The following is a 113074-nucleotide window of genomic DNA, read 5'->3' as shown; positions in this document are numbered from 1 at the left end:
GGCTGGGCAGTTCGATGCGGCTGATGCTCACCGACGACCGGTTCGCCGCCGCGCTGGGTGGCGGCAGGCGCAGCGTCGGGCAGGCCATGAACGAGGTGCTCTGGGAAGAAGGGCCCACCTCGATCCTGGCCGGCCGGTGGGCCGCGCGCGACACCCGACTGGGCGAGCACACCATCCGGGCCGGTGACATGCTGCTGCTCGGCCTGGCCGCGGCCAACCTCGACCCGCACGTGCGCCAGTCCTTCGCCGACGGCGACACCGTGCCCACCGGCAACAGCGCCCACTTCGCGTTCAGCTACGGCGAATACCGGTGCCCGTTCCCGGCGCAGCAGATCGCCGAGATCATCGCCAGGACCGGGATCGAGGTGCTGCTCGACCGGCTCCCCGATGTCGACCTGGCCGTTCCCGTCGACCAGCTCACCCGGCGACCTTCGGCTTTCCTTCGGGGCATGACCGCACTGCCCGTCAGTTTCACACCAGTCAGACCTGTCGGAGGTTCTTCGTGAGTTCGCAATGCCCTATCGCCATCGACCCGATGGTCGGTGACCTCGCCGGGGAGACCGCCCGACTCCGTGCCGCCGGTCCGGTGACCAAGCTCGAACTGCTGGGCGTACCGGCCTGGACCGTCACCGATCACTCGATCGCCCGCCGGCTGCTGACCGACACCCGCCTGGTCAAGGACATCGACGAGTGGTCGCTGTGGTCCTCGGGTGTGGTGACCCGGCAGTGGCCGCTGATCGGCATGATCGATGCCGGACGTTCGATGTTCACCGTCGACGGTCCCGAGCACCGCAGGCTGCGCGCGAAGACCGCGCAGGCGCTGGCCCCGCGCCGGCTCGAAGAACTGCGCCCGGTGATCGAACGGCTCACCGCCGAACTGCTCGACGACCTCGCCGCCGCCGGTGCCGACGGCGCGGTGGTCGACCTCAAGCAGGTCTTCGCCTATCCGCTGCCGATGCGGGTGATCGGGGAGCTGATGGGGGTGGAGCGCGCCGACCACCCGCAGCTGCTCGAGTGGTACAAGGCTTTCTTCTCGGTGATGACCCCGCAGGACGAGCGCCTCGCCGTGATCGAGGCGATGGACGTGTACTTCACCGACCTGGTCCGCAAGAAGACCGCCGCCCCCGGTGACGACCTCACCTCGGCGTTCATCCTCGCCGACGAGGGTGGTGACCCGCTCACCGAGGAAGAGGTGATCGGCAACATCAAGGCTCTGGTCGCCGCCGGACACGAGACCACCATCGGGCTCATCGTCAACACGGTGCGTTCGTTGCTGGCCGAGCCGGAGCAGCTGGCGAAAGTACTTGCCGGGGAAGTGGACTGGAAGCAGGCCATCGAGGAGACGCTGCGCTGGGACAGCCCGGTCACCCACCTGCTGATGCGCTTCGCCACCGAGGACATCACCATCGGCGACACGGTGATCGAAAAGGGCGACGGTGTGGTGATGTCCTACCGGGCCATCGGCCGCGACACCGTCGTGCACGGGGAGACCGCCGACGACTTCGATGTGACCCGCGCGACGGCCAACCGCCACTTGGCTTTCGGCTACGGCCCGCACATCTGCCCCGGTGCCGCGCTGTCGCGGATGGAAGCCGCCATCGCGCTGCCCGCGCTGTTCGCCCGGTTCCCCGGCCTGCGCCTGGCCGTGCCCGACAGCGAACTCGGCAACCTGCCCGTGCTCACCCAGAACGATCTGGCGGCCTTCCCCGTCGTCCTGGGCTGAGGTGGCCGATCCGTCGCGCCCGGCGGACCACTTCGCCGGGCGCGACGGATCACCTTGCTACAGGCCCAGATCGCGGCCGATCAGTTCCTTCATGATCTCGTTGGAACCGGCCCAGATCTTGGTGACCCTGGCATCCATCCACGCGCGCGCGACCCGGTACTCGCGCATGTAGCCGTAGCCGCCGTGCAGCTGCACGCACGCGTCGAGTACGTCGTTCTGTACCTGCGCCGACCACCACTTCGCCTTGGCCGCGTCGACGGCCGAGAGCGCACCGTCGGCGTGCGCGGCCACGCCCTGGTCGACGAACGCCTGTGTCACTTCGATTTTCGTGACCAGCTCGGCGAAGAGGAACTTGTTGTACTGGAAGCTGCCGATCTGCTGCCCGAAGGCCTTGCGCTCCTTGGCGTACTGCAGCGTCTCGTCCAGGATCGCCGCGGCATGGGCGATATTGGAGATCGCGGCGCCGATGCGCTCCTGCGGCAACCGTTCCATCATCGCGATGAAACCGCGGTCCACCTCGCCGATCCGGTTGGCGTCGGGCACCCGCACGTTGTCGAAGAACAGTTCGGCGGTGTCGGATTCGGGCTGGCCCACCTTGTCGAGCTTGCGCCCGCGCGAGAATCCCGCCATCCCGTTCTCCACGGCGAACAGGGTGATGCCCTTGGCTTTCTTCTCCGGGCTGGTGCGGGCGGCCACGATCACCAGGTCGGCGTTGAAACCGTTGGTGATGAAGGTCTTGGAGCCGTTGATGATCCAGTCGTCGCCGTCGCGCACCGCGGTGGTCTTGAGCGCGGCCAGGTCCGAACCGCCCGAGGGTTCGGTCATGCCGATCGCGGTGATGAGCTCGCCGGTGCAGAACCGGGGCAGCCAGCGCCGCTTCTGCTCGTCGGTGGTCAGTTCCACCAGGTACGGCGCGCACACGTCGTAGTGGATGCCGAACGAGGAGGCCAGCGCCGCGCTCGCCTTGGCCAGTTCCTCGCCGAGCACCGCGTTGAACCGGTAGTCCCCGGCGTCGCTGCCACCGAACTCCTCCGGCACGCCCAGTCCGAGGTAGCCCAGTTCGCCTGCGGCCTGCCAGGTTTCCCGGTCGATGGCCCGCTGTTCGACGAACCGTTCGGCATGGGGTTCGATCGAACGTTTCACGAACTCGGCCACCGAGGCCCGGAAGGCTTCGTGGTCCTCGGTGTAGATGGTGCGCTTCATGGTGTCCTTTCCCTGACGTCGCCTGGGTACAGGATTTCGTACGGCGTATGAGGACGCAACCGCTGCGGGTGGTTCGCGCTCCGGACACGAAAAAACTCCCCGGTCATAGTGACCGAGGAGTTTCGCTGTAGCCCCGACGGGATTCGAACCCGCGCTACCGCCTTGAGAGGGCGGCGTCCTAGGCCGCTAGACGACGGGGCCAGAAGAACAGTTCACCAGGGCGAACCGCGCGGACAATACGATAGCCGACGACCGGGCAATCGACCAAAACGGGTCTACGCGGGCCCTCGAGCACCTGCGGACGTTGTGATTGACGCCAGGCTCGGGGACAGGGCAGTGTTGAGCGATGGCGGGAGGCGAGCTGCGTCACGGTGTCGAACTGTCCAACCTCGATCAGCGGTTGTTCGACGGCGCCGAGGCGACCAAGCGGGACCTGGTGGACTATCTGGAGTTCGCCGGTGAGCGGCTGCTCCGGGTACTGCGGGGCCGACCGCTGTCGGTGGTGCGGGTTCGCCCGGGACAGGAACCGTTCACCCAGAAGAACCTCCCGAAATACACACCCGAATGGGTGGCGCGGACAACGGTGTGGGCGCAGAGTTCACGGCGCGAGATCACCTACGCCCTCTGTGACGACCTGCCGACACTGATCTGGTTCGGCAATCAGCGCGCCGTCGAATATCACCCCACCCTGTTCCTGGCGGATTCCGCGCCCGAGCCCACCCACCTCGTGCTCGATCTCGATCCCGCACCGGGCCAGACCTTCGCCGACGCGGTAGCCGGTGCCCGGCTGATCCGGGCCGCACTGGCCGCCGACGGGCTCACGGGCGCGGTGAAGACCAGCGGGTCCAAAGGGTTGCACGTGTTCGTACCGGTGGTGGCGGGCATCGATGCCGAAGACGCCGCCGCGGCCACCCGGGCGATCGCGGCCCGCGCCGAACGCATCGATCCCGCGGTCGGCACCACCGCTTTCCTGCTCGAGGACCGCCACGGCAAGGTCTTCCTCGATGCCACCCGCGCCGGCGGCGCCACCGTGGCCGCGGCCTACAGCCCGCGCATCCGCCCGGGCACCACCGTGTCCTGCCCGCTGCGCTGGTCGGATCTCGACGACGTGACACCGGCCGACTTCACTGTGCGTACCGTCCCCGCCCTGCTCGGCGACAACGATCCCTGGCGGTCGGAAATGCCCGCCGCACAGGAACTTCCCCGCGACCTGGTCGAAGAGGGGCACACGATTCCGGTGGCCCGCGTGCAGGCCATGCACGAAGGCAAGCGCCGCGCACGGGCCCGCCGCGCCGAGTGAACCGCTCGGCTCGCGCCCGCTGATCAGCGGCCGAGGGCTGCCACGCCCGCCCGGGCGAACTTCTCGTCGAGGTCGCCGCTCGGGGCGCCCGCCACACCGATGCCCGCGATGGGTGCCTCACCCGCGCGCACCGGGGTGCCGCCGCCGAGGAACAGGGTGCCGTCGATGTCGGCGAGGTGCGGTGCGGACTCGAGGCGCTCGGCCAGTTCGCTGGTGGGGGCATTCCAGGAGACAGCGGTGAAGGCCTTCTGCTGGGCGGCGTCGTAGGACTGGGGTCCGGCGCCGTCACCGCGCAGGGTGACCACGACATTGCCGTTGCGGTCGACGACCGCGACACTGACCCGCTGGTTCTCCTTCGCGGCCGCGTCGAGCACGGTCCGGGCGGCATCGGTGGCGGCCGCGACCGACAGGTGGGTCGACTGGGTGAGCGCGGAATCGGCCACGTTGCTGATCACCGGGGTGCGGGTGGCCGGGTCCTGGTCCTGGGCCTGGACGGTGACCACGCCGACGACGCCCGCGCCGATCACCGCGGCGGTGGCACCGGCGACGGCGATGCGATTACGGATGCTGAATTCGGGGGACATGTGCTGCTCCTGATGTTTCCGGCCCGCCGGCACTGCACCGTGGCCTGGTGATATCCATCCTGTTCGCCGCCGAGCCCCGGCGAATCGGTGAGGTAGCGCGACTTCACGAACGAATCGGTTGATGCCCGTGTCAACCGATCGGATGACCCGCCACCGCCGCGCCAGGAGACAGAATGGGCGGGCAGACCCGCGGCGCCGGCCGCCGGGAACGAGGTGGAGGCGATGACCGGATTGCTCGGTGCTCAGCGCGACGACACACCTCTGCTCGCCGTCGTCGTCCACAGCGCCTTCTACGTGCTGCTCGCCGCCTCACTGATGCGGTGGCTGATCCGGCACGGTGACTCGTCGTCGACACCGGTGATCATCGTGTTCGCCGCACTGCTCGCGCTGTCGTACGCGATGAGCGAACTGCGGCAGTCGCATCGGTCGGCGTGGTTCGCGCTGCTGGTGACGGCCTGGTCGGTGCTGGTGGTGCTCGCGCCGAGCTTCGGTTGGTGCGCGGTGCCGCTGGTGTACACGGGTTTGCGGATTCTCTCGGAGCGCGTCGCGGTGATCTTGGTCGCCGCGCTGACGGTGCTGGTGGTGTGGAGTCAGGTCCGCCTGGCCGGGTGGCTCGACCCGAACCTCGTGCTCGCCCCGCCCGCGGTGGCCGCGGTGACCACCGCCCTGTTCGTGGCGATGCGCCGCCAGTCCGAGCGCCGGGCCGCGCTCATCGACGACCTCGTGCGGACCAGAGCGGAACTGGCGGCGACGGAGCGATGGGCGGGCACCCTGGCCGAACGGCAGCGCCTCGCGATGGAAATCCACGACACGCTGGCCCAGGGCCTGTCGAGCCAGCGGATGTTGCTCCAAGCCGCCGACCGGGTCTGGGACACCGATCCGCGACTGGCCCGCACGCATCTGCGCTCGGCCGCGGCCGTCGCCGAGCGCGACCTCGCCGAAGCCCGCCGCTTCGTGCACGACCTCGCGCCCGCCGACCTGGCCGCGGGCGGCTCACTGGCCGCGGCCCTGCGCGCCCTCGCCGAGCGCGAGAGCACCGACACGCTGAGCGTGCGCTGTCATATCGAAGGCAGTGCCGGGCCGCTCACTCAGCGGGTGCAGGCCACCCTGCTGCGCATCGCCCAGGGCGCACTGGCCAATGTGCGCGAACACGCGGCGGCCACCACCGCCACCATCACCTTGACCAGCCTCGACGACCAGATCGTGCTCGACATCGCCGACGACGGCCGCGGTTTCGACCCGGATGCGCAGACCGACCGTGCCGAGTTCCGCGGACACGGCCTGCCCGCGATCCGTGCGCGGGCACGTCAGCTCGGAGGCACCTGCACCGTCGAATCCGCGCCCGGCGACGGCACAGTCGTTTCCGTCGTCGTCCCGCTCGCCGAGTCCTGAGCCGGTGATCGACTCGGCGTCTGTCGTCGTCGCCCGCACTAATATCGGAGCCGTGACCACCACTGTGCGCCTGCTGATCTGTGACGATCACGCGGTAGTGCGCGCGGGGCTGCGCGCGTTGCTGTCGAGCGCACCCGATATCGATGTCGTCGCCGAGGCCGCCGACGGGCCCACCGCGGTGGCGCTGGCCGGAAACCTGCACCCCGACGTGGTCCTGATGGACCTGCAGCTCGGTGGCGACATGGACGGCATCGAGGCCACCCGGCTGATCACCGCCACTGCCGCGCCGGCCCCGCACGTACTGGTGCTGACCACCTACGACACCGACGCCGACATCACCCGCGCCATCGAAGCCGGCGCCACCGGCTACCTGCTCAAAGCCGAACAACCCGAGGAACTCTTCGCCGCCGTCCACGCCGCCGCCACGGGTCGCAGCGCCCTGTCGGCGCCGGTCGCCGCGCGGGTGCTGGCCAAGATGCGCAACCCGGGCCCCACCCTCACCGCTCGGGAGCTCGACATCCTCGGGCAGCTCGCCCAGGGCCTCGGCAACCGGGAGATCGCCCGGGCCCTGCACATCAGCGAAGCGACGGTGAAGACCCATCTCGGCCGGATCTACGACAAGCTCGGTGTGGACACCCGAGCCGCCGCCGTCGCGGTGGCCGGCGAACTGCGCCTGCTCGCCTGAGCGAGCCCGGAAACGGCGAAATCGTGCAATCGGGTCGCGGAATCAGAGCACTGATTCGCCGATTGCACGATCACGCCGGTTGGGTGCCGGGCTGTTCAGCCGAGGTCGCGGTGGTTGAACCGGTAGACACCCAGGGCGACCAGCACCGCCGACGCGACAGCGAGAACGGCGACACCGCCGAAGTCGATCCCGTTGCGCAGCGGCTCGCTGTCGATGTAGTAGTGGAACGGCGACAGGTATGCCGCCCAGTCGAGCCCGATCTGGCCGGCGAAGCTGTGCGCGGCCCAGCTGATCACACCGACCACCGCGGTGACCGCGAAGACGGTGCCGCGACGACCGGTGACGGCGCCGATCGCGGTGGCCAGCGCCCCGAAGCACACGATGAGCAGCATCAGGTGCACGCACTGGGCGGCGAACTGCCCGATGCCGACCGAACCGAGTTCGGCAGGACCGCGCAGGGCTAGCATGGCCAGCCACACCGTCACCCCGATCCCCGCGGCCGCGGCCACGAGTGCGGCGAAGCGCTGCAACAGCAGTGAGGTGCGGGTGAGCGGGTGAGCCATCAGCAGGTCGAGGGTGCCCGATTCCTCGTCGGCGGCCGAGACCCGCGCACCGACGGCGGCGCCGAAGAACATCGCGAGCAGCGGCACGACCAGTCCGAACACGGTGGAACTGAGGTAACCGGCCGCCGAGGCGACGTCGTTCATGTTCAGCGCGTCGCGCAAACCCTGGGGCAGGTTCTCGGCCTGGGCGGCGCCGCTGGCGGCCATCTGGGGGTAGAAGGCGGCGTAGAGTCCGGCGGCAGCGGTGATGCCTGCCGTCCAGCCGAGCAGTCCGCGGCGGGACGTGCGCAGGGTTTCGGTGCAGACGATGGTGTGGGTGGTGGCCGGCTGGGGTGTCACGGTGGCAGTCATCTCTGTATTCCTTTTGCAGCTCAGGCCGCGGTTTGCGGGGCGGCTTCGGCGGCGGCGTAGTGGCTGTGGAAGATCTCGTCGAGGTGCGGGTCGGCGGTGGTCAAGCTGGTCACGGTGTGCCGGGCGGCAGCTTTCACGAGCAGATCGGGGGTGCCCGAGAGCCCAGCGCGCAGCACGGTGCCGGTGGCGTCGAGCTGCGGGTCGAGCAGGCCGGGGACCGCACCGAACTCTTCGATCGTCACCGGTTCGGCGAAGGCGATCTCGATCTGGCGGATCGCGGCGGCGCGCAGGTCGGCGACGGTGTCGAGGGCCACCAGCGTCCCGTCGCGGAGGATGCCGACCCGATCGGCGACGGCTTCGACTTCGTCCATGATGTGGCTGGACATGAAGACCGTCTGCCCGTTGTTCGCGGCTTCGGTGACCAGCTCCAGGAAGGTCTGCTGTACCAGCGGGTCGAGCCCGGAGGTCGGTTCGTCCAGGATCAGCAGCTCGGGGTGGTGCATGAAGGCCTGCACCAGGCCCACCTTCTGCCGGTTGCCCTTGGACAGGCTCTTGATGGTGGCGCGGGTGTCGAGTCCCAGCCGTTCGGCGAGCTCGTCGATGCGTGTCTGCGGCACGCCGCCGCGCAGCGCGGCCAGGAAGCGCAGGCACTCGCGCACTTGCTGGCGCCCGTCGACCACGAAGTCACCGGCCAGGTAACCGATGCGCCGGCGGAGCTCGACGCCGTCGTGGCGGGGGTCCAGTCCGAGCACCGACGCCGTGCCGGAGGTGGGCCGGATCAGGTCGAGCAGCAGCCGGATGGTGGTCGACTTCCCCGCTCCGTTGGGGCCGAGGTAACCGAACACTTCGCCGGCCCGGACGTCGAGGGACAGTCCGGTGAGCCCGCGTTTGGTGCCGTAGGTCTTGGTGAGGTCTCGGATTTCGATGGCGTTGTGCATGCCTCGAAGATTATCAAACTTTCAGAGATCTGTGAAGCTTCAAAACTATCGAAGTTCCCGCTACGATGTTGGCATGGACTCTGACCAGCGACTACGTGATGCCGCCGAGCGGCTGGCCCTGACCTTCTCTCAGGGCGGTATGCAGAAGACGACGGCGCGGGTGATGACCGCGCTGCTCTACACCGAGCAGGAGACGATGACCGCCGCGGACCTGTGCGAGCGGCTGTCCATCAGTACCGGCGCGGTCTCGTCCGCGATCAAGCAACTGACCCAGTCGGGAATGGTGGAGCGGGTGCCCGCGCCGGGCAGTCGCCGCGAGCGCTACCGGTTTCCGCGCGGCGTATGGGCGAACCTGTTCTCCCAGCAGAACGAGATGCTCAAGATCATGAAGGCCGCCGCGCAGGAAGGTCTGGAAGTGGTCGCCGATGACACCGTCACTGCCGCGCGACTGCACGAGATGCAGGACTTCTACGGCTACATGGAACTCGAGATGCCGGCGATGCTGCAACGCTGGCATGCCCGAAATGACGGTTTGGAAACGTGACCCGGGTCGCATTCAAACCGTGATCCCACTCACATTACGGCCCTATAACGACAATGGTGTTATTACGGATTTGTCACGGCATACCAGCGGTGAACAGTGTTCCTTTGGACAATGGCCGCTACAGAACCGTCCGTGATCGGTACGTGATCTCGGCTGGCATTCCGGCTACATTCGGTCACGGCTTGAACAACAACCCGAGCCGAATCGAATCGAAGAACACCGGAAAGCCTGCTCCACGATTCGAGGATCCCCGACATCACCTGAGGGGCAGGGACGCGGTAGAACGAATACCGGGCCGGTGGGCGCAGGCAGGAAACCCATATGTCTTTCAATCGCAAGTTCACCACCCGTGCCCTCGGTCTCGCCGCTGTCGCCGGAGCCATGATCGCCGTTCCCGCCGGTCTGACCACCGCTACCGCTTCGGCGAACAACTGGGACGCCGTGGCACAGTGCGAGAGCAGCGGCAACTGGGGCATCAACACCGGTAACGGCTACTACGGTGGTCTCCAGTTCTCGCAGAGCACCTGGGAGGCCTACGGCGGCACCGGCTACGCGCACAACGCGAGCCGTGAAGAGCAGATCCGCGTGGCCGAGAACGTGCTGGCCGGACAGGGCCCCGGCGCCTGGCCGACCTGCGGCGCCTACCTCTAAAGAGCGCAGCCAGTAAGACTTTCCTTGTCGGGAAACGAATTACCCGCTATTCGATGCACACGTCGAATAGCGGGTTTTTTCGTGCAATCTGTGCACAGTGAGAGCGGCGCCCAACATACGTGAATCCGTCGGATCGGCCGGATCCAGGCCGGTGAGTTCGGCGATGCGGCGCAATCGATAGGTAAAAGTATTCGGGTGTACGTGAATTCGGCGCGCCGCGGTCTTGCGATCGGAACCGTAGCGCAGATGCGCCTCCAGAGCATCGATCAGATGCGGGCTGGACAGGAGCGGAATCACGCGCTGTGCCAGTCGTTCCCGGGCCGGTCCGGGCCGGGTGAGCTGATATTCGAGCAGTAGGTCGTCGAGCCGGTAACAACCGCCCGGCTTGCCGCGCAGCCGCGCCAGCTCGGTCAATTCACCCGCATCCCTGGCGGCTGCCGGAATGTCGTCGCGACCGACCCCGCTGAATTCGGCGAGATACACCGGCACCCCGAACTGCCGGGCGAGCGTGGCGGCGAGTTCGTCGAACCGCTCGGCGTCGAGGACGTCGGCGTCGGAACTGTTGCCGATCAACGCGATACCGCTGGTGCCGTCGAAGGTGGCGGGCGTGGTGGTGGCGGTGAGTTCGTCGAGGGCGCGTTGCAGCACCCGGATCCGGCGCCGGGTCACCATGTTGGCCGCGCTGCCGACGCGCGGTGGTTCGCTCAGGTGGATGGCCAGCACCGTGTACTGCTCGGCCAGCACGGTATCGGCGCGGGCGGCCAATTCCTCGGCGGGCAGCCCGCGCACCAGCGCCGAGCACAGTTCCCGCCGGGCTTCGCGTTCGGCGTGGTAGATCGACTGCTCGACCTCGGTGTAGGTTTCCACGACGGTCATGTTGATGTGGCGCAGCAGTTCGAGCAGCTTGGCGAACACCAGCACGAACTCGGTCATCTCGGTGGGCTCGGCCAGGGCCGCCGCCTCGGCCAGCAGGGCCTGCGCCGAGCCGTGGATCGCGTCGATCAGCATCGGCAGCGGCAACCGGTCTTCGGCGTGGCGCTCGGCCACCGGCCGGACGAACACCGCCACCTCGGCCTTGCTGAACTCCCGGTCGGCGGCGATCGCCTCCATCACCGCCCGCCCACAGGCATAGATCGTGGGGAGGACCTCGGCGGTGAAGTGGCCCGCGGGCAGCTCGGCGGGCGCGGTGGAGCCGAGACCGTCGGCGAGCATGCGCTCGGCGATCTGGGGCCAGCGCGCCAGCAGGCGAGCCGTCAGAACCTGGGTTTCGGAAACGGGGTGTTCGGCGAGCATCCCCCGATTGTGTCCGACGACATGGCTGTGGTGGACCTTCTGATCGAAAACGTGGAGAACTTGGCGCCCGAGACAACTTCGGCGCCGCTTTCTCGGTACACGGTGCAGTGACAGTGCTGTGTCGTGGGTCATAGATTCGTGGCACGCGTTCGAGCCGCCTGCTCGTCGACGCGGTTCTACGGAAGTGAATCCCTGTGACTGCAACGATGCATCCCCTTCGCCGTGCCCTGCTCGGGCTCGGCCTCGCCGTCGGTCTCACCGCGGCCTCGGGCCCGGCCACCGCCGAACCCACCCTGGAACCGACCATCGCCTCGCTGGCCGAATACCTCGACGCCGCCGCACCGGCCGCGCCCGACGGTCGCCACCCCACCGCCATCGCCGACACCGGCAGCAGCTCCGGGTCGGCCGCGGCCAGTATCGCCTCCGACACCATCGGGGAAGGCCCCGCCATGTCGGCCTACCTGCCGGCCTTCGCCTACGGGCTGACGCACCCCGATGCCGCACCGCCCGCAGCCAACCGCTGGGACTGTGAACCGACCGCGCAGCACCCGCGCCCGGTCGTACTGCTGCACGGCACCTGGCTCAATGCCTACGACACTTTCGCCCACCTCTCACCACGGCTGGCCGAGGCCGGGTACTGCGTGTTCACCCTGAACTTCGGCAGATCCTCGCTGGTGCAGTCCGGCGGCCTCGGCTCGGTCCTACCGGGCCGATACGGCGTCGGACCGATGGCCGACTCGTCGCGGCAGGTCGCCGGATTCATCGAACGGGTGCGGGCGGCGACGGGTGCGGAGCAGGTCGACATCATCGGCCATTCCCAGGGCGCAACGATCGCCAACCACTACCTGAAATTCGAAGGGGGACAGGGCAAGGTCGGCAAACTCGTCACCTTCGGCGGCACCCATCACGGCACGTCGCTGCTCGGCATCGCGACGCTGGGCCGCATGATCAACAACGCGGGCATCGACATTCTCGGCTTCTACCGGCCGATCATCGGCGTGGCCAATGTGGAACAGGCCGTCGGCTCGCCGTTCTACACCACCCTCAACGCCGGTGGTGACACCGTGCCAGGTGTCGACTACACGGTGGTCGGTTCCCGCTGGGACGAGGTGATGAACCCCCTCGAGCTGGGCTTCCTGACCGCGGGCCCCGGCGCGACCGTCGACAACATCACCCTGCAAGCCGGTTGCGAGCAGGACCTCTCCGACCACCTGACGATGATGTACTCACCGCGCGCCACCTCCATCGCGCTGCGTGCGCTGGACCCCGAGCACGGCCCCGAACTGGTGTGCGCGTTCAATCCGTGGTTCTTCGGTGGCGGTGGCAGCCTGTGATCGGCCTGCTCGACCGACCCGCCGGCCGGACCGCCACACCACCGCTGCCACCCGATGATCCCTTCTACACCGCGCCACCCGACGTCGAAACGCTCGCTCCGGGCACGGTGGTGCGGGCACGCCCGGTGGAGCTCGCCCTGTTCGGTGTGGTCGCCCAACGCGTCGCCGCGTGGCAACTGCTCTACCGCACTTGCGATCTCGACGGCCTCGCGGAGGTGACGGTGACCACGGTGCTGTTGCCGTGGGGCGCCGACCCGCGGGTGGCGCGTCCGCTGGTGTCGTTCCAGTGCGCCATCGACGCTGTCGCCCCGCGATGTTTCCCGTCTTACGCACTGCGTCGTGGTGCCAGCACCATCGGTTCGATCGCGCCGCTGGAACTGCCGATCATCGCGATGGCGCTGCGGCGGGGCTGGGCGGTGTCGGTGCCCGATCACGAGGGGCTCGGTGGCCGCTTCGGTGCGGCACGCGAACCCGGGTACCGGGCGCTGGACGGCATCCGAGCTGCCCTCGGCTTCGCGCCACTGGGCCTGAGCGCATCGACCCCGGTGGCGCTGTGGGGCTATTCGGGTGGCGGGCTGGCCACCGCGTGGGCGGCCGAGCTCGCCGGTGAGTACGCGCCGGAGCTCGACATCGTCGGCGCGGCGGCCGGTTCCCCGGTCGGTGATCCGGCCGCCGCGTTCGTCCGGCTCAACGGCGGCTGGTTCGCCGGTTTCCCCGCCGCGTTCGTGGCCGGGCTGCGCCGCGCCTACCCCGAGCTCGGTCCCGTGCTGGACGATCACTTCGACGCCGCCTACCGCGCGCTGCTCGGCGAGGCACAGCACCGCAGCACTTTCGCCCTGCTGCTGCGTTTCGCCCGCCGCGACGTCACGGCCCACCTACGCGACGGGGTGGCGGAGTTGCTCGCCGAGCCCGCGCTGCGCCGCATCCTCGCCGACGTCGAACCGGGCACCCGTGCCCCCTCCGCCCCGCTGCTGGTGCTGCAAGGCGTGCGCGACGAGGTGATCGCCGTGGCCGACATCGACGCCCTCGTCCGGCGCTACGAACAGGCCGGCGCCACTGTTCGGTACCTGCGCATCCGCCGCGGCTCGCATCTGCCCCTCGAATTCCTCGTCGTGCCCGTGGTGCTCGACTGGCTCGACGCCCGCTTCGCTGGACAGCGCGCACCGATGGGGACCACGACGGTCGGCTCGGTCGCCCGCATGCGCACGCATCTGGCCTTCCTGGAGCTGGGGCTGCGCATGTTGGCGGGCACGCCGATCAGCGGGCCGGTAGCGCACCATGATCGGGGCTATTCGACCGAAATGCCGGTTTCGGATAATTGCCGAGACATTGTGTAGCAGTGCCCCCGATTATCGGGGCAGCAGTCTTACCGGATTGCGTAACATAATTCTCAGAAGGCTCTCATGAGGTGTTAAGGAACTGCGCGTACTGCACGAAAAGGCCAGGTGGTGATAGGTTTATGAGCCAACTGTTACCCCCGTCACCAAATTGATGAAACCGTAACTCGGGCCGAATCGACGTCGATATGCCATTCGTAAGCCAGCTCCGGCTGGGCCCATGCGAGAAACAGAGGAATTACTATGATCCCCGTTATCATCGACACCGGTAGCGCCGCCCTGAACGGCCTCTTCGACACCTTCGGTGCCGCCCTGCACGGTCTGGTCGACACCCTGTGGACCGGCTCGTTCGGCGGCTGATAAAGCCTCACAAGTCGCAATAGCGACCAGGTCCGCCATCGCGCGTGACCGACGCGAAAGGCCCCGCACCGACCAGGTGTGGGGCCTTCTGCCGTTTCGCTCAGTGCGCGTGCGGCGCCTTTCCCGGCGATACGTGTTTCGGGCTGTGTGAGTCGCCGCAGGGATGGGTGTTGCTGTCACGGATACCGATGTCGAGAACCTGTGGGCCGGCGTGATCGACCTGCAGGGTGACGTGCTCGATGTGGTGGTCGTGCGCGAGCATGTGCGCGATGTCCTCGCGGACCGCGTGGCAGTCGTTGCCCGGCTCCACCAGTACGTGCGCGGAGAGGGCGGGCGAACCCGAGGTGATCTCCCAGATGTGCAGGTCGTGCACCTCGGTGACATGCTCGCGGGCGGCCATGTCGCGACCGATCTGCGCGGGGTCCAGGTGCTCGGGGGCGGCCTCGAGGAAGATGCGGCTCGACGCGCGGATCAGCCCGAGGCCGGCCCGGATCATCAGCGCGACCACGATCAGGGTGGCGACCACATCGGCCTGCACCCAGCCGGTCAGGATGATGACCAGGCCGGCGGCGGCGGTGGCGATGAACGCGAACAGATCGTTGAGGATGTGCTGGTAGGCGCCCTCGACATTGAGACTGGTCCGATCGGCCCGGCTGATCATCCAGGTGGCGAGCAGATTCACGGCGACACCGACCAGTGCGGTGATCAGTACCAGGACCCCGTGCACCTCCGGCGGCTCGAACAGCCGGCGGATGGCCTCGTAACCGAGCCACAGTGCCAGTAGCAGCAGGGTGAGTCCGTTGGCCTGGGCCGACAGGATCTCCACGCGTTTCCAGCCGAACGTCATCCGGCCGGTCGCCGGTCGCGCCGCGAGCCGGATCGCCCACAGTGCCAGCGCGATGGAGGCGGCGTCGGTGGTCATGTGCGCGGCATCGGAGAGCAGTGCCAGTGAATCGGCGATGACGCCGACGATCACCTCGCCGATCAGGAACGTGACGATCAGCGCCAGCGCGCCGGCCAGCCAGCGCCGATCGCTGTCTGCCGATACCCCGTGGTCGTGTCCATGTCCTGCGCCCATCGTTTCCCCTCTTTCGGTGTTCGATCGCCGCAATCATATGCACACATCGCTATGTGTGCAATTCTGTTGCCGTCGCGATGCTGGTGGAGTGACATCGACGCTGGTCAACGGCATCCGGTAGTGCGCGGGCGCGCGGAATCCACCCTATGCCGGAGTGGCGAGGGGTGGGGGAGTCACCTGTGTGCGGCGCGGATCGGCGCCGGGTGGATCAATCCTGTTCGGGCCACTCGTCGGCGACGATCAGCCGCCCGGTGCGCAGCAGATGTGCGTACTGTTCGGCGACCAGCTCGCTCGGGTAGGTCGGCCAGCACGACACCGCGGCGGTCGCCTTGTCGATGACATACACCGAACCGGGCACGACGACCGGTCGATCGGGCGGCGCGTGCGTCGGGTCGACGACGTGCACGGTGAAACCCTGCGCGAATTCGACGATGCGGCGTTCGGTGCCCGGTGCCGCGGTGGGCAGGTGACGGTCCGCGATGCCGGCGGCCTCGGCCTGATCGACCGGCGTGTGTGCGCCGGTCGGAAATGCATGGATGTCCACGTGTTCGCTCCTCGCCCGCGATTGTCGTCGTCCGGACGCGATCGCGTGGCGGGTTCGGGCGAAGTCGGGAAACGGGCGAGCCCGGCGGCCCTGCTCCCCCCTCCTGGAGCAGGCCCGGCCGGGCTCGCGAGAACTACTCTCCGGCACCGGCCCAGCAGGATTCTGAAGAGTCGCTTAACGGACGCGGGCGCCCGCGATTGCCGGAAATTGTCTGATCCGCCGAATCGCGGCCGGATCTGAACGCGCGACCAATGCGGAGCGGTTCTTTCCTGGCTGTTGCATTTCGATAACGGTGCTTGCTCTGAGGTTGCTGTGTTGCGAGAGTAAACCACTGGGTTTGGTGTTACCAATGGGAAGGGAGGGGTGCTCCGTTTCCGGGGCGCCGACCGAAACATGCAACCAAACATCATCAAGGCCGGACTCTGCTCCGCTGTCTCCGCCGCAGTCGTGGTGTCACTGTCCGGGCTCGTGCCCGTGACCGCCCACGCCGCGCCCGAGCCGAGCACCGGCGACCAGCTCGCAGGCAAGACGATCTTCCTCGACCCCGGCCATCAGGGCACCGCGCACGCGCAGGACCTCGCCCGCCAGGTCGACAACGGCCGCGGCGGCACCAAGGACTGCCAGACCACCGGCATGACGTCACTGCACGGCGTCCCCGAACACACCATCAACTGGGACGTCGCCCAGCTGGTGCAGGAGTCGTTGCGGGCGCTGGGTGCCGAGGTGGTGCTCAGTCGCACCGACGACACCGGCTGGGGCGGCTGTGTGGACGACCGTGCGCGCGCCGCCAACGAATCCGGCGCCGACGTGGCGGTGAGCATCCACGCCGACAGCGCCGCACCCGAGCAGCGCGGCTTCCACCTGATCGTGCCGCAACTGCCCATCCCCGACCCCGCCGCCCAGCAGGCGCAGGCCGGACCCGGCCTGGCCGCGTCCAACGCGGTGCGCGACGCGTACGTCGCCGCGGGCATCCCCACCGCCGACTACGCCGGTGCCACCGCGGGCTTGCAGACCCGCGCCGACGTCGCCGGTCCCGCCCTGACACGGGTACCGCTCGTCTTCGTCGAGATGGGCAACGGGGCCAACCCCGAGGACGCGGCCCTGCTGGAATCCCGCGAAGGCCAGTTGAAGCACGCGGTGGCCATCGCGACGGGCGTCGTCGGCTTCCTGCTGAACAAGCCCGTGACGAAGGCACCCCAACTCGTCCCGGCCCAAGCGACCACGCCGTCGACCCCCGCCCAGGAACCCCTGGAGCCCGGCGCCGCCGCGGACCCGACCACCACCACTGCTCCCGCACAGCAGCCGATCGAGCCGGGCGAAGCCGCTGATCCGGCGACAGTGCCTGGCTCGAAGTCGGGCGAGGCTGCGGACCCGGCGACAGCGCCCGGCTCGAAGTCGGGCGAGGCTGCGGACCCGGCGACAGCGCCCGGCTCGAAGTCGGGCGAGGCTGCGGACCCGGCGACAGCACCCGGCTCGAAGTCGGGCGAGGCTGCGGACCCGGCGACAGCACCCGGCACGAAGTCGGGCGAGGCCGCCGACCCGGCGACAGCACCCGGCACGAAGTCGAGTGAGGCCGCCGACCCGGCGAGCCCGCCCGCGCGGCCGGGAGTATCGACCGGGTCGGCCGGTTCGTCGCCGAACGAGCCCGGTGATCAGGCGCCGCCCGTCGAAGACCCGGCGCCCCCGGCGGTCGCCCCGGCCCGCGCCCCGGTCAGCGACCGTGTCCCGTCGGCCCGTTCCGGCATCCAGGTCCGCACCGCGCCCCCCGGCGGCGCTGCTCCGGCACCGGCGCCCACCCCGCGCGAACGCGGTACCAGCCCGAAGGCCCAGTCCACTCCCGACGAGTCGGTTCCGGACATCTCCTCGCTGAGCAGTTCCCTGGGTGGCCCGGTGCTCACCGTCATGAACCTGCTGATGCCGATGGCTCAGTCCCTCGGCATGGACAACACCGCCATCACCAACCAGCTGATCAATCTCGCATACACACTGGTAGGGATCGTTTTCGGTCCCGAATAGTCCAGCACCGCGCAGCCGCCCCTCGCAGGTGAGGGGCGGCTGTGTCGTGTCGGCACGGAGCTGGGTGTCCTCGCGGACTCGACCGGCCCGACTCGCGAGCGAGTGCCTGCGGCGCGAAGAGGGCACAGACACGCCGAGCTCACGCCGGCTCAGCAGCCGTTCTCGGCGACGAGCCTGTCTCATCGAGCAGCACCCGCCCTCGGCGACGGCGGCTTTCGGCGTTCTGACGACAGCGCTGACCAGCGCACTTGCGCTCGGATCGGTCAGCGGCGGGCTCGCCCGGGTGCGGGTGGCACCATGGACCGGTGATTCCTGTGGTGATCGTCGCTGGGTTCCTGGGGTCGGGGAAGACCACGCTGCTGAACTATCTGCTGCGCAACAATCGTGGCACCCGGATCGGTGTGGTGGTCAACGATTTCGGGGCGGTGAACATCGACGCGATGCTGGTGGCCGGCCAAGTAGACGCGATGGTGTCGCTGGGCAACGGGTGCGTGTGCTGTGCGGTGGACGTGTCCGAACTCGACGACCTGTTCGCCCAGTTGGCCCAGCCGCGCAGTGCGGTGGATGTGATCGTGGTGGAGGCCAGCGGGCTGGCCGAACCCCGGAATCTGATCAGGATGGTGGTGGCGAACCCGAATCCGCGGATCGCATACGGCGGGCTGGTGGAGGTCGTCGACGCGCAACTGTTCGGTGAGACGAGCGACCGTCACCCCGAACTGGTCACCCACCTGCGCCTGGCCGACCTGGTGCTGGTGAACAAGGCCGACCTGGTCTCGGCCGAGGCGCTGGCCGGCTTACGCGAGCAAGTGCGGGAGTGGGTGGGCCAGGTGCCGGTCCACGCCACCACGCACGGCCGCGTCGACCCCGGCCTGCTGTTCGACGATCGCGCCCCGGCGGAGCCGAAAGTGGCCCAGCAGTTGAGCTTCGACGCCCTGCTCGACGAGCACGACCACGACCACGACGACCCCGCGCACCGTCATCTGCACGACGAATACGCCTCGGTGTCGTTCACCAGCGAGCACCCTCTCGACCCTCGCGCGCTGGTCGACTTCCTCGAAGACCCGCCACCTGGCCTGTTCCGCGCCAAGGGTTACGTGAGCTTCGCGGTGGCGGGGGAGCGGCGCAAATTCGAGCTGCACCTGGTGGGCAGGCATGTGGTGTTCACGCCGGGTACCTGGGCACGCGGCGAACAGCGGGTGACGAACCTGGTGCTGATCGGCAGCGGCCTCGACGCCGAAGCGGCACGCAAGAGGTTGGCCGCCACGGTGTTCGACGGCGCAGCACTCTTGGACGGGCAGGCGATGCTCCCGGTCTGGCGATACACCCCGAGCGTGGTCTAACCGCAGGCGTTGACCCATTCCGACAGCCCGTCGGCGAACAGCTGCCGTTTCCAGATCGGCACCTCGTGTTTGATGCGGTCCACGAGTTGATGACACACAGTGAACGCTTCGGCCCGGTGCGGGGCGGCCACGGCCACCACGATCGCGAGATCACCGATGGTGAGCGAACCGATGCGGTGCACCGCGGCGACGGGCAGCCCACTGGCGGTGGAGACTTCGGCGCACACCGCGCGCAGGAACCGTTCGGCCTGTGGGTGCGCCGAGTACTCGAGTGACGAAACCTCCTGACCGCCATCGTGGTTACGTACCTTGCCGGTGAAAACGACCACCGCGCCGAATTCCGGTCCGTCCACGGCGTTCTCGACCGCCACGGGGTCGAGATCCTGATCACTGATCGCGGTCAACCGGACCGAGCCGGGGTCATTCATGGTTGCCGCCTCCGGCTACTTGCGCGAGCAGATGGTCCAACAGCGGCTCCAGCACGGCGATGCCGTCCTTCACGCCGCCGGGGGAGCCGGGCAGGTTGACCACCACGCTGCTCCCGGCGAGCCCGGCCACCCCGCGGCTGAGCGCGGCGAGTGGGAACTTCGCGGTGCCCCGCTGCCGGATGGCCTCGGCCACACCGGGCAGCTCGCGGTCGAGCACCGCGTGCGTGGCCTCGGGAGTCGCGTCGGTGGGCGAGGCGCCGGTGCCGCCGGTGGTGACGACCAGAGCGGGCGCCGCGCTCAGGGCGTCGGCCAGCCCGGCGGCGATCTCGGCGTCGGCGTAAACCAGCGGACCGCGCACCGAGAAACCCTGTGCGGTCAGCCATTCGGTGAGTACCGGCCCGGTGGTGTCGGTGCGTGTCCCCGCCGCGGCACCGGTGGAGGCCACCAGCACCACCGCGGTACGCGAATCATCACCGCCATGCTGCGCGGCGGCCCGTCCGTGCTGGTGCCCGCCCGTTTCACACCCACGTACCCCTGCCTCGCGCCCGCCCGTGGTCATGGACTCGTGCCCGCGTGTGGCCATGGATCGGTGTCCGTGCTCGGGTGCCGTCGTGCGATCGGCGGCTGACGGCGCGTCGGCGGCGGCTGATGGTGCGTCGGCGGCGGCTGATGGTGCGTCGGCGGCGGCTGATGGTGCGTCGGCGGCGGCTGATGGTGCGTCGGCGGCGGCTGATGGCGCGCCGGCGGCGGGCGACGGCGTGCCTGCGGCGGGCGACGGCGTGCTCGCCGCCGGTTCGGCGTCGGCCTGCGCTGGCCGGCTGAGCCGCTCGGCGCCGTCGGCGCCCCGCGATTCCGGCCGCACCCAATGCCCGTGCTTGCCACCTTCTTTGGTGACCAACCGCACCCCGTTCATCACCGCGGCCGGGTCCACGGCCTTCACCATGTCGTGCAGGGTGAGCCCCGCCACGGCCACGGCGGTGAGTGCCTCCATCTCCACCCCGGTCGGCCCCGTCGTCTTGGCTGTCGCCTCGACGGTGATGGTGGTCTCGGTGAACCCGAACTCCACCTTCACCGACGACAACGCCAGCTGGTGGCACAGCGGGATCAACTCGGAAGTCCGCTTGGCACCGGCGATTCCGGCCAGCCGTGCCGTCGACAGCACATCGGCCTTCGGCATGCCCTCGGCCCGCACCAACGCCACCACCTCGGCCGTGGTCTGCAATTCGCCTGCGGCAACGGCGATCCGGGTGGTGTCGGCCTTGGCGCTGACATCGACCATGCGGGCGCGACCTTCGCGGTCGACGTGCGACAACTCGCTCATAGCTTCAAGATTCGCACAGTTGCGCCGGTCGGCAACGAGGTGACCTCGGCCGGCACATCGACGAGCGCATCGGACCAGGCCATTCCGGCGATCAGATGTGAGCCGGGACCCGACACCACCTCGACGCCGTCGGCGTTCACCCGGCCACGCAGGTACTGGCGTTTGCCGGCGGGGGAGCGCACCGAGGTCAACAGGGTCGTTTCGCGGCTCTCGGGAGCCGGCAGGCCAGCCAGCGCGCGGATGGCCGGCCGGGCGAACACCGCGTAGGACACCATCGTGCTCACCGGGTTGCCCGGAAAACTGAGCACCGGCACGCCGTCGACCACGGTGTAGCCCTGCGGTCCGCCCGGCTGCACCGCGACCGGGCCGAAGGTTCCGCCCAGCGGCTGCAACACATCCTTGACCACCTCGAAGTCGCCCTTGGACACACCGCCGGAGGTGAACACCACATCGGCGCGCGCCACCGCCGAACGCAGCAGGTCGGTGAAGATCGCCGGGTCGTCGGTGCTGTGGGCCACCTCGAGCACCTCGACACCGTCGGCCTGCAGGGCGGCGGCCAGCGCGATGCCGTTGGAGTTGTAGATCTGTCCGGGCGCCAGCGCCGCACCCGCGGGCCGCAGTTCGTCGCCGGTGGTGAGACAGACCGCGCGCAGCCGGGTCAGCACGCCCACGGTGGGCAGTCCGACGGCGGCCAGCGCGGCGATGTGGCGGGGCGCGAGCACTGTCGCGGCCCGCGCCAGCAACTCGCCGGCCCGCACATCCGTGCCTGCCTCGCGCACGAACTCGCCACGGCCACGGCCCCGTTCGATCACGATCCGGGCGCCGTCGGCCTGCACGTCCTCCACCGGGATCACGCAGTCGGCGCCCGGGGGCAGCGGCGCACCGGTCATCACCTTCACGGCCGCACCCGCGGGCAGCGCTTCGGTACCCGGCCTGCCCGCCGCGATCACCCCGCCCACCGGCAGGGTCACCGGTGTGACGGCGACATCGGCGGCGCGTACCGCGTAACCGTCCATCGCCGAATTGCGGAACACGGGCAGATCGATCGGCGACGCCACATCTGCCGAGAGCGTGCGCCCGAGCGCGGCGGGTACCGGCACCTGTTCGTCCGGACGATCGGCGAGATGGGCCAGCAGCTCGGCAACGGTGTCGCGGTAGTCGTCGACGCTGCGCGCCGACACGGTGGCGGGCCGGGGAGTCATGATGCCAGCCTAATCGTCGCCGGACCCGCGGGTAGGGCCCGCGTGGCTCACCGCGACCGGGTGCGCGCGGTGAGCTGAAGAGTTCATGACCAATCGGCCCGCCGCCCCCGCCGCACTCGGGTCAACGGGTCATACTGGAAGGATGACGCTGGTCGAGATGGGGATTCCCGCTGTGCGATCGGAGCGGCCGTCGCTGGACGGCAGGCCCGAGACGCCGCTGCTCGTCGACCGCTTCGGCCGCATCGCCCGCGACCTGCGTGTCTCCATCACCGAGAAATGTTCGCTGCGCTGCACCTACTGCATGCCCGAGGAAGGTCTGCCGCCCATCCCGCGCGAGGAACTGCTCACCGCGACCGAGATCGTGCGGCTCGTTTCGCTCGCGGTGCGGGAACTGGGTGTGCGCGAAGTGCGCTTCACCGGCGGTGAACCGCTGATGCGCCGGGAGCTGGAGGAGATCATCGCCGGCTGCCACGCCGCGGTGCCCGGCACACCGCTGGCGATGACGACCAACGGGGTGGGCCTCGAACATCGGGTGCGCGCGCTCACCGAGGCGGGTCTGTCGCGGGTGAACGTCTCCCTCGACACCGTCGACCGCGCCGACTTCACCCGCCTCACCCGCCGCGACCGCCTCGAATCGGTGCTCAACGGCATCCGCGCCGCCCGCGACGCGGGACTGGCGCCGGTGAAGGTGAACGCGGTGCTGATGCGCGCGAACCTGGCCGGCGCGGCCGACCTGCTCGCCTGGTGCCTGGCCGAGGACTGTGAACTGCGGTTCATCGAGGAGATGCCGCTCGACGCCGACCACGAGTGGGCGCGTGATCACATGGTGACCGCCGCCGACCTGCTCGAGGTGCTCGGCACCCGTTTCGAGCTGACCCCCACCGCTCGCGCCGACCCGTCGGCACCGGCCGAGAAATGGCTGGTCGACGGTGGCCCAGGCACGGTCGGCATCATCGCCACCGTCACCCGCAAGTTCTGCGACAACTGTGACCGCACCCGGCTCACCGCCGACGGCATGCTGCGCTCGTGCCTGTTCAGCGACCAGGAGTTCGACGTGCGCAGCGTCCTGCGCTCGGGCGCCGACGACGCCGAGGTCGCCGAGCTGTGGCGGGGCGCGATGTGGCAGAAATGGGCCGGGCACGGTATCGATGCCGCCGGCTTCGTCCCTCCGGAACGCACGATGGGAGCCATCGGTGGTTGAGGTCCGCTACTTCGCCGCGATCGCCGACGCGGTGGGCAAGAACACCGAATCACTGGACCTGCCACCGGGCGCCACCGTCGCCGACCTCCGGGCGCGACTGGCCGCCACCTACGGCGCCGACGTCGACACGCTGGTGCGCGTGTGCGCCTTCCTCATCGGTGACGAACTCACCCGCGACCCGGCCGCCATGCTCCGCGAATCCGTCGACGTCCTGCCGCCGTTCGCGGGCGGCTAGCGGCTAGGTACTTCCTATTTCCACCAGGTGTCGAGCGGGGTGACCGGGACGGTGCGCTTGTGGCGGGTCTTGGTGAACAGTGATTCGACGCGGGCCGCGACCTCGTCGGTGACGTCCTTGCCCTCGAGGTAGTCGTCGATCTCGCTGTAGCGCACGCCGAGGGCGTCCTCGTCGGGCAGGGCCGGGCGGTCGTCTTCGAGGTCGGCGGTGGGGACCTTGGACCACAACCGGGAGGGTGCGCCGAGCTCCTGGAGCAGGGAGGCGCCCTGGCGTTTGGTGAGGCCGGTGAGCGGGGTCAGATCCACCCCGCCGTCGCCGTACTTGGTGAAGAAGCCGGTGACCGCCTCGGCCGCGTGATCGGTGCCGATCACGAGCAGGTGCTCCTGGCCGGCCAGCGCGTACTGGGCGACCATCCGCTCGCGGGCCTTGATGTTGCCGCGCACGAAGTCGCGCAGCAGCTCGTGGTCGATGGCACCGGCGACCTCCACCGACACCGCGTCGACGCTGGGGCGGATGTTCACCACCACGGTGCGATCGGGGTCGATGAAGTTCAGTGCGAGCTGCGCGTCGGGCTCGTCGGCCTGTACGCCGTAGGGCAGCCGGACCGCCAGGAACGTCGCATCGGCACCGTCGGCGCGCAGCTCTTCGACCGCGAGCTGGCACAGCCGGCCGGCCAGCGAACTGTCCTGCCCGCCGCTGATCCCGAGCACGAAGCCCTTGGCCGGGGTGGTGCTCAGGTATTCCTTGAGGAAGTCGACGCGGCGGCGCACCTCCTGCTTGGGCTCGATCTCGGGTCGCACACCCAGTTCGGCAATGATCTGTTCACGCAGTGTCCCCATGCCGTCTCACTCTACTTGGCGGACAGGAGGAACGACTCGGCGAACGAGCCATTCCCAGTTGTCGCCGATCCGCTCGCGCCGGTAGCCGAGCACCTCGATCTGGTGGATCACCAGTGCCGCCGACAGGGTGGCCAGCAGCGTGTCGGCGATCAGCCCGAGCTCACCGGTGACTCCCGCGGCGCGCAGTAGCAGCAGCACGTGGGCCCGGTGCAGGGCGTACGGGCCACCGGCGAAATGACCGTTCTGCTCGGCGGCGCGGTGTAGATCGCCCTCCACCTCGATGTCGAGCAGACGGGTTCGCCCGAACGCGATCAGCCGGTCGACCGGGGCGGCTTCGGGGCCCAGCGGCCCGGGCCCGAACATGAAGGCAGTCTGGAACTTCTGCTCGGAGTGGTCGAGCAGGGCCAGCATCAGCCCGGTGCGGTTGCCGAACCGGCGGAATATGGTGCCCTTGCCGACACCGGCGCGTTTGGCCAGCGCGTCCATCGTGAGCCCGGCGACGCCGTGCTCACGCACCAGCTGCTGGGCGGCGTCGAGCAGCAGCGCGCGGTTGCGTGCGGCGTCGGCGCGTTCGGCGGGTTCGGCGCTGCCGGGTAACGGTCGGGCGATCGGCCGGCCGATCGGCAGCGGGGACGGATCGTCCGATCTGGGTGTGGTGTAGCTCACGCCGCTCACACGTCCTCCCCGGGAAGTAATCGGACCACGGTCCGGTTAGTCTCTGATGAAACTTCGATCACCCCACTGACTACACCAGGAGTCGTCATGAGCGAGACCCGCATCCTTACTCTGGTCGGCAGCCTGCGCGCGGACTCGATCAACCGCCGCTTGGCCGAAGCCGCTGCCCAGACCGCACCCGAGGGTGTCGACATCGCGATCTACGAGGGTCTCGCGCAGATTCCGTTCTACAACGAGGACCTGGACGTGCCCGGTGTGGTGCCGGCGCAGGCGCAGGACCTGCGCGACGCCGTCGCCGCCGCCGACGCCGTCCTGCTGGTCACCCCCGAATACAACGGCACCGTGCCCGCCGTGCTGAAGAACGCCATCGACTGGGCCTCGCGCCCCTACGGCACCGGTGCGATCAAGGACAAGCCGGTGGCCGTGGTGAGCGCCTCGATGAGCCCGCGGGCCGGGGTGTGGGCGCACGGCGACACCGTGAAGGCGGTCGGCGTGGCCGGCGGGGCGGTCGTGGAGTCGGCTTCGGCGCAGTTCGCCACGATCGGCGAGCGGTTCGGGCAGGTCCACCCGGCCGAAGACGCCGAGGCGCTGACCCAGCTCGGCGCGACCGTGCACGAACTGATCGCCGCGGCGAACGGCACGTTCGTCTCGGCGTAGGCTGTCGGTGGCTCACAGGGGCGTCGCATCCATCGGGGATGCGGCGCCCCTGCGCTGTGCGCATGGTTTGCTGAAGACTCGCCGGTAGGCGAAATCGTGATCTGAGCCACTGTTCGCGCAGCTCGTCGATCGTCCGTCCTGCGACTTACCGGGTGGAAATTACATCTGTGCGACTCGCAACACCTTGTGTTGTACCAATCTGTCGGCCACTAGGTGTAGTGTCTTCGGTACTGGAGGGCGGTGTTGAGCCACCACTGATCGGACCCAAGGGAAGGGGTTGCGAGCAGGGCTTTCCTCGCCAGATCCAGGAGTTTGCGCAGCATCACCGTTCGTGCACTGCATACGGATCACAGGCTGTGGATCAGGCATAGGAGAGAGGGACTCTGAATGACCGTCACCGTGTACACCAAGCCCGCTTGCGTTCAGTGCAATGCCACTTACAAGGCACTCGACAAGGTCGGGGTGGACTACGACATCATCGACATCTCCGAGAACGCCGAGGCGCGTGACTACGTCATGGCACTCGGGTACCTGCAGGCGCCGGTCGTCGTCGCGGGCGAGGACCACTGGTCGGGCTTCCGCCCCGACCGGATCAAGTCGCTCGCCGTCGCGGCTGCCTAGGATTTTCGCCGCAAGGAGGCATCCATGCCCGAACGGACGACTCCGGGCGGGCTGGTCTACTTCTCCAGCGCTTCGGAGAACACTCATCGTTTCGTCGAGAAGCTGGACCTGCCGGCCACCCGGCTACCACTGCACACCGCTGAATCGCTGCGGATCGACGAGCCCTACGTGCTGATCACTCCCACCTACGGGGGTGGTCGGCACGTCATGGGTGGACAACGTCCCGACCGGGACCTCGTTCCGCGGCAGGTCGCCAAGTTCCTCAACGACCCGCACAACCGCGCGCTGCTGCGCGGGGTGATCGCGGCCGGGAACACGAACTTCGGCGATACCTACTGCGCTGCCGGTGACATCATCTCCCGCAAATGCGGGGTGCCGTACCTGTATCGCTTCGAACTCATGGGAACCGCTGAGGACGTCGCGCGCGTCCGAGAGGGATTGGGATTGTTTTGGCAACAGCAACCACTGCACCATCCGGCAAGACAGCACGCCTAGAACAGCCGGTGGTGCGCGGCGAGGCGGGTGAGGCGCTCGACTACCACGCCCTCAACGCCATGCTGAATCTGTACGGCCCCAACGGTGAGATCCAGTTCGACAAGGATCGTGAGGCCGCCAACCAGTACTTCTTGCAGCACGTGAACCAGAACACCGTCTTCTTCCACAACCTGGACGAGAAGCTGGACTACCTGGTCGAGGAGAACTACTACGAGACCGAGGTGCTCGAACAGTACGGTCGCCCCTTCGTCAAGCAGCTGTTCCAGAAGGCGTACGCGAAGAAGTTCCGGTTCCCCACCTTCCTCGGCGCGTTCAAGTACTACACCTCCTACACGCTCAAGACCTTCGACGGTAAGCGCTACCTGGAGCGGTTCGAGGACCGTGTCTGCATGGTCGCGCTCACGCTGGCCGCCGGTGACGAGGTGCTCGCGAGCAACCTGGTCGACGAGATCATCGACGGCCGCTTCCAGCCCGCCACCCCCACGTTCCTCAACTCCGGCAAGAAGCAGCGCGGCGAGCCCGTGTCGTGCTTCCTGCTGCGCATCGAGGACAACATGGAGTCCATCGGGCGCTCGATCAACTCCGCGCTGCAGCTGTCCAAGCGCGGCGGCGGTGTCGCGCTGCTGCTGAGCAACATTCGTGAGCACGGCGCGCCGATCAAGAAGATCGAGAACCAGAGCTCCGGTGTCATCCCGATCATGAAGCTGCTCGAGGACTCCTTCTCCTACGCCAATCAGCTCGGTGCGCGTCAGGGCGCGGGTGCGGTGTATCTGCACGCCCATCACCCCGACATCTACCGCTTCCTCGACACCAAGCGGGAGAACGCCGACGAGAAGATCCGCATCAAGACGCTCTCGCTCGGTGTGGTGATCCCCGACATCACCTTCGAACTGGCGCGCAACAACGAGGACATGTACCTGTTCTCGCCGTACGACGTGGAGCGCATCTACGGCAAGCCCTTCGCCGATGTCGACGTCACCGAGAAGTACTACGAGATGGTCGACGACAAGCGCATCCGCAAGTCGAAGATCAAGGCGCGCGAGTTCTTCCAGACCATCGCCGAGCTGCAGTTCGAATCGGGCTACCCCTACATCATGTTCGAGGACACGGTGAACCGGGCTAACCCGATCAAGGGCAAGATCACCCACTCGAACCTGTGCTCGGAGATCCTGCAGGTCTCCACCCCCTCGGAGTTCAACGACGACCTGTCCTACGCCAAGGTGGGCAAGGACATCTCGTGCAACCTGGGTTCGCTCAACATCGCCAAGGCCATGGACTCACCCGACTTCGGGCAGACCATCGAGACCTCGATCCGCGCCCTGACTGCGGTGTCGGATCAGACCCACATCTACTCGGTGCCCTCGATCGAGCAGGGCAACAACGAGTCCCACGCCATCGGCCTCGGCCAGATGAACCTGCACGGCTACCTCGCGCGTGAACGGGTCCACTACGGTTCCGAAGAGGGTGTCGATTTCACCAACATCTACTTCTACACCGTGGTCTACCACGCGATTCGGTCATCGAACCTGATCGCCAAGGAACGCGGCAGCGCCTTCGGTGGGTTCGCCGACTCCGAGTACGCCAGCGGTGCGTACTTCGACAAGTACACCGAGCGGGCCTGGGAGCCCGAGACCGACCGGGTCCGGCAGATCTTCGCCGACGCGGGCGTGCACATCCCCACCCAGGACGACTGGCGGGCGCTGAAGGCGTCGGTGCAGGAGTTCGGCATCTACAACCAGAACCTGCAGGCCGTACCGCCGACCGGGTCGATCTCCTACATCAACCACTCCACCAGCTCCATCCACCCGGTGGCGTCGAAGATCGAGATCCGCAAGGAAGGCAAGATCGGCCGCGTCTACTACCCGGCCCCGTACCTCACCAACGACAACCTGGAGTACTACCAGGACGCGTACGAGATCGGCTACGAGAAGATCATCGACACCTACGCCGCGGCCACCCAGCACGTGGACCAGGGCCTGTCGCTGACCCTGTTCTTCAAGGACACCGCCACCACCCGCGACCTGAACAAGGCCCAGATCTACGCCTGGCGCAAGGGCATCAAGACGCTCTACTACATCCGCCTGCGCCAGATGGCCCTCGAGGGGACCGAGGTGGAGGGCTGCGTCAGCTGCATGCTGTGAGCTGAGCCGACGGTGAAGGGCGGTCCCCCCCGGGGGGACCGCCCTTGTCGCGTCATCGGGCCGTACCGAAGAGGTCGAAGCAGGCCCAGCCGCCCCGGAACCACTGCCCGATCAGCTGCCAGATCGAGGGGTAGCTGCCGTCGGCGTAGCGCAATCGGAGTCCGTATGAGCACTTGCCGATCGTCGTCCGGGTGAGCCGTTGCACAACCGTCCGGTGCAGGAAGGACCCTCCGAGCCACACCAGGAGGCCGTACAGCACAGCCGTCTGACCGGGCGCGAGGTACCAGGCGGTGGCCCCGATCGCGGCGTGCAGAGCCATGTCGACGAGGAAGGCGGCGATCACCCCGGTCTCGTCGCCGCGGGAAGTGCGTGCGGTCAGCGGGAATTCATCCCTGGGGCGTGCGGTCTCCGGTGCTTCGGATGCGATGAACGCCGGTCGCTGCTCCGCGTCGCGCGCGTAGCCGCGGTACCCCGGCGGTGCTGCGTTGCTCATGCGGCTGAGCGTGGTCGACGTCGCTTAAGAAGTACCTGTTGTCGACCTTGTCTCCCTGATCACCGCGCTGCCGGTGATGGTCCGCCTGCGGAACCGGAAGACGGCCAAGGCAATCCGGAAGCTGATCCGGTGCCGCCGCCGACGGGTAGGTCGGCCCCCGCCGAGCCGGGGCGGTGGATTCGAACTGTGACCGGGTCGGTGCCATCGGCTTCCACCGTGACGATGCGGGCCTCGGGCGCCGAGGTGACTCGGCCGCCGCTGACCTCGACCTCGTAGCTGTCCGGATGGAAGAGGTCCGAGACATAGATCTCGGTCGGCGCCGAAGCTCGACGAGGGTGATACCGGTACGCGAAATCGCCTGTGCTGGAATCGAAGACCATGCTGTCGGGAGTGCCTGCCGTGGCCTGCGGGTAGGTGCGGACCAGTTCGCGGCCGAGATCGCCGCGGAAGGGATCGCCGTCGCCGGCGCTGTAGTGCCAGTAGTGCCAGCCGACGAAGCGCTCGTCGGCGCGAGAGGTGGTGTTGCGCAACACCGTCGGGTCGCCGTCGCCGAATTCGGTGACCATGGTCGGGATGTCGGTGCGCTCGGCGAACGCGTCGATGTTGGACCAGGTCACGTCCTGCTGGACCGGGCACAGGGCCCGCAGTTCCTCGGGTAGTCCGAGGTAGATGGCGAGTTGACTCGGGATGCAGTAGTCGTGCGGGGAGAACACGATGTTCGGGCTGGTGATGGGCGGATTCTTACCGAGGTGACTCGGCATCGCCTCGTTCCAGGTGACATTCGGTTCCCAGAACACCGGTACCTCGGCGTTGCGCGCCCGCACCGCGTCGGTCAGCTGTTGTAGCGCGCGTTGATATTTCGCGTCGAAGTCGGGGCAGCCGTCCGGGTAGCAGCTGAGAAACGCCGAGCCGGGCCACGGTTCGTTGAGCAGTTCGATGCCCAGCACGCTCGCGCGCCCGTTCATGCGTTCGGCGAGCGCTCCCAATGCCTGGCCGAGATGCTCGAGCACACCGAAGGTGTTGTTCCAGACTTCGTCCCACCCCTGGTTCATGCTCGGCATCAGGTAGTACAGCGGGAACCCGGGGTTGGGTTCTCCGTCCGACGGGCGGGCCCGGATCGCCCACTCGGGAAATCCGTTGCCGCCCCAAGAGTTCGACAGTCCGTCCTGATGGTTGTCGAGCAGTGTGTAGATGCCGCGCGCGGCGAGGGTGTCCACCACGCTCTCGACCCGGTCGAGGTAGGCGTGGTCGACGACGCCCTCGGTGGGCATCAAGCCGTCGAAGGACACACCCAGCCGGACGGTGTTGAAGCCGTGCCGGGCCAGGATCGCCGCGGACGCGTCGGTGAGCGTGAATCCGTCGCCTGGTTGCAGGTAGGGGGCTTCCTTGTCGACATTGTTCACTCCGTGGAGCAGGACCGTGCGCCCGTAGCCGTCGATCAGCTCGGCTCCGTCGGCGCGCAGGGGTGTCAGCTCGGTTGCCGGCTCGGCGGCCGCTTGCCCGCCCCCGGCGGCCGCTGCCGCGACCAGTGTCAGCGTCATCAGCCAGCGGATCGCGGCCCGCCTCCGGGGTTTCGAACCATCGGGTCGGTGTGTGCGGTGCGGTCTGGTCATCCCTGCTGCCCCTCGATCCCCAGATGGACACGTGTTCAGTTGAACGGTTGTCCAGCTCTGTTGGCGAGAGAACATAGCCGCACCGACCCGGTGTGGTCAAGGGCACACCGGATCGGCGCAGGAATGAGTGGGTTCAGCGCAACGCCGGGAGTACTTCGCTCTCGAAGAGCTCGATACTCGAAGTGTCGTAGGCGGCTTCGGGGAAGTAGAGGATCGCGTACGCCAGGCCCAGGTTCGCGACGGTGGTGAGCCGGTCGATGATCTGGGTGGGCGTGCCGACCGCCGGGCTCGTCGTGAATTGCTCGTGGACATAGGCTTTCGCCTCGTCGGCGCCGAGGAACGGGGTGTAGCGGTCGACGATCGCCGAGAGCCGCTGCTGCACTTCGGATTCGGTGTCGGCGACGATGGTGTTGAAGTTACCGGTGCGGGTGATGGCGGTGAAATCGGTGCCGACCTCGGCGCAATGCCCGCGCAGGACCTCGGACTTGTGCGCGAACTCCTCGGGCTCGGCGCTGAAGTTGGTGTAGTCGGCGTACTTCGCGGCGATCCGCAGCGTCTTCTTCTCGCCGCCGCCGGCGATCCAGATCGGAATGCCGTTGTCCTGCAGCGGGCGTGGCTGCACGATGGCGTCGTCGACCTGGTAATGCCTGCCGTCGAGGGTGGCGCGACCGGTCTGCCAGGCCTGCCGGAAGATCTGTACGCCCTCGTCGAGGCGGTCGAGACGGGCACCGGCCGGGGGGAATCCGTAACCGTAAGCGCGCCATTCGTGCTCGTACCAGCCCGCGCCGATCCCCATCTCCACGCGCCCACCCGAGATCAGGTCGACGGTGGCGGCGACCTTGGCCAGGTAGGCGGGGTTGCGATAGCTCATGGCGGTGCACATCTGTCCCAGCCGCACCCGCGAAGTGGTGGCGGCGAAGGCCGACATCAGCGTCCACGCCTCGTGGGTGGCCTCGTCGGTGGCGACGGGGGTGGTGTGGAAATGGTCGTACAACCAGATCGACTCCCAGTCGGTGCCCCGGTCGAACCGCTGGGCCAGCTCGCGCATCACCGACCACTGTCGCGCCGGTTCGATCCCGACCAGGTCGAGCCGCCAGCCCTGGGGAATGAAGATGCCGAACCGCACAGATTTCCTCCTGGGGAAGTCCGGCCACCCGTTGCGGCCGTCGAGGTTCACTGTCCCCAGTTCCGGGTGTCCGGGCAACCGAGTACTCACGCCCGGGCGTGATCGTGGTCACTGTGACCAGTGGTACTACAGGGTAAGGATGAAACAGTCGGGCCTCGCATGTACTCTTCCCACAGAGGGGTCTGCCTGTCCGGGCGTTCCCAGTGAAATCCGCACGGCGAAGGTCTGCGGCGACGACGAGGAGGTGGTGTTGCATGCGCAGCGAACCCCCTAGTCGAAGGCCGCGCGGCGTCGCCCCTGCACTCTCGCACTGAATTCTTTCCCGGCTCGTTCCGGTGGTCGTGCGTGAAGGTCGTGGCGGACGCCCGCGGTGTGCATCGCCGTCTCCCGATCCACTCCCGTAGCATCCCGTCGCCGTCGGCACGGGTATGCGCGTTGTCGCGCCAGAGGACTGCCCCATGTCGCAGATCGAACTCATCGAAGCACGTCACGTCCCCGCCGAAGACGCAGCACACGAACACCGTCCGGCCGAACCGGCCGCCGTGGTCACCGACGACGGTTCGGTGACCGAGGCGCTGGCCATCCTGTCGGAATCGGTGCGCGACATCGTCGAAACCCATCGGGTGACCGGTGCGATGGACTGGCTCGACAACCGGCCACCGCACGTGATCGCCGACGCGCTGGCCCGAATGGACGCCGTCCAGGCCGGAGTCGTGTTCCGGTTGCTGGACAAGGACCGCGCGATCACCGTGTTCGAGGAACTCGAGCCGGTCGACCAGCAGCAGATCCTGCAGGGCCTGCGCGAGAAGAGCTTCCGCGATCTCGTCGAGGCGATGGACCCCGACGACCGCGCCCGTATGCTGCACGAAGCCCCCGCCAAGGTGGCCAAGAAGGTGCTGGCCGGGCTGAGCCCGCGCGAGCGCCGGATGACGGCCACGCTGCTCGGTTACCCCGAGGGCTCGGTCGGGATGTACATGACCCCGGAGGTCGTCGCGCTGCCGGGCAATCTGACCGTCGCCCAGGCACTCACCCTGGTGCGGGCCAAGGGCGCCAACGCCGAAACCGTGTACACCCTGCCCGTCGTGGACCGTGGCCGCCGCCTCACCGGCATCGTGGAACTGCGCGAACTGGTGCTGCACGCGCCCGAGGCGATGGTGTCCGAACTCGTCGTCACCGAACCGCCGTTCGTGCGGGCCACCGACTCCGCGGAGAAGGCCGCGCGGCTGATGAGCTCCACCAACGACATCAACCTGGTGGTCGTCGACAGCGAGGACCGGGTGGTGGGGCTGCTCACCATCGACGACGCGATGGAAGTGCTCGAGGCCGCCGACAGCGAGGACGTGGCCAAGCAGGCCGGTTCGGCGCCGTGGGAGGGCCACTACATGGCCGCCAAGGTGTTCCAGCTGGCGCGCTACCGGGCGTTGTGGCTGATGCTGCTGTTGTTCGCGGCCACACTCACCGTCAGCGTCACCGATATCTTCGCCACCACCCTCGAGCAGGCGGCCAGCCTGGCACTGTTCATTCCGCTGCTCATCGGTGCGGGTGGCAACGCCGGGGCCCAGGCCGCCACCGCGTGTGTGCGTGCGCTGGCCGTCGGTGAGGTGCGGGTCTCGGACCTGTTGAAGGTGATCTGGCGTGAATGCCGGGTGGGGCTGGTGCTCGGCAGCATGCTGGCCGCGGCGGGCCTGCTGATCGGCACGGTGTTCGTCGGCCCGAAGATCGCGGTCGTCGTCGCCATCACCCTGGTGATCATCTGCGGCTGGGCGGCGACCATCGGCGGCACCATGCCGCTGCTGGCCAAGAAGTTCCGCATCGACCCGGCGGTGGTGTCGGCGCCGATGGTGACCACCCTGGTGGACGCGACCGGTCTGCTCATCTACTTCACCACCGCGAAACTCGTTCTCGGGATCTGATTTTCAGCGTTGCGGGAACAACGTGAGCACCGCTGACATCACGTCCCGGGCGACCTCGTCGGTGGCCGCGACCACCTCCACGATCGGTACCCGGGTGCCGAAAGCGGTGGACTCGGGCGGCAATTCGGGTCCCACCGCGGCGGTGTAGATGGGGATGGTGCGGTCATAGACCGACACCGACCGGTGCACGGTCCGGCCGTCGATGTGTTCTTCGGTGCTGTCGGCGGCCAGGTACTCGGGCACCCGGTACTCGTACCCGACGGTGATCTCCTGCCCGCGATAACCGAACAGGCACTGGGTGAGCCGCTGCTCCTCGTCGAGCACCGTGTCGGGCAATTTCGCGCGGACCGCGCAGGGGTCGGCGCCCAGCAGCACGGTGGGCACCGTGTCCGGCGAGGTGCCCTGTGGTGGGGACTGCCGCCACCGTTCGATCATGCCCGGCACCAGTTCGTCGGCGCGGGCGCACGGGTTCGTGCCGGGCGGGGTGGTCAGGCCGAGATAGAACGCGGCGCCGGCCGGGAACTGCGCGGTCGCGCCGCAGGACCGGGGCGCACCGGTGTCGCGGTCGGGAACCAGGCGCACGTTCGCCTCGCCGATTCGTTTGATATCGCCCTGTCCGGGCGGTAGTTCGGGCAGCAGCGTCGCGTGCCAGGTGAGTGTGGTGCCCGCACCCGGTACGTCGCTGTCGATGATGGCCCGGCACGAGTCGAGCCCGACGGTCACACTCTGGATCTCGCCGAGCGTTCGCAGTCGCTCGCGCGGCAGCACCGCACACACATCCACCTGCCGCGTCGCCTGGGCAACCGTGGCGCGCTGCTCGCGGTTCTGGGGCACCTGCGACCAGAATTCGGGCGGCGGGGCCGGGAGCACGGGCGAGGGCAGGGCTTCGCGGGTGGTGGGGGCGGTGGTGTCGTCCCCGTTGTCACCGCAGCCGCCGCAGACGAGCACGGCCACCGCGGCGAGTGCGGTGCTGCGCCACATCGCTGCCCCCTGTTGTCGGCGGAGCGGGTCGGTTCCGCACCCGCCTCCCGAGTCTGCCGCGCGGGCAACCGGCTCGCAAACGTGTGCTCCCGACCGATGTCGCGTTGTCACCGCAACGAAACCTCGCCCCGATCGAGACGTCGGTGTCACGCAATCCCGGGACCTCCTGCGCCCGGCTACTTACACTAAGGTCCTTCGCGCAACGAAGATCAACAGTCGCGAGCGGATGGAGAGTGCGATGACGGCACGACCCCGGGAACAATGGGGTACACGAGCGGGGTTCCTGCTCGCGGCGATCGGATCGGCGATCGGTCTGGGAAATATCTGGCGGTTCCCCTATATCGCCTACGAGAACGGCGGCGGCGCCTTCCTGCTGCCCTACCTCATCGCCCTGCTCTCGGCGGGTATCCCACTGCTGATCTTCGAATACACGATCGGCCACAAGTTCCGTGGCTCGCCGCCGCTGGCGTTCCGGCGGCTCTCGCGTTTCACCGAGTCGATCGGCTGGTGGCAGGTCGCGATCTGTTTCGTGATCGCGGTGTACTACGCGGTGATCATCGCCTGGGCCATCCGCTACGTCGGCTTCTCGGTCGGCCAGCAATGGGGTAGTGACCCCGGGGCGTTCTTCAACAACGACTTCCTGCACATCGCCGACCAACCGGGCTTCGCCGCCCCGTTCGTGCCCGGGGTGCTGTGGCCGCTGATCGCGGTGTGGGTGGTGACGCTGGGCGTACTCGCCTTCGGTGTGCGCCGCGGCATCGAGGCGGCCAACAAAATCTTCATTCCGCTGCTGGTCGTGCTGTTCCTGATCCTGGTGGTGCGCGCGCTGTTCCTGCCCGGCGCCCTCGACGGACTCGACGCGTTCTTCTCACCCGACTGGTCGAGTATCACCGACGGCAGCGTGTGGGTCGCCGCCTACGGGCAGATCTTCTTCTCGCTGTCGGTCGGCTTCGGCATCATGATCACCTACGCGTCGTATCTGAAGCGCAAGTCCGATCTCGGCGGTTCGGCGCTGGTCGCCGGCTTCGCCAACAGCTCCTTCGAGATCCTGGCGGGCATCGGCGTGTTCGCCACGCTGGGCTTCATGGCCCACCAGACGGGCGTGGCCGTGAGCGAGGCCGCCACCAGCGGGCCCGGGCTGGCCTTCGTCGCGTTCCCGACGATCATCTCCGAACTGTCCGCGGGCGCGGCCTGGTTCGGCATCCTGTTCTTCACCTGCCTGGTGCTGGCGGGGCTGTCCTCGCTGATCAGCATCGTGCAGGTGATCATCTCCTCGGTGCAGGACCGCACCGGCCTGGCGCGCGTACCCGCCGTGCTGATCGTCGGCGGCCTCACCGCCGCGGTCTCGATCGGGCTGTTCCCCACCCGCAACGGCCTGTACCTGCTCGATGTGGCCGACCACTTCATCAACCAGTACGGCATCGTCCTGGCGGCCTTCGTCGCGGTGATCCTGGTGGCCTGGGTGCTGCGCAAGCTCGACGTGCTCCAGACACACACCGACACGGTGTCGAACCTGAAGGTCGGGCGGCTGTGGATGGTGCTGCTCGGCGTGATCACCCCGCTGGTGCTGATGTGGATGATGATCGACAGCCTGCGCCAGGAGTTCGAGAAGAACTACGGCGACTACACCACCGACTACCTGCTCACCGCCGGCTGGGGCGTGGCGGGCGCGGCGATCGTGTTCGGTGTGGTCATGGCGCTGCTGCCCTGGCGCGGGCCCGGCACCGCTGATGACGAAGACAACTCCACCTCGGTGGAACTCACCAAGGAGGCGAAGTCCTGATGTCAGTTGGTGCGATCACGATGATGGTCATCTCGATCGTCGTGGTGTGGGGCGGACTCCTCGCCTCCATCGTGGCGTTCCGCCGCCACCCCGACGACGCGGAGTAACACCCACACCGACGACCGCAGCGCTTCGCGACATCCCGCGAAGCGCTGCGGTCGTGTCTGTGCCCTCAGGCGACGGGGAACAGTGTGAGTACTTGCCGCAGTACCTCGGTGGCCACCTCGGGTGAATCGGCGAACACGTCGACCACGGGCGCCGACGGCCCGAAATAGCTCGGCTCGCCGGGCAGGGCGGGCCCGACCACCACGGTGTAACTCGTGTCGTCGATCGAGTGGGCGGTGCGACCGTCCGGCATCTGCACGGTCGCGTCACCGAGCGGGCCCCGGTTCTCATAGCTCACCACGACATCGACACCGCGATAGGTGAATCCGCAGTTCTTCAATGTCGGCGAGCCGAACGGACCGGTGCCCTCCAGCAGGGCGCGCACCGCGCACGGATCGGCACCGTGCAGGACCGTCAGCTGAGTGTCGGGCGAACTGCCCTGCGGTGGTGCGGTCAGCCATCGCTCTACGGCCCCCGCCGCCACGGTTTCGAGCCGGGCGCACGGGTCGGTCGACGGGAATGTGGTGGCATCCAGGTACAGGGCGGCCCCGGCGGGGAAACGCGCGATCGCGCTGCAACTTCGCTCGGTCGCCGTCGGCGTGTGTTCCGGCATCAGCGACAGTGACGCCGCGCCGAGCGGGACCACCGAGGCACCGGGGCGCGGCACGTCGTCGAACATGATCATCGACGCCCAGTTCAATTCGTAGGTGTCGCTGCCTTCGCCGCCCAGTTCGACGCGGCACGAATCGGTTTGGTCGTTGACGACCTCGCGTACCGCCCCCAGCTCCGCCAGTTCGGTGCGCGGAACCAGCGCGCACACGTCGATGAGCCGGGCCCGCGTGGCGACTTCGGCCCGCTGCGCATCGGTCTGCGGGGCGGTGGACCAGTAGGAGGGGTCGACCGGCGGCGGCGTGGTGCTCGAAACGGGTTGGCGCGCTTGCCCGGTCGCGTCGGTGCCGCAGCCCGACAACGTCAACGCGGCAGCCGCGAGCAGAAGGAGATATCGCACGGTTGTTTTCCCTCTCGGCGTCGAGTGGTGGGGAAGTGGCGCGCGCATCGGCACGGAAAGTCCCCCTGGTGCGGGATGTGCCCGCTTCGTCCGGCCCGGCATCGGGCGCTTTCCAGTGCCAGTGTGCCGCAGCGCCGGCTCCGGTTCGACCCGAGCGGGCAGTGGTCGCGCTCACGGTTCGCGGCCGGTGGTCGCACCCATGCGCGTAATCACGGCGTGGCCGCCGCGAGGCGATGGTGGTGTGGCGGCGGTCGTGGCGCACAATGGGGGCCGAGTGCGGTCCCTGGGATCGGCCTGCAAGGCCGCTGGGAGGCATCGCGACACAAGGTGTAGTGGTGCGATTCAGTCAGCTCTACTACGAGTAGTGTTCATGGTGAATGAGCTCGTGCACGGCGGCGGGCGCGGGTCATGGTTGCGGCGAAAGGTGTGGAAGCGGAATGAAGGTCATCGATCGGGTCAGCGCCATCAACTGGAATCGGGTGCCCGATGAGAAGGACGCCGAGGTCTGGGACCGGCTCACCGGCAACTTCTGGCTGCCCGAGAAGGTGCCGGTGTCCAACGACATCCCCTCCTGGAACACGCTGACCACCGAGGAGAAGCAGCTCACCATGCGGGTCTTCACCGGCCTCACGCTGCTCGACACCATCCAGGGCACCGTCGGCGCGGTCTCGCTGATCCCCGACGCGCTGACCCCGCACGAGGAGGCGGTGTACACCAATATCGCGTTCATGGAGTCGGTGCACGCCAAGAGCTACAGCTCCATTTTCTCCACGCTGTGCTCCACCAAGGAGATCGACGAGGCGTTCCGCTGGTCGGAGGAGAACCGCAACCTGCAGCGCAAGGCCGAGATCGTGCTGTCGTACTACAACGGCGACGACCCGCTCAAGCGCAAGGTGGCCTCCACGCTGCTGGAGAGCTTCCTGTTCTACTCCGGCTTCTACCTGCCGATGCACTGGTCCTCGCGGGCCAAGCTCACCAACACCGCCGACATGATCCGGCTGATCATCCGCGACGAGGCGGTGCACGGCTACTACATCGGCTACAAGTACCAGAAGGGCCTCGAGCTGGTCTCCCAGGCCGAGCGGGACGAGCTGAAGAACTACACCTTCGAGCTGCTCTTCGAGCTCTACGACAACGAGGTGGACTACACCCAGGACCTCTACGACGAGGTCGGCCTCACCGAGGACGTCAAGAAGTTCCTGCGCTACAACGCCAACAAGGCGCTGATGAACCTCGGCTACGAGGGCCTGTTCCCGAAGGACGAGTGCGAGGTGAACCCGGCGATCCTGTCGGCGCTGTCGCCCAACGCCGACGAGAACCACGACTTCTTCTCCGGTTCGGGTTCGAGCTATGTCATCGGTAAGGCCGTCAACACCGAAGACGAAGACTGGGAGTTCTGAGTCCGGCGCGGGCGGCCACTCTGTGCGACAGGGTCGGCCGCCCTCGTCGTCACCCGGCCACGGCTCAGCGGTCCCAGGGTGCGCGCAGACCCGGATCGTCGAACGCCTCGGCCGCGTCCCGGTAGAGCTCACTGATCCGTTTCCGCACCTTGTCGCGGTCCTTCTCGGGCATATCGGCTTGGTCGAGCCGGGCCGCGGCATTGGCGACCGCGCGGAACACCCGCGTCGGCTTGCCGTCGATGATGTCGGCGACGGGGAACTTGTAGTCCTTCTCCAGCGTGGGGTCGCCGTGCGGGTCGCGATAGAGGTAGATGCTCGCGAGCTTTTTCGGATCGCCGCCCGCCCACTCCCGGGCATCGTGCTCGGCCCGGTGCCCGGTCCAATCGTGGTCACGTGGCGCCCACGGCAGGTCGAGGTCGGCGGCATTGTCGGATTCGGGGGGAACTTCACGCTTCGACATCGGTCTCTCCTTGACGCTCGCGGGTCATGGATCAGCGTCTGTCATGGTAACAACGGCACTGCTACCAGCCGTTTCGCTCAGTTCAGTGGGCGGGCGCGGCCAGCCATCCCGGTCCGAGCAGCAATGCCTCCGCCCGTGCGCGCACCAGTGAAATCTGCTCCCCCCCCCCTTCGAAGATCGACGGTCGGGTGGAGTGCTGCAGATGATGCTTGCGATAGCGCAGGGTGGGCGCGTCCACGACGACACCCGCCGCCAGCGCCGACGCCGACATCAGCAGGGCGGTGTCCTCCATGCCGCGTAGCGCGGCCCAACCGCCCGCGGCGAGCAGCAGATCGCGCCGCCACAGCACCCCGGCCGGATGCACGGGCACCCGGTAGGTGTCCGGGGTGGTGATCCAGGCGTCCACCAGGGCGCCGCGGGCGAGTGGGCCCGCCGGGAAGTCCCACGGGAAACTGCGCAATTCGCCGGATCCGAGCAGGTCGCGTGCTGGGCCCACCGCGAACCCGGCGCTCGGCTGGGTCGCGAGGGCGGCGCCGAGCGTGGCGAGTGCGTTGGGTTCGAGTTCGTCGTCGGCGTCGAGATTCTGCACCAGCGGTGCCGCGATGCGGCCCAGTGCCACATTCCGGGTCACCGCCGGGCCTTCGCGGGTTCCGTTGAACCCCAGCCGGAGCCGTGGATCGTCGGCGGCGCCGCAACCGATCAGGGTGCCCACGACCTCCGGTGACCTGGCGCCGTCGACCTGGACATACCAGCTCCAGTCCGGGTAGGTCTGCGCGCACAGTGACCGCCACGCGGCGGGCAGGAAGCGGGTGTACCCGGCGTGTACCGCCGTGAGCACCGCGATCTCCACGAGCGCCCACTCTGCCATGTCGACGTGCGCCCAATGCCTGTGGTAGTCAGTGACATTGATCATCCGGGGCAACGGCAGGCAGGGGACGTTCATGGATCACGCGTTGGTCGAATCGGTACTGGGTTCGCTGGTCGCCGCGAATTCCCGGGAACTGGAACGCGAATGCGAGCAGGTCGCGTTGCAGTACCTCGCCCAGCAGGTCGAGCCGCAGTTCGACATCGACTCCGCCGATTTCGACCGTGATCCGCGGCTCATCTGCGCCGACCGGTATTGGCATCAGCGCTTCCGCGCCGCGCCGACCCTGCACACCGCGGTGCTGTGCGCGGGGTGGATGGCCGAGCACATCGCCGCGGCGGCGCACGAACCGATCCGGGAGAAGTGGGCACTGGGTTTCGCGTTCATCACCCGCGACTCCGTCGAGTCCGCGAACGAGATCGCCGACGCCACCGCCGATGTGGTCGCCGCCGACGACAGCGGGTGCAACAAAGCCTATTTCGCCACCCTTTACCACGCGGGCAAGCTGCGGGCCGACTTCTGCTTCGACGAACTCGGCGAATTCCTCGCGTCCTCACCGCTGGCCATGGCCGCCGGGCCGCACCGGGAGTCGGTGCTGTTCACCGCGCTGCGCGCGTTCGCCGCGTTCGGCTGCCGCACCACCACCCACCAGCACGCCTGCGACCTGTTCACCCAGGTGTGGGAATCACCGGAGCGCACCTACGCGGCCACCGACGTGGTGCTGAACGGGCTGGCCGCCAGTCCCGACTTCGAGGGCCGTGGTGAATTGTTGCGGGACCGGTCCGCCGATGCTGTCGCCACCTACCCGGGTCGCGACATCCTGCACTACCGGCTCGCGACCGGACGCTGGTTGTGCGGCGAGTACGACGCCGCGATGACCGACATCGATGAGGCCCTGCGCCTGCTGCCGGCCAAGGGCTGGCGGGTGAGTCACGAACTGCTGCAAGGCCAGTACCTGGCCCGCCGCGATGCGATCGAGGCCGCCCGCGTCACCGATCGTCAAGCCCGCGCCGACCGGGAACGCGGGCAACACACCGAGCGGGAAGTCGGCCGGCTCGCCGCCGAGGTGCGCGGAACGGTCTTGCGCGCCGTCGAACTGGTCACGGTCTTCGCCGCGGTCATCGCCTTCGCCGTCGGTTCGCTCAACGTCGCACTCAACGGCAATCTCTCCCGGGCCGACCGGATATGGATCGTGGCGACCCAGGGGCTCGGCTTGCTCCTGTTCGCTTTCCTGATCCTGGGCGGCTCCTGGTTCATCGCCGACCGCCTCACCCGCCGCTCCCGGTGACCAGGCTGGGGACGTCGTGCCTACTGGGAGTTCGACCGTTCGGCGGCGGGGAGCCGCTGCAGGAACGACAGGATCGCGGCCGCGACCGGTCGGGGGTGGGTCCACCAGACACCGTGGCCCGCGGTGGTGCCGGCGATGACCGCGGAGACTCCGGCCGTTCCGGACAGAAGTTCGGTGAGGGCTGAGGCGTCGTCGGCGGTGCCGCCCGCTTCGTCGGCGTGACCGCGCAGGACCAGGGCGGGACAGTCGATTTCGGTCGCGCGGTGGGTGATCTCGTCTCGGGTGGCGAGGTTTTCCCAGGCCGCGATGGTGCGGGCGCGGTCGGGGGCGGCCAGCCATCGGCGGACCCAGTGTTCCTGGTCCTCGGGGGTACCGCCGATGAGCAGCGGGGCGAGGGCGCGGGCCTGCGGTTCGAGGGGGATGGCCGGGTCGGTCCAGGCGGCGGCCATCGCCCGGTACTGGGCGGTCTCCTCGGTGGTGTTCGCGCGGGCCATGGTGGATGCCAGGATCAGGGCGCGGGTGCGATCGGGGTAGCGCAGGGCGAAGCGCAGGCAGGTGTAGCCACCCTGGCTCATACCGCCCAGGACGGCCGGGCCGGAGATGTCGAGGTGATCGAGGACGGCGGCGATGTCATCGGCCAGGTCCCAGTAGGTGAACGGCGCCATGGGGTCTGATTCGGTCCGGCCACAACCGCGCGCGTCGACGGTGATGACGCGGAAACCCGCTGCCACGAACGCGTCTCGCGTGCGGTCGAACATGGTGGCGTCCATCAGGAAACCGTGCGACAGGACCAGCGGATCCCCGGCGCCGGTATCGGTGAAGTGGATGTCGGCATGATTGTGGTGCACAGACGTACTCGCTCACTCGAGGGGGCGGGCAGGGCCTACCTCAGATCCTCCCAAAGGTAGGACATTCGGTGGCCAGCGTAGCGTTCGGGCACGCGCCTCACGGTGCGAAACCGACCATCCGCGTGGTGGCATCGGCGTTGGCGCAGAAGACGAGTACGACGCCGGGAGCGGAGGTGACCTCGTAGGGCGAGCACGAGCGCAGCGCTGGTCCGGCGCTGCTCGGACTGAGGTCACCACGTCTCCAAGTCTGTAACTCGCCCGCCGAGATGACCACCAATTCGCTGGCGAGCAGCACTACTTCGTGGTCTCTGACGGGCGTCCGGCTGTCGGCGGGAAGCGACCGGCTCGGTCCGCCGGTTTCCGACACTACGACCGGCCCGTCGCCGGGCTCGCCGACGAGTGTTCCGGCCGACAGATCAGCGGCGATCAGTGTGAAGGACTCGGACGGGGTAGCGGTGGACAACTGTGCGGGGGAGGAGAAACGCAGGTGGCTGTGCGCGCCTGCCGCCGCGCGCCACTCGATCGAGACGACTTCGTCGACGACAGTCAACCGCGGTGCGCGGTTGGCGGGATGGGTGATCTCACGCTCGGTGCGCACCGAGCCGGTGGCCGGGTCGAAAGCGACGATCGTGGTCCGGGTCGACAGGGAGCCATTGCACATCGATACCTGGTAGATCGCGCGTGTGGTGACGGCGATCTTCGGAGCCATGTCACGGCACGATTCGTCGGTGGGTGAGGACCACATCTGTTGCCCGGTGCGGGCGTCGTAGCGGACGAAGCTGGGCCCCGTCTCCCGGATGAGCAGGGGCTGCGGGTGGGTGTTGAAGTCGCCGAACGGTTTCTGCGGACCGGCGTCGGCACTGAACTGCGCATCGGACCACAGCTTCTCCCCGGTCGAGGCATCGAAGGCCAGCCAGCCCCAGTTGTTCCAGTAGCTGACAACAACGTTCTCGGACGGAATGGACTGCAGGTACCGGGGGTTGTGCCGGACACCGTGCGTGGCGGCTTCCGGACGCAGATGGTGCCAGCGTGGGGCGCCGGTGGCTCCGTCGTAGGCGGTGAGACCTTCGATCGATCCGACGATGAAACCGTTTCCGCCGACGACGACGGCGGCCGCGGTGAGATCGACACGGAACTTTTCGGTGCCCAGGCTCTCCGGAACCGGCGCGATGGCTGTCGCCGATGCCGTGCGGTGGTCGCTGAAGCGGCTGTCGTCGCCGGCTCGCAACGCGAATCCGGTGGCGAGGGCGCAGACGAGAACGCCGACCGCGGCGCAGGTGGCACCGGTGCGCGCCGACAGCGCACCGAGTGCCGGGGGAGCGCAGGTTACGGCCAGGGCGAACGCGGAGCCGACGATCACCAGGTACCAGGCCGCCACCGCCGTCGGCAGTTCGGGATAGGCCGTATAGCTGCCGAATACCCGCTCTACCGTGGCTCGTATCCCGAGGTCGACGGTGACGAGGATTTCGATGCCGAGCACCGCGACCATGATGACGGGAAACGGATTGCCGATGCCCGCGGCGCGCAGGCTCACCGACCAACGCAAGGTAGCTGCCAGAATCAGCAGCGCCGCGGTACCGATCACGACGCCGAACAGGCCGAGCTGTTTGCCGGTGAGGTCCTCGGAAGCGATATGCGGTGCGAAGGGGTTGCCCGCGGCGAAAACAAGACTGTAGACAGCGAGCCCGATACCGCCGACCAGCAAAGCACCGCCCAGGATCGCAGCGGCCGCGAGCTGACGCGAAAAACCCTGCGGCCGTACCGAAGACGTGGTGTTGTTCATCGAGCTCTCCCCAGATCGTGCGGGACTGAGGATAACGGGTCAGCGCCAGTGGAGCCCGGTGAGATTCGGTCGGTGACACAGCCGTGGCAGCTATGGGCCAGGGTGGCGTCGTGTCAGCGCGGTGGCGCATCGCCAGGTGAGCAACCGCCTCCGCCGCGCCGGAGACCGGCCTGGAGTGGTCAGTCGGTGACGTACCCGTTGAGGCTGTCGGCCAGGTCGGTGAGAACGGCTCGGGCGGCGGTGAGGCCGGTGGTGTGCCAGATCTTGTCGTCCACCGCGAAGACCCGGCGGTCGCCGGCGGCGCCCAGTTCTTCGAATTCCTCGGAGCGCAGCACCTGTTTGCCGTGGGCTTCACCGTCGGGGCCGGCGAACATCACGTAAATGATGTCGCCCTCGGCCTCGGTGGCGAAATCCTCGGCGGTGATGTCGAACGACGGGCCGCGCTGAGCCTGCGGGCGTTGCACACCGACATCGGAAAGGATCTGGGCGGCAAAGGTTTCCGAACCCTGCACCTGGACGGTGTCGGCGGTGAAACGCAGGATCGAGGCCTGGGACTGGGCCGCGTTGATGGCCTTGCCGAGGTCACGGGCATCGGTGAGGTAGGACCGCAGGGCGGTCTCGGCCGCACCGTTGCGGCCCATGCCCGCGGCGTAGGCGGCGAAATCGGACTGCCAGCTGTCGCCGTCGCCGATCAGGACGGTGGGGGCGATCTCGCTCAGCGCCGAATAACCGCCCGCGGCCGGGGCGATGTCGCCGAGAATCAGGTCCGGCTTCAGTTCCGCGATGCGCGCCGGGTCGGGTCGGCCGACCGGGCCGACGCTGGGCACGTCGAGCACGCCGTAACCGAGGTACATCGGCTGCGGGCGCTCACCGTCGAGCGTGACCGCACCGGCCACGCGCTCCCACAGGCCGAGGGCGCACGCGGCGTCGAGCGCCGAACTGGTGAGCACCACGATGCGCTGCGGGTCGGCGGGCACCTGGGACACGCCGGCGGTGTGGGTGACCGCGCGGGTCGAGCCGGACGCCGGATCGGGCGCGCTCGGCAGCGGGCAGGCGGTGGTGGTGTCGCGATCGGCGCCGACCACACCCGCGCCCGCGATATTGGTGGTGGTGCGCACGATCGTGCTCGCGTCGTCGTGTGTGTCCGCGCACCCCGCCGTCACCGCGGCCGCGCACAGCAGCGCGACCGCGGCGATGGTGCCGCGCGAACGGGCACGGTGGAATCGGGTGCGTACAAGGGCGCTCACCGGCATGCGCACGAGGGTACTGGGATGCGGGCGCCGGAAGTTCGCGACCCCAGCGCCCTGCGCGTACGACCGCGCTCGCCGCGCACCGGCCGGCTCGGCGAACCCGCAACTCGGGGCAGGCGGGAGCGTGGGGCGGGCGGGAGCCGATCCACCGGATGCGACACGCGACCGCCCCCGGGACGTTATCCGGCTGTCCCGCCGATGCTGAAGTGGGCGCCCGTCGGATCCGCCAGACCCGCCACGCGGCCATACGGCGTGTCCATCGGCTCGAGGACCATGCGCCCACCGAGGGAGACGGCCGCGGCTGCCGTCTTGTCCACGTCGTCGCTGCCGAAGTAGATCGACCACGCACCCGGGACGCCCTCGGCCAGTTCCTCGTGGGCCGCCAGCACGCCGCCGAGCATGGGGGAGGTGGCGTGCAGGGTGGTGTAGCGGAACTCGCCGGTGTCGGCGACGGTGAAGGTGTCGTGCCAGCCGAAGACCTCGCGGTAGAAGCTCAGCGATGCGTCGTAGGCGGGCGTGGTGAGCTCGAACCACGACGGCAGGCCCGCGGCATCGCGCCACACCCCGTCGGCGACGGTGCCGATGGCGCCGAAACCGGGGAAGGGCCCGGCCTGCCAGACGCCGACGCCGATGCCGCCCACATCGGCCAGCATCGCCATCGTTCCCGTCCCGGGGATCTCCATCGGCTCGACGAACACCTGACCGCCCGCCGCCCGCGCCGCGGCCGTGGTCGCCGCCGCGTCGGCGGAGTTCAGGTAGACGCTCCAGCGGTCGGGGTACGGATCGTCCGCGTCTTCGCGCCGGCTCATCGCGCCCGCGACGGCGGCGCCGTCCTTGCTGAAGGTGGTGTACCCACCGAATTCCGGGCCGCCGCGTTCGGCGGTCCAGCCGAACAGTTCGCCGTAGAAGGCGACGGCGCGGTCGAGATCGCGGGTGTAGAGGTCGGCCCAGGTGGGGTCACCGGGCTGGGGTGTGAAGGACATGACGACTCCTCTTTCGAAGGGATGGCTCGACAGCGACGGTGTCAGGAGCGCGCACCGTTGGTAGTCCAGACGCGCCGGAGCGCCAGAAGTCATCGCGCCCAACCGTTGCACCCGTCCGACCTGCGGGGAAAGATGACGGCTGTCGTCTACGGCGCGCCGAATACGACACAGAGTAGGACCCGCGCGGAATGCTGCGGCAGCACGGTTTACGATTCTCACCAACGCATGTCTGCTGCACTTCATCGAGGCGCGGTCGGCTCTGCGAGTGACGTACAGGCATCTTCAGGAGGATCAGTGACTGCGGTAGAGCCCAGGCCAGTCCCTCAGTTGGAAGCGACTCGACCGTATCCGGCTCGGACCGGGCCGAAGGGCTCGTTCCTCTACAAGGCGGTCACCACCACCGACCCCAAGGTGCTCGGCACCATGTACCTGGTGACGGCGACCAGCTTCTTCATGATCGGCGGCCTCATGGCGCTGCTCATGCGTGGCGAGCTCGCCCGTCCGGGTCTGCAGTTCCTCTCGCCCGAACAGTTCAACCAGCTGTTCACCATGCACGGCACGATCATGCTGCTGTTCTACGCGACCGCGATCGTGTTCGGCTTCGCCAACATCATCCTGCCGCTGCAGATCGGCGCCCCCGACGTCGCCTTCCCGCGACTGAACGCGTTCAGCTACTGGCTGTACCTGTTCGGCGCCTCGATGGCGACCGCGGGCTTCGTGACCCCCGGTGGCGCCGCGGACTTCGGCTGGACGGCCTACGTGCCGCTCACCGACATCCTGCACTCGCCCGGTGTCGGCACCGACCTGTGGATCCTGGGTCTGGCCGTCTCCGGTCTGGGCACCATCCTCGGTGGTGTCAACATGCTCACCACCGTGGTCTGCCTGCGCGCACCCGGTATGACGATGTTCCGCATGCCGATCTTCACCTGGAACATCGCGGTGACCTCGGTGCTCGTGCTGCTGGCCTTCCCGCTGCTCACCGCGGCCCTGTTCGGCCTGGCCTACGACCGCCACCTGGGTGGCCACATCTACGACCCGGCCACCGGCGGCATCCTGCTCTACCAGCACCTGTTCTGGTTCTTCGGCCACCCCGAGGTCTACATCATCGCGCTGCCGTTCTTCGGCATCGTGTCCGAGATCTTCCCGGTGTTCAGCCGTAAGCCGATCTTCGGCTACACAACGCTGGTCTACGCGACCCTCGGTATCGCCGCGCTGTCCATCGCCGTGTGGGCCCACCACATGTACGCCACCGGCGCCGTGCTGCTGCCGTACTTCTCCTTCATGACCTTCCTCATCGCGGTCCCGACCGGTGTGAAGTTCTTCAACTGGATCGGCACCATGTGGAAGGGGCAGTTGACCTTCGAATCACCGATGCTGTGGTCGATCGGCTTCCTGGTGACCTTCCTCTTCGGCGGTCTGTCGGGTGTCATCCTGGCCTCGCCGCCGCTGGACTTCCACGTCACCGACTCGTACTTCGTCGTCGCGCACTTCCACTACGTGCTCTTCGGCACCATCGTGTTCGCCACCTTCGCCGGTATCTACTTCTGGTTCCCGAAGATCACCGGCCGCATGATGGACGAGCGGCTCGCGAAGTGGCACTTCTGGGCCACCTTCATCGGCTTCCACACCACCTTCCTGGTGCAGCACTGGCTGGGCGCCGAGGGCATGCCGCGTCGCTACGCCGACTACCTGCCCAGCGACGGTTTCACCACGCTGAACACCATCTCCACCATCGGCGCGTTCATCCTCGGCGCCTCGATGCTGCCGTTCGTGTGGAACACCTTCAAGAGCTACCGCTACGGCGAGGTCGTCACGGTCGACGACCCGTGGGGTTACGGCAACTCCCTCGAGTGGGCCACCTCCTGCCCGCCGCCGCGGCACAACTTCTACGAGCTGCCGCGCATCCGTTCGGAGCGCCCGGCCTTCGAGCTGCACTACCCGCACATGGTCGAGCGTATGAAGGCCGAAGCGCACGTGGGCTGGGGCTCGGGCAAGCACAACGCCCACGCCGACGAACCCGTGCTGACCAAGAAGTAAGGAACCACCGAACGACCAGGGTGTGCACCTGCTGGGTGACCAGCAGGTGCACACTCTTTTTGTGGGTATACGAACGGAGCAGATCGACTTGGCCGACACCACAGTTCTCGTGACCGTCACCGGCCCCGACCGACCGGGCGTCACCTCCGTGCTGCTGGCGGCGTTGTCCCGGCACCAGGTGAGCCTGCTCGACGTGGAACAGGTGGTCATCAGGGGCCGCCTCACCCTCGGGGTGCTGGTGTCGTGCCCCAACGACCCCGAGGCGTTGCAGGACGAGCTCGAAGAGGCGATGAACACCGTCGGCATGCAGGTCGACGTGTCGGTCGACGCGCAGATCGGCAAGCCGCCGATGCCGACGCACGCCGTGGTGGTGCTCGGCGCCCCCGTCACCGCGCACGCCTTCAGCGCCATCTCGCGGCTGCTCGCCGGGCTCGGCGCCAACATCGACACCATTCGCGGCATCGCCGACTACCCGGTGACCGGCATGGAGCTGCTGGTGTCGGCCGCCGACGCCGGGGCCGACACCGATGCGCGGCTGCGTACCGCGCTGGCCGATGTGGCCGTCGCCGAACAGGTCGACATCGCCGTGGAGCGGGCGGGGCTGGCTCGCCGTGCCAAGCGGCTCATCGTGTTCGACGTGGACTCCACCCTGATCCAGGGTGAGGTCATCGAGATGCTGGCCGCCCACGCCGGTGTCGAGGAACAGGTCCGTGAGGTCACCGAGGCCGCCATGCGCGGCGAGCTCGATTTCGCCGAATCGCTGCGCCAGCGCGTCGCCACCCTCGAGGGACTCGACGAGTCGGTGATCGACGAGGTCGCCGAGCGCATCGAGCTCACTCCGGGCGCGCGCACCACGATCCGCACCCTGCGCAGGCTCGGTTTCCGCTGCGGTGTGGTCTCGGGCGGTTTCCGGCAGGTGATCGAGCCGCTCGCGCACGAGCTGGAACTGGATTTCGTGCAGGCCAACACCCTCGAGATCGTCGACGGCAAGCTCACCGGCCGGGTGCTCGGCGAGATCGTCGACCGGGCGTTCAAGGCGACCGCGCTGCGCAAGTTCGCCGCCGAGGCGGGCGTGCCGATGGAACAGACGGTGGCCGTCGGCGACGGCGCCAACGACATCGACATGCTCAACGCGGCCGGGCTGGGCGTGGCGTTCAATGCCAAGCCCGCCTTGCGTGAGGTGGCCGATACGGCGCTGTCGCATCCGTACCTGGACGCGGTGTTGTTCATCCTCGGCGTCACCCGTGACGAGGTGGAAGCCGCCGACGCCCGCGACGGTGGGGTGCGCCGCGTGCCGCTGCTCGGCCGCTGACCCGACGGGTAATCTCGCGCGCAGGACGAACTTCGGCGTTGGGAGATTTCCGTGCGCAAGTTTCTGCTCGTCGGGCTCGCCGTGGCCGGTCTGGCCGCCGGTTGCGGTGACGACGAACCGGCCCCCGACCGGGTCACCTCGACGACCCTGACTCTGCCCGACCCCACGCCCGCGTCCACGGAGCCGCCGGTGACCGTGGACCAGTCGGCCGGCGGTGGTTCGGTCGAGTTGAAGGTCGGTCAGCAACTGCGGGTGCGGTTGCCGCGGGATCCCGCGTCGAACCGGGAATGGGAACCGGTGAATCTCGACGACGGGATACTCGTCGTGGGCAAACCCGAGGCCGACGACGCGACGACGGTATGGCCGTTGCGCGCGGTCGCGCCGGGCACGACCACGGTCGAATTCGCCTACGGTCGGTCCGTGGAACCGCCGGTGGAACCGCAGTCCACCTTCTTGCTGGAGGTGCGGGTCTCCTAGCGTGAGACCGGCCGGTCGGCTCGCTAGGCTGGTTCGCATTGGCGTCGATCGAATCGGGTGTGGTGTGAGCAGCGCGGAACCGGGCAGCGTGGAAACCGAGGCGGACAGCCGCGACGAGGCGGCCGAGTTCGCCCGGCGCGGTGCTCAATTCGCGCTGCTGCATGCCGAGTTGGCACGCGGGTACGGCGGCAGCGGCGATCCCGACGACCCGGCGATGGTGCAGGCCATGCAGATGGTGCTGCACATTCCGAAAGTCGATCCACCCGCCCGCAGTGCGCTGCTCGCGGCCGCCGCGAGCGCGGCTGTCGCGGTGTGCCTGGACCCGCGTTCGGGGCCGGGCGGGGAGTGGGAATCGCGGTACCTGGCGTGGAAGCGGTCCCGGATCCGGAAGGTGGCCCGGCGGGCGCGCGGCGCGCAGTGGGTCGCGGCCACCGAGGTCGACGGAGTCACCGTGGCGGTCGACGGCGCGCAGGCCCGCGCCTTCGTGCCCGGCCCGGTCGGCGAGATCGATCAGCGCATCCGCCGGCTGCAGATCGGCGGCACCGACCTCGCGCACGACGAACCGCCGGAACCGGACCCGCGTTGCCCGGTGTTGTGGGTGAACTCGGGGCTGGAGATGTCGGTCGGCAAGGCGGCCGCCCAGGTGGGGCACGCGAGCATGCTGCTGGCCGGTGCGTTGCCGGTGGCCGTCGCCGCGGCCTGGGCCGAACGTGAATTCCGGTGCGCGGTACGCGATGCCGACGACAAGCAGTGGGCGCGGTTGTCGGCCGAGGTCACCGCGGGACGCGCGGTGGCGGTGCGCGACGCCGGTTTCACCGAGGTGGCGCCCGGTTCGATGACGGTGATCGCGGTACCCGCCCAGTCCTGAGGCTTTCGACACGCGCGGGCCGAATTCGACAGTTCGGTTGCGGTTTTCGCGACGCGCGTCCCGGCCGGGGTATGCCGACGTCGCCAACGGGTATACGTAACCGAGTCCGTGACCGCATCGAGGCGCAGGAGGTTCCGAGGTGATGACGACGATAGTGGTGATCCTGATCGTCTGGCTCGCGGTGTCGGTACCGGTGTCGGTGCTGGCCGCGCGGATGCTGCGCAGCGATGTGGGACCCGCGCGGACACCGCCGCCACCCGGGTCCGCCGAATCGGACCCGGGCCGGTCGTTCCGCTGAGCGCCCATGTGGGCCAAGATGGAGCGCGTGTCGCAACCCGATCCCGATCTGCTCATCGACTTCTCCGACGTCACCATCCGCCGCTCGGGCCGAACGCTCGTCGGCCCGGTCAGTTGGCAGGTCGAGCTCGACGAACGCTGGGTGGTCCTCGGCCCCAACGGTGCCGGTAAGACCTCGCTGCTGAGAATGGCCGCCGCGGAGGTGCACCCCACCTCCGGCACGGCGAACCTGTTGGGCGAGACCCTCGGTCGTGTCGACGTCGCCGAACTGCGTCCGCGCATCGGCCTGTCCTCGGCGGCGGTGGCCAGCCGCATCCCGGTCGACGAGAAGGTCAGCGACCTGGTGGTGTCGGCCGGTTACGCCGTGCTGGGTCGCTGGCGGGAACGCTACGACGACATCGACACCGAACGTGCCGTCGACATGCTGGAAACCCTGGGCGCCGAACACCTTTCCGACCGCACCTACGGCACCCTGTCCGAAGGCGAACGCAAGCGAGTCCTCATCGCCCGCGCGCTGATGACCGACCCGGAACTGCTGCTGCTCGACGAACCCGCCGCCGGCCTCGACCTGGGCGGCCGCGAAGAACTCGTGGAGCGACTGGGCGACCTGGCCGCCGACCCCGACGCTCCCGCCATGGTCCTGGTCACCCACCACGTGGAGGAGATCCCACCCGGCTTCACCCACGCCCTGCTGCTCAAGGAGGGTGCGGTGGTGGGTCAGGGTCTGCTCGAGGACGTGCTCACCGCCGAGAACCTGAGCGCTGCGTTCAGTCAGTCCATCGCGTTGGACCGGGTCGACGGCCGCTGGTTCGCCCGGCGCGCACGCCGCTCGGGTCAGCACCGCCGCGCCTGAGGGTCGGGTCAGCGCCGCCGCGCTGAGAGCCGCGTGGCATGGCCGTGCCTGTTTCCGCGGAGCCGGTGTGAGCCTCCAACCGGGACAGGGAGGGCCCACAACCGAGTCGGGAGTGGGGCGTGGGCAGACCCCCTCCCCAGTGAACCAAGCAACAGTTAGGGTGCGTAAGGATCGGGACATCGGCCGCGGCGAATGGCGCGAGACCGGGCGATCCTCGCATCGACCCGCACCGGTGTGCTGGTCAGGCGGCTATCCGGTGGTGGAGAGGAACGACTATGAGCGAGTCCGTGGTCCGGGCGCGAGACGCCTCGACGGTGATGCTGGTGCGTGACGGTGCGACCGGTATCGAGGTGTTCCTGCAGCGCCGGGTGAGCGGGATGGCCTTCGCTGCGGGGGTGACCGTGTTCCCCGGCGGTGGTGTCGACGCCGCCGACGGCGTTGCCGACATCGCCTGGTCCGGGCCCGAACCCGGGTGGTGGGCCGAGCGCTTCGCGACCGACGAGCAATCCGCCCAGGCACTGGTCGCCGCGGCCGTGCGCGAGACGTTCGAGGAATGCGGGGTGTTGCTCGCCGGTCCGACCGCCGACACCGTCGTCTGCGACTCGACGACCTATCGCGACGCCAGAGGCCGGCTCGAGCGGCGCGAACTGTCATTGGCCGAGTTCCTGGCGGCCGAGGGGCTCGTGCTGCGCGCCGATCTGCTGCGGCCCTGGTCGAACTGGATCACCCCCGAATCCGAACCCCGCCGCTACGACACCCGGTTCTTCGTCGCCCTGCTGCCGCAGGGCCAGATCGCCGACGGCGCCACCTCCGAGGCCGCGAACGTGGCGTGGCGCACGCCTCAGGACGCACTGGCGAGCTGGCGCGCGGGCGAGCACGTGCTGATGCCGCCCACCTGGTCGCAGCTCGACGCGCTGTGCGGATTCGCCGACACCGCCGCGGTGCTGGCCGCCGAACCGGCGATCGAGCCGATCATGCCCAGGTACTCCGCGGGCACCGACGGCACACCGCTGTCGGACTTCCCCGCCTACGACCGGTATTTCGCGCAACTCCCGCAGCAGGCCGGTTTCGGCGGCCGGTAGGTTTGCCGCATGGCCGAATTCGTTGCACTCGAGCTGCCCGCTGAGCCGACCGCGCGTGGCGTCGCGCTGCTGCGCATCGACCGCGCGCCGCTCAACCTCGTCGACAGCCAGCTGGCCAGGGAGATCGCCGCCGCGGCCGACACGGTGGCCCGCCATCCCGGGGTGGCCGCGCTGATCGTCTACGGCGACGAGCGGGTGTTCAGCGCCGGCGACGAAATGGCCGAACTGGCCGAACTCGACGCCGGTCAGGCCGCGGCGCTGGCCGCGGATCTGCAGGCCGCCCTCGGCTGTCTCACCCGGGTGCCCCAGCCAACGGTCGCCGCGATCACCGGCTACTGCCTCGGCGCCGGGCTCGAGTTGGCATTGGGCGCCGATCACCGCATCGTCGGTGACAACGTGAAGCTCGGTCTGCCCCAGATCAAGGCGGGCCTGATCCCGCTGTCGGGCATCCGCAGGCTCTCGCTGCTGATCGGTGCCGGCCACGCCAAGGACCTGGTCTACACCGGCCGTTTCGTCGACGCCGAAGAGGCGGCGAAGCTGGGTCTGGTCGACGAGGTCGTCGCCCCGGACGACGTGCTCACCGCCGCGCGCCGCTGGGCCGAACAGTTCGTCAGCGCCGCTCCCCGCGCTCTCGCCGCCGCCAAAGCGGTCTTCGAAGCGGGGCCGCACGGGCATTCCACCGCCGTCACCGAATGGTCGGCGCTGTTCGACACCGATGACGCCCGAATCGGTACCCGTGCCTTCGCGGCCGAGGGTCCGAACAGCGCCGTTTTCACCGGTCGGTGAACGAAGCGCCGCACGCCTGAATTGTCAGGTTGACGGCCCCGGCGAGGTCGTCGGGCCGGCGGGTAAGGTGCACAGTTATGACGGTCCATCCCGATGACCCGGCGCCGAACCCGCACGCCACCGAGGCCGAGGTCGCAGCAGCGCTCCAGGACACCAAGCTCGCCCAGGTTCTCTATCACGACTGGGAAGCCGAGACCTACGACGACAAGTGGTCGATCTCCTACGACGAACGCTGTATCGCGTACGCCCGCGGCCGGTTCGATCTGGCTGTGGGCCCCGCCCCGTTGCCCTACGAACGGGCACTCGAACTCGGCTGCGGCACCGGCTTCTTCCTGCTCAACCTGATGCAGGGCGGCATAGCCAAGACCGGCTCGGTCACCGACCTCTCGCCCGGCATGGTCAAGGTGGCGCTGCGCAACGCCGAGCACCTCGGGCTCGATGTGGACGGCCGCGTCGCCGACGCCGAAACGATTCCCTACGACGACGACACCTTCGACCTGGTGTGCGGCCACGCCGTGCTGCACCACATCCCCGACGTGGAGCTGGCGCTGAAGGAGTGCCTGCGCGTCCTCAAGCCGGGTGGGCGTTTCGTCTTCGCCGGTGAACCGACCACCATCGGCAACATCTACGCTCGCCGCCTCGGCCAGGCCACCTGGAAGGTGACCACCGAGATCACCAAGCTGCCGTTCCTGTCCGGTTGGCGTCGCCCGCAGACCGAGCTCGACGAGTCCTCCCGCGCCGCCGCCCTCGAGGCCGTCGTCGATTTGCACACCTTCGACCCGAGCGATCTCGAGAAGATGGCGAAGTCGGCGGGTGCTCTCGATGTGCGGGCCACCACCGAGGAACTCGCCGCCGCCCTGTGGGGCTGGCCGGTGCGTACCTTCGAGGCCGCCGTGCCCGACGAGAAGCTCACCATGCCCTACCGCCTCGCGCAGTACCGCGCCTGGCTCGGCCTGAGCTGGCTCGACGAGAACGTGCTGCGCAAGGTCGTGCCGCGCGAGTTCTTCTACAACGCGATGATCACCGGCGTGAAGCCGGGCAACGCGCAGAAGTAGGTGGGCTACCGCTTCAGCCGCGACGACGTCACCCATCTCGGCAGCGCGGCAGGCCGTGCCGCGCTCGCCGAGGTGGACCGGCTGGAGCTCACGTCCGCGACGCACCTGCGCGATATCGAGCGGGTGCGTCGCCTGTTCGGCGAGCAGGCCGCGGCGCTGATCGAGACGGTGGGGTTGCGCCGTAAGGCCGAGGTGAAACTGCCTGCGGCCGACGAGTGGCTGTTCACCGACGACGCGCTGCAGCAGGCGACGCCCGCGCTGGTCGCCGAGCACCGGGCTGCCCGGTTGGCCGGTCGCGCGGTACACGACGTCACCTGCTCGATCGGTGCGGAGCTGGCCGAGCTGGCCGCGGTGTGCCCGGCGGTGATCGGCAGTGATCTCGACGAGGTGCGGTTGGCGATGGCCGCCCACAATCTCGGCGTCGCACCGTCGCCGAGGCTCGGACCGGTCGACCGGAACATCCTGTTGGCCAGGGCTGATGCCCTCACGCCCACCACTCGCGACACCGTGATCATCGCCGATCCGGCCCGTCGCGCCGATGGCCGCCGTACCTACGACCCGGCCAAACTCCAACCCCCGCTACCCGACCTGCTCAGCGCCTACGCGGGCCGCGACATCGCCGTGAAATCCGCACCCGGTCTGGATTTCGACCGCCTCGGCTGGGTGGGCGAGATCGAGATCGTCTCCCTCGACGGCGCCGTCCGCGAAGCCTGCCTGTGGTCCCCGGGCTTGTCCGGTCCAGGTGTCACCCGCCGCGCCACCGTCCTCGACTCCCACGGCGCCGCAACCACTTTCACCGACGCCGACCCCGACGACATCCCCGACCGCGCCCCCGGCGACTGGATCATCGACCCCGACGGCGCCATCGTCCGCGCCGGCCTGGTCCGCCACTACGCCGCGAAACACGGCCTCTGGCAACTGGACCCCCAGATCGCCTACCTCACCGGCGACACCGTCCCCGCCGGCCTGCGCGGCTTCCGTATCGAAGACCGCCTGGACCTCCGCGAGAAAACCCTGCGCCGAGAACTGGCCCGCCGCGACTGCGGCCCCCTGGAAATCCTCATCCGAGGCATAAACGTAGACCCCGACGCCCTACGCAAAAAACTCAAACCTCGAGGCACCCGCCCGTACACCCTCGTCATCACCCGAATAGGCCGAGCCGGAACCGCGTTCCTCTGCACCGCCCACGCTCCCACCTCCCCGGAGCTGGACCACTGATCACCAGGCTCTGAGGTGAACATCGGCCGAGAACCGGTCACCACCAGAGCCTGGTGGTCACCGGTCCGGATCGAGGTGTCAGGTCATTTTGTTGACCACTCGTTGGATTGTCAGCCAGGTTCGGGTGGTGATGTTCTTGCCGTAGGTTTTTTCGAGGCGGGCCATGAAGTCGGGGGTTTTGCCGACGCTGTTGTCTATGACGGTGAGGAAGGCTCGGGCTGCGGGGTCGTAGCCGATGACTCGGGTGAGGGGGTCGGTGTCGAAGGCGGTGGTGTCGGCTTCGCGCATGGTGTCTTTGAAGAAGGTGACCGTGAGATAGGTGCTGGGCTGGTGGGTGCGGCCTTCGAAGGGGTCGCGGTCGATCAGGTCGCGTAGTTCGCGGTGGCTGCGGATGATGGTGCCGCCGGGGATACCGAGTTCGGTGGCCAGGGCCTGCTGGATGCGGTCTTCCAGATCGGCGGGGTCGTCGGCGGTGCGGAAGACGATGTTGCCGCTCGCCAGGACCGACGCGACGTTCTCGAAACCGAGCCCCTCGAACACTGCGCGCAACTTGTCGTTACGCATGTTCGGGTTGGACGGCATGATCCCTCGCAGCAGTGCCGCATAACTCTCCACGCCGCCGACGGTACCCAGCCCCACCGACAGAAACCAGGCTAGTTCGCCGCCGCGTTCTTCTTGCGTTCGATGTCGGCCAGGGCCGCCAGGTAGGCCTCGCGCTCCTCGGCACAGGCATCCCAGGCCACCTTGCGGTTCTTCACGACCTTGGCGGGCGCGCCGACCGCGATGCTGTAGTCGGGGACCTCCCCGCGCACCACCGCGTGCGCACCGAGCACGCACCCGCGTCCCACCCGGGTATCGCGCAGCACCGTCACCTTGGCCGCGATCCAGGTGTCGGGGCCGATCCGTACCGGGCTCTTCACGATGCCCTGATCCTTGATGGGCAGGGTGATGTCGTCCATCTTGTGGTCGAAGTCGCAGATGTAGCACCAGTCCGCGACCAGGGTCGATTCACCGATCTCGATATCGAGGTAGGTGTTGACCACGTTGTCCTTGCCGAAGACCACCTTGTCGCCGATGCGCAGCGAACCCTCGTGGCAGCGCAGGGCGTTGCCGTCGCCGATGTGCACCCAGCGGCCGATCTCCATGCGCGCGAAACCGGGCGTCGCGTGGATCTCCACATTGCGGCCGAGGAACACCATGCCGCGCAGCACGATGTGCGGGTTGGCCAGGCGGAATTTGAGCAGCCGGTAATAACGCACCAGGTACCACGGGGTGTAGGCGCGATTGGCCAGCACCCAGCGCAATGAGTCCCTGGTCAGAAAGCGCGCCTGTTGCGGATCGCGGCGGCGTGATCCACGCCAGCGCGCGCTCAGCGGCGCGCCCCACATGCTCGTCACGGACAACTCTCCCTCAACCACGGACAGCGATCCACCGGTCTGGCCCCGGGGATTCGGTCATCGGTTACACAGAGTACTTTCGCAAGGCACACTTACCGTGCCATACCCCGATCCTCACGCCCGATTACCCAGGGAGATCAGCAGGTGCGAACTCGGACTCGCGTCGCGACCTCGCTCGCCGCCGCCGGTGTGGTGGCGCTGGCCGGTTGCGGCACCGATGTGGACGACATCACCGTCGGCGCCGGAAAAGGATGGCCCGCAGCCCATCACGACGGCCGCAACGGTGGTGCGAGCCCGGTGACCGGTGCCGAGACGATGACGTTGAGCTGGTCGCGCCCCGTGGGCGGGCCGATCGCGCAGCCGTTGACCATCGGCGCCGAAGGCCAGCTGTTCGTCACCACGAGCACCGGCAACTGCGCGATCTTCTCCTACCAGATGCGCACGGGTCGTAAACGGTTCTGCAACCCGCTCGGGCCGTCCACGATCGAAGCGCCCACGGTGGTCGACGGGGTGAGCAACGTCTATGTCGGCGACGACGGCGCGGTGAACTCGTTCAACTATCTCGGTCAACCACGGTGGCGTACCCCCGTGGCCGGCGTCCCGGTGGCGATCCAGTTCACCGGCGACGGCAATGTGCTCACGGTGACCCAGTCCGGCCAGGTCGACGTACTCAGCCGCCAGACCGGTGCCCGCGAAGTGTCCACTCTGCAACTGCTCGGTGAACCCGACTTCCTGGAATTCCCCGACCTCACCCGCCCCGCCTCCGACGACGGGCTCGACGACTGCCGGACCGGTGGTCCGCGCTGCGCGGTGGCCAACACCACCGCCGTGGACCCCGAGACCGGCCGCTTCTTCGTCACCGTGTGGGAGCCCGGCAAGGCGGTCGCCTCGCTGCGCGCGATGCGCTATGCCGAGGGCACGCTCACCCAGGAGTGGAGCGCCGACATGCTCGCCGAGGGCAGCGCGACCAGCCCCGCCCTGTCCGCCGACGGCAGCACCGTCTACATCGGCGACAACGACGACCGGCTGATCGCGGTGAACGCCGAGGACGGCAGCACTCGCTGGACCTACGATCTGGGCTGGACCCCGCGTGGCGGCATCGCCCTGGTCGACGACCTGATCCTGCCCGCAGGCGACGAGGGCTACCTGATGGCCCTGCGTGATCAGGGCGAGCGTGCCGAGCCGGCCTGGGAACGCAAAGACCTGGCCCTGCGTGGCACCCCGGCCCCGACGGCGGGCGGTGTCGGTTACACCGTGTCCGCCATCGGCGGGGGCCTGAATCTCATCACCTTCGACACCGCCACCGGCAACACCATCGACTCCGACCCGTTGCCCGACGCCACCGGCACCACCACCGGCACTTCGATCGGCCCCGACGGCGAGGTCGTCGTCGCCACCCGGCTCGGCGAAATCTTCGCGTTCACGCCCGGCGACTGACCTCAGTACGGGTTGGCGCGGTCCGCGAATCGCGGATCGAGACCGGCTTCGAGGTCACGGGGGAACGAGACGCGCGCCGGGTCGCCGTCGGCGGTGTAGCGCTGGTCCGGGTGCGCGGCCAGCCAATCCAGCCAGTGCGCCGAATCGAACGGGACCGCGCCCCGGCCCGACCGGATGCGTGGCACACCGCCGGGGTCGACCTCGCCGTACGGCGCCGGCGCCGGGTTCGAGCCCACCAGCATCACGGCATCGAAGGTGTAGGAGGTGCCGTCCCAGGCGCCGGTGCCGGCCAGAGTGCGATCGGCCGGGTAGACGCCGAGTGGCAGTGCCATCGTGCGCACGGTGACGTCCGGGGCGGCCGTGGTCACCGCGCGCACGTTCTGCACCAGTTCGCGTTGCACGTCCTCGGCGGCCAAGCCGGAAAGGTTCGGGTGACTTGCGGTGTGCGCGCCGATTTCGTGCCCGTTGGCGGCCAGCCAGGGCAGGGCGCGCGGGTCGCCGTTGAACGGCTCGTTGTTGACGTAGAAAGTGGCCACGGGTTCGAAATCCGGGTAGCGCGCGCCGAATTCGGCGAGGATGCCCGCGGCGCTGTCGGGCGTCACGTCGCCGGAGTCGGTGAAGGCGAGCTGGCTGGTGGTGGAGTCGTCGAAGGTGAGCACCACCGGGTGCGTGCCCGCGGGCAGGTCGAGATCGCCGGAGATGTACTGGGCGGCGGTCACCGGGCGGTAGCCCTCGCGGTAGAGGCGCTCGAGTTCGTCGCGGAACTCCGCCGGGGTCTGGTCGTATTCGCCCGCTGGTTCCGCGACGATCTGGTGATACATCAGCACCGGGACCATGCCCAGCTCGTTGGCGCCGACCTCGGCCGGATCCGGCGGTGCCGGTGGCGCCGAGGTCGCGGGAACAGCCGCCTCCCGTACCGACGCCGCCTCGTTGTCGACTGCCGTACACGCCGTGAGCGCGGCCGCGAGCGCCGTCGCCGACACGAGCCGTACCAGGGTATTCGAACCGCCCGTCATCAATGCGATATTACGCTGCGGCGTCGGTTTACAGTTGATCTTTCAATCCCGGGCACGTCGCGCGGGCAGTGCGAAATAGTTGTTCGACAACGTAGCGGAAGGCGGTGTAGGCGTTGGGAATACCACTTCGAACAGCTGATCGGCGACGCTGGGCGACCATCGCGCTCGGTGCCGGTCTCGCGTTGGCTGTCATCATCTTGCTTGCCGGGTTCGCACTGAGCAGATCGGCCGGGGTCTCGGCGGCCGACACCGCGGCGCCGGTCCTGCAGGTGACACCGGCCGAACCGGTGACCTCCTACCGGGAACCGGTCGTGGTGCGCGGTAACGCCGCCGACGCGGTGCGGGTGTCGATCGGCTCGGAAGCGGTGACGCCCGGCGCGGACGGGGCATTCGAGCTCTCGGTGCCGTGGGCGCCCGCCTTCGAGGTGGTCGCCGCCGACGAAGCCGGTAACAAGAGCAGCAGCACCGTCATCGCGGCGCGCACGCTGCCCCGGATGCGTGCCGTGCACGTCACCGCGCACGCCTGGTCGCACGACGGGTTGCGTGAGGCCGTCCTCGACCTCGCCCGGCAGGGCCGCATCGACACGGTGCAACTCGACATCAAGGACGAGGACGGGGTCATCGGCTACGACTCGCAGGTGCCGTTGGCCGGCGAATCCGGCGCCCGCACCTCGATTTACGACGCCCCCACCGCCCTGCGGCAGTTGCACGACATGGGCCTGCAAGTGGTGGGGCGCATCGTCGCGTTCCGTGATCCGGCCCTGGCCACCTGGGCCTGGCAGCACGGGCGGCCCGACTGGGTCGTCCAGAATCCGTCCGGGCAGCCGTATTCGAGCCACTACGGCCCGATCGCCTTCACCAACTTCGCCCACCCCGAGGTGCGTCAGTACAACATCGACCTCGCGGTGGAAGCCGCCGAACTCGGCTTCGACGGCGTCATGTACGACTATGTCCGCCGTCCCGACGGCAGCCTGTCGAGCATGCATTTCTCCGGCCTGACCGACACTCCCACCGCCGCGGTCGCCGGGTTCCTCGCCCAGAGCAAGCACCCGGTGAACACCGCGGGCGCGCATCAGAGCGCCGCGGTCTACGGCATCGCCTCCACCCGCCCCGACGAAATCGCCCAGGACATCTCGCTCATCGCCCGCAGCGTCGACTTCGTCGCCCCGATGATCTACCCCTCGCACTGGAACTCCGGCGAATACGGCGTCGCCGATCCCAACGCCCAGCCCTACGACATCGTCTTCCGCTCCCTGCAGGACTTCAAAGCCCACACCGCGGGCACCGGCGCCAAGGTGATCCCCTGGTTGCAGGACTTCAGCCTGGGCGTGAGCTACGGCGACGCCGAAATCCAGGCCCAGATCGACGCCACCCGCGACGCCGGCATCGACAGCTTCTTCCTCTGGAACGCGGCGACGCGGTATCACGGGGGAGGAATTCACCCGGCGTGAAATGCGGGTCGGGGAGGCCCGTGACCTCCCCGACCCTGCGACTATCCCAGCGGCTCCGGGGTGCTGTCGGCTTGTTTCGGTGCCGCCGGGACCCATTCGCGCAGTGGCTGCACCACTGACCCGTAGAACGTATCGGTGGCCGAGGTGACGCTCGAGATGAAACTCGCCGCGGTGCCGGAGCGCTTGTTACCCATCGGAAAGCTCTGCTCGAGGGTGAACGAGACGATCGAGCCGCTGCGCCCGTCGGTGAGCACCTTCGGATTCGCGCGGACGGTTTCGAGTAGTTCGCAGGACTCGTTGCCCCGCTCGGAGAACACGGCTTCCACCTGTACCCGCCCGGGTGCCTCGGTGAGCTGTCTGGTCAGCCACGACACGCGCCGGGCAGCGGTGCCCTCGTCGGGTGCGGTCACCACGGTACGGCAGCGCACCTTGTTGGTGCGCACATCGGCCACGACGTGGAGGTCACCCACGGTCTCGGGGATGCGCAGCACCGCTTCGAAACATCCGTCACCCGCCAACCGTTCGGTGATCGCCGCCGCACGTGCGACCGGATCGGATCCGAACTTGCGGGGCAGCACGTGTCTGACCTCCACCCCGAGTTCGGCGGTGAGCCGCAGCGCAAGATGCCGGCCCAGCGAAACCCAGGTGTCGGCCACGGTCAGGGCCTTCTGATCCCCCGCGCGCAGGGTGCCCGCGGTGACGGCATCGCGGACAGTGACCCAGTGCCTGCCCATGTCGACGAATTCCGCGGCGCCCGAGCGTGGGTGGTCGAGGTAACGCAGGAACTCCGCGAGCATCCAGGACTGCAACGGATCCTCGATCCCACCGTGGGAGAGCAGCATTCGGGCTTCGTGCGCGATCTCGGCCCAGGACAGGTGCCGCAGCGACACCTTCGTCAGCTTGCGCCGGTCGACCTGTACGGGTAGTTCGCCCGGCCCGGCGGGGATGTCGTTGGACAAGCTCACCACCACGTCGTACTTCTTGCGCCGCGCGATGTCGAGGTAGCTCTCCAGCTGGTCGCGCCGGAGTTTGCCGCTTCCCGTCTTCACTTCCAGCAGACCCGTCCACTGTTTGCTGCCACGGCTCACCTTGAGCACAGCGTCGGGGATGACCTTCGACTCGCCCGCTTCGTATTGGACCTCGATGTACCCCTCGAAGGCGCCCACCGGTGCCCCCATTCTCGCGCAGACGGCCCGGGCGAACGGCCGCACCGCCTGCATGGTCGATATGAGCGCCGAGGTGGTGCGCCGTTCCTGCTCCTCACCGGCGCCGATCCCGAAGACCGAGAACAGCCGGGCTGGTTGCCAGGTGTCGGACTCGGCCTGCCGGAACTCGATCGGTTTGGTCTTGCGCACCGGTCGTTTGACGGTGCGTACGCCGCGCGTGGGTGACGCGACGGGAGCCGGCTCCGGTGTGGTCGCGGACGGTCCGGGTTCGGTCGCGCCGGGGGCCGCGTCGGTGGTGGCCGGTTCGGCATCATCGATGGCCACGCCGAAATCGGTGGCCAGCCCGGCCAGTCCGGAATCCCAGCCCTGCCCGACGGCGCGCACCTTCCAGACGCCGTCGCGTCGGTAGACCTCCCCGAACACGAACGCCGATTCGGTCTCCGCGTCAGCGGTCAGGTATTCGGCCAGCGAAGCCCCTGCCGCATCGATCACGTGCAGCGCCAGTTTGCCCAAGTCACCGAAGGTGCCCGATGCGACGCTGCCGGCCACGGCGACGGTGTGCACCTGGGCGGGCACGGCGGTCAGATCGATCGAAATCCTGGCCTGCATGCCTTCTTCGGTCAGGCTGGTCCCGAGGAACCGGACCGACCCGTCCGCGGATTCGGGCTGGTTGTAGAAGACGAAATCGGTGTCGGAACCCACGCGCCGGTCCGCCCCGAGTAGCAACGCCGACGCATCCACCTCGAAAGCCGGGTCCGGCCACCCGATCACGATGTCGACGCGGTCGACATCCGCCGGCAGCGCGATGTTCTGGCCCTTGGACAACAGTGGAGACGACACAGCGGCAGCTCACCTTCGGGACTCGACGACATTGCTCCGCAAGGCTGATGCAGCCGACTCACCGCTGACCCCCCTTGCCACCCACCGTGATTCAACGGCGATGCCGGAGGGTGTCGGCGCCGACCGTCGCGGTGTTACACAGCTCACAGTCGAGCAGGTGACGGTTGTGCGGTGCTACTTCGGGTCGCGTTCCGGCAGGGGGCGTTCGGTGATCACCGGGCGGCCGAGGGACGTGCGGACCCGGCGTTTGGCGATGGTGTAGACCTGGGCGGTTTCGGCGGCCACCACGTCCCAGGAGAAGTCGGCGGTGAGGCGTTCGCGGGCGGTGTGGGCGCGGTACTGGGCGGTGACCGGGTCGTCGAGAACGGCGCGGGTGGCGTCGACGAGACCGTCGATGTCGGCGGGGGCGAAGGAGGCGCCGGTGACGCCGTCGATGACCGCTTCACCGAGACCGCCCGCGGTGGAAGCGATCAGCGGCACACCGGCGGCGGCGGCCTCGAGGGCGACGATGCCGAAGGGTTCATAGCGGCTGGGCAGCACGATGGCGTCGGCGCCGTGCAACCAGCCGAGCAGTTCGGCGTGGTCGAGGTTGCCCACGAAGTTCACCGCGCGGGCCACCCGGTGCACGCGGGCCCGCTCACGCAACCAGTCGAACTGGGTGCCGACCCCGGCGATGGTGAGGGTGGTGCCCGGGTGGGCGCGGCGGATGCGAGGCAGCGCGGCGATCGCGTCCTGCACGCCCTTCTCGTATTCGAGCCGGCCCACATACAGCAGTCGCGGCGGCCCGGAGCGGGGCGCGCGCGGCCGGAAGGTCCAGGAGCCGACGTCGATGCCGTTGCGGATCACCGTGATCGGGGCCAGTTCGGGACCGTAGAGCCGTTCCACCTCGTCCTGCATGGACGTCGAGCAGGTGATGAGCTGATCGGATTCGTTGGTCAGCCACCACTCCACCGAGTGCACCTGCTTGTTGACCCGCCCCGACACCCAGCCGCTGTGGCGGCCGGCTTCGGTGGCGTGGATGGTCGACACCAGCGGTACGTCGTAGAACTCGGCGAGCATGATCGACGGGTGCGCGACGAGCCAGTCGTGGGCGTGCACCACATCGGGCGTCCATCCCTCGCCGACGCCGGGTTTGCCCAGCGCCACCCCGGCCCGCACCATCGCGTGCCCCATGGCCAGGGTCCAGGCGAGCATGTCGGCACCGAAGTCGAAGCACGGCGGGTCCTCGGCCACCGCGACGACGAGCACACCGTCGGCGATGTAGGAGTGCGTGGGGTGGGTGAGCGAGTCGGTGCCGGTGGGGCGGCGCGCCAGCACCACCACCTCGTGTCCGGCCGCGGCCAGCTCGACAGCCAGGTGATGCACATGCCGACCGAGCCCACCGACCACGACCGGGGGGTACTCCCACGACACCATCAAAATCTTCATGCGAATCCTTCGGTGGCCGACGGGACAGCGGTCGGCAACCGCCGCGCGTCCAGACCAGGAAAGAATCCGTCGGCCGCGTTCCATCCTGCCGCGAGTCGGGTCGCTTTGGCGAACTGACCGGCCCCGATGGCCTCGGCGAGCTCGCGCACGGCATGGGCGTGTTCGTGCGCGCGGTCCCGGGCGTAACCGGCCGCGGAGTCCTTGCTCACCATGAACGCCCAGTCGCTGGACACGGTCAGAATGGCTTCGCGCAGCAATTGGTCGGCGACGGGGTCGTGCAGCGATCCGTCGCGGCGGACCTTGTCGAGGGTGTCCAAGGCCAGCCGGACCACGTCGGCATTGAGCTCGACGAGGTCGGCGACCTGATCGCCCGCCCACACCCGCCAGTCCTTGCCCGAACCCCACGACGAGTCGTTGAGCTGCACGGGTTCGCCTACGTAGCCGCCTGCGCGGGCGTCGGCGAGGGTGCCGACATTCACTCCGGCGGCGGGCAGGGCGCGCAGCACCTGCTCGAGCCACTGCGGTCCCTCGTGCCACCAGTGACCGAACAGTTCGGTGTCGAAGGCGGCCACCACCAGTGCCGGCCGACCGATCCGCGCGGACTCTTCGATGAGCCGGGTGCGCACCGTCTCGACGAAGTCGGCGACGTCGCGGGTGACGGCCTCGGCGGCCAGTTCGGGATCGTAAGGGGCCTTGTCAGGTCCGGCGACGGTTTTGCCGGTCACGCGCGCGGGTTTGAGGCCCGTCGCGTGGTCGTAGTGGTGGAAATCGCGGTAGGCGGCCTGGCCCGGGTAGCCCTGTTTCGGGGACCAGACCCGGTAGCTCACCTGTAGGTCGCGGCCGAAGGCGAGCACATCGGCGTCGCGGACGGGTCTGCCGAGGCTGGTGTCGCCGCGCAGCGAGGGGCCGTCGACCATGAAGTGGGTCACGCCCGCGGCGTCGTAGCCCTGTTCCATGCCGGGGGTGTAGCCGCATTCGGGCGCCCAGATGCCGGTGGGCGTGGTGCCCCAGCGCAGTTGCGCGTCGGCCAGGCCCTCGGTGAGCTGGAACTGGCGCATCCGCGCGTCGAGCAACGGCTGGAACGGGTGGGCCAGCGGGCCGCCGAGCAGTTCGATCGCCTCGGCGTCGATCAGCGAGCGCCACACCGGCGAACCACCGTGGCGCCAGTCGCGTTCGAATTCGGTCAGCGCGGTCGCGGCGAGCCGGTGTTCGTGGCGGCCCAGCGCCACGTTGCCCGACATCGATGCCTCGTCGGCGCGCAATTGCCAGTTGCCCAGCCAGTGGTGCATCCCGGCCAGGCAGTGCGGGTCGTCGAGCTGAGCGGCCAGTACCGGGGTGATCCCCAAGCTCAGCAGGTGTGAACGTCCTTCGGCGGCAAGGTTTTTCAGCACTCGCACCAGCGGCAGGTACGACGCCGCCCAGGACTGGTAGAGCCATTCCTCGCCGACCGGCCAGCGTCCGTGGTGGGCCAGCCAGGGCAGGTGGGAGTGCAGGACGAGGGTGAATTGTCCCGGCACGGTTTCGGGGCGGGACACGGTCAGTGCCTTGCCTTCTCGGCGATCGCGACCAGGTCCAGGCTCGCGTCGATCTCGCCGGCACGCAGGTCGAAATCATCGATGGTGACCGCGGCGACGTCGGCGGTCAGATCGGCCGGCCACGGCTGTCCGGCCAGTGCGCGCTCGATCTGGGCGTCGATGAACGAGCCACCGTGCTTGGCGTCGAGCGCTTTCAGGCTCGCGCCGTGGTGCACGCCCAGCATGTCGGTGACCTCGAAACCGGCCTCGACCAGGAGCTCGGTGAGTTCGGCGGCATTGAGTTCGCGGGTGTGGAACGGGTTGAGCGGGGTGTCGCGACCGGGGGAGAAGGTGATCCGGTTGGGGGTGCTGATCAGCAGGTGCCCGCCGGGGCGCAGGACCCGCAGGCATTCGCGCAGGAACTGCGCCTGGTCCCAGAGATGTTCGATGACCTGGAAGTTCACGACGACGTCGACTGATTCGTCGTCCAGTGGCAGCTCGGCGAGGTTGCCCTGGATCATCTCCACGCGCGGGTAGCGCGCGCGGACGTGCGCGACCGCGCCCTCGTCGTAGTCCAGCCCGATGACCCGCTCGGCGACCCCGGCGATCATGTCGGCGCCGTAGCCCTCGCCCGAGCCGGCCTCGAGTACCGTCCGGCCGGCGCAACGGTCGAGCAGGCGGGCGTAGGCGATCTCGTGCCTGCGGAACCAGTAGTTCTCCTCGGCGATGCCGGGCACGGTCCGCTCACCGGTCAACGGCAGTGGTTCATGTGGGGCGGCCACCGATGCGGCAGGGATCACAGCCTCGCTCATGACCCCGACGTTACTGGTACCGCCGGTCCGGGCAGGAGTCAGGGACCTCTTGCGCGAGTAGGTTACCCACGAGTAACTTAGCGTAGGGTAGTGTTCCGCCCTGAGCTAGTTTTCTCACCCCGGACGTACGGCCAGTTCGTGCGGCCCGCCACCACGTGTACCCAGAAGGAGGTCGACGAAGACCGATGCCGAACATCGTCGTACTCATCAAGCAGGTTCCCGACACCTGGTCCGAGCGTAAGCTGACCGATGGTGACTACACCCTCGACCGCGAGGCCGCCGACGCCGTCCTCGACGAGATCAACGAGCGCGCCGTCGAGGAAGCGCTGCTGATCAAGGAGGCACAGGGCGGCGAGGTCACCGTGCTGGCCGCCGGTCCGGATCGCGCCACCGAGGCCATCCGCAAGGCGCTGTCCATGGGCGCCGACAAGGCCATCCACATCAACGACCCCGCCATCCACGGCTCCGACGCCGTGCAGACCGCGTGGGTCCTGGCCGGCGCGCTCGGCCAGGTCGAGGGCGTCGAGCTGGTTATCGCCGGTAACGAGGCCACCGACGGCCGCGCGGGTGCGGTTCCGGCGATCATCGCCGAGTACCTGGGCATCCCGCAGCTCACGCACCTGCGCAAGCTCACCGTCGACGGCGACAAGGTCACCGGCGAGCGCGAGACCGACGAGGGCGTCTTCAAGCTCGAGGCCTCGCTGCCCGCGATCGTCTCGGTCTCGGAGAAGATCAACGAGCCGCGTTTCCCCTCCTTCAAGGGCATCATGGCCGCGAAGAAGAAGGAAGTTCAGGTCTTCACCCTGGCCGAACTGGGCATCGACCCGTCGACCGTGGGCGTGGCCAACGCCGGTACGCAGGTCACCAGCTCCACCCCCAAGCCGCCGCGCACCGCGGGCGAGAAGATCGCGGACGAGGGCGAGGGCGGCAACCAGATTGCCACCTACCTCATCGGTCAGAAGATCATCTGATTCGGCCCCGAGCCTGCTGAGACTTTTCGAGGAGAAAGAACAATGGCTGAAGTACTTGTGCTCATCGAGCACGCCGACGGTGCCGTGAAGAAGGTCAGCACCGAACTGCTCACCGCCGCCCGCACCCTGGGCGAGCCCGCCGCCGTCGTCGCCGGCCCGGCCGGTTCCGCCGACAAGCTGGCCGCCGCGCTGGCCGCCGCGGGCGCCGAGAAGATCTACGTCGCCGAGTCCGATGACGTCGACAACTTCCTGGTCACCCCCAAGGTCGACGTGCTCGCCGGCCTGGTCGAGTCCGCCGCTCCGGCCGCCGTGCTGGTCGCCGCCACCGCCGAGGGCAAGGAGGTGTCGGGCCGCCTCGCCGCGCGCATCGGCTCCGGTCTGCTCATCGACGTCATCGGCGTCAACGCCGACGGCTCGGCCGTGCACTCCATCTTCGGTGGCGCCTTCACCGTCGATGCCAAGGCCACCGGCGACGTGCCGGTGATCTCGATCCGTCCCGGCGCGATCGAGGCCGCCCCGCAGGCCGGTGCCGGTGAACAGGTCACCGTGGCCGTGCCCGCGCAGGAAGAAGGCGTGGTCAAGGTCGTCTCGCGCGAGCCGATCGTCGCCGGCGACCGTCCCGAGCTCACCGAGGCCGGCGTCGTCGTCTCCGGTGGTCGTGGTGTCGGTTCTGCCGACAACTTCGCGGTCGTCGAATCGCTGGCCGACTCGCTGGGTGCCGCCGTCGGCGCCTCGCGTGCCGCCGTCGACTCGGGCTACTACCCGGGCCAGTTCCAGGTGGGTCAGACCGGCAAGACGGTCTCCCCGCAGCTCTACATCGCCCTCGGCATCTCCGGCGCCATCCAGCACCGCGCCGGCATGCAGACCTCGAAGACCATCGTCGCTGTGAACAAGGACGAGGAAGCCCCCATCTTCGAGATCGCCGACTACGGCATCGTGGGCGACCTGTTCAACGTCGCCCCGCAGCTGACCGAGGCCGTGAAGTCCCACAAGGGCTGACACCTCCCGGTTGAGTTCACCTCGGCCCGCGAAACCTGCACGTGCGTACGCGCACACGGGTTCCGCGGGCCGTTGGTGTATTCGGCGGCTGCTCTCGGTCGTGCCCGGGCTACCATGGCGCTATGTCCCCGTCCGGTGTGGAGCGTCCTGATCTGCCCGAATACATGACGTGGGAAGAACTGGAGCGGCTTCCCGAGGAGATCGCCGCGCAGATCGAGCTATACCCCGGGCGAAGTCGAAGCGAAGAAGGCGCGCTACGCGGGTGCCGGCATCCCCTCGTACTGGGAAGTGGACCTGACGAAGGACCTCACCGGCATCGGCGCGCTCCGCGTGTACATCCTCGAAACCGGGCACGCCGAACTGCCACCGGGTGTTCGCCCATTGCGTAACTCCAACTATCTGCTGGCGGGCGAGTGGACTCCCGATTCCGCAGCCGGCATCTCCTTTCCATTCCCCTTCTCCATCGAAATTCCTTGGTCCGCACTGGAGTTCTGATCTTGCGTGCGTACTGATCCGTCGAGCTCACGGCGTGCACAGGGTCATCGAATGCTCCGGGTTGCGCAGGGGGCGAGCCTCGCCGACCACTCATGGACACGCGCGGCATAGAGACAATACTGCCGCAGCTCGCGGAATTCCCCACGGATGAACCGGCTTTCGTGCGGGGAGGTGAGTTCGGGCGCTGCGTGCGGGTAGCGTGCAGGCCGGGAGCCGGGGCGATGAGGAGCGATTGTGTTGGAAGCGGGGGCGAGCTTCGCCGGGTATCAGCTCGAGGGCGTGCTGGGGCGGGGCGGGATGGGGACCGTCTATCTGGCCAGGCATCCGCGGCTGCCCAGGAATGTGGCGCTGAAGGTGTTGAGCCGGGAGTTCACCGGTGATCAGGAACTGCAATCGCGGTTCGAGCGTGAAGCTGATGTCGTTGCGCAACTGGACCATCCGGGGATCGTCGGGGTGTACGACCGTGGCAGCGACGGTGGGTACCTGTGGATCGCGATGCAGTTCATCCGGGGAACCGATGCCGCCGCTTGGGATTCGCGGGCACACCGACCCGCCGAGACCGCGCGCCTGCTCGGTGAGACGGCCTCGGCTCTCGACTACGCCAACCGGCACGATGTGCTGCACCGGGACGTGAAGCCGGGCAATATCCTGATCGCCGACGCCGAGTTCGGACGTCAGACCCGCGCGGTGCTCACCGATTTCGGGATCGCCCGGGTCACCACCGCCACCACCCAGCTCACCGCGACCGGCACCTTCACCGCCACCCTCGCCTACGCCTCGCCCGAACAGCTCTCCGGTGCGGTCGTCGACCACCACAGCGACCAGTACTCGCTGGCCTGCACCCTGTTCGCGATGTACGCCGGGCACGCACCGTTCGCCGCGACCAACCCCGGCCAGGTGGTGGCGGGGCACCTGTCACAGCCGGTGCCGCGTCTCACGTCGGTCAGGCCCGATTTGCCGCCCGCGATCGATGGCGTGATCGCCCGGGCGATGGCGAAGCGGCGCGACGAGAGATTCGGCAGCGCCACCGAATTCACCGACACGATCCGGAATGTGCTCGAGGGCCGCCATGTTGCCGCGCCGACCGTGCATCAGCCGTGGGTCGACCCGTCTGCACGCGGACACGGCTTCGGTGAGCATGTGCGGCAACCGTGGACCGACCCTGTGCAGCACGGACACGGCTCCGGTGAGCATGTGCGGCAACCGTGGGCCGACCCTGTGCAGCACGGACACGGCTCGGGTGCTCATGTGCAGCGGCCATGGACCGATCCCACGTCGCAGCGGCACGGCTCCGGCGAGCAAGTGCCCCAGTCGGATGGCGCGCGTCGGCCCGTGTACGGAGCGTGGCAGCAGCCGGGTTCCGTTGCCCCGGTGGCCGGGGCGATGGCCGCGCATCCGTGGCGGCAGGGCCCGGAGCGTGATCCGGTGCCGACGAAGGGCGCCGCGATATTCGCCGGCAGCGCGATGCTGTTGTTCAGCCTGGCGGTGTTGGTATTCCTGATCGTCGGCGTCTCCGAAACGCTCGATCGAAGCCGCGCCGGGAAAGATACCAGTGACGCGTATCTCGCCATCCCGGTCGTGGTCGCGATCATTGTCTTCACCGGTGCCGCGGGGGGCCTGCTGTTGTGTGCGCGCACCGCGGGGCGTGTCATGTCGGTCATCACGGCTGTGTTGATCGGCGGCTGGGCCCTGTTCGGTGTCGCGGCCTCCGTTGCTTCCGAGGTCTATGCCGCCACTGCGGTCACCGCGGCGGTGTTCGCATTCTGCGCAGCGTTGGGCGGCTGTGCGGCGTCCCCGTCGACCGGGCGTTGGATCCGCTACCGCAAGGCCGTACGCGCCCACCGTTGGTGACTGTGGCGGGTACCCCGTCCACCCGAGCCGCCGCAGCCACGGAACGCGAGTCGAGGCATCAGCGACTGATCCCGCGCGAGCCGGAGTGCAGGACTCAGTGGTGCAGCGCGTCCAGCAACGTCTTCACGATCGGATTCTCCCTGCCGTCCTCGCGCAGCACCGCCGACACCGGGATCCGCAGGCGGTGGTCGGTGAGGTCCAGGGTGAGCAGTCCTTTGGTCGGCCCCTCGTAGAGGATGGTCCAGGATTCGGGGCGGTTGAGCAGTTCCATGGTGGCGGTGTGGTCGGGTGGGATGGGTGGGCCGAAGGTGGGGCCGGTGGGCAGGTCGGCGAAGGCGGAACGGATGAGTGTGTGCAACAACACTTGTTCCTGTTCGGGGGGTAGCAGCAGGGGATAGGGGCTCAGATCGGCGAGGGTGACCGCTCCGCGTTCGGCCAGTGGGTGACTGCTGGAGATGGCGATCACGAGGTCCTCTACCCACAGCTGTTCCACCGCCAACCCGGGCTGGTCGACGCTGCCGCGGATCAGGGCGAGATCGCAGTCGCCGTCGGCCACCGCGGTGATCCGCTGACGGAACGGTTTGATCACGTATTCGATCTCGGCGTCGGGGTGCGCGGCCCGTGCGGTGGCGATCGCCGACAGGGACGGGGCGGCGAAGGACATGTTGGCGGCCAAGCGAATTCGTGGCCCGGTGGTGCGTACGGCGGCCCGGATGGCCGACTCGAGACTCAGCATCTGCTTGGCCAATGGCAGCAGGCGCAGGGTGGCGTCGGTGGGTACGACTGCACGGGTGGTGCGCTCGAAGAGCTGGGCGCCGAGGTCGCGTTCCAGGCGCGCGATCTGATGGCTGATCGCGGACTGGGAGATGAAGCAGCGCCCGGCCGCGCGGCTGAAGCTGAGCTCCTCGCAGACCGCTACGAAGTACGCCAATTGACGGAGTTCCACGAGGTTACCTCCCATTGATTAGTTATACAGATAAGAGTCATCTTCAGTATGCGCCCAAACACGGGAAACATCTGCGTTCCGCATCGCGTTTACTCATAGGAAAGGAATCATTACCCGATCTTGGAGCGCGCGAGCATGGAACACACGGATGTCGTCATCGTCGGTTCGGGCTTCGGTGGCCTGGCCGCGGCCAAGCAGTTGGCGAAGTCGCGAATCAACTACGTGTTGATCTCCAGCACGCCCGAGCACCTGTTCCAGCCACTGCTGTACCAGGTGGCGACCGGGGTACTCACGCCGGAGGAGATCGCACCGCCGATCAAGAACGTACTGCGCCGCCACCCCGAGGCCGATGTCCGGCTGGGCAAGGTCACCGGCATCGACGCCGAGGCCGCGGTACTCACCTACGAGACCGCCGAGGGCCCCCGCCAGATCAGCTACGGCTCGCTGATCGCGGCCACCGGCGCCAGCCAGAGCTACTTCGGGCGCGACGACTTCGCCGAGAAGACCTTCTCGCTCAAGACGATCGACGACGCCCAGCGCCTGCGCGACCAGATCGCCACCGTATTCGCCCAGGCCGAGCACGCCGACGAGGCCACCAGGCAGAAGCTGCTGAGCTTCGTGGTGGTCGGCGCGGGCGCGACCGGTGTCGAGGTGGCGGGCCAGATCAAGGAACTCGCCAAGCGCCACTTCCGTCAGCGGGTCTCGGTGACCCTGGTCGAAGGCGCCGACGCGGTGCTGCCGCCGTTCGGCGGCGGGCTCTCGGAATACGCGAAGCGCTCGCTCACCGACAGTGGGGTGGAGGTGCTGCTGGGCACCTTCGTCACCGATATCACCGAGGGCAAGGTCACCGTGCGCGACGCCGACGGCATCGAGCGCGGTATCGCCGCCGAGACCGTGGTGTGGTCGGCGGGCGTGCAGGTGGGCGGGTTCGCGACGTTGCTGGCCGAGGCGACCGGCGTCGAGACCGACCGCGCGGGCCGCCTGCTGATCAACCCCGACCTGACCGTCGGCGGCCACGCCGACATCTACGCCATCGGCGACATGACCTCGCTCAACGGGTACCCCGGCCAGTCGCCGGTCGCCATGCAGGAGGGCAGGCACGCCGCCGACATCATCCGCCGCGAAAAGCACGCGGGCACGCCTTTCGTCTACTGGGACAAGGGCAGCATGGCCGTGATCAGCCGCTTCAGCGCGGTGGTGAAGCTCAACGAGCGCATCACTTTCAAGGGCACCATCGCCTGGGCGATGTGGCTGGCGGTGCACCTGATGTACCTGGTCGGATTCCGCAACCGGTTCGCCGCGGTCGCCTCCTGGCTGGTGGCCTTCGCCGGCACCGCGCGTCCGGGTTTCGACGACGCCGAGCGCTCGCGTCCGGTCACCGCGCCGAAGGCGCACGAGCCCGACGAGCAACGCGCAGCCTGACTCCGGCGTAATCGTGGGATCTCGCACCGGAAATGGGCGTGTTCGGCCAGAAACCCGCAGGTGGGCGAACGATGGGCAGCGGTTCGGTGAACGCCGGGTGTGACCCCCGTCTCGTTCACCGAACCGGCATCGGCACGACACTGAAGCGTCGCCCCGATGCCAATTCGGGCTGGCTTCATCACAAGTATGAGTATTTCGTCCGTGTTGACCGCGCCGGCGCCGGACTCCGGGGTGGGGAAATCTCGGTATTCGCTGATCGTCGCCTCCGATGCCGAACATCGTGGCGCCGCACAGCGACTGCGGTTCCAGGTCTTCGCCGCCGAACCCGGCTTCCAGATGCCCGACAACGGTACCGGTCTCGATGCCGACCGCTTCGACGAGCACTGTGACCACCTGCTGGTGCGCGACGAGTTCACCGAACAGTTCGTCGGCTGCTACCGGATGTTGCCGCCGGACAAGGTGATCGCGGCGGGCGGGTACTACACCGCCACCGAATTCGATCTCACCAGGCTCGATCCCGAGGGGCACCGGATCGTGGAGATGGGCCGCGCGTGTGTGGTGCCCGATCACCGCAACGGTTCGGTGCTCACGCTCATGTGGGCGGGCATCCTGCACTACATCCAGCTCACCGGCTACGACTGGGTGATGGGCTGCGTGTCGGTGCCGATGCGCGACTCGCCGCAGGATCCGGCCGGAGTGAACGTGCGCGGTGTACGTGACCTGCTGCTGGGCCGCCACTCCTGCGACCCGGAACGCTATGTGGAGCCCTACAACCCGGTCGTCGTCGACGGCCTGACCCTCGACCAGCTGACCCCGCCGAGCCGCCCGAAGCTGCCGCCGCTGTTGCGCGGTTACCTGCGTCTGGGCGCCGAGATCTGCGGCGAACCCGCGCACGACCCCGACTTCGCGGTCGCCGACTTCGTCGCGCTGCTCGGTATGGAAACCATCAACACCCGGTACCTGGAGCGGCTGCAGAGCGCGGCCGCCAATTTCGACGGGAAGTAACCACCATGGTGTTCGACGCGACGCCCGCCCCGCCCTCGCATTCGTGGATGCCGTCGAGCCCCTGTGGTTCCGGCTGCATCGAACATCTCGACGAGGTGAGTACCGCCCGGATGCTGGCCCGGCTGGCCGGTGTGGCCGGACTGGTGCTCAGCTTTCCGGTGTTCACCATCGCCACCGCGGCCGGGCGGCGCGAGGACATGCAGCGCCGCTACGCGCGGGCCGCACTGCGCTGCCTGGGGATGCGATTGCGCATCGTCGACAACCGTGGCGGCGAGCGTTCGGCGGCCGGTTTCGCCGATCCCGGCACCGCGGTGCTGGTGGTGGCCGGACACATCGGCTGGGCCGATGTGGTGGCGCTGGCGGCGGTGCAGCCGGTGAGTTTCGTGGCACGCGCCGACATGGTCGACTGGCCGGTGCTCGGCAAGCTGGCCCAGCTCACCCGGGTGATCCCGATCGAGCGGACGCGCCTGCGCGAGCTGCCGGGGGTGGTCGGGCAGGTGGCGCGGCGGCTGGCCGCGGGTAACCGGATCGCGGTCTTCCCCGAGGGCACCACCTGGTGCGGCCGCGCCTACGGTTCACTGCGGCCCGCCATGTTCCAGGCCGCGATCGACACCGGCACTCCCGTACAACCGGTGCGCCTGCGTTACCTGGATTCGCGCGGAACACCTTGCACTGTCCCGGGTTTCGTCGGCGAGGACACTTTCGCCGAGTCCGCCGAGCGAGTGCTGCGCAGCAAGGGGATGGTGGTGGAGATCGTGCTCGAACCGCTCGAGCACCCCGGTCTGGATCGCCGCGAACTGGCCCGGCGCTGTGCGCGCGCCATCCGCGGCGCCGACCGGTCACGCCACGGTGTGCTCGACACCGAGTGGATCGAATCGGGCAATACGCGGGTGCAGGATCCGTCGATCGGTCAGCCGAGCGCGGCGTCCGCGACGGTTACTGGCTGGTAACCGACACCCTTTCCTTCTTCCTCGACCGGAGGCCGCTGTGGTGGCCTCCGGTCGATGTCGTTCGCCTGCCGGTGGACCGGCGAAGGGGGCGGTGACCTGGCCGTCGAATGTGAAAAGACCACGTCTGCGCGGTGGGGTCGTGTACCTCGCGTTCGCCCTGCATCCGGCGTCGCGAACAGACTGGCCAGTCGGAATACCCCTGCGAGTCCGGGCTGAAACGAAGCGAATTGGCAGGGCCACAATATTGATGAGATATTTGCTGTACCGTCACGCAGGATTTTCCCGATACCCGGTGTAACCGAGAGTCCAAGCGAAGTTCGGGCAGTGCGATCGTGGTGTGCGATCGATGGTGAAGGGATGCGTTACCGGTGATCGAGCAAGTTCTTGGCATCCGTCGGGGCACGGCCCACCCGGACGGACGAGCGTCGTCCACCCTGCCCAGACTGCTCATGTCCGCTGTCGAACGTGCTCCCGAAGCCACCGCGCTGCGTTGCGCCGGGCGCAGTCTCACCTACGTCGAACTCGACCAGCAGTCCTCGCGGCTGGCCCGGATATTGATCGAGCGCGGGCTCGGGCCGGGTGACCGGATCGTGCTCGCGTTGACCCGATCGATCGAATCGGTGGTGGCGGTGTGGGCGGTCGCCAAGACCGGTGCGGCGTTCGTGCCGGTCGATCCCCGGTACCCGGCGGCGCGCATCGCCCACATGCTCACCGACTCCGGCGCGGATCTCGGCATCGCCCTGGCCGCCGACGTCGCTCGCCTGGACACCGGAATGGCTTGGCTCACCTTGGATTCCGCGCAGGTCGTCGCCGACATGGCCGACCGGTGCGACCTGCCGGTGACCGCCGCCGATCGCGTCCGCAGGCTGTCGGCCCACGATGTCGCCTACGTCATCTACACCTCCGGCTCGACCGGTGTGCCCAAGGGTGTCGCGGTGACCCACACCGGTCTGGCCGGGCTGTGCGCCGAACAGATCACCCGGTTCGCCATCACCGGCGTCGCGCGCACCCTGCACTTCGCCTCGCCCAGTTTCGACGCGAGCATGCTGGAACTGCTGCTCGCCATCGGCGCGAGTTCCACGATGGTGATCGCCCCGCCCGGCGTCTACGGTGGCGACGAACTCACCGACCTGCTGCGCGCCGAGCGCGTGACGCACGCCTTCATCACGCCGGCCGCGCTGGCCGGGACCGACGCCACCGACCTGCCGGATCTGGCGGCGATCGTCGTCGGCGGCGAGGCCTGCCCGCCGGATCTGATCGCCCGCTGGTCGGCGGGCCGGAAATTCTTCAACCTGTACGGGCCCACCGAGACCACGGTCGCGGCCTCGATCAGCGACCCGTTGCGCCCGGGTGACCCGATCACCATCGGCGCGCCGATTCCCGGCGTGCGCGCGGTGGTGCTCGATGCGCGCTTGCGACCGGTCCCCGATCGGGCACCCGGCGAGCTGTACCTGGCCGGTCCCGGCCTGGCACGCGGCTACCACGCCCGCCCCGGCCTCACCGCCGCCCGCTTCGTGGCCGACCCGATCACCGGAGCCCGGCTCTACCGCACCGGGGACCTGGTGAAATGGGAGAACAGTGCCACGGGCATCTCGGAACTGATGTTCCTCGGGCGCACCGATGCCCAGGTGAAGCTGCGCGGTTTCCGCATCGAACTCGGTGAGATCGACGCGGTCCTGGCCGCCGACGACTCGGTGCGCACCGCCACCACCGTCGTGCGCGCCCTGCCCAGCGGCGCCGACGCCCTCGTCGCCTACGTGGTGCCCGCTGCGGGCGCGGCCGTCGACCCGGCGGCGCTCACCCGCCGCGCCGCCCAGCAATTGCCCGCCCACGCCGTGCCCGCGGCCGTGATGGTGCTCGAACGGCTGCCGCTCACCCCGGTGGGCAAGCTCGACCACCGCGCGCTGCCCGAACCGGAACTGACCGCCCACGTGTTCGCCGCACCGCGCACCGACACCGAACGCGCGGTCGCCGAGGTGTTCGCGGAACTGCTCGGCGCCGACCGGGTCGGCCGCGACGACGACTTCTTCGCCCTCGGCGGCAACTCGCTGCTCGCGACCCGGTTGGCCGGGCGCCTCGGCGCGGTCATCGGGGTGCGCGTGCCCGCCCGCACGGTCTTCGAAGTCGGCGCCGTGGCCGAATTGGCGAGCGCACTCGACGCCCTGGTGGCCGAAGCCGGCGGACGAGTGCCGTTGACCCGGCGTGACCGTGCTGAGCGGGTGCCGTTGTCGCTGGCCCAGCAGCGGATGTGGTTCATGGCGCGGTTGGATCCGGGGGCGAGCACCTACAACATTCCGGTCGCCCTGCGCCTGTCCGGCCGGCTCGACACCGCGGCCCTGACCGCGGCCCTCGACGATGTGCTCGACCGCCACGAGGTCCTGCGCACCGTGTACCCCGAACACGACGGGCAGGGCTGTCAGCGGGTGCTGCCGGTGGCCGAGGCCGGTATCGACGTCGTCGTCACCGCGGTCGAGGAGTCCGCGCTGCGCGGTGCCCTGGCCGGGCTGGTGGTCGGCGGATTCGATGTGTGCGCGCGAGTTCCCGTGCGCGCCGCGGTGTTCCAGCTCGACACCACCGAGCACGTGCTGGCGGTGGTGGTGCACCACATCGCCACCGACGGCTTCTCCCTCGGGCCGCTCACCCGCGACCTGATGACCGCCTACGTCGCACGGACCAAGGGCCGGGCGCCCGACTGGGCCCCGCTGCCGGTGCAGTACGCCGACTACACCCTGTGGCAGCACGAGATGCTCGGTGACGCCGACGATCCCGGCTCACTGCTGGCCGAACAGCTCGACTTCTGGCGCACCGCTCTCGCGGGCACCCCGACGCTGCTCGAGCTCCCGACCGACCGGCCCCGCCCGCCGGTGGCGGGTAATCGTGGCGCCGCGCACCACTTCGCCCTGGCGGCCCCACTGCACCGGGCGCTGGAAGCTCTGGCGCGCGAACACAATGCGTCGCTGTTCATGGTGGTGCGGACCGCGCTGTCGGTGCTGTTGGCGCGAGTCGCCGGCACCGACGACGTCACCATCGGCGCTCCGGTGGCCGGGCGTGGCGAGCCCGAGCTCGACGATCTGGTCGGCATGTTCGTCAACACCCTGGTGCTGCGCACCCGCGTGGACGCGGCCGAATCCTTCGCCGCCCTGCTGGATCGGGTCCGTGAGTCGGATCTGGCCGCCTTCGGTCACGCCGATGTGCCGTTCGAACGTCTTGTCGCCGAACTGGATCCGCCGCGCACCCAGGCCCATCATCCGCTGTACCAGGTGGCGTTGTCGTTCCAGAACTTCGGCGAAGCCCGGCTGGAACTGCCCGGGCTGGCCGTGTCCGGCGTCGACCTCGGTGACGAAGTCGCCCCGGTGGACCTGCAATTGACCGTCGTCCCGCACGATGACGCCGCCGGGCCCGCCGGGCTGCGCTGCTCGTGGCGCTACGCGAGCGACCTGTTCGACGAGTCGACCATGGCAACGCTCGGGTCACGTCTGGCCGGGCTGCTGGCCGCGGTCGCCGCCGCGCCGGAGCGCGCCGTGGGCGACCTGCCGCTGCTCACCGAGTCCGAACGGGTCGAGCCCGCCGGACAGCTCCGGCCGGTCGCCGATCCCACCCTGCTCGACGAGATCCGGGTGCAGGCGCAGCGCAGGCCCGCCGCGCCCGCGGTGACCTTCGCCGAGACCACCGTGACCTACGGCGAGCTGGCCGGCCGGTCGAACCGGCTGGCCCGGCTGCTCGTGGCCACCGGAGTCGGTCCGGGCACCACGGTCGCCGTCGCGATCCGGCCGTCGATCGACCTGGTCGTCGCGATGTACGCGGTCTTCGCCGCGGGCGGTGCCTATGTGCCGGTGGATCCGGATTCACCGGCCGAACGTCGCGCCGACATCGTCTCCGCCGCCGCTCCGGTCTGCGTGCTGACCACCGCCGCCGACGACATGGCGGCCATCGCCGACGTCGCGGTGGTGCCGGTGGATCAGGTCGCGAGTTCCGGTGCGCTGGAGGGCTTCTCGGATACCTGGCTCACCGACGCCGATCGGCTGCGGCCGCTGCGTGGCCTGGACCTGGCCTACGTGATCTTCACCTCCGGGTCCACCGGAAAACCCAAGGGCGTCGGGGTGCCGCACGCGGCGATCGTCAACCAGGCCGCGTTCATGGTCGGCGAGTACGGGGTGGGCGAGTACGACGTTGTGCTGCAGTCGATTCCGTTCACCTTCGATGCGTCGATGATCGGTTTCGCCACTCCGCTGCGCGCCGGTGCGCACCTGGTGGTGGCGGCGTCCGACGGGCTCACCGACCCGGCCTATCTGGCCGAACTCGTTGCCCGGCATCGGGTCACCGGCACGACCATCGTGCCCTCGGTGCTGCAGATGCTGCTCGACGCCGCCCCCGCGGACGCGCTGCGCACGATCCGCGCGGTCTGGGTCGGTGGCGAAGCGCTACCGACCGCGACCATCGAACGCTTCACCGCAGCCACCTCCGGACGGCTGCACAACCTGTACGGCCCCACCGAGGCGACGGTGTCGATCACCGCCGCCGATGTGACCGAGGTGGGCGCCGGCGTGGTCCCGATCGGCCTGCCGCACTGGAACTGTCGCGCCTACGTCCTCGATGCCCGGCTGCGGCCGGTGCCGGTGGGGACACCCGGCGAGCTGTACCTGGCCGGTGTCCAGCTGGCCCGCGGCTACCTGGGCAGCCCCGGTCGCACGACGGAACGGTTCGTCGCCGACCCGTACGGGCCGGTGGGCGAGCGCATGTACCGCACCGGCGATCTGGTGCGCCGGCTGCCCTCCGGTGAGCTGACCTACCTGGGCCGCACCGATGTGCAGCTCAAACTGCACGGTCTGCGCATCGAACCCGGTGAGATCGAGGCGGCGCTGCGCAGGCACCCGTCGGTCGCGGGCGCCGCGGTGACGGTGCACCACGACCAGCTCGTCGGCTACCTCACCCCGGCCGCGCAGCACACCGTCGACCTCACCGAGGTACAGGCGACTGTCCGGGCCCTGTTGCCGCCGTACATGATTCCGCACCGGCTGCTGGTGCTCGCGGAGTTCCCGCTCGGCGCCACCGGCAAGCTCGACCGCAAAGCACTGCCCGCCCCCGCCAGGGAGATCCGCGAATACCGGGCACCGGTCACCGCGGACGAACAGGCCGTGGCCGATGTCTTCGCCGAAGTCCTCGGACTCGACCAGGTGGGCCGCGACGACGACTTCTTCGTCCTCGGCGGTACCTCGCTCTCGGCGATCCGGGTCCGTGCCGCGCTCACCGAACGGCTGGGCATCGAGGTGGCGCTGCGGCTGCTGTTCAGTTATCCGCTGGTCAGTGATCTGGCGTTGGCGGTGCGTGACGAGTCCTCGGCCGCGGCCGCCGGCCCGGACCCGGCCGCCGACACGGTGCTCGATCCTGCCGTCGACATCACCGGGTGCGCCCCGCGTCGCCGCGGCGTCCCCGCGCAGATCCTGCTCACCGGCGCCACCGGGTTCCTCGGCAGCTTCCTGCTGCGCGAACTGCTCGACTCCACCGCCGCCACCGTCCACTGCCTGGTACGCGCCGCCGACGACGCCGCCGCCGTGGACCGGGTGGTCACCACCGCGGCGAAGTACGGTCTCGACCTCGCGCCCCATCGCCACCGGCTCGTCGGTGTGCCGGGCGATCTGGCGCGCCCGCGGCTGGGCATCGACCCGTTGCGCTTCGCGGAGCTGGCCGAGCGCCTCGACGCGATCTACCACAACGGTGCGCTGGTCAACCACCTCGAGCCGTACGCGCGGATGCGCCAGGCCAATGTCGGCGGCACCACCGAGGTGCTGCGCCTGGCCACCACCGCGCGCCTCAAACCGGTCCACTACGTCTCGACCCAGTCCGTGCTCGCCGGGATCCCGCAGGCCGACGGTGTGCCCGCCGGGCTACCCGGCTACGCGATGACCAAGTGGGTCGCCGAGCAACTCGTGCACACCGCGATCGCCCGGGGTGTGCCGATCGCGGTGTACCGGCCCGGCCTGATCACCGGTCATTCCGGCACCGGCGTCGCACCGGCCGAGGACGCCTGGTGGACGATGCTGCGCGCCATGCTGGTGCTCGGTGTCGCCGTCGACGTGCGGGCGATCGCGATCGAGATGGCGCCCGTCGATCACGTGGCCGCGGGGATCGTGCGCCAATCGCTCGACGAGGCCGCGCTCGGCACCATCTACCGCGCCGCGGGCCCCGAGGTGCCGCTGCGACTGGTCTACGAAGAGATCGTGCGGCGCGGGTACCGCTTCGACTTCATCGACCCGATGCAGTTCGGGCTGGTACTGACCGACACTGCCGAACGGGCGGACGCCGACCCGATACTCGCGCGGGCTTCGGCCCTGAGCGGAAACTACGCGGCCGCGCTGGCCCAGGCCGATCCGGCGACGGTGCTCAGCGCGGTGGAAACGGCTCCGGTCGAACCCGCGGCGAGCCTGCCGATCGAGATCCCGGCGGTGGACGCCACGGTGCTGAGCCGCTACTTCGACCACTACATCGAGGTCGGGTTCTTCCCCGAGCCGGAGGCCGGAACTCTCACCCCGGCCTGAAGCCGGCCCGACCCGCAGGGACGGTGCCCTGCGGGTCGGCGCGGATCACTTGGCGTAGTCGTAGAACCCGCGTCCGCTCTTGCGGCCGAGACGGCCCGCGTCGACCATCCGGCGCAGCAGCGCGGGCGGGGCGAAGTGCGGCTCGGCGAACTCGGCGTACAACGACTCCGCGGCGGCCAGGGCGATGTCGAGACCGACGGTGTCGAGCAGGGTCAGCGGACCCATCGGGTAGCCGCAGCCGCCCTTCATGGCGGTGTCGATGTCCTCGGCGGTGGCGTAGCCCGACTCGAGCATCCGGATCGCCGAGCACAGGTAGGGGATGAGCAGGGCGTTGACGATGAAGCCGGAACGGTCACCGGCCTGCACGGTGAGCTTGCCGAGGGTGTTCTTGGCGTAGTCGGTGACGGCGGCGGCCGCTTCCGGTGCGGTGACCAGGGTGGAGATGATCTCGACCAGCGGCATCACCGGCACCGGGTTGAAGAAGTGCACGCCGACCACGCGCTCGGGGCGCTCGGTGGCGCCGGCCACCTTGATCACCGGGATCGAGGAGGTGTTGGTGGCCAGGATGCCCGCGGGCTTGACGATCTTGTCCAGCTTGCCGAAGATCTCGTACTTGAGCGACTCGATCTCCGGGGCGGCCTCGATCACCAGGTCACGATCGGCGAACTCGTCCATGTCCAGGGTCACCCGCACCCGGGCCACGGCCGCGTCGGCCTCTTCCTGGCTGATCTTGCCGCGGGCCACGCCCTTGCCGATGGAGGTGGCGATGCGCTGCTGCGCGGCATCGGCGAACTCCTGCTTGGTCTCGAGCACGAGCACCGAGCTACCGGCCTTGGCGCACACCTCCGCGATGCCCGCACCCATCGTGCCGCCACCGATTACACCGATCAACTCCACTGCTGTCACTCCCACTATCGCGTTGCCTGTTGGATCACGAAATCATTTCATGTCCGGATCCGGGCGGCCGAACCCCGTGCCGGGCGGGGCTCGGCCACACCACCCGCACTACCAGGCCACGGTGCCGTCGAGGTCGAAGAACGTGCCCGACGCGGCATCGGTGGGCAGGGTCGCCGCGCGCACCACCACGACGGCGGCCTCGCCGGCGGTGAGCGGTGCCTGCTCCCGGTTGCCCGGTGCGAGGTCGGTCTGCACGAAACCCGGGCACACCGAGGTCACCTTCACCGCGGTGTCGGCGAGCTTCTTCGACAGCGCGATCGTCACCGCGTTGAGCGCCGCCTTGGAGCTCTGGTAAGCGGGCACGACCATGCCGTAGTACGGCGACTCGGGGTTCAGTTGCTCGTTGAGCGAACCCATGGTGCTGGAGATGTTGACGATGCGGCCCGCGGAGCTGGTGCGCAACAGGGGCAGCATCGCCTCGGTGACGGCGACGGCGCCGAACACGTTGGTGGCGAAGGTTTCCTGGAACAGCGCCACCGAGGCGAACTCGTGGGCAGCACCGTGGGTCGCCTCGGGCAGGATGCCGGCGTTGTTGACCAGGATGTCGAGGGCGCCGAAGTTGTCGCGCACCCAGTCGGCCGCGTCGCGGACGCTGTCGGCGTCGGTGACGTCGAGGGCGATCCCGTACGCCTCGTGGCCTTTCGCTGTCAGGGTCGCGGCGGCCTGCTTCGCGTCGGTCTCCCGGCGCGAGGTGATCAGCACGCGGTCGCCCCGGGCGGCCAGTGCCTCGGCGGTGGCGAATCCGAGTCCACGATTGCTGCCGGTGATCATTGCGGTCGACATGATGGGGGTCCGATCAGTGGTGCGGGACGCCGACTGTTGTTGTCGGCGTGGGGAGCGACTCCGTGTGCTCCTTACCGAGAAGACGTCCCAGCGACCCGATGTGTGAGGTCCCGCCGAAAATTTCTACTTCCCGCGCTCCAAGGTGAGCAGCGTGGTCTTCGCCGCGGACCCACCGATGTACCCGCCGGGGCTGCCGTCGGCGCGCAGCACCCGGTGACACGGCACCACGATCGGCAACGGGTTGGTCGCGCACGCCGTGCCGACCGCGCGGACCGCCTTCGGGTTACCGACGAATTCGGCGACCTCACCGTAGGAACAAGTGTGCCCGTAGCCGATGTGCGGCAGGTACTGCTGCACGACCCGCCGGAAACCGGAGGACAGCGCGTGGTCCAGGGGCACGTCGAAAGCTTCGCGGGCGCCGGCGAAGTACTCGTCGAGCTCCGCGGCGACCGGATCGAGGCGCCGCGGCGCCGCCAGCACCCGTGGGCTGACCTTCGCCGCGAGGGTGGCGAGTACGTCGTCGAAGTCCTCGCGTTCGAACGCGACCCGTACCAGGCCCTTCTCGGTCGTCGCGAGCAGCAGCGGACCCACCGGGGAGTCGATCGTGCGATAGGCGACGTCGAGCAGTCCCGCGTCCTGGGCGCGCGCCACCAGCTCGGCTTGCAGCCGGGCGAGCGCGGAGTCGCTGATCGGGAACAGGGCGGTCAGGTCCGGCCCCCCGTTGTCGGCGGGGTCACCGCCCGCGCCGTGGCGACTGTCCGTCATCGGGGTGCTCCTTCCGGTCGCTGGCCTGCGTCGTAGGTCTGGCGCAAACTCTTGATGCCGTCGGCGGCGGCCCGCCGGACCGCGGCGGCGCTGCCACCGATCAGCTCGGCGGTCTCCGCGTGCGCCAACCCACCAAGGTAACGGTAGGCAACGGCGAGCCGTTGCCGCTGCGGGAGTGCGGCAACGGCTCGCCAGAGCCCGTCCTCGTCGTCGCCGGGATTACCGAGCCGCGACGGCTGTTCCGGCAGGTCCGCGGTCGGGACCGCGTGCCGGGCCCGAGCACGCGTCACATCGACCGCCTTGCGCTGCGCCACGCGCACCAGCCAGGCCTCGACATTGGTGTCCTCGGCCAGTTCCGGCCAGGCCCGCAGGGCGGCGAGGAAGGTTTCCGACCAGACGTCGTCGGCGTCGGCGCCCGGCCCGAGCATGGCACGACACACCCGCAGCACGGTGTCTCCGTGCCGGCGAACTGCCTGTTCGAACGGTTCCTTCATTCTCATCACCTGGTAGACGCGCGAGCTCGCCGGAATGTGAGGTCCGCCGCCAACCTGTCTCGACCCGTCGCCGCGGGCCCCGGCGGATCAGCGGGTTCGTGTCATGGTGAGGTTCTGTGCGGTCAGGCACACCACTCGGGGCCCTGGTTCATGTGCACCAGCCGCAGCAGGGTGCACATGAACTCCGAGGAACTGCCGGTGGAACCGTTGTCATCGACGGCGGTCACCGGCGGAACTGTCTGGGCTCCAGCGGCTTGCGCGTTCACCACGGGCGACAGGACGACACCGGCCGACAGCGCGCCGATGGTGAGACGGGTGATCAGAGACATCTCGAATTGCCTTTCTTTTCACGGAATTCGGCCCACTGACGGGGCCGGTCGAGTAATACTCCGAACAAGGGTGTGGCCTGGGTTCGTTTCGACCCAGGCCACGGAATTGGCTATCCAAGAATTGACCAGTCACCCGCCGACCGCGTCGCGTGGCGTCGCAGCGCGGATTCGGTCGGGGAATCGGGTGCGACCACGAAGGCCACGAAGGTCTGGTCGCGGCTCTCGCCGGGCTGCATCATCTCGATCGCGAGCTCGAGCTGCCCCAGGACGGGGTGGGCCAGTCGCACCCGGTGCGGTGGCCACTGGCCGACCCGATGCTCGTCCCACAGCGCGCAGAATTCCGCGCTGTGCTCGCGCAACGAGGCGAGGTGGGCGGCCAGTGCCGGGTCCCCGGGGTGGCGGCTCCAGGCGATGCGGGTGAAGGCCACCTGATAGCGCGCGACCTCGAGCCAGTCGGCCGCACTGAACATGGCGCGAAACTCCGCGTCGAGAAAGAGCGGATGTGTCCAGGTGCGCGACATCGGCGGCACCCGGGCGAAGTCGTAGAGCACCGTCGCCGTCATCGGGTTCCAGGTGAGGATATTTCCGTACCGGCCGGTGACATAGGCGGGCGCCAGGGTGATGGAATTCACCAGGTGCACCAGGTCGGTGCGGACTTCGGTGGGCCCCGAACCCGGTTCGTTCTGGGGTGGGTGGACCAGATTTCCCAGGTACTCGCGTTCATCGTCGGTGAGGCCGAGCGCGGCGCCCACCGAATCCAGCACCTCGGTCGAAATATTGCGACTCTGCCCCTGCTCGAGCCGAACATAATGGGTCACACTCACCCCGGCCAGCTGCGCGAGTTCCTCCCGGCGCAGCCCGGGCACTCGCCGGCGAGCACCGTAGTCGGTGAGTCCCACCTCTTCGGGCCGCAGTCGTGCCCGGCGTGACATGAGGAAGCTGGTCAACTCCGAGCGCCCGTTCATGGAGCGATCCTAGAGCTGCCGGCGGAACCACTCCGTCAAGATCTCGTCGACCGCCTCGGCCGTGGGCAGCTGCGGGGCCGGTTCCAGGCCGGGTTCCTCGGCCAGCGGGTGCGCCAGGTTCGCCACGTTCGTCAGCTCGACGGCGTCCGGGTGGGTGTACCGCTCGCGCAGCGCGTCGACCAGGGCACCGGCGTCCGCCCGGAACGCCGGGTGGTCCAGTTCGCCGCTGACGAGGAGCACAGGCGGTTGTGCCGTAATGCCGCCGGTCACGCGGGCGACGAAGTCCAGTTCGTCGGCGGTCTTGCGGGACTCGGCGGTCCACGGGTACGTCTGTCCGAACCCGGCCTCGATGACCGCGACAGCGGACCGAATCCGCGCAGCCGGGTTGACCAGTGCGACAGCCTTGATCGGAATCCGCCCCCTGGTCAGCACTTCCAGCGCCACGGCTCCGCCGAGCGAACCGCCCAGGACACAGACCGGCTCGTCATCGACCGGCAGCTGTTCGCGCAGCGCGGCCAGCGCGGCCGGGAATTCATCGGCGGCCTGGTAGACGAACGGGGCCAGGAAAGCCATCAACGGGTCCTTGCCGATGAGTTCGACGACGGCGTCGACGCGGCCGTCGACCATCCGCGCACCGCACATCGGCATGCCCAGGTGCACCCGCCAGGCAGGTACGCCGGTCATGGGCAGCGCGGCCGCGAAGGCCGCGTCCGTGCGTGGCGCGTCCAGCATGTGCCAGGTCACGATCAACGGCGCGGGGCCGTCGGTGGCGCCGTCCGGCGGGAGCGCCGTGAACGGTACGCCCGCCGCGGTACCGGTGATCGTTTCCATGCGTCCTCCTACGGTTTTCGTGACCTGCCAGGCCACCGTAGACGGGATCGACGTGCCTCGGATCTTTCTTCTGCCAAGGGCGAAACCGTCCGCGGTGCTGGGACATGTCGGGAGCCGGTCGTTCCACCGACACCATGCCGCGATTCGAGATCGCCAGGGCGCTCCACGCCGCTGGGCGTCTGTGAACATGCTGGTATCGGGCACTCCGCGCGAGTCGCGAACGGCGATTAGAGTTCGTCGCATGCGGTGGATTGCGGGACTCGGAGTGGTCGGCGCGGCGGCTGTCGTGTTCGTCAAGCGGCGGAATTCCGGGACTGACCTGGGGTATTACCGGAAAGCCATGGCACTGGTCCGCGATGCCGGCTTCACGGAGAAGCAGGCCGAGGTAGGCGGGTACCGGACCAACTACGCTGAGGGGCCCGATCGCGGTACTCCATTGCTGCTGATCCATGGGCAGGGCTCCCGATGGCAGGACTACCAGCGTGTGCTGCCCGAACTTGCTGAGCGGCACCATGTTTACGCCATCGATGTGTACGGCCACGGCGGTTCGGCCCGGTTGCCCGCTGACGAGTACACCAACGTCCGAATCGGTGAGCTCGTGGCGCGGTTCGTGGACGAGGTGATCGGTGCGCCCGTACTCGTGGCCGGGCATTCCTCGGGCGGGTTGATCGCCACCCGGCTCGTAGCCGCACGCCCCGATCTCGTGCGCGGGGCGGTGCTCGAAGACCCGCCTTTCTACTCCTCGATCATGCCCCGGGCCGCGCAGACCACCGGCGGCGACATGGCCCGGGTGACCCACGACTTCCTGGGACAAACCCACGAGCGGAACTTCCCGCGCTATTACATCGAAAACAGCGGCATCTTCTCGTTCTTCGGGCCGTTCGCACGCCCGATCACCGCCTACTCCCGCCACTACCTGCGCACCCATCCCGGCCGACCGCTGGAGGTCTTCTTCCTGCCGCCGGTGCTGAACATCTACTTCCGCGGAATCGCGGACTACGACCCGTCATTCGGCGCGACCTGGTACGACAACGCTTGGTACCGGGGATTCGATACCGAGGCCGCCCTGTCCGCCATTACCGCACCCGCCGTGCTGATTCACACCAATTACTGGTTCCAGCACCGCAAGTCGTACTACGACAAAAACGGAATCCTCATGGCGGCCATGGACGACAAGGACGTGGGCAAGGTGCTGGCGCACCTACCCACCGCGACACTGGTCGAAGTCGACTCCGGTCACAATGTCCACTTCGAACGTCCGGACGTCTTCGTCCGCGCAGTCCGTGAACTGGCGGCGAAGGTCGAGTAGAGCGGCATCAGCACCTCCTCGGCGCGCGCGAAAGTTTCACAGCAGGTGTCACAGCACCCGCTCCCGCAGTGGCACATCCGTCCTCAGGGCCTGCGTGCTCAGCGTCTTACTGGTGTCCGGCGTACCTACCGAGCCCGCAGCCGCACGGACGGACCCCCGCTCGGACAGTCCCGCTCGCTGTGTACCCCGGTCCAGAATTTGTACCGGCCCTCGAGGCTGCTCGTCCGGCAGGCTGCCGTCATATCACTTGCTTTGTGAGAAAGGCGGCCGTCCATGAGCACAGCGACCGAACACTACGATCGGTTCCTGGCCGAGCACTACACCTGGATGCTCGGTGGCGACATCGGCACCGTAGTGACGGCGCAGCTGGACCTTCTTCGCCGGCTCGGACTGGATATGCGCTCGCACGAGAAGAGCACCGCGTTCGACCTCGGCTGTGGTCCGGGCACTCAAGCGCTGGCCCTCGCACAGCTCGGGTACACACGGGTCATCGCGGTCGACACCAGCGCGGTGCTGCTCGACGAGCTCACCCGCTTCGCCGCGGGCTCCGGGGCCGAGTCGATCCTGCGGGCGGTCCAGCGGGACATCCGTGGCGCCGTACCGGTCCTGGCTGACCCGGGTTCGGTCGAAACAGTCGTCTGTATGGGGGATACCCTGCCGCATCTGCCCGGCCGTTCGGATGTGGAGCAGCTGATCGACGAGGTCGCTGTGGCACTGCGGTCGGGCGGCAGCTTCGTCGTCACCTACCGCGACCTGACACCGGTGCTGCACGGCAGTGACCGTGCCATTCTCGTCCGCCAGACAGCTGACCGAATCCTCACCTGCTTTCTCGACTACACCGACGACGACACGGTCGTCGTACACGATCTGCTGCACACCCGACGCGGCGACGCGTGGACGCTGACCACCGACAGCTACCCCAAACTCCGTCTGCCACACCAATGGCTGAGCGCTCGGTGCCGCGCAGCGGGCCTCGATATCGCTCACGACGACATCGGCCCTGGTGGCTTGCGCGTCTTGCACGCCGTCAAGCCCTGATTCCGGCGGACAAGCCATGAATCTGAAGATCATCCACCGGCCCCCGTCCGTCAGTGACACCGAGCGGCCCGTCCCTCGTTGGGCAATGCGCACGGCCTACGCGCTTCCGCTACTTCTGCTGCCGTCGTGCCTGTGGCGGCTGCCCTTCGCTCTGCACTTCGACATGGGGCAGGTGCAAGAGGGCGGCATGCCCACCGCTTGGGGGGCGTGGGTGGGCATCGTATATATCCTCGGGCTCAGTGTGCTGTCGGAAGCGATCGCGTTGTCGACCATCGGGCTGGTCCGGGGCTGGGGTGAGGTGGCGCCCGACTGGATCCCGATCCTCGGCGGAAGACGAGTTCGGCCGATGGCGGCCTTCGCCCCCGCTGCCCTCGGCGGCCTGATGCTCACCCTTCTGTTCACCGCTGTTCCGATCGGCGGAGGTCGGGAGCTCACCTTTTACGGCATCATCGACACGGTCGAATACAGCAACGCCGCCTGGGAGACATTGGCGACGGTGTGCGTCACCCCCATCGCCGCCTGGGGACCGATCACCCTGGCCCTTGCGATCGCCTATTATCGCCGCCGCACCGTCGCCACCACCCGCCTCGACCCGATGCCGGATCCTGGGTAGCGGTCCGCAGCGGTGCCGTAGGTGTCCTCTGGCCAGCCCTGTGGCTTCGGCCGTATCGGAGGGTTGATTGCGGCTGCACCTACCGTGATCTGGTCGGATCACAGTGCTTCTCAGCGGGTTTGCGTTACTTGCTTCTCGTTGATCTTGCGGCTTCCGTCCTGTTTCTGCTCGAGCTGGTGGGATGGTGTTTCACCAGTTTGGTCGTGAGAGGGTGTCACGTGATCTCGGTGCAGATGAATGACGCAGCGGCCGACAGCGTGGGCACTTTCGTTCCGGTCGGCGGTGGCGGTCTGCTCGATGGCTTGGTGCCTGGGCTGCGAGAGCGGGCACAAGCTGGTGTCGTGCGCTGTGGCGAGGTCGTTGTGTTCGCCGATCAGGTCGAGCGGGCCGCGCGCCCTCTTGGGAAGTCCGTCGACCTGACGCAGCGGGAGGTCGACGCGAGCCGCTTCCATTTGGATGACGTCGTACCGGTGGACAAGGGACTACGGGACGAGCTCGGTGTGCCCGTGATCTCCGAGGGTGACCAGCGCCGGATACTGGTTCAGGGTCTGATGCTGGCGCTGTGCATCGCCCGCTGTGGCCACTCGCTGAGCGAGCCGATGGCTCTTCGGTGCATCGTCGGAGTGAACAGCACCGGCGGAACGTTCCGATTCCACCGCGTTCGCCCAGGTGAGCAGTGGCACAGCGCGGATCTGGACGGCTACGACGAGGAAAAGGTGGCCGTGGTGGAGACCATTCTCGGTGATCGGTGAATTGCCGTGGTCGGCTCGCCGTACGGCAAAGCTGCTGAGAGAATCCCTGATCTCGAGACTGATGGTCATCGGCCGACGAATCAGCAACCAGCAGGGTGCGACGATCACTGTTCTTCGATAAGATTTCCGCTGACCGCACCGATCGCGCGGCCACACAGACCCGGGGGGTTCAGGAAATGAACAATATTTGGCGTGAGCTGATGAACGACATAGAGTCCGGGCAGTATCACGAGAAGCGTGCTTCGGAAAGCTCTCGTGTCCCTGTCGTGGACGACTATTCGGGACACAGCTACGGGAATCTCGTTGTAGATGGAAACGGCACCCTTCGTTCGATCATGCTGGACCCTGACGAGGTGGTCGCATCGAACGAGTCCGACATCCTGAAGTCGATCATCTGGGCGATCAACTTGTCCATTGCGCAACCACTGCCTGAACACAAAGAAGGGGGACGAATTCATGGCTAAAGAGGTCTTTCACGTGGTACCAGAGGCTCTGAAGCTGGGAGCAGAGGAGGTGCGCCAGACGTCAGGTCACTGGGATGCTGCCAAGGACAAGGTCAACGGAACCCCGATGGACCTCAACGCACTCGGTGCCTTCGGTAAAGACAACGTCGCAAAATTCAACCTTGCTACCAGTCGTCTTACAACAAAATTGCGAGAGGGATCGACGTCAATCCAGTCTGCTGCGGACGGTCTGAAGACATGCGCCACACATTTCGAAGGTCTCGATGCTGACTATTACCGGCAGTTCGGCTACATCGATGCACAGGTGGGGTACTGACAATGGGGGAGATAAAAGGCTTCGCAATTCCTGCGGATAAAAACCCGAACGGGCTACCAGCAGAGCTTGTGTTTCCGTGGGATCAGGCAGCCTATGTTGTGAATTGGGCCGAGGATCTGGGTGTCGATGAGCCAGTGCGTGACCGCATGAGCGTCATCCAGAAGATGTTGGGTGATCCAAGTAAGGTCTCAACGGTACTGGCTGCCTGGCAAGATGGGGTTTCTGAACTGACGAAAGCGGTCGACGGCAGTAACGACGGGATCGGTTTGTCAACAGCCAACGAAAACCTCAAAGCTCGTTGGAACGGCGCGGCGCGCGATGCTGCTGTCGCGTATGTGGAAACCCTTGCCACGTGCACGAGGACCAACAACGGCCTCATCTCCCAGATTGCGGGCTATCTCAACGATCTGGGCGCTTACTGCACGACCGCCTACACCAATGCCATCGGCCATGTGACGAAGACAGCCGCAAACCTGGCGCAGTACGAATCCGCGCGGAAGAGAGCATTGACCAACGCAAGCATCGTGATCCTGACAGGAGGCGCAGGCGGTACGGATAGTTATCAAAGCGCTGCACTGGAGTTCGTGAACACGTTCATGCTGGACACAAAAGAACTGACAGACAATCTCAGTAAATACATGGTCGATACCGGCGGCAAGATTGACGATGTCGTCACCAAGATCAACATGGTGGAGATTCCCGGGGCGATCGCACCTGCCGCGCTGAGCACACCCGGATGGCAACCGCGCAACCCGACCGGGCCGGGGTGGGGGCAGCCGTCATGAGAACTCGAATCACTCGGGCAGGCGCGTTCGCCGTTGCACCGGCGGTCCTGCTCGTACTGGCCGGTTGCAGCACCTCGCCACCCGAAGAGCCGGTGATGCCCTACAGCAGCCCGCCCGCCGATTGCCTGATTGTGCTGACCGTCGGGCGGGAGGCTGTGTCCGATTTCGCCGGCAGTCTCTACGATCCGAGTGTCGAGCTCAGAAGTGAACGGCCAGAACAAGATGGCAGCAAGTTATTGACCTGCTACGGCGCCTACACCGGTAGTCAGGGCACTGCCGGTGACGGAGTGAGCGCCAACACGGTGTTCATTACACTACGGGTCGATCAGCCGGGTGCCTCGGGCGATGGCGATGTCGTTGAGCAAACACGGCGCAGCTTTACGAGCTACCGGGACGAACACACGTCGGCCGTGAAGATTTTGCCTGACCTCGGCGATGACGCATATTCGTATCGGGAGGTCGCCGATCGCGACGTTGCCGTGAATGTGGACTTCCGAAAAGGTAACGCGACGATGCACATTCGATTGAACCGGTCCCACGCCGGTGCCCCACTACCGCATCAGGAGACGAGTGTGGAATCGGACGCACTCACGCTGGCGCGAGCGCTAGCGGACAATCTCGACAGCCTGCTGTCTTAGCGCGACTGCGATCGATGTCGACTGCTTCGTCTGGAGTGCGTTTGTGACGGCGACCTTCGGCGGCCTCGTCCTGGCCGGACACACCGCCGACGGGCGCCCGCGCTGTATCGGCGGGGTCGGCACCGGTTTTACCGCAGCGACGCGGCGCAACATCCGCGCCGTGCTGGACAAGGTGCGTCGGCAGACCAGCCCGCTCGACGACCCACCGCCGGAGCCGGTTGCGCGGACCGCGTGGTGGGTCGAGCCGATGTTTGTCGCCGACATCGAGTACCGCGAGATCAGCGGCGACGGGCTACTACGTCACCCCAGCTTTCGGGGAATCCGGACTGCCCAAGCACCCGACGAGGTCGGTCTGTCCAGCTGACCGTCGATATCGCCTGGGTGTGGATGCTGTCCTGGATTCCTCTATCGGGTTCAGTGGTCAGCGCGGTGGAGAAACAGGGCGGGTTTCAGCATGGCGCGGCATTGGAACGGTCCGATGACAGGGTTCCCCGCCTCGACGAGTGGCCAACCGGTGGCGGCGAATTCCTCGGTAGCCGGTGGTCGCCGTATTCCATCAGCCTCATTGCGCGCAGTACAGACGTTGTTGCCCCGCCGATAAGAGAGGCATCGGGCGGCCCGCCTGACCGACGATGGCCGATCCGAGCGACTTCGTTTCCACGCTCAGCACGAGGCTTGCCGTGGCGAGCACGACGGGCCGTAGGTGGTCGTGATGGTCTTCGGCATCGCCATCAGGTCCTTATGGGGCCGGATAGCGACGAACACGACGACAAGCGTGCCAAGTGATCTCGAACCCGCCCCCGTGCGCGCACCAGTGGAGCCCCCGGTGCGGGCCTGCGGAATATGGGGTTTGTCTTGATAGCGGCGTCGCTACCGGCCGTAGTCGGCCGTTGCGCGGCGGCCCCGGCCCAGCGAGCGGATGCGCGGCAGAAGGAGGCCCGGCGGTCCAAGAAGCATCTGTACAGGCGCGGAATCTCGCATTCATCTGTCTGTCGGGTCGCCGGACCGCCGTGGTCCGCCAGCTCGGTCCCTCGCTCCCAGCTGTCTCGACCGTCTTACCGGCCCACTCATCGACGATTCGGGAATCAAAGTAGGTGATACACGTGTTGGAAAACCTGGGTAAATCGTAGAAAACTCGTAGAAATTCCCGCGGTTGCGGCGGTGGCTCATGATCGGTGTGGGGCCGTTGTCCGCCAATACCTGTGCCTACGCCCCGGACCTACATGGGTGCTAAGGGCGTGTCTCATGTGGCGTTGCGGGCCTTGGCGAGCTTCTTGTAGCAGGTCAGCGCCGCTGCCAGGGTAAGGAATCCGCAGTAGTGGGTGTCCTTGCGGTCGTAGCGAATCGAGAGCCGGTGATAGCCGCCGAGCCAGGCGATAGTGCGTTCGATGACCCACCGATGTCGGCCGAGGTGCTGGCTGGACTCGATCCCTTTGCGGGCGATCCGCACACCGATCCCTCGATCACGAACCCAATCCCGCAACTCGCGGCGGTCATAAGCCTTGTCCGCGTGCAACTTTCCCGGTTTACGCCGCCGTGGACCACGCCTTGAGCAGATCGCGGGGATGGCTCGGACCAACGGTCGCAGAGCTTCGGCATCGGGAGTGTTCGCCGCCGAGACCGCGACCGTGATGCCCGAACGATCGGACAACACGTGCAGTTTCGAGCCCGCCTTGCCCCTATCGACCGGATTGGGACCGGTCATTTGGCCCCCTCAGGTCAGATCGTGACTACCCGACTACGACGTGAGACATCCTCCTGGCACGGGAGGCTCGGCTATTGCCCACTGGGCTATCTTCCCCGTGTCGGCTGGTGGCCGAATGAAAATCACATCTTCGCTGTAGTCGGGGCGCTGGCACGGCAGCGACCCTTATTGAGGAGACGGCGTCGTTGAGGCCGTCGCGCAGCAGCGGAACGCCGAAGGTGAAGGTGTGGTTGTCTCCCTGGCAGTCACGATCGGTGAAGAGCGTGATCTGGTACCCAGGCTCCACCTTCAACGACGAGATGGTGTCGTTGCCGACCGATCCGGTGCCGTTCCACAGGTTGTAGGTCCCCAACTCCAGGTCTGCACTGGCCCCGCCGTAGTCCTTATCAGTGAACACGTGTGCTTTACCGGGCCTTGACCCCGCAGACTGGACACGGGCTTTGTGATTACGCGGCGTGAGCCAGGTTATCGGACGCGTGAGCGGTTTCGTAGTCGACAGTGCTGAGGTAGCCGCAGTAGGAGTGCCTTCGTCGGGTGTTGTAGCGGGTGATCCACCGGACCACCGCCAACCGCGCCGCTCGCGGTGATTCCCACCGGGTCGCGCCTTGCAACGTCTCGCGTTTCAAGGCCGCGTTGAACGATTCCGCGAGGGCATTATCTGCGCTCGTGCCCACCGCTCCTGTCGATTGGGTGACTCCAAGCGTTGCGCAGAGGTCCACGAAATCGCTTGCGGTGTAATCACTTCCGTGATCGGCATGGAAGGTTGACCCAGCGAGGCTGCCGCGCGTCGGCGAGGACCGGACTCGGTCCCGGTGCGAAAATGCGGGATTGGGGTGCTGCGAGGCCCGCTGTCTCGTGTGGTGACGAGGTACGGCCAGGCGGTACCAGGGGCCTCGCGGTCGGTCGAGAGGACTATCAGAGCAGCACAGCGGTTGCTCGCGGATTCGCTGGGCGTCCAGCGCTGCGTTCTGGTGACAGGTGCAGATTCCGGCGCGTTCGGTGGGGTGAAGCCGCGGTCGACGAGGAGGTCTTCGGGTGGGGGCCGCTGCAAGGTCCCCAGGCGGTGTAGTCCGCCGAGAAGGCGGCGGGGTTGTCGCGGATCTCGGCATTGAACTGGGCGCCGTCGAAGAAGTAGCCGGAGCCGATGCCGATGTGGTCGATGCCGACCACGTCAACGCCGTAGCGGATGTGATCGGCCGTGGCGGTGAGGCGTTCGACGCGGGCCTCGGGGCGTTGTGGCCCACGAAGATTCCGACGCCGTTGATGCCGATCACGCCACCGGTCGCGGCGCAGGCGCGGGCCTGATCGTCGGTGATGTTGCGCGGATGTGCCCACAGCGCGGCCGGGCGCCCGCATAGGCACGGGCGAGCGCAGGCAGGTGCCGGGCTGGAGGTTTGCCGGGCTCCCGGACCGTCTATATCGTGCTGTGAGAGATCGGAGGGGGGAGGAGAGAAATGGCCGGATACTTCCAGGTGGATATCGACGTGCTCGCGAGCACGGTGCAATCACTGAAGAACTCCGAACAGGTACTTGGTGATGCAATGAAGGCCTTGGAGAGCGCGGGCGACGGTGATATAGGCACCACCGGCCTGAACGACGCCGCCGCGAATTTTCAGCGCAGCTGGAAATTCGGTATCGAACGGATCATCGAGGCCGCGATCACCACTGCCGAAGGTGTCTCGCAATGCCATGACGCCTACGTGTCCGCCGACTCCGCGTTCGCTAGGGCGTTGGATCAGGCCACACAGGTGATCGACGCGCAGGGTACAGCCGATGGCAACGCCACGGGGGTACAACGGTGAGCGCCAACCCCTACCCCAACCTGGGGTTCAACCCAGTTGTCGGCAGTACAGCCGAAGTGGCGAACCTCCGGCAGCGTATCGATGCGGCACGCCAGGGCGTGACGGAGACCAGGACGCTGCTCAACCGCCTACTCGACAGCGGTGATGTGTGGAGAGGCGAGGCGGGAGACGCCTTCCGGGCGAATTTCGACGCCACGCTGTCCACCGACCTGGGCTTGGCCCAGACGTCGCTGGAATCGGCCGTCGATCTCGTCGTCGAATGGCACACCAACCTGGTCGATTTCCAGGACACCGCGCAGGGACTCGAACAGGAGGCGGCCGCGGCGCGTGCCGAGCTCGCCACCGCGAACACCACACTCACACAGGCGCGCACACATCCCCACCTCGGCCTGGCCAATGCGCGGTTCTCCGATGCCGACGAATTGAGGGCGGCCCAGTCCCGCCTCGACGCGGCGGTCGCGCGGGTGAACGCGGCGGTGACGGCGGTGTCGGATTGTCAAACCAAGCTGGATGCGATCATCCGGCGCGCAACCGACCTCGAGGGTGTGCACAACGCCCTCGCCGCGCGCATCGCCGCAGCACTCGTAGACGCCGCCAAGAACGCGCCGAGCAAGCCCGACGAGAGCCTCTGGGACAAGATCGTCGACGCGGTGAACGCGCTCGGCGACTGGATCGAGGAGAACCGCGAACTCCTACACAACATCCTCTCCACCACCGCGGCCGTCGCTGGTCTACTGGCGGTGATCACCCCACCCCCGATCAGCGCAATCGCACTGGGCGTTTCCCTGGCGGCCGGCGTCGGAGCACTCGGCCTGAGCCTCACCGACGACGAACTACGCGACGACCTGCTGCACGGCAGTCTGAGCGAGAAATTCAGCGCAGGCATGCAGCTTTCGGGCGACGCGCTCGGGCTGATTCCCGGTGTCGGAGCACTCGGCAAGGTCGGCAAAGTAGCCATGCTCGGTGACGCGGCGGGCGATGTCGGCCGTTTCGAGGGCATGGCACGCGCATGGTCGGAGGCAGCCCACAATCCCGGGCTGGTCAACAAGTTCATGACCGACCACAACGTCGGGGGCGTAACGGACATCATGGCCAATACCGGCGTTACCAACGGGGTCAATCGGCTGCTGCAAGTCACCGGCGTGGAGGGCGCGCACAGTGTGGCCGATCCCGCTGTGGCGCTCACGGTACTGAAGCGGACAGAGGGCGCGGTCGGATCAGTGGCCGGTGTGGCCCTGGGAAGCATCTTCGGGGACTGAGCGATCGAGGGTATCGAACAATGACGAACAATCCGGCGCGACCGCCGCGCTACGCCGTGGCTGTGGAAATCCCGCCCGGCTACCACGAACTCCCGCTGACCGGTATCGCCACCGCGATCTCGGCCGCCGACCCACTGCTGTCGCAGCAGACCACAGGAACGCTGCGCGAGAGTGTGCCGAAAACTCTCGGCACACTCGAATTCATGCTGGAGGCGCTGGCCAAGCGCAATGCCGTGTACTGCGGTATCGGCACGCACCGAAGTGCCGACGGGCATCCGGTGGTGTCCTGGCTGACAATCTCGTGCCTCGACGCAGGTGCACCCCGCAATCCTCGCCTCACCCTGGCCGATATCGCGCAGCACAAGACCCGCGACGAGATCGGCTGGCGGGTAGAAGGTGTCGATGTCGGCGAGCGACCACTTCTGTTCAGCGAGGGCATCGGCCACTACCCCTACCCGGGCCTGCCCGCGCTGCGGAAATCCGACGATGCCGCGCACGCCTACCAGATGGAAGCGGTGATTCCTTCACCGGACGGCACCACCGTCGCGGTGGTCGAGGTGGCTACCGCCGAAGTCGATCGAGGGCCGGAATTCGGCCCCATGCTATTCGGAATGGCGGCGAGCCTCGAATTCGTATCCTCCTCGACGACCACGAGTCTCGACCTGTGAACCGGCCACCCGCGATGGACGTTCCGCCGCCGCCCGGACCGGCTCGGCAGTTTCCACCGACCAGGCGAGCGTTGCGCCGCAACTGGTGGAATCGGTGGCCGTTGCTACTCACCGCGCTGGCCACCGGACCACTGACCGTCGTATTGATCAGTAAAGACAGTGGCGTGGCGGTCTTGGTCTCGCAGTACTTCATCTTCGGGACGATGTTCGGTGGGTGCTTCCTGTGGATCAATCGACGCCGCCGCAAGGCCCTGCGGCACCCGTGGACCGTGTGGCGGATCCGGTACCTGTCCGGTACCCGCTACGAGTGGGTGGACCTGCTCGGCCCGCACGGCGAAACAGTGGGCACACTCCTGCTCAGCACGTGGGCGTGGGACCGGGGAAAACTGGTGAATCACGCCACTCGCGAGATCTGGTTCGCCGGTGACCCGGCCAAATACGGAGTCGTGTCCCGTCCGGGCGGACGAGATATGCGCTACGCGTACGTATCCCGCATTTACAAGCCGCCGCGCTTGACATTCCGTGAAGCCGGTGAGCCGCCCGTCCCTGGCGGGGGTCGACACTCCAAAGACTGACCGCGAACTCCGCATGACCTCGGCGGACGTGGTGGCGGGCAGTACTCGCTTGGGCTCGAGGGGTGAATGCAACGGTCTCGATCGAGACGGGAGTGTTGCATGGTGTGCCACAGCGGAGGGCGGTCGTTGCCCAGTTCTGGGTGGGTATCGGTGAGGGATTGTCGACCACCGCCGCCGCGGCAGCGGGGGCGGGCACCGTCGACGATCTACCGCGAGATACCCGAGTATCGCCGAGCGCTCTAGGGCTCCGACATCGGTTTGTAGATTGGTGCAGGCCGGTTGTCGCAGAAGTATGGCCCGGTCCACCGCGGACCGGGCCATGAAAGTGTGTACTGCTTAGAGCTCCTAACACGTTCGATTGCTGAGTCGTCGCCAGCAGATGAGCGCAGCAGCGAGGTCGAGGAATCCCTGATGGATGTCGGTGCGGCGTTCCCAACGGACGGCCAAGCGCCGGTATTGGTGCAGCAACGCCAGTGTTTGCTCGACGATCCAGCGGCCGGCGGTCACCTTGTCGCGAGTTCCGCGACGTGGGACATAGCCGGTGATCCGTCGTTGTTCGAGTTCGTCGTAGACGCGGGGGTAGTCGTAGCCTTTGTCCGCGATCAGGGTCGTGATCTTCTCGCGTGGTCGGCCGGGGCGTCCGCGTAGCGGACGTACTCGGTCGAGTAGCTCGGGTAGCACGAGGTGGTCGTTGATGTTGGCCGCTGATTGAACGATTGCGAGCGGGAGGCCGTTGCCGCAGTTCAGGATGTGGTGTTTCGCTCCGGTTTGCGGCGGTCGACCGGGCTGGGACCGGTATCGGCACCCCTTTTTTGGCCCGCACGTGCGAGCCGTCGGGGATGACGCGGTCGAAATCGATCAAGCCCGCGCGGTGGCAGTGGGCGAGCATCGTGGTGTGCATGGCCTCGAACACCCCGGCTGCCTGCCAGTCGCGTAGCCGCCGCCAGCAGGTCATCCCAGACCCGAAACCCAGTTCCTGGGGCAGATCGTCCCACCCGATACCGGTGATCAGCACGAACAGAATCCCTTGCAGGACAAGCCGATCGCTCATCCGCGCTGGTCCCGGCGTTCCCGCCGCCTTGACTGGCAGTAGCGGTTCGATCACTGCCCACAGCTGGTCGTCCGCGATCCACGGCGCTGCCACAACGAAATATCCTGCACTACAACAGGACTCGTCGCTACCCGACAGAACCTGTTAGGAGCTCTTAGGCAGACTCAGTTGGAGGAGCTGCGACGGCGGTCGGCTCCGGCGGGGTGTTATCCGCTGGCGATGTGGGTTGGCCGCCACGGCGACGAATCAACCAGTGCGTAGCGAAACCGACAACGGTTGCACCGCCGACGGAACCTGCGACGTAGGGGCCCATCGCGGTGTAGGCCAGGAGAATCAGGCCTACGGCGGCTGCCACCGCGGTGGCGACCACGAACACCGCCCCACCGAGATGGGCGACCGTCTTCCCGCTCCAGTGCCCGCTGATCACTGCCTTGAGCTGACGGTCCAGGAAATCCATCCAGTTTTTCGGGGGTGTGTCCGACCGGACCAACACGAAACAGTTCGTCGAATGGCAGGTCGGACAGACCGCCTCGATGACCGGCTCGCTGTTCTGGACTCCCGTCGGCCCCGGAAGGGGCTGTACATTCATGTGTGCTCCGTGTTCAGCGCGTGGGGCGACAGAGCTGCCTCCTCCGACTTGCCCTCGGGGGAGGCAGCAAGCCCAGTGCTCCGGGCTTGAAGTAATTGGAGCAGCCCAGAAAAGGCCGAACGTGGATACGAATGGGGTTACTCGCGCGTCAATTCGTCCGGGGCCCGGCAAGGTGCAGCGTAGAGCGCTAGTTGAGCTGTATCTCGCTACCGAACTCGCCACACCGCAAGTGGATTCGTGGTTCACGATCGGCCAGATCGCCCGGCCCGTCGATACCAGCTACGCCGACTACGAACGGAACTACCGGGCCAGCTACCGGCGCGCCCTGCGCGGGCTCGAACGGTCAGGTCACATCGAATGCACCACAATCGTGGTTCCGACGAAGGACCTGGTGCGCCGTCATGGGCGCAACCAGCAAGGCGGCACCCGCGAGACCCTCGCTGCCCGCCTCACCCATATCGGCCGAACCTTCCTGTCTGACCGCGAAGAAGCCCTGGCGGAGGAATTCGACTACTTCAAGCTCTACGTCGCTCCCGACATGTTCCCGGCGGGCGAGCGCCAGACGGTTGCAGCGTCGGTTGTACTCCACTACGCGATGCTCAACACCCAGCAGGCTGACAAGCGCATGCCGTGCGCGGTCGAGCATCCGACGTACGCAGATGAAGGCGAGCTCGTCCACTGGCTGATCTGGTGGCCGTGCCACCGCCGCGGTGGGCACCTGCAGGCGATCTGCGCCTACTGCGGCAGCAGCGAGTACATCTCGCCGGTGTCCAAGAGGTGCAGCCACCCCTCGCACCCGTTCCGGTCACTCCTGTGGGGCTTGAAGAACCTCCCCGCAGCGCGGTCAAGGCCCGCTCGTTCGTCACCGACGACGCCCACGTCGGCAGCGAGGCTGCACTGGCAATCGGCATCGCAGGCCTGCCTCAGGCGTGTGCTGCTGCGTGCGCAACACTCGTGGCGCCGCGGCCGACACCTCCACGTGGGATGTGACCGTGCACCAGCTGTGGCCCGACGACCCGGCATTGTGATAGATCCACACCCCCGAAGGACGCCTCCCGTGCCTGGGCGGAGTCGGCAGCGGATTCACCCCGGCATCCGCGGCAGTCTCCGCGCGAGGCTCGATGAATCCGCCGCGAGACCAGTCCGCTCGACGACCCACCACCGGCCGGGCGCGCGGACCGCGTCGTGGGTCGAACCGGTACTTGCTGCGTCGAATACCGCGAGTTCAGAGGCGACGGCCGGCTACGACACTCGGTCTTCCGAAGAGTTCGCGCTGACAAGACACGCGACGAGATCGGCGTGCTCACCTGAGCAACGATGGCCCGATTCGCGCGACTTCGTTTCCGCACGACACTCAGCACGCGGCCTGCCATGGCCAGAGTGGCGGGCCTCGTACGTCCTCGTGTCTTCTGTATCGCCATCAGGCTTTTAACGCGGCCGCATAACGAACACGACGACAAGCGCGCCAAGCGATCTCGAGCCCTGCCCCGTCCACGCACCAATGGCGGACCCGGCCCGGGCATGCGGAATATGGGGTTTGTCACGGTAGCGGCCCGCTGGCGGCCGATGCGCGGCGGCCCATGCCAGCGGACGGATGCACTGCAGGCGGCCGCCTGGCGGCCCAACAACCATCTGCACAGGCGCGGGATCTCACGTTCATCTGTCTGCCGGGTCGTCGGACCGCTGCGGCCCGCCAGCTCGGCGACTTCGCTCCAGCTGTCTTGACCGTCTCACCGGCCTGCTCATCGACGATTCGGGAATGAAAGTAGGTGATACACGTGTTGAAAATCCTGGGTAAATCGTAGAGAAATCGTAGAAAGCAGGGGTGGACCCCGAAGATGACCAGGTCAGCGGCGGTGTAGGCTTTGTCGGTCATGAAGTCGGCTTATTCGGGTCCGGTCAGCGGAGCGCCCAAGACGGTCTACCTCGACCACGCGGCGACAACTCCGATGGTGCCCGCCGCCGTCGAGGCGATGACCGCTGCGCTCGTGAGCGCCGGAAACGCGTCCTCGCTGCACGGGTCGGGGCGGGCGGCGCGGCGCACGCTGGAGGAGGCACGCGAGTCGATCGCGGCCGATCTGGGGGCGCGGCCCTCGGAGGTGATTTTCACTTCCGGCGGCACCGAGAGCGACAACCTGGCGGTCAAAGGGATCTTCTGGGCGCGCCGGGCGGCGGATCAGCGGCGCACCAGGATTGTCACCAGCGCCGTCGAACATCACGCGGTGCTCGACGCGGTCGAGTGGCTCGAGCAGCACGAGGGCGCGCAGGTCAGCTGGTTGCCCGTCGACGCCGAGGGGGTGGTGGCGCCGCAGGTGCTGCGCGCGGAGCTCGCCGCCCATGCCGACGAGGTGGCGCTGGTCAGTGTGATGTGGGCCAACAACGAAGTCGGCACCGTCGAACCGATCGCCGAATTGGCCGCCGTGGCACAGGAATTCGACATCCCGATGCACAGTGACGCGATCCAGGCGGTGAGTCAGCTGCCCATCGACTTCGCCGCGGGCGGGGTCGCCGCGCTCAGCGTCGCCGGGCACAAGCTGGGTGGCCCGCACGGGATCGGGGTGCTGCTGCTGGGCAGGCAGGTGCCGTGTGTGCCGATGATCCACGGTGGCGGCCACGAACGCGACCTGCGCTCGGGTACCTCCGATGTGGCGGCGGCGGTCGGCATGGCCACCGCGCTGCGGGTGGCCACCGCCGAGCTGCCCGCGCGCGCCGCCCGGCTGCGGGGGCTGCGCGACCGGTTGATCGACGGTGTGCGCGCCGCGGTGTCCGACGCGGTGCTCAACGGCCCCGCCGACGAGCGCCGCCTGCCCGGCAACGCCCACTTCACCTTCCCCGGCTGCGAGGGCGACTCGCTGCTGATGTTGCTCGATGCCGCCGGCATCGAATGTTCCACCGGATCGGCCTGCAACGCAGGAGTCGCCTCGCCCAGCCATGTGCTGATCGCGATGGGTGTCGAGCCGTGGCAGGCGCGCAGTTCGCTGCGGTTCTCGCTGGGCCACACCTCGACCGAGGCCGATATCGACACACTGTTGACCGTGCTGCCGCAGGTCATCGACAGGGCCAGGGCCGCGGGTCTGGCCGGCGCTAGAGGAGGTGCCTGATGAGAGTTCTCGCCGCGATGAGTGGTGGAGTCGATTCGGCCGTGGCCGCGGCGCGGGCCGTGGACGCCGGTCACGAGGTGGTCGGGGTGCACCTGGCGCTGTCGGCGAATCCGGGCACGCTGCGCACCGGGTCGCGCGGTTGCTGCTCCAAGGAGGACGCCGGTGACGCGCGCCGCGCCGCCGATGTGCTCGGAATCCCGTTCTATGTGTGGGATTTCGCCGACCGCTTCAAAGAAGACGTGATCGACGATTTCGTCGCCGCCTACGCCGCGGGGGAGACCCCCAACCCGTGCCTGCGCTGCAACGAGAAGATCAAGTTCTCCGCATTGGCCGACCGTGCCGCCGCCCTCGGCTTCGACGCCGTGGTCACCGGCCACTACGCCCGCCTCGACGAAGGGGTGCTGCGCCGCGCGGTCGACGCCGACAAGGATCAGTCCTATGTGCTGGCGGTCCTCACCGCCGAGCAGCTCGCGCGTGCCATGTTCCCCGTCGGTGACACCCCGAAGCCGCGCATCCGCGAGGAGGCCGCCGAGCGCGGCCTGGCCGTGGCGAACAAGCCCGACAGCCACGACATCTGCTTCATCCCTTCCGGTGACACTCGCGCTTTCCTTGGCGCCAAGATCGGTGTCCGGCCGGGCGCTCTGGTCGACTCCGACGGCACCGTGCTCGGCGAGCACGAGGGCGTGCACGGGTTCACCGTCGGCCAGCGCAAGGGCCTGGGGCTGAGCCACACCGCTGCGGACGGCAAGCCGCGCTATGTGACCGGGATCGATCCCGATTCGGGGACGGTCAAGGTCGGTTCGGTCGAGGACCTGCAGGTCGACGTCGTTTCCGCCGACCGGGCGATCTGGACTTCCGGCGTGCGGCCCACCGCACCGGTGGAGTGCGTGGTGCAGGTGCGCGCGCACGGCGGCACCGCGTCCGCTGTTGTCGAACCCGACGGTGACGGTTTCCTGGCCCGTCTGGCCGAGCCGCTCACCGGTGTCGCGAAGGGGCAGGCCATCGTGTTGTACCTGCCCGACGCCGATGGCGGTGACACCGTGCTCGGTAGCGGCACGATCAACGGTACCGACCGCGCCGGGGTTGCCGCGGAGCCTGCCGACACCTCGGTCTGACCCCACGGATCTCGCGCCGTGGTGACAGGGTCGTGCGATGACGGCCGCACGGTCGGTGTGCGGGCGCCCGGACCGGGCGGGCAAGATGGCGTGTGGCGGGTCCGTGCGTCGCACGATCGGCGGGTGTGATCCGTGGTGTTGCTCGCCGACCGGCGAGGACACCGTTCGATGACCGAAAGGTGTTGAGTACACGTGACACTCGGGCGAAGCGAGAACTCCCCGGAGGCCCCGGAGCCGGTGGCGCTGCTCGCCGGTGGGATCGCCACGGGGATCGGGTCGTGGCCCGGCACCGATCCGCGCGAGGCCGCCGCGACGATCATCGGCGAACTGCCCGACCTCCCGCACCTGGTGGAACTGCCGGACCGGGGGATCGGTGCCGATATGATCGGCCGGGTTTCGGCGTTGCTGGTCGACCTGCGTTTCGACGCCACCACCAGGGGCTACCGTCTGGCGGCCCGGCCGGGTGGCGTGTCGCGGCAGGCGCGGGATCTGCTGCGTTTCGATCTCGACGCGATCGAAGAAGCTTGGGAGACAGCCGGTTTGGTGGGTTCCGGTCGGGTCGTGAAGATCCAGTCCGCCGGGCCGCTGACACTCGCCGCCGAGGTGGAACTGCCCGGTGGTCACCGAATTCTCACCGATTCCGGTGCGCTGCGCGATCTTTCGGAATCTCTTGCCGAGGGTTTGGTGCGGCACGCGGCCGAGGTGCGCAGGCGGCTCGGCGCCGAGGTCGTCATCCAGCTGGACGAGCCGCGGCTGAGCACCGTGCTGGCGGGTGCACTACAGGGACCGAGCATCCTCAACACCATCCGGGCGCTCCCGGAGCCCGACGCCCGGCGCATTCTCGGCACCGTCATCGAGGCGCAGACCGCGCCGGTGGTGTTGCACACCTGCGCGTCTCGTCCCGCGCTCGCCACGATCGGCGCCACAGCCGCTGCCGCGATCTCCTTCGACGCCTCGACGATCACCACAGCCGATCTCGATGTCCTGGGCACCGTCATCGACTCCGGTAAGAAGATCGCCCTCGGTCTCACTCCGACCGAACCACCCGCCACGCCCACCACTTGGCGTGAGATCGCCGAACCGGCCGTACGACTCGTCGACCGGCTCGGTTTCCCCCGCACCACCCTGGCGAACCAGATCCTGGTGACTCCCGCCTGCGGCCTGGCGGGAGCTTCGCTCGAATGGTCTCGCCGTGCGCTCGGTCTCACTGCCGACATCGCGCGAGCTTTCGCCGACGAACCGGAGTCGCTCGGGGCCGAATAGCGGTCCGCGGGGTGGACGTCGGGCTGTTCAGGTCGGTGCCGAGGTAGGGCTGCTGAGTGCACGGCTCGTTGTCGGCAGCCGGAGCAGCCTCGCGTGGCCGGGCGTCGACCGCGTACGACCCGAGCCGCCGGCTAGGCCCGGAAGCGGGTTCGCGACGGGCCCGAACGGTGCGCGAAAGTGTCGGTGGCCTCCACTAATGTGCGGTGTGTGAGTGAGAGCGACAGCGCGGTTTCCGTGAGTGCCGAAGGTGCCACCCCCGAGCAGCGGGTGCAGTGGCAGCAGCTGGCCGACGAGGTGCGTGAGCACCAGTTCCGCTACTACGTGCGCGACGCGCCGATCATCAGCGACGGCGAGTTCGACACCATGCTGCGCGAACTGCAGGCGCTCGAGGAGGCGCACCCGGATCTGCGCACCCCGGATTCGCCGACCCAGCTCGTGGGCGGCGGTTTCGCCACCGAGTTCACCGCCGTCGACCATCTCGAGCGGATGCTCTCACTCGACAATGTGTTCGACTTCGACGAGCTGCGCACCTGGGCGAGCCGGGTGGAAGCCGAAACCGGCCCCGACCTGCACTATCTGTGCGAGGTCAAGATCGACGGGGTGGCGCTGAACCTGGTGTACGAGAACGGCAAGCTGGTGCGCGGAGCCACTCGTGGCGACGGGCGCACCGGTGAGGACGTCACCCTCAACGCGCGCACCATCGACGACATCCCCACCGAACTCGCCCCGTCGGCCGAGTTCCCGGTCCCGGCACTGCTCGAGGTGCGCGGTGAGGTGTATTTCCGGCTCGAGGATTTCCAGACCCTCAACGCCCAGATGGTTGCCGAAGGCAAACCGCCGTACGCGAATCCGCGTAACACCGCCGCCGGATCGCTGCGCCAGAAGAACCCCGCGGTCACCGCCCAGCGCCGGCTGCGAATGATCTGCCACGGTTTCGGCCGGCTCGAGGGGTACCGCCCCGACTCCCAGCACGAGGCCTACCGGGCCCTGGCCGCCTGGGGGCTGCCGGTCTCCGAACACACGCGGCTGGTGCAGGGCATCGACGCGGTGATCGAGCGGGTCGCCTACTGGGGGGAACACCGCCACGACATCGAGCACGAACTCGACGGGCAGGTCATCAAGGTCGACGAGATGGCCCTGCAGCGGCGGCTGGGGTCCACCTCGCGCGCGCCGCGCTGGGCCATCGCCTACAAGTATCCGCCCGAAGAGGCCACCACCACGCTGCTCAATATCGAGGTCAATGTGGGGCGTACCGGCCGGGTCACCCCGTTCGCGGTGATGGAACCGGTGACGATCGCCGGGTCGACCGTGGCGATGGCCACCCTGCACAACGCCTCGGAGGTCGAACGCAAGGGTGTGCTGATCGGTGACACCGTCACCATCCGCAAAGCCGGTGACGTGATTCCCGAGGTGCTCGGCCCCGTCGTCGACGCCCGCACCGGCGACGAACGCAGGTTCGTGATGCCGACTCACTGCCCGAACTGCGGCACCGAACTGGCGCCGGCGAAGGAGGGCGACGCCGACATCCGCTGCCCCAATCAGCAGTTCTGCCCGGCCCAGTTGCGCGAGCGCGTGTTCCATCTCGCGGGCCGTGGTGCCTTCGACATCGAGGCGCTGGGCGACAAGGCCGCCGATGCGCTGTTGCGTTCGGGCGCCATCACCGACGAGGGCGACCTGTTCGATCTGGACGAGCAGAAGTTGCTCGAGGTGCCGCTGTTCACCAATCAGAAGGGCCAGCTCACCCAGAACGGTCATCGCCTGCTGGAAAACCTGCGGAGTGTGAAGGACCGTCCGCTGTGGCGGGTCCTGGTCGGTTTGTCCATCCGCCATGTCGGCCCGACCGCCGCCCGTGCCCTGGCCGCGGAGTTCGCGAGCCTGGAACGCATCGAAGCCGCCACGGTGGAAGAGCTCTCGGCCACCGACGGTGTGGGGCCCACCATCGCCGCCGCGGTGGTGGAGTGGTTCACCGTCGACTGGCATCGCGCCATCGTCGACAAGTGGCGTGCGGCCGGTGTCCGCATGGAGGACGAACGTGACGCCTCGATCGAGCGCACCCTCGAAGGGTTGTCCATCGTGGTCACCGGTTCGCTGCAGACCTTCACCCGCGACGGTGCCAAGGAGGCGATCCTGATCCGCGGCGGCAAGGCGGCCGGTTCGGTGTCGAAGAAGACCGCGTTCGTGGTGATCGGCGATTCCCCCGGCTCGAAGGCGGCCAAAGCCGAAGAACTCGGTGTGCAGATCCTCGACGAAGACGGCTTCCGGCTACTGCTCGAGCGCGGTCCGGAGGCGGTCACCCCACCGACCGAGCCCGACTCCGACGCCCCCGAATAGCGGCCTGGGCACCGGTCGCGACGACCGGTGCTCCATGCCGCTCAATTCGGCGTGACGGTCACCGTGTTCGCCACCTGCGTCCGGATATCGAACTGGGCACACCGCCCGTTGTAGATCTCCACCTGCCGGTGCGCCCGCTTCGAATCCCCCTCGATGTCGATCACCACCGTGGTCCCCGACATCGAGCACACCTTCGACACCGGCGCCTCCGTGTAACTGACGCTCCCGGCCCCCCTGGCATGAGTTCGTCGCGTTCCCCAGGAAAACCCGAGCCGTCCCGTCCGGACAGGGATCGGCCACCGCGCTCGGTGCCCCAAGCATCACCACCGGCACCGCCGCCCCGGCCGTGATCCCCGCAACGACCATCCCGCGCAACAACATCCGAACCGCCATGAAACGCCCTCCTCCTCGTCCACCCCGAACCCGCCGACCGACAACCCACCCGCGCCCAGCATGCTAGCCCCCACACCCCACCCCCTGCCGCCATCCGAACCATCACGTGAGCACACGGGAGCTCACCGAGGACGAGCTGACCCACCGTCTCCTCACCACTTACCGCCTCCTCAGGTCCCCGCGCACCCGAATCCGGCTCCTGGTCGTCGAGCAGCAGATGAGCACATGAGTAACTCATCGGGCACGGGCTGACCCCACCCCACCCGATCCGCCTGCCGCGTCCGTGACTCACTCCGCCCCTTAGTCTGGCCAAAAGTCGCGGAGAGGCGGACCAGCACATGTTGCGGAGTTTTCAGGTTGTCAATCATCGGTCGTTGGCCGAGGCGCAGCAGTTGCGGCTGACCAAGGGGGCCGGTGGGCCCTTGGCGGTGCCGGTGACGGCGGTGCACGGGGTGGCGGCGTCGGGGAAGACGAGTTTGATCGATGCGCTCGCCCAGATGCGGGACGCGGTGCTGAATTCGGTGAGTGGGTGGGATCCGTACGCGGGTCCGGTGCGACGCCCGCATCTCGGATTCGTCGACCGGCCCACCGAATTCGTGGCGGGGTTCGTCGCCGAGGGTGTGCCCTACACCTATGGGTTCCGCCTCGACAACGCCGATGTGATCGCGGAGTGGCTGTACACCCACCCGCGTTCGCGTAAGCGAATCGTGTTCGAGCGCAACGGTGATCAGGTGAAGATCGGCCCCATGTTCGAGGCCGCGCGTTACGGTGTGGCGGCCCTGGTGCCGTTGCTGCGGCCGAATGCGCTGCTGCTGAGCCTGGCCGGTCAGCTGTACGCCGAAGCGCTGGTGCCGGCCTACCGGTGGTTCGCGGCGAACCTGCGGGTGCAGCAGGGTGAGGTCGACGCCGATGCGCTGGCGCACGACCTCGGCAGCCACATCTCCCGCTCGACCGACAACGCGGCCCGCCTGCTGATGCTGCTGCGCACCGCCGACCTCGGTATCGAGGATCTGCTCGTCGCCGAGCACGACCCCATGTACGCCGACTACCTACGCGACCTCGATACCGAGATCGCCGCGCTGACCGCGCGACTCGACCAGGCGCAGGCGGACCGGATCCTGGTGGAACGCGAACTGAGCACCTTGCGCGCGGCCCGCGACACCCTGTACCGGCGCATGGTCGACCGGCGCGGGCCCGGGCTGAGCCTGGTGCACGAAGGCATCGGCACCCCGTTCGATCTGGCCGATGAGTCCACCGCGACCCGTTCACTGCTGCGGGTGCTGCCCGCGATGCTCGAGGCGCTCGACACCGGTCAGGTCCTCGCCGTCGACGATCTCGGTGCGGGACTGCCGGTGGAACAGACCGATCGCCTGGTGCAGTTGTTCCAGAACCCGGAGACCAATGCCCGTGGCGCGCAGCTGGTCTACACCACCGCCGATCGCGCGCTGATCGATCGGGGCAACGGGCGTTCGCAGCGCACCCGTTCGGCGGTGTGGCAGTTGCGCCGGGAGGGTGCGGTCAGTGCGCTCGTGCCGCTGTGACCGGGCCGGGCATAGCATGGGGGCATGCTGGAAGTGGTGATGGCGCTGGCGCTGGTGACGATGCTGGTGGTCACGATCGGTGCCGTCCTCGTCCGGCGCAGCGGGGGTCGTGGGGGCGCGAACCTCGAACACGGCACGCTGTATGTCACCGGGGTGAGCCCGCTGCCCGCGATGACCGGGGAGCACTACGTGACGATCACCGGCACCCTCACCGGGCCTTCGGTGACCGGCAAGGTGGTGTACCGCCGTTTCGCCTGGGACGCCGCGCTCTGGCCGTCGATCGGCGATCAGCTCGACGTGGTGTATCCACCGCACAACCCCGACCGGTGGGGCACCCAGCACCCGGGGTCGCGGCCCTACTTCGGTTCCTGAGCTCGGTCGGCTCGGGTGCGGCAGCGATCACATCCGCCCGGGTGCGATCATGCCCAGATGCACGGTAACGACCAGCCCCGCGAGACCGGCCTGCGGATCCGCACCGCCCGCCCGGGGGAATACGACGCCGTCGCCGCACTGACGGTGCAGGTGTACGTGGGTGACGGTTATGTCGGCGCCGACGAGGACTATGTGCGCGAACTCGGTGACACCGCGCGCCGGGCGGCCGCGGCCGAGGTTCTCGTCGCCGTCCACGACGGCACGGTGGTGGGTTCGCTCACCGTCGCCGGACCCGGCACGCCGTACGCGGAGATCGCCCGGCCCGGCGAACTGGAGTTCCGGATGCTGGCGGTGTCGAAGGATGCCCGCGGGCTCGGCGTGGGAACGGCGCTGGTGCGCGGTGTCGTCGACGAGGCGCGTGCGGGCGGTTACGAGGCGGTGGTGCTGACGACGATGGGCGCCATGGTGGACGCGCATCGCCTCTACGAGCGGTTGGGCTTCGTCACCGTGCCCGAACGCCGGTGGGCCACCGAGGACGGCCTGGCACTGTTCGTCATGCGGCTGGCGCTGCGCTGAGGTTCAGTTGAGCACCCCGGCGACGATGCCGGCGAGGTAGCCGAGCCGGGCGACCTCCGAGGGCCGGAAGTCCGGGCCGCCGGGGCGTCCGAGCAGCAGTGCCTTGCCGGAGTCGCCCAGGGGTGCCGCGGCGAGTTTGGTGTCCATGTCGCGCCAGATCTGGGGCACCCAGTCGGCTTCACCGTCGAGCCGGACCGGCTTCTCGATCGGCATCCAGGGGGCCGAACCCGCTTGCGTCTCAGGGGCGCTCGGGCTGCCGACCACACGGTAGGCGCCGGTCGCGCCGAGACCGATGATCGTGGACCAGCCCGCGCGCAGTACCCGTGGGACACCGTCGACGAGGACCTGCATCCGGTCGTCGCGCGCTCCGGCGACCTGGTCGATGAGTTCGAGTTCGCGGTGGGTGTCGAGCACCCCCGAATACGGGCGGATGGAGTCGACGCTCACATCGTGCACGGATTCGGCCGCGGTGATGAGGGTGTCGGGCAGTGCGCCGGTGGGCACCTCGACCACCAGATCGTC

The 113074-nt window shown here is 68.1% G+C and carries 107 protein-coding genes, 1 tRNA gene and 5 pseudogenes (2 of these 113 only partly in view); 65 read left to right on the top strand and 48 right to left on the bottom strand.

Annotation, left to right across the window (positions count from 1 at the left end):
• Positions 1 to 506, top strand: the end of a protein-coding gene (locus tag ACFO5K_RS13225) for a cytochrome P450 (RefSeq protein ID WP_378561132.1). 748 nt of this gene lie to the left of the window's left edge; 506 of the gene's 1254 nt are visible here — the last part of the coding sequence; its start codon lies beyond the left edge, outside the window; its stop codon occupies positions 504 to 506.
• Positions 503 to 1723, top strand: coding sequence for a cytochrome P450 family protein (locus ACFO5K_RS13220; RefSeq protein ID WP_378561129.1), 1221 nt, complete (start codon positions 503 to 505; stop codon positions 1721 to 1723). The genes ACFO5K_RS13225 and ACFO5K_RS13220 overlap by 4 nt, the downstream gene beginning before the upstream one ends.
• Before the next feature lie 57 nt (positions 1724 to 1780).
• On the opposite strand, the gene ACFO5K_RS13215 is transcribed toward ACFO5K_RS13220, so the two are convergent.
• Positions 1781 to 2926, bottom strand: a complete 1146-nt coding sequence (locus ACFO5K_RS13215) for an acyl-CoA dehydrogenase family protein (protein WP_378561126.1) — start codon at positions 2924 to 2926, stop codon at positions 1781 to 1783.
• A 128-nt stretch (positions 2927 to 3054) separates the two neighbouring features.
• Positions 3055 to 3127, bottom strand: a tRNA-Glu gene (locus tag ACFO5K_RS13210).
• A gap of 145 nt (positions 3128 to 3272) precedes the next feature.
• Here ACFO5K_RS13210 and ACFO5K_RS13205 point away from each other — a divergent pair.
• On the top strand, positions 3273 to 4226 hold the full coding sequence (locus ACFO5K_RS13205; RefSeq protein WP_378561123.1) for a DNA polymerase domain-containing protein: 954 nt from the start codon (positions 3273 to 3275) through the stop codon (positions 4224 to 4226).
• Positions 4227 to 4249: 23 nt separating this feature from the next.
• On the opposite strand, the gene ACFO5K_RS13200 is transcribed toward ACFO5K_RS13205, so the two are convergent.
• Entirely contained in the window at positions 4250 to 4810 is a 561-nt protein-coding gene (locus ACFO5K_RS13200) for a GlcG/HbpS family heme-binding protein (protein WP_378561121.1), read from the bottom strand.
• A 222-nt stretch (positions 4811 to 5032) separates the two neighbouring features.
• On the opposite strand from ACFO5K_RS13200, the gene ACFO5K_RS13195 reads away from it, so the two are divergent.
• A complete protein-coding gene (locus ACFO5K_RS13195) occupies positions 5033 to 6202 on the top strand; it encodes a sensor histidine kinase (RefSeq protein ID WP_378561118.1) in 1170 nt (389 codons plus the stop codon).
• Between the two features lie 52 nt (positions 6203 to 6254).
• The gene (locus ACFO5K_RS13190) at positions 6255 to 6887 is read left to right on the top strand and encodes a response regulator (protein WP_378561115.1); all 633 of its coding nucleotides are present in this window, start codon (positions 6255 to 6257) and stop codon (positions 6885 to 6887) included.
• 95 nt (positions 6888 to 6982) lie between these two features.
• Here the strand turns inward: ACFO5K_RS13190 and ACFO5K_RS13185 are convergent, their stop codons facing one another.
• The gene (locus tag ACFO5K_RS13185; protein ID WP_378561112.1) at positions 6983 to 7801 is read right to left on the bottom strand and encodes an ABC transporter permease subunit; all 819 of its coding nucleotides are present in this window, start codon (positions 7799 to 7801) and stop codon (positions 6983 to 6985) included.
• A 20-nt stretch (positions 7802 to 7821) separates the two neighbouring features.
• Positions 7822 to 8739, bottom strand: a complete 918-nt coding sequence (locus tag ACFO5K_RS13180; RefSeq protein WP_378561109.1) for an ABC transporter ATP-binding protein — start codon at positions 8737 to 8739, stop codon at positions 7822 to 7824.
• A gap of 73 nt (positions 8740 to 8812) precedes the next feature.
• Here ACFO5K_RS13180 and ACFO5K_RS13175 point away from each other — a divergent pair, with 73 nt between their 5' ends.
• Together ACFO5K_RS13175 and ACFO5K_RS13170 are read left to right on the top strand one after the other, a co-directional pair.
• A complete protein-coding gene (locus tag ACFO5K_RS13175) occupies positions 8813 to 9283 on the top strand; it encodes a GbsR/MarR family transcriptional regulator (RefSeq protein ID WP_378561106.1) in 471 nt (156 codons plus the stop codon).
• A 321-nt stretch (positions 9284 to 9604) separates the two neighbouring features.
• Positions 9605 to 9931: pseudogene (locus ACFO5K_RS13170) on the top strand (transglycosylase family protein); the annotation flags it as partial.
• A gap of 42 nt (positions 9932 to 9973) precedes the next feature.
• Here the strand turns inward: ACFO5K_RS13170 and ACFO5K_RS13165 are convergent.
• Positions 9974 to 11227, bottom strand: coding sequence for a PucR family transcriptional regulator (locus tag ACFO5K_RS13165; protein WP_378561103.1), 1254 nt, complete (start codon positions 11225 to 11227; stop codon positions 9974 to 9976).
• Between the two features lie 206 nt (positions 11228 to 11433).
• Between ACFO5K_RS13165 and ACFO5K_RS13160 the strand changes: the two genes are divergently transcribed.
• A complete protein-coding gene (locus tag ACFO5K_RS13160; RefSeq protein WP_378561101.1) occupies positions 11434 to 12561 on the top strand; it encodes an esterase/lipase family protein in 1128 nt (375 codons plus the stop codon).
• Positions 12558 to 13898: a lipase family protein gene (locus ACFO5K_RS13155; RefSeq protein WP_378561097.1), complete on the top strand. Its 1341-nt coding sequence runs from the start codon at positions 12558 to 12560 to the stop codon at positions 13896 to 13898. Before ACFO5K_RS13160 ends, ACFO5K_RS13155 begins: the two co-directional genes overlap by 4 nt.
• A 460-nt stretch (positions 13899 to 14358) precedes the next feature.
• Here ACFO5K_RS13155 and ACFO5K_RS13150 read toward each other — a convergent pair whose 3' ends face one another.
• Together ACFO5K_RS13150 and ACFO5K_RS13145 are read right to left on the bottom strand one after the other, a co-directional pair.
• Complete coding sequence (locus ACFO5K_RS13150) at positions 14359 to 15336, bottom strand: cation diffusion facilitator family transporter (protein WP_378561094.1); 978 nt, start codon at positions 15334 to 15336, stop codon at positions 14359 to 14361.
• Between the two features lie 208 nt (positions 15337 to 15544).
• On the bottom strand, positions 15545 to 15880 hold the full coding sequence (locus ACFO5K_RS13145) for a hypothetical protein (RefSeq protein ID WP_378561091.1): 336 nt from the start codon (positions 15878 to 15880) through the stop codon (positions 15545 to 15547).
• Between the two features lie 393 nt (positions 15881 to 16273).
• Here ACFO5K_RS13145 and ACFO5K_RS13140 point away from each other — a divergent pair, with 393 nt between their 5' ends.
• A complete protein-coding gene (locus ACFO5K_RS13140; protein ID WP_378561088.1) occupies positions 16274 to 17896 on the top strand; it encodes an N-acetylmuramoyl-L-alanine amidase in 1623 nt (540 codons plus the stop codon).
• Positions 17897 to 18210: 314 nt separating this feature from the next.
• Positions 18211 to 19236 (top strand): CobW family GTP-binding protein, encoded by a 1026-nt coding sequence (locus tag ACFO5K_RS13135; protein ID WP_378563794.1) that lies wholly within the window; start codon positions 18211 to 18213, stop codon positions 19234 to 19236.
• Here the strand turns inward: ACFO5K_RS13135 and ACFO5K_RS13130 are convergent.
• From ACFO5K_RS13130 to ACFO5K_RS13120, 3 genes are read right to left on the bottom strand one after another with little or no spacing between them, the layout of a single operon-like run.
• The gene (locus tag ACFO5K_RS13130; RefSeq protein ID WP_378561085.1) at positions 19233 to 19664 is read right to left on the bottom strand and encodes a molybdenum cofactor biosynthesis protein MoaE; all 432 of its coding nucleotides are present in this window, start codon (positions 19662 to 19664) and stop codon (positions 19233 to 19235) included. The genes ACFO5K_RS13135 and ACFO5K_RS13130 overlap by 4 nt on opposite strands.
• Positions 19657 to 20985: a cyclic pyranopterin monophosphate synthase MoaC gene (gene moaC / locus ACFO5K_RS13125; protein ID WP_378561082.1), complete on the bottom strand. Its 1329-nt coding sequence runs from the start codon at positions 20983 to 20985 to the stop codon at positions 19657 to 19659. Before moaC ends, ACFO5K_RS13130 begins: the two co-directional genes overlap by 8 nt.
• On the bottom strand, positions 20982 to 22187 hold the full coding sequence (locus ACFO5K_RS13120) for a molybdopterin molybdotransferase MoeA (RefSeq protein ID WP_378561079.1): 1206 nt from the start codon (positions 22185 to 22187) through the stop codon (positions 20982 to 20984). Before ACFO5K_RS13120 ends, moaC begins: the two co-directional genes overlap by 4 nt.
• A gap of 142 nt (positions 22188 to 22329) precedes the next feature.
• On the opposite strand from ACFO5K_RS13120, the gene moaA reads away from it, so the two are divergent.
• Entirely contained in the window at positions 22330 to 23388 is a 1059-nt protein-coding gene (moaA, locus tag ACFO5K_RS13115; RefSeq protein ID WP_378561076.1) for a GTP 3',8-cyclase MoaA, read from the top strand.
• Complete coding sequence (locus tag ACFO5K_RS13110) at positions 23381 to 23623, top strand: MoaD/ThiS family protein (RefSeq protein WP_378561073.1); 243 nt, start codon at positions 23381 to 23383, stop codon at positions 23621 to 23623. Before moaA ends, ACFO5K_RS13110 begins: the two co-directional genes overlap by 8 nt.
• Before the next feature lie 14 nt (positions 23624 to 23637).
• Here ACFO5K_RS13110 and nadE read toward each other — a convergent pair whose 3' ends face one another.
• Both nadE and ACFO5K_RS13100 read right to left on the bottom strand, forming a co-directional pair.
• Positions 23638 to 24462, bottom strand: coding sequence for an ammonia-dependent NAD(+) synthetase (gene nadE / locus ACFO5K_RS13105; RefSeq protein ID WP_378561070.1), 825 nt, complete (start codon positions 24460 to 24462; stop codon positions 23638 to 23640).
• A 6-nt stretch (positions 24463 to 24468) separates the two neighbouring features.
• Positions 24469 to 25128 (bottom strand): TetR/AcrR family transcriptional regulator, encoded by a 660-nt coding sequence (locus ACFO5K_RS13100; RefSeq protein WP_378561067.1) that lies wholly within the window; start codon positions 25126 to 25128, stop codon positions 24469 to 24471.
• 96 nt (positions 25129 to 25224) lie between these two features.
• Here ACFO5K_RS13100 and ACFO5K_RS13095 point away from each other — a divergent pair, with 96 nt between their 5' ends.
• The 4 genes from ACFO5K_RS13095 (at position 25225) to nrdE (ending at position 29051) form a co-directional block, all read left to right on the top strand.
• Positions 25225 to 25794, top strand: a complete 570-nt coding sequence (locus tag ACFO5K_RS13095) for an NAD(P)H-dependent oxidoreductase (RefSeq protein ID WP_378561064.1) — start codon at positions 25225 to 25227, stop codon at positions 25792 to 25794.
• A gap of 387 nt (positions 25795 to 26181) precedes the next feature.
• Positions 26182 to 26415 (top strand): glutaredoxin-like protein NrdH, encoded by a 234-nt coding sequence (gene nrdH / locus ACFO5K_RS13090; protein WP_378561061.1) that lies wholly within the window; start codon positions 26182 to 26184, stop codon positions 26413 to 26415.
• A 24-nt stretch (positions 26416 to 26439) separates the two neighbouring features.
• Positions 26440 to 26910 (top strand): class Ib ribonucleoside-diphosphate reductase assembly flavoprotein NrdI, encoded by a 471-nt coding sequence (gene nrdI / locus ACFO5K_RS13085; protein ID WP_378561058.1) that lies wholly within the window; start codon positions 26440 to 26442, stop codon positions 26908 to 26910.
• Between the two features lie 59 nt (positions 26911 to 26969).
• Positions 26970 to 29051 carry a class 1b ribonucleoside-diphosphate reductase subunit alpha gene (nrdE, locus tag ACFO5K_RS13080; RefSeq protein WP_378563790.1) on the top strand — a complete coding sequence of 694 codons (2082 nt, stop codon included), beginning with the start codon at positions 26970 to 26972 and terminating at the stop codon, positions 29049 to 29051.
• A 52-nt stretch (positions 29052 to 29103) separates the two neighbouring features.
• Here nrdE and ACFO5K_RS13075 read toward each other — a convergent pair whose 3' ends face one another.
• From ACFO5K_RS13075 to ACFO5K_RS13065, 3 genes are all read right to left on the bottom strand, one after another.
• Entirely contained in the window at positions 29104 to 29544 is a 441-nt protein-coding gene (locus tag ACFO5K_RS13075; RefSeq protein ID WP_378561055.1) for a hypothetical protein, read from the bottom strand.
• Between the two features lie 59 nt (positions 29545 to 29603).
• Positions 29604 to 31085 carry an endoglycoceramidase I gene (locus ACFO5K_RS13070; RefSeq protein WP_378561052.1) on the bottom strand — a complete coding sequence of 494 codons (1482 nt, stop codon included), beginning with the start codon at positions 31083 to 31085 and terminating at the stop codon, positions 29604 to 29606.
• A 205-nt stretch (positions 31086 to 31290) separates the two neighbouring features.
• Complete coding sequence (locus ACFO5K_RS13065; protein WP_378561049.1) at positions 31291 to 32283, bottom strand: LLM class F420-dependent oxidoreductase; 993 nt, start codon at positions 32281 to 32283, stop codon at positions 31291 to 31293.
• Between the two features lie 458 nt (positions 32284 to 32741).
• Here ACFO5K_RS13065 and mgtE point away from each other — a divergent pair, with 458 nt between their 5' ends.
• Positions 32742 to 34196 carry a magnesium transporter gene (mgtE, locus tag ACFO5K_RS13060; RefSeq protein ID WP_378561046.1) on the top strand — a complete coding sequence of 485 codons (1455 nt, stop codon included), beginning with the start codon at positions 32742 to 32744 and terminating at the stop codon, positions 34194 to 34196.
• 3 nt (positions 34197 to 34199) lie between these two features.
• Here the strand turns inward: mgtE and ACFO5K_RS13055 are convergent, their stop codons facing one another.
• A complete protein-coding gene (locus ACFO5K_RS13055; RefSeq protein ID WP_378561043.1) occupies positions 34200 to 35177 on the bottom strand; it encodes a peptidase in 978 nt (325 codons plus the stop codon).
• A 238-nt stretch (positions 35178 to 35415) separates the two neighbouring features.
• Here ACFO5K_RS13055 and ACFO5K_RS13050 point away from each other — a divergent pair, with 238 nt between their 5' ends.
• Entirely contained in the window at positions 35416 to 36960 is a 1545-nt protein-coding gene (locus ACFO5K_RS13050; protein WP_378561040.1) for a sodium-dependent transporter, read from the top strand.
• The gene (locus ACFO5K_RS13045) at positions 36960 to 37067 is read left to right on the top strand and encodes a methionine/alanine import family NSS transporter small subunit (RefSeq protein WP_378561037.1); all 108 of its coding nucleotides are present in this window, start codon (positions 36960 to 36962) and stop codon (positions 37065 to 37067) included. Before ACFO5K_RS13050 ends, ACFO5K_RS13045 begins: the two co-directional genes overlap by 1 nt.
• A 65-nt stretch (positions 37068 to 37132) precedes the next feature.
• Here the strand turns inward: ACFO5K_RS13045 and ACFO5K_RS13040 are convergent, their stop codons facing one another.
• The gene (locus ACFO5K_RS13040) at positions 37133 to 38074 is read right to left on the bottom strand and encodes a peptidase (protein WP_378561034.1); all 942 of its coding nucleotides are present in this window, start codon (positions 38072 to 38074) and stop codon (positions 37133 to 37135) included.
• A 437-nt stretch (positions 38075 to 38511) separates the two neighbouring features.
• Here ACFO5K_RS13040 and nrdF point away from each other — a divergent pair, with 437 nt between their 5' ends.
• Positions 38512 to 39474 carry a class 1b ribonucleoside-diphosphate reductase subunit beta gene (gene nrdF / locus ACFO5K_RS13035; RefSeq protein ID WP_378561031.1) on the top strand — a complete coding sequence of 321 codons (963 nt, stop codon included), beginning with the start codon at positions 38512 to 38514 and terminating at the stop codon, positions 39472 to 39474.
• Between the two features lie 64 nt (positions 39475 to 39538).
• Here the strand turns inward: nrdF and ACFO5K_RS13030 are convergent, their stop codons facing one another.
• Together ACFO5K_RS13030 and ACFO5K_RS13025 are read right to left on the bottom strand one after the other, a co-directional pair.
• Positions 39539 to 39934, bottom strand: a complete 396-nt coding sequence (locus ACFO5K_RS13030) for a hypothetical protein (RefSeq protein WP_378561028.1) — start codon at positions 39932 to 39934, stop codon at positions 39539 to 39541.
• Between the two features lie 82 nt (positions 39935 to 40016).
• Complete coding sequence (locus tag ACFO5K_RS13025) at positions 40017 to 40847, bottom strand: glycosyltransferase (protein WP_378561025.1); 831 nt, start codon at positions 40845 to 40847, stop codon at positions 40017 to 40019.
• 28 nt (positions 40848 to 40875) lie between these two features.
• Here ACFO5K_RS13025 and ACFO5K_RS13020 point away from each other — a divergent pair, with 28 nt between their 5' ends.
• On the top strand, positions 40876 to 42087 hold the full coding sequence (locus ACFO5K_RS13020; RefSeq protein ID WP_378561022.1) for a hypothetical protein: 1212 nt from the start codon (positions 40876 to 40878) through the stop codon (positions 42085 to 42087).
• 20 nt (positions 42088 to 42107) lie between these two features.
• Here the strand turns inward: ACFO5K_RS13020 and ACFO5K_RS13015 are convergent, their stop codons facing one another.
• The 4 genes from ACFO5K_RS13015 to ACFO5K_RS13000 all read right to left on the bottom strand — a co-directional run bounded on the left by ACFO5K_RS13015 (position 42108) and on the right by ACFO5K_RS13000 (position 46951).
• Positions 42108 to 42935, bottom strand: a complete 828-nt coding sequence (locus ACFO5K_RS13015; protein ID WP_378561019.1) for an alpha/beta fold hydrolase — start codon at positions 42933 to 42935, stop codon at positions 42108 to 42110.
• Positions 42936 to 43032: 97 nt separating this feature from the next.
• On the bottom strand, positions 43033 to 44718 hold the full coding sequence (locus ACFO5K_RS13010; protein WP_378561016.1) for an outer membrane protein assembly factor BamB family protein: 1686 nt from the start codon (positions 44716 to 44718) through the stop codon (positions 43033 to 43035).
• Between the two features lie 179 nt (positions 44719 to 44897).
• Complete coding sequence (locus ACFO5K_RS13005; RefSeq protein WP_378561013.1) at positions 44898 to 45971, bottom strand: ABC transporter substrate-binding protein; 1074 nt, start codon at positions 45969 to 45971, stop codon at positions 44898 to 44900.
• A gap of 176 nt (positions 45972 to 46147) precedes the next feature.
• The gene (locus tag ACFO5K_RS13000; protein WP_378561010.1) at positions 46148 to 46951 is read right to left on the bottom strand and encodes a VOC family protein; all 804 of its coding nucleotides are present in this window, start codon (positions 46949 to 46951) and stop codon (positions 46148 to 46150) included.
• A 294-nt stretch (positions 46952 to 47245) separates the two neighbouring features.
• On the opposite strand from ACFO5K_RS13000, the gene ctaD reads away from it, so the two are divergent.
• From ctaD to ACFO5K_RS12950, 10 genes are all read left to right on the top strand, one after another.
• Positions 47246 to 48988: an aa3-type cytochrome oxidase subunit I gene (gene ctaD, locus ACFO5K_RS12995; RefSeq protein WP_378561007.1), complete on the top strand. Its 1743-nt coding sequence runs from the start codon at positions 47246 to 47248 to the stop codon at positions 48986 to 48988.
• Between the two features lie 82 nt (positions 48989 to 49070).
• Positions 49071 to 50300: a phosphoserine phosphatase SerB gene (serB, locus tag ACFO5K_RS12990; protein ID WP_378563787.1), complete on the top strand. Its 1230-nt coding sequence runs from the start codon at positions 49071 to 49073 to the stop codon at positions 50298 to 50300.
• A gap of 51 nt (positions 50301 to 50351) precedes the next feature.
• Positions 50352 to 50777 (top strand): protease inhibitor I42 family protein, encoded by a 426-nt coding sequence (locus ACFO5K_RS12985; protein WP_378561004.1) that lies wholly within the window; start codon positions 50352 to 50354, stop codon positions 50775 to 50777.
• A 64-nt stretch (positions 50778 to 50841) separates the two neighbouring features.
• Positions 50842 to 51645, top strand: a complete 804-nt coding sequence (locus ACFO5K_RS12980; RefSeq protein WP_378561001.1) for an aminoacyl-tRNA hydrolase — start codon at positions 50842 to 50844, stop codon at positions 51643 to 51645.
• A gap of 142 nt (positions 51646 to 51787) precedes the next feature.
• A complete protein-coding gene (locus tag ACFO5K_RS12975) occupies positions 51788 to 51943 on the top strand; it encodes a hypothetical protein (RefSeq protein ID WP_378560998.1) in 156 nt (51 codons plus the stop codon).
• An 18-nt stretch (positions 51944 to 51961) separates the two neighbouring features.
• On the top strand, positions 51962 to 52795 hold the full coding sequence (locus tag ACFO5K_RS12970; RefSeq protein WP_378560995.1) for an ABC transporter ATP-binding protein: 834 nt from the start codon (positions 51962 to 51964) through the stop codon (positions 52793 to 52795).
• Between the two features lie 275 nt (positions 52796 to 53070).
• A complete protein-coding gene (locus ACFO5K_RS12965; RefSeq protein ID WP_378560992.1) occupies positions 53071 to 53877 on the top strand; it encodes an NUDIX hydrolase in 807 nt (268 codons plus the stop codon).
• A gap of 9 nt (positions 53878 to 53886) precedes the next feature.
• The gene (locus tag ACFO5K_RS12960; RefSeq protein WP_378560989.1) at positions 53887 to 54663 is read left to right on the top strand and encodes an enoyl-CoA hydratase-related protein; all 777 of its coding nucleotides are present in this window, start codon (positions 53887 to 53889) and stop codon (positions 54661 to 54663) included.
• A 77-nt stretch (positions 54664 to 54740) separates the two neighbouring features.
• Positions 54741 to 55718 (top strand): class I SAM-dependent methyltransferase, encoded by a 978-nt coding sequence (locus ACFO5K_RS12955; RefSeq protein ID WP_378560986.1) that lies wholly within the window; start codon positions 54741 to 54743, stop codon positions 55716 to 55718.
• Positions 55719 to 56936, top strand: coding sequence for a THUMP-like domain-containing protein (locus ACFO5K_RS12950; RefSeq protein WP_378560983.1), 1218 nt, complete (start codon positions 55719 to 55721; stop codon positions 56934 to 56936).
• 78 nt (positions 56937 to 57014) lie between these two features.
• Here ACFO5K_RS12950 and ACFO5K_RS12945 read toward each other — a convergent pair whose 3' ends face one another.
• The gene (locus tag ACFO5K_RS12945; protein ID WP_378560980.1) at positions 57015 to 57551 is read right to left on the bottom strand and encodes a DUF1697 domain-containing protein; all 537 of its coding nucleotides are present in this window, start codon (positions 57549 to 57551) and stop codon (positions 57015 to 57017) included.
• Between the two features lie 38 nt (positions 57552 to 57589).
• Entirely contained in the window at positions 57590 to 58333 is a 744-nt protein-coding gene (locus tag ACFO5K_RS12940) for an acyltransferase (protein WP_378560977.1), read from the bottom strand.
• 144 nt (positions 58334 to 58477) lie between these two features.
• Here ACFO5K_RS12940 and ACFO5K_RS12935 point away from each other — a divergent pair, with 144 nt between their 5' ends.
• On the top strand, positions 58478 to 59770 hold the full coding sequence (locus tag ACFO5K_RS12935; RefSeq protein ID WP_378560974.1) for an outer membrane protein assembly factor BamB family protein: 1293 nt from the start codon (positions 58478 to 58480) through the stop codon (positions 59768 to 59770).
• A 2-nt stretch (positions 59771 to 59772) separates the two neighbouring features.
• Here ACFO5K_RS12935 and ACFO5K_RS12930 read toward each other — a convergent pair whose 3' ends face one another.
• Positions 59773 to 60786 (bottom strand): polysaccharide deacetylase family protein, encoded by a 1014-nt coding sequence (locus tag ACFO5K_RS12930; RefSeq protein ID WP_378560971.1) that lies wholly within the window; start codon positions 60784 to 60786, stop codon positions 59773 to 59775.
• Positions 60787 to 60968: 182 nt separating this feature from the next.
• On the opposite strand from ACFO5K_RS12930, the gene ACFO5K_RS12925 reads away from it, so the two are divergent.
• Entirely contained in the window at positions 60969 to 62237 is a 1269-nt protein-coding gene (locus ACFO5K_RS12925; RefSeq protein ID WP_378560968.1) for a putative glycoside hydrolase, read from the top strand.
• Positions 62238 to 62278: 41 nt separating this feature from the next.
• On the opposite strand, the gene ACFO5K_RS12920 is transcribed toward ACFO5K_RS12925, so the two are convergent.
• The 4 genes from ACFO5K_RS12920 to ACFO5K_RS12905 all read right to left on the bottom strand — a co-directional run bounded on the left by ACFO5K_RS12920 (position 62279) and on the right by ACFO5K_RS12905 (position 67997).
• A complete protein-coding gene (locus ACFO5K_RS12920; RefSeq protein ID WP_378560965.1) occupies positions 62279 to 64243 on the bottom strand; it encodes a TerD family protein in 1965 nt (654 codons plus the stop codon).
• Positions 64244 to 64417: 174 nt separating this feature from the next.
• Positions 64418 to 65671, bottom strand: coding sequence for a glycosyltransferase family 4 protein (locus ACFO5K_RS12915; protein WP_378560962.1), 1254 nt, complete (start codon positions 65669 to 65671; stop codon positions 64418 to 64420).
• Positions 65668 to 67206: a 1,4-alpha-glucan branching protein domain-containing protein gene (locus ACFO5K_RS12910; RefSeq protein ID WP_378560959.1), complete on the bottom strand. Its 1539-nt coding sequence runs from the start codon at positions 67204 to 67206 to the stop codon at positions 65668 to 65670. The genes ACFO5K_RS12915 and ACFO5K_RS12910 overlap by 4 nt, the downstream gene beginning before the upstream one ends.
• A gap of 2 nt (positions 67207 to 67208) precedes the next feature.
• Positions 67209 to 67997 (bottom strand): class I SAM-dependent methyltransferase, encoded by a 789-nt coding sequence (locus tag ACFO5K_RS12905; RefSeq protein WP_378560956.1) that lies wholly within the window; start codon positions 67995 to 67997, stop codon positions 67209 to 67211.
• 185 nt (positions 67998 to 68182) lie between these two features.
• Here ACFO5K_RS12905 and ACFO5K_RS12900 point away from each other — a divergent pair, with 185 nt between their 5' ends.
• The 4 genes from ACFO5K_RS12900 (at position 68183) to ACFO5K_RS12885 (ending at position 72313) form a co-directional block, all read left to right on the top strand.
• Positions 68183 to 68968 carry an electron transfer flavoprotein subunit beta/FixA family protein gene (locus tag ACFO5K_RS12900; RefSeq protein WP_378560953.1) on the top strand — a complete coding sequence of 262 codons (786 nt, stop codon included), beginning with the start codon at positions 68183 to 68185 and terminating at the stop codon, positions 68966 to 68968.
• A gap of 42 nt (positions 68969 to 69010) precedes the next feature.
• Complete coding sequence (locus ACFO5K_RS12895; RefSeq protein WP_378560950.1) at positions 69011 to 69967, top strand: electron transfer flavoprotein subunit alpha/FixB family protein; 957 nt, start codon at positions 69011 to 69013, stop codon at positions 69965 to 69967.
• A 288-nt stretch (positions 69968 to 70255) separates the two neighbouring features.
• Complete coding sequence (locus ACFO5K_RS12890) at positions 70256 to 70462, top strand: hypothetical protein (RefSeq protein WP_378560947.1); 207 nt, start codon at positions 70256 to 70258, stop codon at positions 70460 to 70462.
• A gap of 234 nt (positions 70463 to 70696) precedes the next feature.
• Positions 70697 to 72313 (top strand): serine/threonine-protein kinase, encoded by a 1617-nt coding sequence (locus ACFO5K_RS12885; RefSeq protein WP_378560944.1) that lies wholly within the window; start codon positions 70697 to 70699, stop codon positions 72311 to 72313.
• A 94-nt stretch (positions 72314 to 72407) separates the two neighbouring features.
• Here ACFO5K_RS12885 and ACFO5K_RS12880 read toward each other — a convergent pair whose 3' ends face one another.
• Entirely contained in the window at positions 72408 to 73259 is an 852-nt protein-coding gene (locus ACFO5K_RS12880; RefSeq protein WP_378563784.1) for a LysR family transcriptional regulator, read from the bottom strand.
• Between the two features lie 135 nt (positions 73260 to 73394).
• Here ACFO5K_RS12880 and ACFO5K_RS12875 point away from each other — a divergent pair, with 135 nt between their 5' ends.
• The 4 genes from ACFO5K_RS12875 to ACFO5K_RS12860 all read left to right on the top strand — a co-directional run bounded on the left by ACFO5K_RS12875 (position 73395) and on the right by ACFO5K_RS12860 (position 83172).
• Positions 73395 to 74681 carry an NAD(P)/FAD-dependent oxidoreductase gene (locus ACFO5K_RS12875; RefSeq protein ID WP_378560941.1) on the top strand — a complete coding sequence of 429 codons (1287 nt, stop codon included), beginning with the start codon at positions 73395 to 73397 and terminating at the stop codon, positions 74679 to 74681.
• 186 nt (positions 74682 to 74867) lie between these two features.
• Positions 74868 to 75686, top strand: coding sequence for a GNAT family N-acetyltransferase (locus tag ACFO5K_RS12870; RefSeq protein WP_378560938.1), 819 nt, complete (start codon positions 74868 to 74870; stop codon positions 75684 to 75686).
• A gap of 5 nt (positions 75687 to 75691) precedes the next feature.
• Positions 75692 to 76636, top strand: coding sequence for a lysophospholipid acyltransferase family protein (locus ACFO5K_RS12865; protein ID WP_378560935.1), 945 nt, complete (start codon positions 75692 to 75694; stop codon positions 76634 to 76636).
• 449 nt (positions 76637 to 77085) lie between these two features.
• Positions 77086 to 83172, top strand: a complete 6087-nt coding sequence (locus ACFO5K_RS12860) for a non-ribosomal peptide synthetase (protein ID WP_378560932.1) — start codon at positions 77086 to 77088, stop codon at positions 83170 to 83172.
• Positions 83173 to 83217: 45 nt separating this feature from the next.
• Here the strand turns inward: ACFO5K_RS12860 and ACFO5K_RS12855 are convergent, their stop codons facing one another.
• The 7 genes from ACFO5K_RS12855 to ACFO5K_RS12825 form a co-directional block, all read right to left on the bottom strand.
• Entirely contained in the window at positions 83218 to 84069 is an 852-nt protein-coding gene (locus ACFO5K_RS12855) for a 3-hydroxybutyryl-CoA dehydrogenase (protein WP_378563781.1), read from the bottom strand.
• Between the two features lie 108 nt (positions 84070 to 84177).
• Positions 84178 to 84912, bottom strand: coding sequence for an SDR family NAD(P)-dependent oxidoreductase (locus ACFO5K_RS12850; RefSeq protein WP_378560929.1), 735 nt, complete (start codon positions 84910 to 84912; stop codon positions 84178 to 84180).
• Between the two features lie 123 nt (positions 84913 to 85035).
• Positions 85036 to 85677 carry a methylated-DNA--[protein]-cysteine S-methyltransferase gene (locus tag ACFO5K_RS12845; RefSeq protein ID WP_378560926.1) on the bottom strand — a complete coding sequence of 214 codons (642 nt, stop codon included), beginning with the start codon at positions 85675 to 85677 and terminating at the stop codon, positions 85036 to 85038.
• Positions 85674 to 86171 carry an RNA polymerase sigma factor gene (locus tag ACFO5K_RS12840; RefSeq protein WP_378560923.1) on the bottom strand — a complete coding sequence of 166 codons (498 nt, stop codon included), beginning with the start codon at positions 86169 to 86171 and terminating at the stop codon, positions 85674 to 85676. Before ACFO5K_RS12840 ends, ACFO5K_RS12845 begins: the two co-directional genes overlap by 4 nt.
• A gap of 122 nt (positions 86172 to 86293) precedes the next feature.
• Complete coding sequence (locus ACFO5K_RS12835; protein WP_378560920.1) at positions 86294 to 86500, bottom strand: hypothetical protein; 207 nt, start codon at positions 86498 to 86500, stop codon at positions 86294 to 86296.
• 110 nt (positions 86501 to 86610) lie between these two features.
• On the bottom strand, positions 86611 to 87465 hold the full coding sequence (locus tag ACFO5K_RS12830) for a helix-turn-helix domain-containing protein (RefSeq protein ID WP_378560917.1): 855 nt from the start codon (positions 87463 to 87465) through the stop codon (positions 86611 to 86613).
• A 9-nt stretch (positions 87466 to 87474) separates the two neighbouring features.
• A complete protein-coding gene (locus ACFO5K_RS12825; protein ID WP_378560914.1) occupies positions 87475 to 88296 on the bottom strand; it encodes an alpha/beta hydrolase family protein in 822 nt (273 codons plus the stop codon).
• Positions 88297 to 88537: 241 nt separating this feature from the next.
• On the opposite strand from ACFO5K_RS12825, the gene ACFO5K_RS12820 reads away from it, so the two are divergent.
• The 9 genes from ACFO5K_RS12820 to ACFO5K_RS12780 all read left to right on the top strand — a co-directional run bounded on the left by ACFO5K_RS12820 (position 88538) and on the right by ACFO5K_RS12780 (position 94575).
• Positions 88538 to 89605 carry an alpha/beta fold hydrolase gene (locus ACFO5K_RS12820; RefSeq protein WP_378560912.1) on the top strand — a complete coding sequence of 356 codons (1068 nt, stop codon included), beginning with the start codon at positions 88538 to 88540 and terminating at the stop codon, positions 89603 to 89605.
• A gap of 273 nt (positions 89606 to 89878) precedes the next feature.
• A complete protein-coding gene (locus tag ACFO5K_RS12815) occupies positions 89879 to 90643 on the top strand; it encodes a class I SAM-dependent methyltransferase (RefSeq protein ID WP_378560909.1) in 765 nt (254 codons plus the stop codon).
• Between the two features lie 16 nt (positions 90644 to 90659).
• Positions 90660 to 91256, top strand: a complete 597-nt coding sequence (locus tag ACFO5K_RS12810) for a hypothetical protein (RefSeq protein ID WP_378560906.1) — start codon at positions 90660 to 90662, stop codon at positions 91254 to 91256.
• A gap of 218 nt (positions 91257 to 91474) precedes the next feature.
• Entirely contained in the window at positions 91475 to 92008 is a 534-nt protein-coding gene (locus ACFO5K_RS12805) for a hypothetical protein (protein WP_378560903.1), read from the top strand.
• Between the two features lie 95 nt (positions 92009 to 92103).
• On the top strand, positions 92104 to 92472 hold the full coding sequence (locus ACFO5K_RS12800; RefSeq protein WP_378560900.1) for a hypothetical protein: 369 nt from the start codon (positions 92104 to 92106) through the stop codon (positions 92470 to 92472).
• Entirely contained in the window at positions 92465 to 92788 is a 324-nt protein-coding gene (locus ACFO5K_RS12795) for a hypothetical protein (RefSeq protein WP_378560897.1), read from the top strand. The genes ACFO5K_RS12800 and ACFO5K_RS12795 overlap by 8 nt, the downstream gene beginning before the upstream one ends.
• Before the next feature lie 2 nt (positions 92789 to 92790).
• Entirely contained in the window at positions 92791 to 93573 is a 783-nt protein-coding gene (locus ACFO5K_RS12790; RefSeq protein WP_378560895.1) for a hypothetical protein, read from the top strand.
• Between the two features lie 95 nt (positions 93574 to 93668).
• Positions 93669 to 94211 (top strand): hypothetical protein, encoded by a 543-nt coding sequence (locus tag ACFO5K_RS12785; RefSeq protein ID WP_378560893.1) that lies wholly within the window; start codon positions 93669 to 93671, stop codon positions 94209 to 94211.
• Between the two features lie 43 nt (positions 94212 to 94254).
• Positions 94255 to 94575 (top strand): ATP dependent DNA ligase, encoded by a 321-nt coding sequence (locus tag ACFO5K_RS12780; RefSeq protein WP_378560891.1) that lies wholly within the window; start codon positions 94255 to 94257, stop codon positions 94573 to 94575.
• Positions 94576 to 95454: 879 nt separating this feature from the next.
• On the opposite strand, the pseudogene ACFO5K_RS12775 reads toward ACFO5K_RS12780, so the two are convergent.
• Both ACFO5K_RS12775 and ACFO5K_RS12770 read right to left on the bottom strand, forming a co-directional pair.
• A pseudogene (locus tag ACFO5K_RS12775) lies at positions 95455 to 95925 on the bottom strand (transposase); the annotation flags it as partial.
• Between the two features lie 437 nt (positions 95926 to 96362).
• Positions 96363 to 96692 (bottom strand): annotated as a pseudogene (locus tag ACFO5K_RS12770) (transposase); the annotation flags it as partial.
• A gap of 259 nt (positions 96693 to 96951) precedes the next feature.
• On the opposite strand from ACFO5K_RS12770, the gene ACFO5K_RS12765 reads away from it, so the two are divergent.
• Positions 96952 to 97221: a hypothetical protein gene (locus tag ACFO5K_RS12765; protein ID WP_378563955.1), complete on the top strand. Its 270-nt coding sequence runs from the start codon at positions 96952 to 96954 to the stop codon at positions 97219 to 97221.
• Here the strand turns inward: ACFO5K_RS12765 and ACFO5K_RS12760 are convergent.
• Positions 97203 to 97421, bottom strand: a pseudogene (locus tag ACFO5K_RS12760) (hypothetical protein); the annotation flags it as partial. The gene ACFO5K_RS12765 and the pseudogene ACFO5K_RS12760 overlap by 19 nt on opposite strands.
• On the opposite strand from ACFO5K_RS12760, the gene ACFO5K_RS12755 reads away from it, so the two are divergent.
• Genes ACFO5K_RS12755 through ACFO5K_RS12740 form a run of 4 tightly spaced genes read left to right on the top strand, consistent with a single transcriptional unit; the run spans position 97371 to position 100220 of the window.
• A complete protein-coding gene (locus tag ACFO5K_RS12755; RefSeq protein WP_378563952.1) occupies positions 97371 to 97718 on the top strand; it encodes a hypothetical protein in 348 nt (115 codons plus the stop codon). The pseudogene ACFO5K_RS12760 and the gene ACFO5K_RS12755 overlap by 51 nt on opposite strands.
• The gene (locus tag ACFO5K_RS12750) at positions 97715 to 98977 is read left to right on the top strand and encodes a hypothetical protein (RefSeq protein ID WP_378560889.1); all 1263 of its coding nucleotides are present in this window, start codon (positions 97715 to 97717) and stop codon (positions 98975 to 98977) included. The genes ACFO5K_RS12755 and ACFO5K_RS12750 overlap by 4 nt, the downstream gene beginning before the upstream one ends.
• A gap of 20 nt (positions 98978 to 98997) precedes the next feature.
• On the top strand, positions 98998 to 99645 hold the full coding sequence (locus ACFO5K_RS12745; protein ID WP_378560886.1) for a hypothetical protein: 648 nt from the start codon (positions 98998 to 99000) through the stop codon (positions 99643 to 99645).
• Complete coding sequence (locus ACFO5K_RS12740) at positions 99642 to 100220, top strand: hypothetical protein (RefSeq protein WP_302874637.1); 579 nt, start codon at positions 99642 to 99644, stop codon at positions 100218 to 100220. Before ACFO5K_RS12745 ends, ACFO5K_RS12740 begins: the two co-directional genes overlap by 4 nt.
• Before the next feature lie 345 nt (positions 100221 to 100565).
• On the opposite strand, the gene ACFO5K_RS12735 is transcribed toward ACFO5K_RS12740, so the two are convergent.
• From ACFO5K_RS12735 to ACFO5K_RS12720, 4 genes and pseudogenes are all read right to left on the bottom strand, one after another.
• A complete protein-coding gene (locus ACFO5K_RS12735) occupies positions 100566 to 101075 on the bottom strand; it encodes a transposase (RefSeq protein WP_378563777.1) in 510 nt (169 codons plus the stop codon).
• 52 nt (positions 101076 to 101127) lie between these two features.
• A pseudogene (locus ACFO5K_RS12730) lies at positions 101128 to 101364 on the bottom strand (transposase); the annotation flags it as partial.
• 61 nt (positions 101365 to 101425) lie between these two features.
• Positions 101426 to 101860, bottom strand: a complete 435-nt coding sequence (locus ACFO5K_RS12725) for a hypothetical protein (RefSeq protein ID WP_378560884.1) — start codon at positions 101858 to 101860, stop codon at positions 101426 to 101428.
• A gap of 343 nt (positions 101861 to 102203) precedes the next feature.
• Positions 102204 to 102539 carry a hypothetical protein gene (locus tag ACFO5K_RS12720; protein WP_378560881.1) on the bottom strand — a complete coding sequence of 112 codons (336 nt, stop codon included), beginning with the start codon at positions 102537 to 102539 and terminating at the stop codon, positions 102204 to 102206.
• Between the two features lie 446 nt (positions 102540 to 102985).
• On the opposite strand from ACFO5K_RS12720, the gene ACFO5K_RS12715 reads away from it, so the two are divergent.
• From ACFO5K_RS12715 to ligA, 5 genes are all read left to right on the top strand, one after another.
• Positions 102986 to 103171 carry an ATP dependent DNA ligase gene (locus tag ACFO5K_RS12715; protein ID WP_378563774.1) on the top strand — a complete coding sequence of 62 codons (186 nt, stop codon included), beginning with the start codon at positions 102986 to 102988 and terminating at the stop codon, positions 103169 to 103171.
• A gap of 563 nt (positions 103172 to 103734) precedes the next feature.
• Positions 103735 to 104961 (top strand): cysteine desulfurase family protein, encoded by a 1227-nt coding sequence (locus ACFO5K_RS12710; RefSeq protein ID WP_378560878.1) that lies wholly within the window; start codon positions 103735 to 103737, stop codon positions 104959 to 104961.
• Positions 104961 to 106076 carry a tRNA 2-thiouridine(34) synthase MnmA gene (gene mnmA / locus ACFO5K_RS12705; protein ID WP_378560875.1) on the top strand — a complete coding sequence of 372 codons (1116 nt, stop codon included), beginning with the start codon at positions 104961 to 104963 and terminating at the stop codon, positions 106074 to 106076. The genes ACFO5K_RS12710 and mnmA overlap by 1 nt, the downstream gene beginning before the upstream one ends.
• 237 nt (positions 106077 to 106313) lie before the next feature.
• Positions 106314 to 107339: a methionine synthase gene (locus tag ACFO5K_RS12700; protein WP_378563771.1), complete on the top strand. Its 1026-nt coding sequence runs from the start codon at positions 106314 to 106316 to the stop codon at positions 107337 to 107339.
• A 207-nt stretch (positions 107340 to 107546) separates the two neighbouring features.
• Positions 107547 to 109670, top strand: a complete 2124-nt coding sequence (gene ligA / locus ACFO5K_RS12695) for an NAD-dependent DNA ligase LigA (protein WP_378560871.1) — start codon at positions 107547 to 107549, stop codon at positions 109668 to 109670.
• Between the two features lie 41 nt (positions 109671 to 109711).
• Here the strand turns inward: ligA and ACFO5K_RS12690 are convergent, their stop codons facing one another.
• Positions 109712 to 109852: a hypothetical protein gene (locus tag ACFO5K_RS12690; protein WP_378560869.1), complete on the bottom strand. Its 141-nt coding sequence runs from the start codon at positions 109850 to 109852 to the stop codon at positions 109712 to 109714.
• Between the two features lie 317 nt (positions 109853 to 110169).
• Between ACFO5K_RS12690 and ACFO5K_RS12685 the strand changes: the two genes are divergently transcribed.
• The 4 genes from ACFO5K_RS12685 (at position 110170) to ACFO5K_RS12670 (ending at position 112552) form a co-directional block, all read left to right on the top strand.
• Positions 110170 to 110292, top strand: coding sequence for a hypothetical protein (locus ACFO5K_RS12685; protein WP_378560866.1), 123 nt, complete (start codon positions 110170 to 110172; stop codon positions 110290 to 110292).
• A gap of 109 nt (positions 110293 to 110401) precedes the next feature.
• Positions 110402 to 111604, top strand: coding sequence for an AAA family ATPase (locus ACFO5K_RS12680; RefSeq protein WP_378560863.1), 1203 nt, complete (start codon positions 110402 to 110404; stop codon positions 111602 to 111604).
• 24 nt (positions 111605 to 111628) lie between these two features.
• Entirely contained in the window at positions 111629 to 111976 is a 348-nt protein-coding gene (locus tag ACFO5K_RS12675) for a hypothetical protein (protein WP_378560860.1), read from the top strand.
• Positions 111977 to 112033: 57 nt separating this feature from the next.
• Positions 112034 to 112552, top strand: a complete 519-nt coding sequence (locus ACFO5K_RS12670) for a GNAT family N-acetyltransferase (protein ID WP_378560857.1) — start codon at positions 112034 to 112036, stop codon at positions 112550 to 112552.
• A gap of 3 nt (positions 112553 to 112555) precedes the next feature.
• Here the strand turns inward: ACFO5K_RS12670 and ACFO5K_RS12665 are convergent, their stop codons facing one another.
• Positions 112556 to 113074, bottom strand: partial view of an amino acid-binding protein gene (locus ACFO5K_RS12665; RefSeq protein ID WP_378560854.1) — the 3' portion only. 132 nt of this gene lie beyond the right edge of the window; the window shows 519 of its 651 coding nt (coding positions 133-651); its start codon lies beyond the right edge, outside the window; its stop codon occupies positions 112556 to 112558.

Origin of the sequence: Nocardia halotolerans (genome assembly GCF_042650145.1) — a bacterium.
GTDB classification, from domain to species: Bacteria; Actinomycetota; Actinomycetes; order Mycobacteriales; family Mycobacteriaceae; genus Nocardia; species Nocardia halotolerans.
This window is presented reverse-complemented; position numbering and strand designations above follow the sequence as displayed.

Excerpts from the sequence above, each read along its gene's own strand:
- ACFO5K_RS12675 (WP_378560860.1), top strand. The coding sequence starts at position 111,629 with ATGCTGGAAGTGGTGATGGCGCTGGCGCTGGTGACGATGCTGGTGGTC.
- ACFO5K_RS12895 (WP_378560950.1), top strand. The coding sequence starts at position 69,011 with ATGGCTGAAGTACTTGTGCTCATCGAGCACGCCGACGGTGCCGTGAAG.
- ACFO5K_RS12900 (WP_378560953.1), top strand. The coding sequence starts at position 68,183 with ATGCCGAACATCGTCGTACTCATCAAGCAGGTTCCCGACACCTGGTCC.
- ACFO5K_RS12825 (WP_378560914.1), bottom strand. The coding sequence starts at position 88,296 with ATGGAAACGATCACCGGTACCGCGGCGGGCGTACCGTTCACGGCGCTC.
- moaC (WP_378561082.1), bottom strand. The coding sequence starts at position 20,985 with ATGAGCGAGTTGTCGCACGTCGACCGCGAAGGTCGCGCCCGCATGGTC.
- ACFO5K_RS13120 (WP_378561079.1), bottom strand. The coding sequence starts at position 22,187 with ATGACTCCCCGGCCCGCCACCGTGTCGGCGCGCAGCGTCGACGACTAC.
- ACFO5K_RS12915 (WP_378560962.1), bottom strand. The coding sequence starts at position 65,671 with ATGAAGATTTTGATGGTGTCGTGGGAGTACCCCCCGGTCGTGGTCGGT.
- ACFO5K_RS13150 (WP_378561094.1), bottom strand. The coding sequence starts at position 15,336 with ATGGGCGCAGGACATGGACACGACCACGGGGTATCGGCAGACAGCGAT.
- ACFO5K_RS13000 (WP_378561010.1), bottom strand. The coding sequence starts at position 46,951 with ATGTCCTTCACACCCCAGCCCGGTGACCCCACCTGGGCCGACCTCTAC.
- ACFO5K_RS12670 (WP_378560857.1), top strand. The coding sequence starts at position 112,034 with ATGCACGGTAACGACCAGCCCCGCGAGACCGGCCTGCGGATCCGCACC.
- ACFO5K_RS12795 (WP_378560897.1), top strand. The coding sequence starts at position 92,465 with ATGGCTAAAGAGGTCTTTCACGTGGTACCAGAGGCTCTGAAGCTGGGA.
- ACFO5K_RS12815 (WP_378560909.1), top strand. The coding sequence starts at position 89,879 with ATGAGCACAGCGACCGAACACTACGATCGGTTCCTGGCCGAGCACTAC.
- ACFO5K_RS12820 (WP_378560912.1), top strand. The coding sequence starts at position 88,538 with ATGCGGTGGATTGCGGGACTCGGAGTGGTCGGCGCGGCGGCTGTCGTG.
- ACFO5K_RS13185 (WP_378561112.1), bottom strand. The coding sequence starts at position 7,801 with ATGACTGCCACCGTGACACCCCAGCCGGCCACCACCCACACCATCGTC.
- ACFO5K_RS13205 (WP_378561123.1), top strand. The coding sequence starts at position 3,273 with ATGGCGGGAGGCGAGCTGCGTCACGGTGTCGAACTGTCCAACCTCGAT.
- ACFO5K_RS13075 (WP_378561055.1), bottom strand. The coding sequence starts at position 29,544 with ATGAGCAACGCAGCACCGCCGGGGTACCGCGGCTACGCGCGCGACGCG.
- ACFO5K_RS12870 (WP_378560938.1), top strand. The coding sequence starts at position 74,868 with ATGAGTATTTCGTCCGTGTTGACCGCGCCGGCGCCGGACTCCGGGGTG.
- ACFO5K_RS13140 (WP_378561088.1), top strand. The coding sequence starts at position 16,274 with ATGCAACCAAACATCATCAAGGCCGGACTCTGCTCCGCTGTCTCCGCC.
- ACFO5K_RS12835 (WP_378560920.1), bottom strand. The coding sequence starts at position 86,500 with ATGTCTCTGATCACCCGTCTCACCATCGGCGCGCTGTCGGCCGGTGTC.
- ACFO5K_RS12965 (WP_378560992.1), top strand. The coding sequence starts at position 53,071 with ATGAGCGAGTCCGTGGTCCGGGCGCGAGACGCCTCGACGGTGATGCTG.
- nrdF (WP_378561031.1), top strand. The coding sequence starts at position 38,512 with ATGAAGGTCATCGATCGGGTCAGCGCCATCAACTGGAATCGGGTGCCC.
- ACFO5K_RS13130 (WP_378561085.1), bottom strand. The coding sequence starts at position 19,664 with ATGAATGACCCCGGCTCGGTCCGGTTGACCGCGATCAGTGATCAGGAT.
- ACFO5K_RS13070 (WP_378561052.1), bottom strand. The coding sequence starts at position 31,085 with ATGACGCTGACACTGGTCGCGGCAGCGGCCGCCGGGGGCGGGCAAGCG.
- ACFO5K_RS13030 (WP_378561028.1), bottom strand. The coding sequence starts at position 39,934 with ATGTCGAAGCGTGAAGTTCCCCCCGAATCCGACAATGCCGCCGACCTC.
- ACFO5K_RS13005 (WP_378561013.1), bottom strand. The coding sequence starts at position 45,971 with ATGCCGGTGAGCGCCCTTGTACGCACCCGATTCCACCGTGCCCGTTCG.
- ACFO5K_RS12755 (WP_378563952.1), top strand. The coding sequence starts at position 97,371 with ATGGCCGGATACTTCCAGGTGGATATCGACGTGCTCGCGAGCACGGTG.
- ACFO5K_RS12810 (WP_378560906.1), top strand. The coding sequence starts at position 90,660 with ATGAATCTGAAGATCATCCACCGGCCCCCGTCCGTCAGTGACACCGAG.
- ACFO5K_RS12970 (WP_378560995.1), top strand. The coding sequence starts at position 51,962 with ATGGAGCGCGTGTCGCAACCCGATCCCGATCTGCTCATCGACTTCTCC.
- nadE (WP_378561070.1), bottom strand. The coding sequence starts at position 24,462 with ATGGGGACACTGCGTGAACAGATCATTGCCGAACTGGGTGTGCGACCC.
- ACFO5K_RS12860 (WP_378560932.1), top strand. The coding sequence starts at position 77,086 with ATGTCCGCTGTCGAACGTGCTCCCGAAGCCACCGCGCTGCGTTGCGCC.
- ACFO5K_RS12725 (WP_378560884.1), bottom strand. The coding sequence starts at position 101,860 with ATGAATGTACAGCCCCTTCCGGGGCCGACGGGAGTCCAGAACAGCGAG.
- ACFO5K_RS13180 (WP_378561109.1), bottom strand. The coding sequence starts at position 8,739 with ATGCACAACGCCATCGAAATCCGAGACCTCACCAAGACCTACGGCACC.
- ACFO5K_RS13200 (WP_378561121.1), bottom strand. The coding sequence starts at position 4,810 with ATGTCCCCCGAATTCAGCATCCGTAATCGCATCGCCGTCGCCGGTGCC.
- ACFO5K_RS13050 (WP_378561040.1), top strand. The coding sequence starts at position 35,416 with ATGACGGCACGACCCCGGGAACAATGGGGTACACGAGCGGGGTTCCTG.
- ACFO5K_RS13095 (WP_378561064.1), top strand. The coding sequence starts at position 25,225 with ATGAGCGAGACCCGCATCCTTACTCTGGTCGGCAGCCTGCGCGCGGAC.
- ACFO5K_RS12845 (WP_378560926.1), bottom strand. The coding sequence starts at position 85,677 with ATGACGGACAGTCGCCACGGCGCGGGCGGTGACCCCGCCGACAACGGG.
- ACFO5K_RS12710 (WP_378560878.1), top strand. The coding sequence starts at position 103,735 with ATGAAGTCGGCTTATTCGGGTCCGGTCAGCGGAGCGCCCAAGACGGTC.
- ACFO5K_RS13010 (WP_378561016.1), bottom strand. The coding sequence starts at position 44,718 with ATGAACAACACCACGTCTTCGGTACGGCCGCAGGGTTTTTCGCGTCAG.
- ACFO5K_RS12865 (WP_378560935.1), top strand. The coding sequence starts at position 75,692 with ATGGTGTTCGACGCGACGCCCGCCCCGCCCTCGCATTCGTGGATGCCG.
- ACFO5K_RS12975 (WP_378560998.1), top strand. The coding sequence starts at position 51,788 with ATGACGACGATAGTGGTGATCCTGATCGTCTGGCTCGCGGTGTCGGTA.
- ACFO5K_RS12930 (WP_378560971.1), bottom strand. The coding sequence starts at position 60,786 with ATGACGGGCGGTTCGAATACCCTGGTACGGCTCGTGTCGGCGACGGCG.
- ACFO5K_RS12850 (WP_378560929.1), bottom strand. The coding sequence starts at position 84,912 with ATGTCGACCGCAATGATCACCGGCAGCAATCGTGGACTCGGATTCGCC.
- nrdE (WP_378563790.1), top strand. The coding sequence starts at position 26,970 with ATGCTGAATCTGTACGGCCCCAACGGTGAGATCCAGTTCGACAAGGAT.
- nrdI (WP_378561058.1), top strand. The coding sequence starts at position 26,440 with ATGCCCGAACGGACGACTCCGGGCGGGCTGGTCTACTTCTCCAGCGCT.
- ACFO5K_RS13045 (WP_378561037.1), top strand. The coding sequence starts at position 36,960 with ATGTCAGTTGGTGCGATCACGATGATGGTCATCTCGATCGTCGTGGTG.
- ACFO5K_RS12830 (WP_378560917.1), bottom strand. The coding sequence starts at position 87,465 with ATGAACGGGCGCTCGGAGTTGACCAGCTTCCTCATGTCACGCCGGGCA.
- ACFO5K_RS12690 (WP_378560869.1), bottom strand. The coding sequence starts at position 109,852 with ATGTCGGGGACCACGGTGGTGATCGACATCGAGGGGGATTCGAAGCGG.
- ACFO5K_RS13215 (WP_378561126.1), bottom strand. The coding sequence starts at position 2,926 with ATGAAGCGCACCATCTACACCGAGGACCACGAAGCCTTCCGGGCCTCG.
- ACFO5K_RS12680 (WP_378560863.1), top strand. The coding sequence starts at position 110,402 with ATGTTGCGGAGTTTTCAGGTTGTCAATCATCGGTCGTTGGCCGAGGCG.
- moaA (WP_378561076.1), top strand. The coding sequence starts at position 22,330 with ATGACGCTGGTCGAGATGGGGATTCCCGCTGTGCGATCGGAGCGGCCG.
- ACFO5K_RS12790 (WP_378560895.1), top strand. The coding sequence starts at position 92,791 with ATGGGGGAGATAAAAGGCTTCGCAATTCCTGCGGATAAAAACCCGAAC.
- ACFO5K_RS12955 (WP_378560986.1), top strand. The coding sequence starts at position 54,741 with ATGACGGTCCATCCCGATGACCCGGCGCCGAACCCGCACGCCACCGAG.
- ACFO5K_RS13025 (WP_378561025.1), bottom strand. The coding sequence starts at position 40,847 with ATGATCAATGTCACTGACTACCACAGGCATTGGGCGCACGTCGACATG.
- ACFO5K_RS13055 (WP_378561043.1), bottom strand. The coding sequence starts at position 35,177 with ATGTGGCGCAGCACCGCACTCGCCGCGGTGGCCGTGCTCGTCTGCGGC.
- ACFO5K_RS13160 (WP_378561101.1), top strand. The coding sequence starts at position 11,434 with ATGCATCCCCTTCGCCGTGCCCTGCTCGGGCTCGGCCTCGCCGTCGGT.
- mgtE (WP_378561046.1), top strand. The coding sequence starts at position 32,742 with ATGTCGCAGATCGAACTCATCGAAGCACGTCACGTCCCCGCCGAAGAC.
- ACFO5K_RS12905 (WP_378560956.1), bottom strand. The coding sequence starts at position 67,997 with ATGAGCGAGGCTGTGATCCCTGCCGCATCGGTGGCCGCCCCACATGAA.
- ACFO5K_RS12840 (WP_378560923.1), bottom strand. The coding sequence starts at position 86,171 with ATGAAGGAACCGTTCGAACAGGCAGTTCGCCGGCACGGAGACACCGTG.
- ACFO5K_RS13195 (WP_378561118.1), top strand. The coding sequence starts at position 5,033 with ATGACCGGATTGCTCGGTGCTCAGCGCGACGACACACCTCTGCTCGCC.
- ACFO5K_RS12960 (WP_378560989.1), top strand. The coding sequence starts at position 53,887 with ATGGCCGAATTCGTTGCACTCGAGCTGCCCGCTGAGCCGACCGCGCGT.
- ACFO5K_RS13165 (WP_378561103.1), bottom strand. The coding sequence starts at position 11,227 with ATGCTCGCCGAACACCCCGTTTCCGAAACCCAGGTTCTGACGGCTCGC.
- ACFO5K_RS12785 (WP_378560893.1), top strand. The coding sequence starts at position 93,669 with ATGCCCTACAGCAGCCCGCCCGCCGATTGCCTGATTGTGCTGACCGTC.
- ACFO5K_RS13175 (WP_378561106.1), top strand. The coding sequence starts at position 8,813 with ATGGACTCTGACCAGCGACTACGTGATGCCGCCGAGCGGCTGGCCCTG.
- nrdH (WP_378561061.1), top strand. The coding sequence starts at position 26,182 with ATGACCGTCACCGTGTACACCAAGCCCGCTTGCGTTCAGTGCAATGCC.
- ACFO5K_RS12745 (WP_378560886.1), top strand. The coding sequence starts at position 98,998 with ATGACGAACAATCCGGCGCGACCGCCGCGCTACGCCGTGGCTGTGGAA.
- ACFO5K_RS13020 (WP_378561022.1), top strand. The coding sequence starts at position 40,876 with ATGGATCACGCGTTGGTCGAATCGGTACTGGGTTCGCTGGTCGCCGCG.
- ACFO5K_RS12875 (WP_378560941.1), top strand. The coding sequence starts at position 73,395 with ATGGAACACACGGATGTCGTCATCGTCGGTTCGGGCTTCGGTGGCCTG.
- mnmA (WP_378560875.1), top strand. The coding sequence starts at position 104,961 with ATGAGAGTTCTCGCCGCGATGAGTGGTGGAGTCGATTCGGCCGTGGCC.